This window comes from Mucilaginibacter gossypiicola, from assembly GCF_900110105.1.
GTDB lineage: Bacteria > Bacteroidota > Bacteroidia > Sphingobacteriales > Sphingobacteriaceae > Mucilaginibacter > Mucilaginibacter gossypiicola.
In genome coordinates this window covers 172,694-288,036 of record NZ_FOCL01000008.1, presented here as the reverse complement: position 1 = coordinate 288,036, position 115,343 = coordinate 172,694, and the positions used below count along the sequence as shown (strand labels likewise).

At 42.5% G+C, this 115,343-nt stretch carries 107 protein-coding genes (2 of these 107 running past the window's edge); 51 read left to right on the top strand and 56 right to left on the bottom strand.

All coding sequences use genetic code 11. The features are described from left to right. Positions 1–260 carry the beginning of a caspase family protein gene (locus tag BMX50_RS24550; RefSeq protein ID WP_091215915.1) on the bottom strand. 1,963 nt of this gene lie to the left of the window's left edge, so only the first 260 of its 2,223 coding nucleotides appear in the window; it begins with the start codon at positions 258–260; its stop codon lies off the left edge, out of view. 250 nt (positions 261–510) lie between these two features. Between BMX50_RS24550 and BMX50_RS24545 the strand changes: the two genes are divergently transcribed. Then, positions 511–978: an SRPBCC family protein gene (locus tag BMX50_RS24545; protein WP_091215907.1), complete on the top strand. Its 468-nt coding sequence runs from the start codon at positions 511–513 to the stop codon at positions 976–978. Positions 979–1,074: 96 nt separating this feature from the next. On the opposite strand, the gene BMX50_RS24540 is transcribed toward BMX50_RS24545, so the two are convergent. The 3 genes from BMX50_RS24540 to BMX50_RS24530 form a co-directional block, all read right to left on the bottom strand. Then, the gene (locus tag BMX50_RS24540; protein ID WP_143065254.1) at positions 1,075–1,869 is read right to left on the bottom strand and encodes an ATP-grasp domain-containing protein; all 795 of its coding nucleotides are present in this window, start codon (positions 1,867–1,869) and stop codon (positions 1,075–1,077) included. Between the two features lie 94 nt (positions 1,870–1,963). Next, positions 1,964–3,232: an IPT/TIG domain-containing protein gene (locus BMX50_RS24535; protein ID WP_091215899.1), complete on the bottom strand. Its 1,269-nt coding sequence runs from the start codon at positions 3,230–3,232 to the stop codon at positions 1,964–1,966. A 355-nt stretch (positions 3,233–3,587) separates the two neighbouring features. Beyond that, complete coding sequence (locus BMX50_RS24530; RefSeq protein WP_091215896.1) at positions 3,588–4,847, bottom strand: prephenate dehydrogenase; 1,260 nt, start codon at positions 4,845–4,847, stop codon at positions 3,588–3,590. A 130-nt stretch (positions 4,848–4,977) separates the two neighbouring features. Here BMX50_RS24530 and BMX50_RS24525 point away from each other — a divergent pair, with 130 nt between their 5' ends. Together BMX50_RS24525 and BMX50_RS24520 are read left to right on the top strand one after the other, a co-directional pair. Then, the gene (locus tag BMX50_RS24525; RefSeq protein ID WP_143065253.1) at positions 4,978–5,724 is read left to right on the top strand and encodes a hypothetical protein; all 747 of its coding nucleotides are present in this window, start codon (positions 4,978–4,980) and stop codon (positions 5,722–5,724) included. A gap of 155 nt (positions 5,725–5,879) precedes the next feature. Next, positions 5,880–6,395 carry an NUDIX hydrolase gene (locus BMX50_RS24520; protein WP_091215888.1) on the top strand — a complete coding sequence of 172 codons (516 nt, stop codon included), beginning with the start codon at positions 5,880–5,882 and terminating at the stop codon, positions 6,393–6,395. A gap of 106 nt (positions 6,396–6,501) precedes the next feature. Here BMX50_RS24520 and BMX50_RS24515 read toward each other — a convergent pair whose 3' ends face one another. From BMX50_RS24515 to BMX50_RS24500, 4 genes are all read right to left on the bottom strand, one after another. Beyond that, entirely contained in the window at positions 6,502–7,185 is a 684-nt protein-coding gene (locus BMX50_RS24515; RefSeq protein WP_091215885.1) for a carboxypeptidase-like regulatory domain-containing protein, read from the bottom strand. 210 nt (positions 7,186–7,395) lie between these two features. Next, positions 7,396–8,382 (bottom strand): LiaI-LiaF-like domain-containing protein, encoded by a 987-nt coding sequence (locus BMX50_RS24510; protein ID WP_091215882.1) that lies wholly within the window; start codon positions 8,380–8,382, stop codon positions 7,396–7,398. A 4-nt stretch (positions 8,383–8,386) separates the two neighbouring features. Beyond that, positions 8,387–8,986 (bottom strand): PspC domain-containing protein, encoded by a 600-nt coding sequence (locus tag BMX50_RS24505; protein ID WP_091215879.1) that lies wholly within the window; start codon positions 8,984–8,986, stop codon positions 8,387–8,389. A 33-nt stretch (positions 8,987–9,019) separates the two neighbouring features. Then, the gene (locus BMX50_RS24500; RefSeq protein WP_091215876.1) at positions 9,020–9,724 is read right to left on the bottom strand and encodes an SDR family oxidoreductase; all 705 of its coding nucleotides are present in this window, start codon (positions 9,722–9,724) and stop codon (positions 9,020–9,022) included. Positions 9,725–9,891: 167 nt separating this feature from the next. Between BMX50_RS24500 and BMX50_RS24495 the strand changes: the two genes are divergently transcribed. From BMX50_RS24495 to BMX50_RS24475, 5 genes are all read left to right on the top strand, one after another. After that, a complete protein-coding gene (locus BMX50_RS24495; protein ID WP_091215873.1) occupies positions 9,892–10,623 on the top strand; it encodes an MlaE family ABC transporter permease in 732 nt (243 codons plus the stop codon). After that, a complete protein-coding gene (locus BMX50_RS24490) occupies positions 10,620–11,372 on the top strand; it encodes an ABC transporter ATP-binding protein (protein WP_091215870.1) in 753 nt (250 codons plus the stop codon). The genes BMX50_RS24495 and BMX50_RS24490 overlap by 4 nt, the downstream gene beginning before the upstream one ends. A gap of 130 nt (positions 11,373–11,502) precedes the next feature. Then, positions 11,503–12,393, top strand: a complete 891-nt coding sequence (locus BMX50_RS24485) for a class I SAM-dependent methyltransferase (RefSeq protein ID WP_091215866.1) — start codon at positions 11,503–11,505, stop codon at positions 12,391–12,393. Positions 12,394–12,513: 120 nt separating this feature from the next. Continuing rightward, entirely contained in the window at positions 12,514–13,587 is a 1,074-nt protein-coding gene (locus BMX50_RS24480) for a hypothetical protein (protein WP_091216154.1), read from the top strand. 179 nt (positions 13,588–13,766) lie between these two features. After that, on the top strand, positions 13,767–14,774 hold the full coding sequence (locus BMX50_RS24475) for a Gfo/Idh/MocA family protein (RefSeq protein WP_091215862.1): 1,008 nt from the start codon (positions 13,767–13,769) through the stop codon (positions 14,772–14,774). A gap of 162 nt (positions 14,775–14,936) precedes the next feature. Here the strand turns inward: BMX50_RS24475 and BMX50_RS24470 are convergent, their stop codons facing one another. From BMX50_RS24470 to BMX50_RS24455, 4 genes are all read right to left on the bottom strand, one after another. Next, positions 14,937–15,782 carry a metallophosphoesterase family protein gene (locus tag BMX50_RS24470; protein WP_091215858.1) on the bottom strand — a complete coding sequence of 282 codons (846 nt, stop codon included), beginning with the start codon at positions 15,780–15,782 and terminating at the stop codon, positions 14,937–14,939. A gap of 72 nt (positions 15,783–15,854) precedes the next feature. Continuing rightward, on the bottom strand, positions 15,855–16,673 hold the full coding sequence (locus tag BMX50_RS24465) for a cytidylyltransferase domain-containing protein (RefSeq protein WP_244281095.1): 819 nt from the start codon (positions 16,671–16,673) through the stop codon (positions 15,855–15,857). 142 nt (positions 16,674–16,815) lie between these two features. Further along, positions 16,816–17,532, bottom strand: a complete 717-nt coding sequence (locus BMX50_RS24460) for a DUF4397 domain-containing protein (protein WP_091215850.1) — start codon at positions 17,530–17,532, stop codon at positions 16,816–16,818. A 202-nt stretch (positions 17,533–17,734) separates the two neighbouring features. Next, entirely contained in the window at positions 17,735–18,535 is an 801-nt protein-coding gene (locus tag BMX50_RS24455) for an SDR family oxidoreductase (RefSeq protein WP_091215847.1), read from the bottom strand. Between the two features lie 147 nt (positions 18,536–18,682). Between BMX50_RS24455 and BMX50_RS24450 the strand changes: the two genes are divergently transcribed. Then, positions 18,683–19,051 carry a winged helix-turn-helix transcriptional regulator gene (locus BMX50_RS24450; protein WP_091215842.1) on the top strand — a complete coding sequence of 123 codons (369 nt, stop codon included), beginning with the start codon at positions 18,683–18,685 and terminating at the stop codon, positions 19,049–19,051. Between the two features lie 195 nt (positions 19,052–19,246). Here BMX50_RS24450 and BMX50_RS24445 read toward each other — a convergent pair whose 3' ends face one another. The 6 genes from BMX50_RS24445 to BMX50_RS24420 all read right to left on the bottom strand — a co-directional run bounded on the left by BMX50_RS24445 (position 19,247) and on the right by BMX50_RS24420 (position 27,583). Next, entirely contained in the window at positions 19,247–20,302 is a 1,056-nt protein-coding gene (locus tag BMX50_RS24445) for a hypothetical protein (protein WP_143065252.1), read from the bottom strand. 245 nt (positions 20,303–20,547) lie between these two features. Beyond that, positions 20,548–21,498 carry a bifunctional helix-turn-helix transcriptional regulator/GNAT family N-acetyltransferase gene (locus BMX50_RS24440; protein WP_091215836.1) on the bottom strand — a complete coding sequence of 317 codons (951 nt, stop codon included), beginning with the start codon at positions 21,496–21,498 and terminating at the stop codon, positions 20,548–20,550. 156 nt (positions 21,499–21,654) lie between these two features. Further along, entirely contained in the window at positions 21,655–24,210 is a 2,556-nt protein-coding gene (locus BMX50_RS24435) for a phosphocholine-specific phospholipase C (protein ID WP_091215833.1), read from the bottom strand. 150 nt (positions 24,211–24,360) lie between these two features. Beyond that, positions 24,361–25,497 carry a TIGR03364 family FAD-dependent oxidoreductase gene (locus BMX50_RS24430; protein WP_091215829.1) on the bottom strand — a complete coding sequence of 379 codons (1,137 nt, stop codon included), beginning with the start codon at positions 25,495–25,497 and terminating at the stop codon, positions 24,361–24,363. A gap of 51 nt (positions 25,498–25,548) precedes the next feature. Then, entirely contained in the window at positions 25,549–26,892 is a 1,344-nt protein-coding gene (locus BMX50_RS24425) for a DUF5690 family protein (RefSeq protein WP_208864789.1), read from the bottom strand. A 4-nt stretch (positions 26,893–26,896) separates the two neighbouring features. Next, positions 26,897–27,583 (bottom strand): HAD-IA family hydrolase, encoded by a 687-nt coding sequence (locus BMX50_RS24420; protein ID WP_091215826.1) that lies wholly within the window; start codon positions 27,581–27,583, stop codon positions 26,897–26,899. A 255-nt stretch (positions 27,584–27,838) separates the two neighbouring features. Between BMX50_RS24420 and BMX50_RS24415 the strand changes: the two genes are divergently transcribed. Beyond that, positions 27,839–28,798 (top strand): aldo/keto reductase, encoded by a 960-nt coding sequence (locus BMX50_RS24415; RefSeq protein WP_244281094.1) that lies wholly within the window; start codon positions 27,839–27,841, stop codon positions 28,796–28,798. A 102-nt stretch (positions 28,799–28,900) separates the two neighbouring features. Then, positions 28,901–29,656, top strand: coding sequence for a helix-turn-helix domain-containing protein (locus BMX50_RS24410; protein WP_244281093.1), 756 nt, complete (start codon positions 28,901–28,903; stop codon positions 29,654–29,656). Between the two features lie 122 nt (positions 29,657–29,778). Here the strand turns inward: BMX50_RS24410 and BMX50_RS24405 are convergent, their stop codons facing one another. Continuing rightward, complete coding sequence (locus tag BMX50_RS24405) at positions 29,779–30,357, bottom strand: helix-turn-helix domain-containing protein (RefSeq protein WP_091215819.1); 579 nt, start codon at positions 30,355–30,357, stop codon at positions 29,779–29,781. A gap of 253 nt (positions 30,358–30,610) precedes the next feature. Here BMX50_RS24405 and BMX50_RS24400 point away from each other — a divergent pair, with 253 nt between their 5' ends. From BMX50_RS24400 to BMX50_RS24370, 7 genes are all read left to right on the top strand, one after another. Then, positions 30,611–31,195, top strand: a complete 585-nt coding sequence (locus tag BMX50_RS24400) for a phosphonate degradation HD-domain oxygenase (RefSeq protein WP_091215815.1) — start codon at positions 30,611–30,613, stop codon at positions 31,193–31,195. A gap of 178 nt (positions 31,196–31,373) precedes the next feature. Then, entirely contained in the window at positions 31,374–34,670 is a 3,297-nt protein-coding gene (locus tag BMX50_RS24395; RefSeq protein WP_091215811.1) for a SusC/RagA family TonB-linked outer membrane protein, read from the top strand. 17 nt (positions 34,671–34,687) lie between these two features. Further along, entirely contained in the window at positions 34,688–36,298 is a 1,611-nt protein-coding gene (locus tag BMX50_RS24390) for a SusD/RagB family nutrient-binding outer membrane lipoprotein (protein ID WP_091216147.1), read from the top strand. Positions 36,299–36,365: 67 nt separating this feature from the next. Next, positions 36,366–37,463, top strand: coding sequence for an alkaline phosphatase family protein (locus tag BMX50_RS24385; RefSeq protein WP_091215807.1), 1,098 nt, complete (start codon positions 36,366–36,368; stop codon positions 37,461–37,463). Between the two features lie 3 nt (positions 37,464–37,466). Next, entirely contained in the window at positions 37,467–38,291 is an 825-nt protein-coding gene (locus BMX50_RS24380; protein ID WP_091215803.1) for a glycerophosphodiester phosphodiesterase family protein, read from the top strand. 617 nt (positions 38,292–38,908) lie between these two features. Next, complete coding sequence (locus tag BMX50_RS24375) at positions 38,909–39,262, top strand: YciI family protein (RefSeq protein WP_091215798.1); 354 nt, start codon at positions 38,909–38,911, stop codon at positions 39,260–39,262. 119 nt (positions 39,263–39,381) lie between these two features. After that, the gene (locus BMX50_RS24370) at positions 39,382–40,611 is read left to right on the top strand and encodes an RNA polymerase sigma factor (RefSeq protein WP_091215793.1); all 1,230 of its coding nucleotides are present in this window, start codon (positions 39,382–39,384) and stop codon (positions 40,609–40,611) included. A 68-nt stretch (positions 40,612–40,679) separates the two neighbouring features. On the opposite strand, the gene BMX50_RS24365 is transcribed toward BMX50_RS24370, so the two are convergent. Further along, the gene (locus tag BMX50_RS24365) at positions 40,680–41,651 is read right to left on the bottom strand and encodes an alpha/beta fold hydrolase (protein ID WP_167668100.1); all 972 of its coding nucleotides are present in this window, start codon (positions 41,649–41,651) and stop codon (positions 40,680–40,682) included. An 89-nt stretch (positions 41,652–41,740) separates the two neighbouring features. Here BMX50_RS24365 and BMX50_RS24360 point away from each other — a divergent pair, with 89 nt between their 5' ends. Both BMX50_RS24360 and BMX50_RS24355 read left to right on the top strand, forming a co-directional pair. After that, positions 41,741–42,595: a LysR family transcriptional regulator gene (locus BMX50_RS24360; RefSeq protein ID WP_091215790.1), complete on the top strand. Its 855-nt coding sequence runs from the start codon at positions 41,741–41,743 to the stop codon at positions 42,593–42,595. 92 nt (positions 42,596–42,687) lie between these two features. Beyond that, the gene (locus BMX50_RS24355; RefSeq protein ID WP_091215786.1) at positions 42,688–43,095 is read left to right on the top strand and encodes a DUF6855 family protein; all 408 of its coding nucleotides are present in this window, start codon (positions 42,688–42,690) and stop codon (positions 43,093–43,095) included. A 45-nt stretch (positions 43,096–43,140) separates the two neighbouring features. Here the strand turns inward: BMX50_RS24355 and BMX50_RS24350 are convergent, their stop codons facing one another. Continuing rightward, positions 43,141–44,367: a serpin family protein gene (locus tag BMX50_RS24350; protein ID WP_091215781.1), complete on the bottom strand. Its 1,227-nt coding sequence runs from the start codon at positions 44,365–44,367 to the stop codon at positions 43,141–43,143. 488 nt (positions 44,368–44,855) lie between these two features. Here BMX50_RS24350 and BMX50_RS24340 point away from each other — a divergent pair, with 488 nt between their 5' ends. The 3 genes from BMX50_RS24340 to BMX50_RS24330 all read left to right on the top strand — a co-directional run bounded on the left by BMX50_RS24340 (position 44,856) and on the right by BMX50_RS24330 (position 47,151). Further along, positions 44,856–45,728, top strand: a complete 873-nt coding sequence (locus BMX50_RS24340; protein WP_091215752.1) for a hypothetical protein — start codon at positions 44,856–44,858, stop codon at positions 45,726–45,728. A gap of 49 nt (positions 45,729–45,777) precedes the next feature. Continuing rightward, entirely contained in the window at positions 45,778–46,242 is a 465-nt protein-coding gene (locus BMX50_RS34650; protein ID WP_167668098.1) for a hypothetical protein, read from the top strand. A 72-nt stretch (positions 46,243–46,314) separates the two neighbouring features. Continuing rightward, entirely contained in the window at positions 46,315–47,151 is an 837-nt protein-coding gene (locus BMX50_RS24330; protein ID WP_091215749.1) for a DUF6263 family protein, read from the top strand. Between the two features lie 105 nt (positions 47,152–47,256). Here BMX50_RS24330 and BMX50_RS24325 read toward each other — a convergent pair whose 3' ends face one another. Then, on the bottom strand, positions 47,257–48,138 hold the full coding sequence (locus BMX50_RS24325; RefSeq protein ID WP_091215743.1) for an alpha/beta hydrolase: 882 nt from the start codon (positions 48,136–48,138) through the stop codon (positions 47,257–47,259). Positions 48,139–48,341: 203 nt separating this feature from the next. On the opposite strand from BMX50_RS24325, the gene trxA reads away from it, so the two are divergent. From trxA to BMX50_RS24275, 10 genes are all read left to right on the top strand, one after another. Next, complete coding sequence (gene trxA / locus BMX50_RS24320; protein ID WP_091216140.1) at positions 48,342–48,638, top strand: thioredoxin; 297 nt, start codon at positions 48,342–48,344, stop codon at positions 48,636–48,638. Positions 48,639–48,755: 117 nt separating this feature from the next. Then, the gene (locus BMX50_RS24315) at positions 48,756–49,409 is read left to right on the top strand and encodes a TetR family transcriptional regulator C-terminal domain-containing protein (RefSeq protein ID WP_091215740.1); all 654 of its coding nucleotides are present in this window, start codon (positions 48,756–48,758) and stop codon (positions 49,407–49,409) included. A 4-nt stretch (positions 49,410–49,413) separates the two neighbouring features. After that, positions 49,414–50,748 carry an ABC1 kinase family protein gene (locus BMX50_RS24310; protein ID WP_091215737.1) on the top strand — a complete coding sequence of 445 codons (1,335 nt, stop codon included), beginning with the start codon at positions 49,414–49,416 and terminating at the stop codon, positions 50,746–50,748. 69 nt (positions 50,749–50,817) lie between these two features. Continuing rightward, positions 50,818–51,387, top strand: a complete 570-nt coding sequence (locus BMX50_RS24305; RefSeq protein WP_091215732.1) for a hypothetical protein — start codon at positions 50,818–50,820, stop codon at positions 51,385–51,387. A 12-nt stretch (positions 51,388–51,399) separates the two neighbouring features. Continuing rightward, positions 51,400–51,822 carry a hypothetical protein gene (locus BMX50_RS24300; protein WP_091215728.1) on the top strand — a complete coding sequence of 141 codons (423 nt, stop codon included), beginning with the start codon at positions 51,400–51,402 and terminating at the stop codon, positions 51,820–51,822. A gap of 15 nt (positions 51,823–51,837) precedes the next feature. Then, the gene (locus tag BMX50_RS24295; protein WP_091215724.1) at positions 51,838–52,152 is read left to right on the top strand and encodes a Dabb family protein; all 315 of its coding nucleotides are present in this window, start codon (positions 51,838–51,840) and stop codon (positions 52,150–52,152) included. A 67-nt stretch (positions 52,153–52,219) separates the two neighbouring features. Beyond that, the gene (locus tag BMX50_RS24290) at positions 52,220–54,349 is read left to right on the top strand and encodes a TonB-dependent receptor (protein WP_091215720.1); all 2,130 of its coding nucleotides are present in this window, start codon (positions 52,220–52,222) and stop codon (positions 54,347–54,349) included. Positions 54,350–54,381: 32 nt separating this feature from the next. Continuing rightward, entirely contained in the window at positions 54,382–55,830 is a 1,449-nt protein-coding gene (locus BMX50_RS24285; RefSeq protein WP_091215715.1) for an SDR family oxidoreductase, read from the top strand. A 216-nt stretch (positions 55,831–56,046) separates the two neighbouring features. Next, complete coding sequence (locus BMX50_RS24280) at positions 56,047–56,952, top strand: TIGR01777 family oxidoreductase (RefSeq protein WP_091215712.1); 906 nt, start codon at positions 56,047–56,049, stop codon at positions 56,950–56,952. Beyond that, positions 56,942–58,255 carry a cryptochrome/photolyase family protein gene (locus tag BMX50_RS24275; RefSeq protein WP_091215708.1) on the top strand — a complete coding sequence of 438 codons (1,314 nt, stop codon included), beginning with the start codon at positions 56,942–56,944 and terminating at the stop codon, positions 58,253–58,255. Before BMX50_RS24280 ends, BMX50_RS24275 begins: the two co-directional genes overlap by 11 nt. A gap of 7 nt (positions 58,256–58,262) precedes the next feature. Here BMX50_RS24275 and BMX50_RS24270 read toward each other — a convergent pair whose 3' ends face one another. The 4 genes from BMX50_RS24270 to ggt form a co-directional block, all read right to left on the bottom strand. Continuing rightward, positions 58,263–59,189: an FKBP-type peptidyl-prolyl cis-trans isomerase gene (locus BMX50_RS24270; protein ID WP_091215699.1), complete on the bottom strand. Its 927-nt coding sequence runs from the start codon at positions 59,187–59,189 to the stop codon at positions 58,263–58,265. Positions 59,190–59,266: 77 nt separating this feature from the next. Next, positions 59,267–59,767, bottom strand: a complete 501-nt coding sequence (locus BMX50_RS24265; protein ID WP_143065250.1) for an FKBP-type peptidyl-prolyl cis-trans isomerase — start codon at positions 59,765–59,767, stop codon at positions 59,267–59,269. 309 nt (positions 59,768–60,076) lie between these two features. Continuing rightward, the gene (locus tag BMX50_RS24260) at positions 60,077–60,520 is read right to left on the bottom strand and encodes a MarR family winged helix-turn-helix transcriptional regulator (RefSeq protein WP_091215686.1); all 444 of its coding nucleotides are present in this window, start codon (positions 60,518–60,520) and stop codon (positions 60,077–60,079) included. Positions 60,521–60,669: 149 nt separating this feature from the next. Then, positions 60,670–62,391 carry a gamma-glutamyltransferase gene (gene ggt / locus BMX50_RS24255; RefSeq protein WP_091215683.1) on the bottom strand — a complete coding sequence of 574 codons (1,722 nt, stop codon included), beginning with the start codon at positions 62,389–62,391 and terminating at the stop codon, positions 60,670–60,672. 243 nt (positions 62,392–62,634) lie between these two features. Between ggt and BMX50_RS24250 the strand changes: the two genes are divergently transcribed. Beyond that, positions 62,635–63,129 carry a hypothetical protein gene (locus tag BMX50_RS24250; RefSeq protein WP_091215679.1) on the top strand — a complete coding sequence of 165 codons (495 nt, stop codon included), beginning with the start codon at positions 62,635–62,637 and terminating at the stop codon, positions 63,127–63,129. 25 nt (positions 63,130–63,154) lie between these two features. Here the strand turns inward: BMX50_RS24250 and BMX50_RS24245 are convergent, their stop codons facing one another. Continuing rightward, complete coding sequence (locus tag BMX50_RS24245) at positions 63,155–66,895, bottom strand: S8 family serine peptidase (protein ID WP_091215676.1); 3,741 nt, start codon at positions 66,893–66,895, stop codon at positions 63,155–63,157. A gap of 110 nt (positions 66,896–67,005) precedes the next feature. Then, positions 67,006–68,655 carry an NAD+ synthase gene (locus BMX50_RS24240; protein ID WP_091215672.1) on the bottom strand — a complete coding sequence of 550 codons (1,650 nt, stop codon included), beginning with the start codon at positions 68,653–68,655 and terminating at the stop codon, positions 67,006–67,008. A gap of 129 nt (positions 68,656–68,784) precedes the next feature. On the opposite strand from BMX50_RS24240, the gene gldB reads away from it, so the two are divergent. Continuing rightward, a complete protein-coding gene (gene gldB / locus BMX50_RS24235) occupies positions 68,785–69,822 on the top strand; it encodes a gliding motility lipoprotein GldB (RefSeq protein WP_091215651.1) in 1,038 nt (345 codons plus the stop codon). Positions 69,823–69,889: 67 nt separating this feature from the next. On the opposite strand, the gene BMX50_RS24230 is transcribed toward gldB, so the two are convergent. Together BMX50_RS24230 and BMX50_RS24225 are read right to left on the bottom strand one after the other, a co-directional pair. Next, positions 69,890–70,087: a hypothetical protein gene (locus BMX50_RS24230; protein ID WP_090530314.1), complete on the bottom strand. Its 198-nt coding sequence runs from the start codon at positions 70,085–70,087 to the stop codon at positions 69,890–69,892. Positions 70,088–70,148: 61 nt separating this feature from the next. After that, positions 70,149–71,039, bottom strand: a complete 891-nt coding sequence (locus BMX50_RS24225) for a DUF4349 domain-containing protein (RefSeq protein ID WP_091215647.1) — start codon at positions 71,037–71,039, stop codon at positions 70,149–70,151. Positions 71,040–71,360: 321 nt separating this feature from the next. Between BMX50_RS24225 and BMX50_RS24220 the strand changes: the two genes are divergently transcribed. Then, entirely contained in the window at positions 71,361–71,867 is a 507-nt protein-coding gene (locus BMX50_RS24220; RefSeq protein WP_091215644.1) for a hypothetical protein, read from the top strand. A 92-nt stretch (positions 71,868–71,959) separates the two neighbouring features. On the opposite strand, the gene BMX50_RS24215 is transcribed toward BMX50_RS24220, so the two are convergent. From BMX50_RS24215 to BMX50_RS24165, 11 genes are all read right to left on the bottom strand, one after another. Further along, the gene (locus BMX50_RS24215; RefSeq protein ID WP_091215641.1) at positions 71,960–72,550 is read right to left on the bottom strand and encodes a hypothetical protein; all 591 of its coding nucleotides are present in this window, start codon (positions 72,548–72,550) and stop codon (positions 71,960–71,962) included. A gap of 223 nt (positions 72,551–72,773) precedes the next feature. Beyond that, positions 72,774–73,379 carry an REP-associated tyrosine transposase gene (locus BMX50_RS24210; RefSeq protein WP_244281092.1) on the bottom strand — a complete coding sequence of 202 codons (606 nt, stop codon included), beginning with the start codon at positions 73,377–73,379 and terminating at the stop codon, positions 72,774–72,776. Positions 73,380–73,434: 55 nt separating this feature from the next. Continuing rightward, positions 73,435–73,875, bottom strand: a complete 441-nt coding sequence (locus tag BMX50_RS24205; RefSeq protein ID WP_091215635.1) for a hypothetical protein — start codon at positions 73,873–73,875, stop codon at positions 73,435–73,437. A 125-nt stretch (positions 73,876–74,000) separates the two neighbouring features. Beyond that, positions 74,001–74,888, bottom strand: a complete 888-nt coding sequence (gene atpG / locus BMX50_RS24200) for an ATP synthase F1 subunit gamma (RefSeq protein WP_091215631.1) — start codon at positions 74,886–74,888, stop codon at positions 74,001–74,003. A gap of 127 nt (positions 74,889–75,015) precedes the next feature. After that, on the bottom strand, positions 75,016–76,590 hold the full coding sequence (gene atpA / locus BMX50_RS24195; RefSeq protein WP_091215628.1) for a F0F1 ATP synthase subunit alpha: 1,575 nt from the start codon (positions 76,588–76,590) through the stop codon (positions 75,016–75,018). A gap of 43 nt (positions 76,591–76,633) precedes the next feature. Continuing rightward, the gene (atpH, locus tag BMX50_RS24190; RefSeq protein ID WP_091215624.1) at positions 76,634–77,176 is read right to left on the bottom strand and encodes an ATP synthase F1 subunit delta; all 543 of its coding nucleotides are present in this window, start codon (positions 77,174–77,176) and stop codon (positions 76,634–76,636) included. A 113-nt stretch (positions 77,177–77,289) separates the two neighbouring features. Next, positions 77,290–77,781, bottom strand: a complete 492-nt coding sequence (gene atpF / locus BMX50_RS24185) for a F0F1 ATP synthase subunit B (protein ID WP_091215619.1) — start codon at positions 77,779–77,781, stop codon at positions 77,290–77,292. 113 nt (positions 77,782–77,894) lie between these two features. Next, positions 77,895–78,104, bottom strand: a complete 210-nt coding sequence (gene atpE / locus BMX50_RS24180) for an ATP synthase F0 subunit C (protein WP_090530334.1) — start codon at positions 78,102–78,104, stop codon at positions 77,895–77,897. 47 nt (positions 78,105–78,151) lie between these two features. Beyond that, positions 78,152–79,216, bottom strand: coding sequence for a F0F1 ATP synthase subunit A (gene atpB / locus BMX50_RS24175; protein ID WP_317040905.1), 1,065 nt, complete (start codon positions 79,214–79,216; stop codon positions 78,152–78,154). Between the two features lie 32 nt (positions 79,217–79,248). Further along, positions 79,249–79,635 (bottom strand): hypothetical protein, encoded by a 387-nt coding sequence (locus BMX50_RS24170; RefSeq protein ID WP_091215610.1) that lies wholly within the window; start codon positions 79,633–79,635, stop codon positions 79,249–79,251. After that, positions 79,632–79,862, bottom strand: a complete 231-nt coding sequence (locus BMX50_RS24165) for an AtpZ/AtpI family protein (RefSeq protein ID WP_244281091.1) — start codon at positions 79,860–79,862, stop codon at positions 79,632–79,634. Before BMX50_RS24165 ends, BMX50_RS24170 begins: the two co-directional genes overlap by 4 nt. A 70-nt stretch (positions 79,863–79,932) precedes the next feature. Between BMX50_RS24165 and porW the strand changes: the two genes are divergently transcribed. The 4 genes from porW (at position 79,933) to uvrC (ending at position 87,504) form a co-directional block, all read left to right on the top strand. After that, on the top strand, positions 79,933–82,902 hold the full coding sequence (gene porW, locus BMX50_RS24160; protein WP_091215600.1) for a type IX secretion system periplasmic lipoprotein PorW/SprE: 2,970 nt from the start codon (positions 79,933–79,935) through the stop codon (positions 82,900–82,902). A 3-nt stretch (positions 82,903–82,905) separates the two neighbouring features. Continuing rightward, a complete protein-coding gene (locus BMX50_RS24155) occupies positions 82,906–85,170 on the top strand; it encodes a transglycosylase domain-containing protein (RefSeq protein ID WP_208864788.1) in 2,265 nt (754 codons plus the stop codon). Between the two features lie 51 nt (positions 85,171–85,221). Continuing rightward, positions 85,222–85,605, top strand: a complete 384-nt coding sequence (locus BMX50_RS24150) for a four helix bundle protein (protein WP_091215597.1) — start codon at positions 85,222–85,224, stop codon at positions 85,603–85,605. Between the two features lie 78 nt (positions 85,606–85,683). Further along, a complete protein-coding gene (gene uvrC, locus BMX50_RS24145) occupies positions 85,684–87,504 on the top strand; it encodes an excinuclease ABC subunit UvrC (protein WP_091215594.1) in 1,821 nt (606 codons plus the stop codon). Between the two features lie 75 nt (positions 87,505–87,579). On the opposite strand, the gene BMX50_RS24140 is transcribed toward uvrC, so the two are convergent. From BMX50_RS24140 to BMX50_RS24100, 9 genes are all read right to left on the bottom strand, one after another. Beyond that, on the bottom strand, positions 87,580–87,975 hold the full coding sequence (locus BMX50_RS24140) for a hypothetical protein (RefSeq protein ID WP_091215590.1): 396 nt from the start codon (positions 87,973–87,975) through the stop codon (positions 87,580–87,582). A 474-nt stretch (positions 87,976–88,449) separates the two neighbouring features. Further along, positions 88,450–89,424, bottom strand: coding sequence for a type IX secretion system ring subunit PorN/GldN (gene porN / locus BMX50_RS24135; RefSeq protein ID WP_091215587.1), 975 nt, complete (start codon positions 89,422–89,424; stop codon positions 88,450–88,452). A gap of 6 nt (positions 89,425–89,430) precedes the next feature. Continuing rightward, on the bottom strand, positions 89,431–90,951 hold the full coding sequence (gene porM / locus BMX50_RS24130; protein ID WP_091215583.1) for a type IX secretion system motor protein PorM/GldM: 1,521 nt from the start codon (positions 90,949–90,951) through the stop codon (positions 89,431–89,433). A gap of 42 nt (positions 90,952–90,993) precedes the next feature. After that, on the bottom strand, positions 90,994–91,797 hold the full coding sequence (gene porL / locus BMX50_RS24125; protein ID WP_091215577.1) for a type IX secretion system motor protein PorL/GldL: 804 nt from the start codon (positions 91,795–91,797) through the stop codon (positions 90,994–90,996). Between the two features lie 68 nt (positions 91,798–91,865). Further along, positions 91,866–93,182, bottom strand: a complete 1,317-nt coding sequence (gene porK / locus BMX50_RS24120) for a T9SS ring complex lipoprotein PorK/GldK (protein ID WP_091215573.1) — start codon at positions 93,180–93,182, stop codon at positions 91,866–91,868. A 252-nt stretch (positions 93,183–93,434) separates the two neighbouring features. Next, positions 93,435–94,193, bottom strand: a complete 759-nt coding sequence (locus BMX50_RS24115; RefSeq protein WP_090530369.1) for a uroporphyrinogen-III synthase — start codon at positions 94,191–94,193, stop codon at positions 93,435–93,437. 18 nt (positions 94,194–94,211) lie between these two features. Further along, a complete protein-coding gene (locus BMX50_RS24110; RefSeq protein WP_143065249.1) occupies positions 94,212–95,117 on the bottom strand; it encodes a DUF4271 domain-containing protein in 906 nt (301 codons plus the stop codon). A gap of 210 nt (positions 95,118–95,327) precedes the next feature. Beyond that, positions 95,328–96,035, bottom strand: coding sequence for a hypothetical protein (locus BMX50_RS24105; RefSeq protein ID WP_091215565.1), 708 nt, complete (start codon positions 96,033–96,035; stop codon positions 95,328–95,330). A 106-nt stretch (positions 96,036–96,141) separates the two neighbouring features. Then, positions 96,142–97,038: a flavin reductase family protein gene (locus BMX50_RS24100; protein ID WP_091215561.1), complete on the bottom strand. Its 897-nt coding sequence runs from the start codon at positions 97,036–97,038 to the stop codon at positions 96,142–96,144. A gap of 227 nt (positions 97,039–97,265) precedes the next feature. On the opposite strand from BMX50_RS24100, the gene hemW reads away from it, so the two are divergent. From hemW to BMX50_RS24080, 4 genes are all read left to right on the top strand, one after another. Then, the gene (gene hemW, locus BMX50_RS24095) at positions 97,266–98,387 is read left to right on the top strand and encodes a radical SAM family heme chaperone HemW (protein WP_091215557.1); all 1,122 of its coding nucleotides are present in this window, start codon (positions 97,266–97,268) and stop codon (positions 98,385–98,387) included. Between the two features lie 114 nt (positions 98,388–98,501). Further along, positions 98,502–99,047 carry a fasciclin domain-containing protein gene (locus BMX50_RS24090; protein WP_091215554.1) on the top strand — a complete coding sequence of 182 codons (546 nt, stop codon included), beginning with the start codon at positions 98,502–98,504 and terminating at the stop codon, positions 99,045–99,047. A gap of 219 nt (positions 99,048–99,266) precedes the next feature. Further along, a complete protein-coding gene (locus BMX50_RS24085) occupies positions 99,267–100,145 on the top strand; it encodes a cupin-like domain-containing protein (RefSeq protein ID WP_091215550.1) in 879 nt (292 codons plus the stop codon). Positions 100,146–100,273: 128 nt separating this feature from the next. Beyond that, positions 100,274–101,155, top strand: coding sequence for a cupin-like domain-containing protein (locus tag BMX50_RS24080; protein WP_091215547.1), 882 nt, complete (start codon positions 100,274–100,276; stop codon positions 101,153–101,155). Between the two features lie 234 nt (positions 101,156–101,389). On the opposite strand, the gene BMX50_RS24075 is transcribed toward BMX50_RS24080, so the two are convergent. Continuing rightward, positions 101,390–102,358, bottom strand: coding sequence for a phytanoyl-CoA dioxygenase family protein (locus tag BMX50_RS24075; protein ID WP_091215544.1), 969 nt, complete (start codon positions 102,356–102,358; stop codon positions 101,390–101,392). Between the two features lie 126 nt (positions 102,359–102,484). Between BMX50_RS24075 and BMX50_RS24070 the strand changes: the two genes are divergently transcribed. Continuing rightward, the gene (locus BMX50_RS24070; protein ID WP_091215540.1) at positions 102,485–103,339 is read left to right on the top strand and encodes an AraC family transcriptional regulator; all 855 of its coding nucleotides are present in this window, start codon (positions 102,485–102,487) and stop codon (positions 103,337–103,339) included. 4 nt (positions 103,340–103,343) lie between these two features. Here the strand turns inward: BMX50_RS24070 and BMX50_RS24065 are convergent, their stop codons facing one another. Then, the gene (locus tag BMX50_RS24065; RefSeq protein WP_091215535.1) at positions 103,344–103,826 is read right to left on the bottom strand and encodes an adenylyltransferase/cytidyltransferase family protein; all 483 of its coding nucleotides are present in this window, start codon (positions 103,824–103,826) and stop codon (positions 103,344–103,346) included. Between the two features lie 178 nt (positions 103,827–104,004). Then, the gene (locus BMX50_RS24060; protein ID WP_091215532.1) at positions 104,005–104,424 is read right to left on the bottom strand and encodes a YybH family protein; all 420 of its coding nucleotides are present in this window, start codon (positions 104,422–104,424) and stop codon (positions 104,005–104,007) included. Between the two features lie 156 nt (positions 104,425–104,580). On the opposite strand from BMX50_RS24060, the gene BMX50_RS24055 reads away from it, so the two are divergent. From BMX50_RS24055 to BMX50_RS24030, 6 genes are all read left to right on the top strand, one after another. After that, complete coding sequence (locus BMX50_RS24055; RefSeq protein ID WP_091215528.1) at positions 104,581–105,459, top strand: carbohydrate kinase family protein; 879 nt, start codon at positions 104,581–104,583, stop codon at positions 105,457–105,459. Positions 105,460–105,751: 292 nt separating this feature from the next. Continuing rightward, on the top strand, positions 105,752–106,849 hold the full coding sequence (locus BMX50_RS24050; RefSeq protein WP_091215524.1) for a vWA domain-containing protein: 1,098 nt from the start codon (positions 105,752–105,754) through the stop codon (positions 106,847–106,849). Between the two features lie 95 nt (positions 106,850–106,944). After that, positions 106,945–108,450 carry a sigma 54-interacting transcriptional regulator gene (locus BMX50_RS24045; protein ID WP_091215521.1) on the top strand — a complete coding sequence of 502 codons (1,506 nt, stop codon included), beginning with the start codon at positions 106,945–106,947 and terminating at the stop codon, positions 108,448–108,450. A gap of 14 nt (positions 108,451–108,464) precedes the next feature. Next, complete coding sequence (locus BMX50_RS24040; protein ID WP_091215518.1) at positions 108,465–109,784, top strand: metallophosphoesterase; 1,320 nt, start codon at positions 108,465–108,467, stop codon at positions 109,782–109,784. Between the two features lie 32 nt (positions 109,785–109,816). Then, positions 109,817–110,707 carry a UbiA prenyltransferase family protein gene (locus BMX50_RS24035; protein ID WP_167668096.1) on the top strand — a complete coding sequence of 297 codons (891 nt, stop codon included), beginning with the start codon at positions 109,817–109,819 and terminating at the stop codon, positions 110,705–110,707. A 3-nt stretch (positions 110,708–110,710) separates the two neighbouring features. Further along, complete coding sequence (locus tag BMX50_RS24030) at positions 110,711–111,337, top strand: class I SAM-dependent methyltransferase (protein WP_091215512.1); 627 nt, start codon at positions 110,711–110,713, stop codon at positions 111,335–111,337. Between the two features lie 175 nt (positions 111,338–111,512). Here BMX50_RS24030 and BMX50_RS24025 read toward each other — a convergent pair whose 3' ends face one another. The 3 genes in view from BMX50_RS24025 to BMX50_RS24015 are tightly spaced (at most 6 nt apart) and all read right to left on the bottom strand, a layout consistent with a single transcriptional unit that may run on beyond the window. Then, positions 111,513–112,205 (bottom strand): response regulator transcription factor, encoded by a 693-nt coding sequence (locus BMX50_RS24025; protein ID WP_091215507.1) that lies wholly within the window; start codon positions 112,203–112,205, stop codon positions 111,513–111,515. 3 nt (positions 112,206–112,208) lie between these two features. Further along, on the bottom strand, positions 112,209–113,855 hold the full coding sequence (locus BMX50_RS24020) for a sensor histidine kinase (RefSeq protein ID WP_091215503.1): 1,647 nt from the start codon (positions 113,853–113,855) through the stop codon (positions 112,209–112,211). Between the two features lie 6 nt (positions 113,856–113,861). Then, positions 113,862–115,343, bottom strand: partial view of a S9 family peptidase gene (locus BMX50_RS24015; protein WP_167668094.1) — the 3' portion only. Its footprint extends 381 nt past the window's final position; 1,482 of the gene's 1,863 nt are visible here — the last part of the coding sequence; the start codon falls outside the window, past its right edge; the stop codon is at positions 113,862–113,864.

The following is a 115,343-nucleotide window of genomic DNA, read 5'->3' as shown; positions in this document are numbered from 1 at the left end:
TCGCTCATCGTTCTATAATCCGAATTCTGGTAGGTATATACAGTAAATCCAACCTTCTTAAGAGAATCGGTGATATCAATAGCATCATTAACGGTATTATTTAAAGGGGCATTAAATTTGTAAAGCCCCTCCCCAAAAACAATCGCGATTTTTTTTAAATTGATTATTTCGTACTCAGAACATTGTGAATGTGCCTCTTTTCTTAATAAAAAGACCAGTACAAAAAATATAAGAATATTAGGTTTAAATATTTTCATCATGAGTCAATTTCTAAAGATATGCAATATCTAATATTGAAGCTATAAGATTTAATATTCCTTTAATCTTATAAATGCAACGACAACTAAATCAGCCTCTCAACACAAATCCTCCCCCTCAAAATGAGCCAATAAAATATTTTCAGAAAAAATTGCGTAACTCAAACGTTACTTATACTTTTATGTAACTTTAAAGTTACTCATTTTAACAAGGCCAGTTAAATCATGAATTATTCAACTAAAAGATCAAAAAATGACAACTACAAATTTCACAACAGCCTTATTGGTAAACCAAAGCCCTGAAGAAGTTTTCGATGCGCTGAAAAATGTGCGGGGATGGTGGTCTGGCTTGCACTCAGAAACATTTGAAGGCGAATCGGATAAACTTGGCGACGAGTTTTCATTCCGGGCCGGCGACGGCGCGCACTATACCAAACAAAAACTTGTTGAACTGGTGCCCAACAAAAAAATAGCCTGGTTGATTACTGATAGCAAGCTAACGTTTACACAAAACCAAAGCGAATGGACAGGTACAAAACTTTGCTTTGAAATTTTTGCGGAAGGCGACGCAACAAAAATTGTATTTACGCATGTTGGCCTGGTGCCGGAATTTGAATGTTATAACTCCTGCGCACCGGCATGGACACAATACATCCAGGAGCGCCTATTAAACTGGATAAATACAACTACGGCAAGTAAAACAGTATCAGCGGCGCAATAAAGCACAATTTGATACTACCTGTTTCATATGATTGGCTTGCACTGGCGGCAAGCCAATCATATGTTTTTTAACAGTGAATAAATTTCTACTTCTGTATTATGAAACCATCCATTCAACCGCATACTCAATAAACGCTTTATTTACAAAAGGGAAAACTGTAACGTTTGGAATATGGTTAACTTCAAGCAGGTACCTTTCGCCGTTTTTACCAATAATGTAATCAACGCCCACGGTTTGGAGATTAAAGTGTTGGGCTATAGCCTTGCTATCAAGCAACAGTTCCTGATCTATTTCCATCTCCCATGAGCCCTCATTATGGATCGATTTTAGCCATGTATCTCCGGTGAGCCTGATTTGCCAGCTTTTATCGCCCACTATCATGATACGTACCGCCTCACCATCAATAAATTCTTCTATTACAGATGTTTCAGTGCTTGTCCAGTCGCCGGTAAATTTGTTTTTGTCTTCGCCGCAGTGCCAGATGCCCCATTTGGCAACAACCTCTGTTTCGGTGCTGTAATCCTGTTCGCCAATAACCATTCCGCGTTTTATGCCTGAAAATTTTGATACCGACAAAGCGCGCGCCAAGCCCGGTATACGTTGCCGCAGGTCCATCATACCGAGGGCATTCGGCAGGCAAGGACCGTTCCACATGGCCAATAATGTAATAAAATCGACATCATCTTTATAAATACCATGAAATATTACTTTGTTAACCAACAAATATTTCCCCGGCACCGAAGTGCTTTCTACATACAATTGGCCTTCAATAAGTTTTACCTGGGGCACCAGGTCATAGTGCACCATGAGGTAGTTAAAATTTAAACTTTGTTTAAGTGCATTTACTTCGGCTTCTTCAAGGCCAATTACCAGGATGCGTATTTTGTCCATAACATTACTTTTGCTTATTGAATATTTACTGATCGGCCGCCATTCGGGCTGGATCAATTACAGCCCGATATAAAACCAGGAATCTTATGTCAGCTTAATTAAAAGTGACCTTGCTTATTTTGTGCACACCGGAGTTAACTATGTAAAGATTTCCATTTGCATCAAAAGCAAGTCCTAAAGGGCGGCTGGTAGTGGCTATGCCGATAGGCCCGTTAACAATGTCACTAATAGTATTGCCCGAAATTAGCGTGACAACCTGCCCTAATTTATTGAGCATCCTTATTCTGTAAAGATGGTTTTCGAAATCAGCATCGCTAAAAAATATATTTCCTTCCTTATCAGACACCAATGACTGCGGACCAAACATTTGTGCATTTGTTCCCTCGCCATCAGTAAGGCCGAATAGTCCGTTACCAATAACAGTGCTAACCTCTCCTTCGGAAGTAATTTTACGAATGCGGAAATGATCAGAATCAACTACATACAAATTACCTGCCGGATCGACCGCTGCGCGCGTCATAACACCAAATTTCGCAACATTTCCTTTTCCATCAATATATCCCCGGTCTCCGGTTTTATTACCGGCGATTGTAGTGACAACCCCGGCAGGAGTAATTTTACGCACACAAGCTGCGTCCAGGTAATATAAATTTCCTGAAGCATCTATGGGCAAATCCAATGATTGGGCCAGCTTAGCAGAGCTGCCTGTGCCATCTATTATTCCCCCATCATTTATAGTACCCGCCAAAACAGACACATTTTTTTCGGGCGACACCTTTAATACCGCTGAACCAAGCGGTATGTATAAATTGCCCGTTGCATCAGCGGCAAAGCCTGTGAAATTACTCACCGGAGGTTTTGTATAGTATACTTGTTGTGCACCAGGTTTTATTTCATATACATTAGTGCCGTCGGCGCCAAACATCCGCCCTGTGCCATCAAACTTAATTTGGTCAATCTCAATGCCGCTATATATGGCATAATCATTCATTGTTCCTGTAGTAACAGTAAAATTTGTAGCAGATACCGTCTTTTTCCCGTCACTAACTATTTCAATTTTACCGGAGGTTGCCGTTACCGGTACAGTTACTACCATTTGGCTTGCCGTCACTGAATTAACTTTGGCTATAACACCGCTAAATGTTACTGTGTTATTAGCTACAATAGTGCTAAAGTTTGTTCCCGTTATAGTTACAATAGTATTGGGTAATCCTTTTGCAGGAACAAATGCATTTATCGTAACCGGCACCTCGGTGTTAACAGGAGGCTTGGGCTGTGACTTTGAACAGGATATGATTAACGTTGAAAAAGCAGCAACAATAACGAAGTTTAAAATAGCTTTTGCAGGGTAAAAATTGCGCATGTATAATTTATGATAGGTTTATGCAACAAATATATCTATTTATTACCGGATATCGGTGGCGGACAGATAGGTGTCGCGCATAATTGAATTCCTCCATTTACTGACACTATCCTGTCAGTGTTCAATTTTTGAAAAACGGGGTGTTCAACATTTTACAAGCCAAAACCACAACCATCTGACTATCAATACCAACCTGTTCAAAGCAGCGAATAAATGATTTTATTCATTTTATAAACAACTGATTATCAACAGCAACCAAATTACAAAAAACAACAAGTGTTCACACTTTAAAAAGTTGAACACTTGCTAATCAAGCCTAAATCCGAAATCGAACATCCGACATCCCAAATCAAAACTACTCCATCATCAACCTGCGAATCAGCTCGGCGCTTTGGGCTTTGCCCTCATCCAATCGGTGGCTGAAAAATGCCTGGGTATCATTAAAGTGCTTCTTATAGCCCTCCATATCGCCATACCCAATAATAGCCGACCATTCCCTCACCGCCGAGTGAAACTCCAGATCGTCTCCGCGGATGGTTTTATCATACAGGGCGGTTTCCAATGATTCTTCCAGTAGCTCTTCATTTTTGAACAGGTATTCTGCAATACCCAAACGCAGGCGGAAAGGCGGAGTTTGGCAAATGAGGTTATCATACGGATTAACGCCGAGATGGTACCAGGCATCAACCATACTTAAAATGCTGAGGTGCGAGTTTGGCTTTTGATGATCGGCATGCTGCGAGAGCGAAAACTCCTTCATTACGGTATCGTTAAGCATAATGGGCTTGCGGCTTTCGTGGAAAACAAAGTCGCGTGCGCGGTATAGGCGCTGCTTAAATGCCTCTGCCTCCTCCTTGATCATCAGCTTAAATAGTTCCGACTCGGATTCGGCGTAGCGTTTCACCTGTTGGCGGGCATAAGGGTTAAGGATAGCCAACCCGGCATAAACGTGGGCCTTATAACTGAATATGCGAAGTGTGGTCAGAATCTTTACATTATCGATACCGCCAATGTATGAGGCGTTTTCCCATGGAAAAAATCCGGCAGATTTCCAGGCCGTGCCCATACTCTCAAACCCTACGTGGGTTACAGCCTGGGTGTCGGCCACAATACGGTCGTGCTCGTGGTAATCCGGAATCTCGACTATGTTGCTGCCAATGGCGGTAAACAAATCGTACATCCGCTGGTAGGCATCGGATGTTGAGCGGTGCGGGATCAGGATAAGGGTTTGCCCGGCAGGTTCAAAACCGGGCCCGTGCATACCATGAAAGGTAACTATCTGGGCATCGGCAGGCAGGTGCTTTTCAAAAGTGGCAATCTCGGGGTGTTTAACCGAAGTTTGCCCGGCCACAATAGCGCCATACTTGGTTGAAGGGCCAAATTCGGCCACCACGCGCTCCATACTTTCAGCCTCTACCGAATAAATGATGAGGTCGTTGATGCGGGCAACATCGCTGCCATGATCCATTATAGTAATGCCGAAAGGTGTAAGTTCCTCCTCCAGTTTTTCACGATTGGCAGGCAGGTCGCAGCCCGAAACGGTATAACCCGCTTTTGCGAAAGCCTTTGCGTACAGGCGGCCCATATCGCCCAAACCAATAATCCCTATATTCATGGCGCTAATATAACTATGAGTAGGTTAATTACGTACGAAAGCTTATTTTAGCCTCAAAAATGCAGGGCAGATATAATAAAAACCGAATTTATCCTGTTTTGTTAATAGCATATACCTAATTTTACACTTGATGAACAAGCATTTACTACTTACGATAACGGTTTTAATAGCGATGATAACGGCCAGTGTTACGGCAACCTTTGCCCAGGACACTACCGCTAAAAAGAAACCCGCTACCCTGAAACCTAATGCTATTCCGCCCATTGTAAAATCGAGCCCGGCAGCGCTTAAAAATCCGGCAGTAACGCCTCCACAGCCTGCCAAGCCTGTTTATGCCCAGCCAAGGGCAACCGCCGCCGATTCGGCCCTGCAAAAAGATAAAAGCCTGAACGGCCAGTATCAATACCTGCTCAGTAAATTATACCACTATCAGCAACCGCTGGTTGCCGCTTTGTGGAAAAACATGAAAGACACCCTCAATACCGAGCGCCGCCAGCTTAAAGAAGCAAAAGCCAGCCTTGCCGAACAGGGTAAAAATGTTGAAAATCTTAAATCGGATGCCACAAACAAAGAACAGGCACTAAATGAGTCAAACGCCAAGCGCGATGAGATCAGCCTGCTGGGTATTCCGTTTACCAAAGCAACCTACAACCTGGTAATGTGGGGCCTGGTTATTGTTTTTGGTGTGGTTGCTGTTATAGTGATAGCCCGCTCAGGCGCGCACAGCCGCGAAGCCAAATACCGCATAAAACTTTATGAAGAGCTTGACGAGGAATACAAAACCTACAAAGCCAAAGCCAACGAAAAAGAAAAGAAACTTGCCCGCGAACTCCAAACCGAACGCAATAAGCTTGACGAGCTGTTAGGCCGAGGGTAATCTTTTTGATTTCGGAATTACACACTTCATGTCATTGCGAGCGCAGCGTGGCAATCGCGAACTATACAGGGCTGATATGCCCGACTACGAGATTGCCACGTCGCGCCACACACAGGCAGCCCGGCTCCTCGCAATGACATAATTTTATAAACATCATGCCCAACACCAATCTGCTTTCCCTCATAACCCAACTCCGCGCTGTTGCTGATACCGGCCTGCTTTATGCCAAAAACGAATATGATATTGAACGCTACCAGGAACTACAGCACCTGAGCACCAAAATGTTTGATGAGGTAAGTGGCTATGGAGCAGAAACCATCAACCTGCTATTTCCACAGGCAACTGATTATCCTACTGCTAAGGTCGATTTACGGGGTATCCTGCTTTCTCCGGATAACAAGATACTGCTGGCCCGCGAAAGTGGCGATGGCAAATGGTCGTTACCGGGTGGCTGGGGCGATATTGGCTACACACCCAAAGAAACCATTATTAAAGAATTTTGGGAGGAAACCGGTTTGCAGGTAACTGCCGACAGGCTGCTGGCTGTATTTGATAAAAAAATGCACCCACATCCGCCACAGCCATTTTATGTGTATAAAATGGTTTTCTATTGCAAGGCTATTACTAGCGGGCGGGCCTCTGCGCGCGACCCTTCGACAGGCTCAAGGTGACAGGCTCTCTTTTCTATTTTCACCTTCAGAGTTGAACGAATTTAAACACCAACCCAAACAGTGATTAAATAACTGCTGCTGCAGCTGCTACTGCCACTAACCAAACCTATTCTTTCAAATCAGGCAGGGTACGTTTATCAGCAGGTAAAGCCTGGTATTTTTTATACGAATCGTTGATATAAACCGCCAGCGAAGGGCCGTTGTTGTTTTTGATGAACGCGTATGATGGCCTGTAAAGGGTCATGAAATTCTCCAATTCCTGGCCGCGTAGCGGGATAATACTTTGCACGTAGTTCATGGTAAACACTTCATCAACATGGCGTTCTTCTTCCTCGTGCTTAAAGTATTTTTTCAACCTGCGGGCGTCTTTAGCTTCCTTGCTAAACCATGAAGTAGGTGAAAGCGGATAAACTTTAGCACGGGTGTATACTTCAGGATATTCCTTATGCGCATCAAATGCTTCGCGTTTGGCGCTGATATTAACCTGCCTCAATGCGATGGTCTGGGCTACCAGCTCTATTTTTTTATTAGTAAAATCGGTAACGTATAAGGTATCTGATACATATCCCGGAGAACTGAAAACGAGCGTATGTCCAGTTTCGGTGCGTATACTAAAATTACCCTTACTATCGGTAAGCGTCATCTGCCTGTTTTGATTGTCGCGCACAAAAACATCGCCCAGCTTATTGTTTTTGCCCGATTCAACAACAATGCCTTTTACAGTGGTTTGGGCGTTTACAGTACAGGCTAAAAATAGTAATGCAGATAATATAAGGTATTGGTATTTCATAGTAGATTATTTGTGCTGTAAATTAAACTTATTTTTTGTTCCAATGGTTTTCAATTTAACACTTTTTCGCCTCTCATCCATCTTAAATGACAAAAACCTGAATCGCCCCTTCAATATGGTGCAAAAAAAACGCTCCATCAAATTGATGGAGCGGATGGCAATTCATTATTGTTGTATTATGTCCCGGTATCTTTTTACTCAGGATTTAGGTTAATATCGGTTTACTTTAAAATCAGAGATACCTCCACTCATATGGATCAGGATCCTGTTTTTAGCGGCATCAAAGCCGTCGGTTTCGTAGTCGTTATCACTCTTTTTACTAAAGCCCTCAAACTCGTTTGATGAGAGGCCGGTATTAGATGTGATACGGCAGGCAGCGCCTTTTGGAACGCTTATGTTAACCTCAGACGCACCAGTTGAAACCTCCACATTTGTGGTACCAACAGGGGCTCCAAGCTTCACATCAAACGATGCTGCTCCGCCCTTTAAAGATAGGGTTTTTATTTTGAATTTTGAAAGATCAAAATTTAAATCTGTTGCACCGGTTGTAACGTCAATATCCCACACCGGATTTGTGTTTAATTTGATATCGGCTTTGTTGTTTTTACGGTCGTTTGAATCAAAATGAAAACCTTTATTATTCTTCAAATTGAGGTTGAGCACGTATACCGAATCATCTTTGCTGTGGTTAAGAGTATACTTACCATAAAGTTCCTGTGTTTGGGCGCTGAATAAATCGGCAGTACTGTCGGCTAAGTTATAAATGGTGCCACCGCCACTGATATTAAGGCGTGCATGTTTAATACCTGCATTATACTCTTCTTTAAAAGTTTTATCGCCGCCTATTTTAACAACGCCTTGGTCTGTATTGGTAGTATCGCTGTCGTCATCATTATCGTCGTTATTATAATCATCGCTGTGAAAAGTCCAGGCGTTTGGCCAAAAATGATAGCGTTTACCAAAGTTGCCAAATACAAGTAGTGCAAAACAGCCTATTACAACAGCAAGTTTCAGGATAGTAGCCAACGGCGAACGGTTGCCGGCAAACACCAGGCTGATACCACCCATAATTAAAAATATAGGCCACAGGTAAAGGATGTTCATCCAGTCGAAATTTATTACGTGGAAGTTATCCAGCAGGAATACCACTCCCAACAACACCAGGATCGCGCCCGGAACAAGTTTATCGCTTCTCATGATTTTATATAGTTGGAGGTGTATCTTTAGTTTCTGTTTCGTCTTTAGTTGGTTCTGCTTCCGGAGCATCTGTTACCTCGTTGGCATGCCAGTTTTGTTTTTCCCATGGCTGTTTCTTCACCCCCGAAACTATAAGCGCAATACCTGCACCCACCAGCATTATCGGCCAAAGGTTTTCAAAATCCCAGTCGGGCATCAGGTCGAGCTCATTAAGCAGGAATACCGAACCTAAAAGGATCATCGCCACTCCAAATAGCAGCCCAATAGTTGAAGCCTGTTTTTTAGGCGGATGTACAAATGGAGGGGGATTAAAAGGTTGGCTGCCAAATTTAGGATCATAAAATGGCCCCGATTGCGTCCCTCCGGTAAATGGGTTATCCTGCGGCGGTACCCGATAGTCAACACCAGGGTTAAAGTCATAGCCTTTTTTTGGCAGCGCTATCCATAATACAATATATAACGGTAAACCGAAGCCTTTTAAAATAAGGGCTACTAAAAATGCAGCCCTGACAACTGCCACGTCCGTGCCGAAATGCTCTGCAAGGCCCGCGCAAACACCGCCTATTACCTTTCGGTGTTCATCGCGATGAAGTTTCTTTTCCATAATTTATGTTAGTTTATGTTTAAAGTTGATTTATCATAACTGGCCCGGTGCAGGTTTGATGATGATTTCGTCAACATTGGCTCCGGTGCTCATCCTGTAAATATTGATGATTGCCGATGCTATGTCTTCGGGCAGCACCATGGTGTTTTTGTCAACTACTGCATCTTTCCACGAATCCGTTAACGTCGATCCGGGTATTACGGCGGTAACTTTTACACCATGCTCCTGCATCTCGAGCCTCATTACTTTTGTTAGACCTAACAGCGCGTACTTTGTTACACTATAACTACCGGCTTGTGGTATAGGATTTAATGATGCTACCGAACATATATTAAAGAAGTGGCCTTTGCGTGCATTTGCCATAGTTCTGCCAAAATAGCGGTACAACTCATAGGCCGGCATCAGGTTGGTATTTATTTGTATCTGGAGGGTATCTTCTTTATCATCCAATATGCTTGAAGGGATAAAAGTTCCCAGATTATTAACAACAACATCAATAAAACCGAACTCAGCCTCAGCGGCGGCGGCAAATCTGAATAATTCGGCCTTTTTGCTGCCATCGGCTTTCATAGCAAAAACCCTCACCCCTGGGTCTATTTGTTCCAACTCATCTTTAAAAGTTAATAATTCTTGCTCATTCCGCGAACAAATTGCCACGTTTAATCCTTCATTAGCAAAAGCAATTGCAATTGAGCGGCCCATGCCTTTAGTTGAACCGGTGATGAGTACGTTTTTCATATTGTTTAAATTAATTTTTATAGTTAGTGAAGCTTTATGGCCGCAATTTACGTAAGCATAATAATTGAACCGCTTATAAAATTGAATTTAAATGACTTGTTTTAACACCTGACCATTTAGGCTTAAAGGTAAAAAGCGTATTTTTAACCGATTTTTTATACATCTGCATGTTTCATAGCTTAGGAAAATATATACTCTTACTGCGTTTAAGTTTCAGGAAACCCGAAAAATTCAGTGTATACTGGGCCGAGATCATGCGGGAGATGGTTTCGGTGGGCATTGGCTCTTTAGGCATTGTTGCTATTATTTCGCTATTCATCGGCGCTGTAGCTACTATTCAAACAGCCTTCCAGCTTATCAGCGATTTTATACCGAAAACAGTGGTAGGCGGTATCACCCGCGATTCAACAATACTTGAGTTTAGTCCAACCATATCTGCACTCGTGTTAGCCGGTCGTGTCGGCTCGGCCATGGCATCACAAATTGGTACTATGCGCGTTACCGAACAGATAGACGCCCTGGAGATCATGGGCGTAAATGCGCCGGGGTATCTGATATCACCCAAAATTATTTCCGGTGTTACCATGATCCCTTTACTGGTTATAGTATCGGTAGGTTTAGGCTTAACCGGTGGCTATATTGCCTGCTGGGCATCAAACGATGTATCAACAACCGATTACATGAGGGGCCTTACCGATGGTTTTAATCCGGTTATTGCTACCGTATGTGCGGTTAAAGCGATATCTTTTGGCTTTGTAATTACATCAATATGCTCGTATCAGGGCTTTTACGTTAATGGCGGATCACTTGAAGTTGGCCAATCAGCAACACGCGGGGTTGTGTGGAGCTGTATCATGATCCTGTTTTGTGACCTTATCATTTCACGCCTGTTACTATGATCGAAATACAAGACGTATATAAAACCTTCGGCGAAAACGAAGTACTGAAGGGTATCACTGCAATTTTCCATCCCGGAAAAAACAACCTGATCATCGGCGGTTCCGGTTCTGGTAAAACCACTTTGCTTAAATGTATTGTTGGGCTGCATGAACCTACTAAAGGCGATGTGATTTTTGACGGTGAGAATTTTACCAATATGAATTTTGAGCAGCGTGTACCTATCCGTACTCAAATTGGTATGTTGTTCCAGAACTCAGCTCTTTTCGACTCCATGACAGTTGAGCAGAATATCATGTTTCCGCTTAACCTGTTCACCAATCAAACCAAAGCCGAAAAACTCGACCGTGCCAATTTCTGCCTGGAGCGGGTTAACCTGGCCGGGAAAAATAAGTTATATCCATCAGAATTATCGGGCGGTATGAAAAAACGTGTGGGTATTGCCCGCGCCATTTCCATGCAGCCTAAATATTTGTTTGTTGACGAACCTAACTCAGGTCTCGATCCGGTAACATCTATCCTGATAGATGAACTGATTGCCGAACTTACAGCAGAGTACAGCATTACTACCGTAGTGGTAACCCACGATATGAACTCGGTAATGGGTATTGGCGATCACATCATTTTCCTGCACCAGGGTAAAAAATGGTGGGAAGGATCGAACAAAGAGATTGCCAAGACTGATAACAAAGAGCTAAACAACTTTGTATTTGCAAGTCCGTTTATGAGAGCAGCGAAGGCCTCTTTGTAGTTGGCAGTTTTCAGTGGCAGTAAGCAGTATGTGCAGAGTTATCTGCATGTATTTATAATAACTATATTTGCAACCAATTTATTGACTGGGGCGTGCAAACTGCCAACAGCATACTGCAAACTGAATAAGAATGATCCAACTACTTACCCCAACGCACTGGAAAGATTACGAGCTGATTGATTGCGGCGATTTTGAAAAGCTGGAACGCTTTGGGAACACCATACTCATCCGCCCCGAGCCACAGGCGGTTTGGAACAAAACACTGCCTGCATCTGAGTGGCAGCGCTTACACCATATCAGGTTTAAAGGCCGCTCGGCAACCACCGGCGAATGGTTAAAAAAAGATCAGAAAACTCCCGACCGCTGGCATATCGAATATAAAAACAAAGAAGCGGCCATTAAGTTCAGACTGGGGCTTACCTCGTTTAAACATGTCGGTATTTTCCCTGAGCAGGCCGTGAACTGGGATTACATTAGCCAAAACGTAAAACGCTTTAAAACACCCGAGCCTAAAGTACTTAACCTGTTTGCCTATACCGGTGGTGCATCTTTAATTGCAAGGGCGGCAGGTGCTGATACCACCCACGTTGATTCCATTAAACAAGTAGTTACCTGGGCCAATGAAAACCAGGAAATTTCGGGACTTAAAGACATCCGCTGGGTGGTTGAAGATGCCTTGAAATTTGTTAAACGCGAATTGAAACGTGGTAAAAAATACAACGGTATCATCCTTGACCCTCCTGCTTATGGCAATGGCCCTAACGGTGAAAAATGGAAACTGGAAGATAATATCACCGAAATGATGCGTGATGTAACCCAGCTGCTCGACCCTGAAGAACACTTCCTGATCCTGAATACTTACTCCCTTGGCTTCTCATCTGTAATAGTTGAAAACCTCATTAAAAGTTCGTTCCCTCAGGTGCAAAACCTCGAAATTGGCGAGCTTTACCTACAGGCTACAGCCGGATCAAAACTACCTTTAGGGGTTTTTGGAAAGTTTCATAAAATTAAAAGTAATTAATTTCCAATATCTATCTTTGGCCGCGACTAAACCAACACAATTGCTGCCTTATAAGTAGCTGAAAATTAATTTAATTAAACACGCCTTACATACACCTGCATTATATTGAACGTTAAAAAAATGAAATTAAAAACGCTTGTACTATCCGCTACATTTATAGCGTCGGCAGCTCTGCTTTTAAACAGCTGCTCACAAAATGGCAACAGTGCCAAAACCGACGGTAAAAAAACCGCCGCTGCAGTTAAAGGTGATTCGGCCCAGGCTGAAACAGCAGATACCTTAAGCGTTAAAAAATCTACCTACCCTCCTATCGATAAAAAACTGTATGATTCATTGATGAAATTCAATGCCCATGGTGATACAAGCGGCAGGTGGCCAGTTAAAAATACTCCTTACCCAATAGGTGGTGCTATTTTACCATTTAAGCGTGTGGTTGCTTTTTATGGTAATCTTTATTCAAAGAAGATGGGCATTTTGGGCGAATTACCGCCAAACGAAATGCTCGCTAAATTGAAAGGTGAAGTAAAACACTGGGAAAAAGCTGATCCTAAAACTCCGGTTCAACCCGCCTTACATTACATTGCAGTGGTAGCACAAGGTGACGGTGGTAAAGATGGAAAATTCCGTTACCGCATGCCATTTAAACAGATTGATAGTGTGTTGGTGTTAGCTAAAAAAGCACATGCCATTGTATTTTTAGATGTACAGGTAGCTTTAAGCAACATCCGCGCAGAATTACCATTGCTTGAAAAATACCTGGAATTGCCACAAGTACATTTTGGCATGGACCCCGAGTTTTCTATGAAAGACGGTACCCATCCAGGTAGAAAGATAGGCACTTATGATGCAGATGATATTAACTATGTATCAGATTACCTTACCAAAATTGTTAAGAAAAATGGTCTACCGCCAAAAATCCTTATCGTGCACCGTTTCACCAAGAAAATGGTGACCAACTACAAGAACATCAAACTACATCCAGAAATTCAATTGGTAATGGATATGGACGGCTGGGGCGAACCTGATTTGAAGACCGGCACTTACCGCTACTTCATTAACCAGGAGCCGGTTCAATTTACAGGCTTTAAATTATTCTATAAAAACGATATCAAAAAAGCTCCTCACCACATGTTAACACCAGAGGAAGTTTTATCAAGATACAAACCATACCCGATTTATATCCAGTATCAATAAGTCGGAAGTCTTAAGCCAGAAAGTCCTGAGTAGGTAATATAAAACATTATTTACTCGGGACTTTCTATTTTAAAGCTATATTTTCGACGACTAACTAAAAAGACGTCATTGCGGGGAACGAAGCAATCGCGAACTCTACAGAGCAGCTCTGCTAATCGGGGATTGCTTCGTTCCCCGCAATGACGATCATAACAGACTTCTACATTTTAGAAAAAGAATTTATGATAAAATGGGGCATTATTGGTTGCGGGCGAATCGCGCAAAGGTTTATGCAGGGATTTGACGCCGTTGAAGGTGTTGAACTTGTAGCATCGTATTCGCGCAGGCCCGAAACTGTTGATGCCTTTGTTGCGCAATACGGTGGCCTGGCGTGCCGCACTGTTGAAGAATTACTCGCCAGTGATATCGATGCCGTTTATATAGCGACTTTGCCTGATAGCCACGCTGCATACAGCATTGCCGCGCTTAAAGCAGGTAAACATGTACTTTGCGAAAAACCTGTTGCTGTAAACCTCGCCGAACTGGATGAGGTACTTGCCGTTGCCAAACAAACCGGCTTGCTTTTTATGGAAGGAATGAAGCCTCCTTTTTATCCACTATATGGCAAACTGAAAGAATATCTTATTAACGATCCGATTGGCCCAGCAGGGTATGTTCGCGCTGGATCAGCAGTGGCCGATTGCCCTCCCGATCATCCCAATTATAACTTTGATCTTATTGGCGGCAGCCTGATGGGTATTGCTATTTATGAAGCTTTTTTAGCGCTCGACTGGCTCGGCCCCATGCGGGATATTCAAACCATGGGCAGGTTTGGTGAAACCGGAATTGATATGTTTGCCATTTTTCAAACACTTCATCAAAATGGCTATGCACAACTATATTGTGGCTTCGATATGCATGGCAAAGGCGATGCATTAATTGTAGGTACGCTGGGGCATATCACCATCCACAAAAACTGGTGGAACCCGGCAAAAGCAACAATCAGTTATCTTGATGGCCGCACGGTAGAATTGAATGAACCTTTCACTGCCGGAGGATTAAACTATGAGATCATACATTTTTGTGAGCTCATAAAACAAGGCAAAACCGAAAGCCCGATACTTCTGCATGAATTATCCCGGCAAATGATAGCCATGATAGATCGGGCGAGGGCCCAGATAGGATTGAAATATCCGGTGGAAAGGTAAGCTGTTTCTTATTTTTGTCTCCTAACTGGCGCAAGTTTTGTGCGGTTGCCCAAGCGGGGCTAACTTGTGCGTTCTACAAGCAGTATAAAAAGCACAAGTGAGCATCTCTCCGGCCACGTACACAACACTTGCGCTAAAAACCGCGAAATTCCGAAATCCTATTTACAGCTTGGCCGAGTTTAACACCGGGCTTTGGCTGGCGTTTACCTGATATGTGTAAATGGCATTCTGCTCATCAACCTCAACAATACGGTAACCTTTATAATCGGTTCCCCAGTCGCCGCCAATATGCGAATCGAAAAAATGCGGAAGTTTATCGGTATAACGTACACCATCCAATAAATGATCGTGGCCGTGAAACACCGCTTTTACATTGGGATAAGCATGTAACAGCTGGATAGTTTCGGGACAATCAACAAACACATCATTCTTTACCCATTTGGTAGGCGGGATATGCAGTACAACAAAAACGATCTTCTTATCAGTAAATTTATCTAACGACGCTTTAAGGAAAGCGTTATTGGGGCAGGTGTAGATGCCTTTTGTATCAGCAGTGTGAGCCAATACGAAAGCAATATCACCAAATTCTACAGTGTATTTATCCTCGTAACCAAAGGCATTTTTCCAAACAGTAGCATCAGCAAAGTCATGGTTACCGGGGATGGTATGATAAGGAACGTTTAATTTATCGAGGTATTTGGTTTTGATCTCAGGAAGCAGATCGGGACGGTTATGTACCAAATCGCCGTTCACAATTACAAAATCAAGGTGGTTTTTACTATGATCCTCATTAAGCCATTTAATCATATTCCCGGTATGCAGCGGAAAATCAGTTTCCGGCTGGCCATAGTGGATATCAGATGCCAAAGCAAATCTTAATTTAAGTTTAGCTTTGGTAGCGCGGCTGTACCGGTTATTTTCGGCAGCAAAGCTGTTAACGGCAGGTAAAAGACTTAAAGCGGCTACGCCTGTTAAGGCTGTGCCAAAAAAATCGCGGCGCGAGGTCATAGGCTATTATTTTACTGCAAAGGTAGCCCCTCCGTGTTAAATGAAAGTTAAGAAACAGGCATAATCACTAAATCAAGCCATCGCAAACTCAGGCTTCACTTCGCTGAGGTGTTTGTTGTACCAGTTGGTGCTGTTGTAGCGGGCGTTGATTTCGTAGATCTCGGGTTTTAATTTCAGCAGGTTTATGATATCCTGGCATGAAAAACGGTTGCAAACCGGATATAGCTCTTTGAACACCCGCTCGATAAAATAAAAATCTTCGGGATGGTCAAGCGCAAAACGGTGCGACATGGAATAATCCAGTCCGGTTTCCCAGGTTACATTGCCTATGTTGAAAATAAGCGGGTTTTCGTATATGTATGGCGAAGTATGCTCCAGATCGTACGGTCGACCGGCATTTTCCCAGGCTTGTTTAAGGCAGGCCATGCTCATCACTTCTACATCGTTGCCATCGGGGTAAGTGGCCGGATACAAGTTGCTCACATAATCAAATTTTTGCCTGTTGCTGAAAAAGTATTCGAGCACTTTGTCAATGATCCGCGGATCGATCAGCGGGCAATCGGCAGGGATTTTAACAACCACATCGGCATTGAATAGTTTCGCTGCCTGGTAATGCCTGTCGAGCAGGTTGCCAAGACTGCCCCTGTAACATTGAACGTTAAGGTTTTCGGCCTCCTGTGCAATAACATCATCTTCGGCACCTTCTGTAGTGGCAATGACGATGCTGGCCTGATGCTGGATCATACCTATTCGCTCCACCATGCGGGCCAACAAACTTTTACCTGATATAGGCAGCATTACCTTGCCATATAAACGACTTGATGCCATGCGGGCCGGCACTATAATCACTACGCGCTCATCCATCATTTCCGGGAGTTTGAGGTTTATCAAAAAAACATTAACGGGTTAAATGTATAATGGCAAGGTTTAAATATGGCGAAGTTTATATTATTAAATTGTTAACCTGCAGAATAGTTTACAAAAAATAAAACCCGGCACGAGGGCCGGGTCTTACAACATAGGTATAGGTTATTTAATAATAGAAAACGTTGGTTTGAATATCCGCACTTAGTTTTTTATCGTCGGTAGCTGCTTTAATACCCTGCAGCCATACGGTATATACCGAACCCGCCCGAAGGTTAACATTGGTTAAGCTGGCTAATACGGTAGTGGTACCTTTTTGACGGATATTAAGTGTGTAGGTAACATTGCCTTTAATGGTTACAAAATCAGATACTTGTTTGTAAGCTTTATTTGATGCCAGAACACTGTCTTTTGAAGTAACCAGGTCAACTGTGCCCGCATCGGCGCTTAGGTTAGCTAAACGGATACTGGCCATCCCTGCAGCCGGCTGAACGATAGAATCGGCAACAAAAATCACATCACGTTTGCCTGCTGTGTTGGCAAGATATACCGAATAAAGTTTATTGGCAGTAAGATCGATAGTGTCGGCGGCGACTTTTTGTTTAGTGCCCGAAACGTAAAAGGTTGCTGTTCTTTTGCCGGGATAGGCATTAACATAATCAATACCATGGCCGTAACGGATTGGGAAAGTATTGGCCCTGTTGGGCTCAAGATAAAAATCAACAGGATCAGAATCGGGAGAGGCATTGATAACCGAAACGAGCGCTACGGGAGGTTGAACGTAATTGTTATGATCTTTTAAACACGAACTGAGTGTTGCTGCCAGCAAACATACCATCCCGATAATGCCTGCCCGCCTTGTTAATTTTTGCTGAACTGTTTTCATAAAATAAAATATTGGTTGTAAACTGATATTTTAACTTTACGTAATCAGCAGGCATTACGCTACTTGGGGTTAAAAATTTTAACCTCGGTGCTATTTAGCATAAATACGTTTGGGCTTGGATTTTAGTATGTAAAGGATACGGGTTTCAATTGTAAAAAAATAGCGGATAAATGTTATCCGCTATCATCAATAGATTATGGAGTTATACTATCGGAATGGTGCCACCATCGATGGTAAATTCGCCGCCATTTAAATAAGCGGCCCGGTCTGATACCAGGAAGGCAACCAGCTCTGCAACTTCTTCAGGTTCGGCCGGCCGACCCATCGGGATGCCCCCAAGCGAATCCATAATGATTTTCAGCGCTGCCTCTTTATCTCCGCCGTTTTGTGAGGCCAGGTTATCTATCATTCCCTGTGCCCCGCCGGTATTGATAAAACCCGGTGCTACCGAATTAACACGCACCCCTTTAGGGGCCAGCTCCTTGGAAATTCCTTTGCTGTAATTACTTAATGCCGCTTTTGCCGCGGCATAGGGCAGTGTAGCTTCAAAAAGCGGCATTTTACGCTGGATAGACGAAATGTGGAGTATTACCCCTTGTTTTTGGCTAAGCATGGTTGGCAGCAGCCCTCTGTCTAACCTAACGGCCGCCAACAAATTGGTTTGCAGGGCAGCCTCCCAATCGTCGTCACTTAGTACCATAACCCCTCCTGCCGGTGACTCAGAACCGCCGAGGTTGTTGATCAGGATATCGATGCCACCTAATCGTTCAAGCGTTTCTTTTACTACTTTATCGGTACCGGTTTTGGTGCTAAGATCGGCCTGAATAAAATTGGCGGGATCGATGTCTGCGGGTTGGGTGCGGGCGGTGGTTACCACGCTGGCACCTCCTTTAAGCAGGCGTTCAAAAATGGCTTTACCTGCACCTTTGGTTCCTGCTGTAACCAGGATCTTTTTGCCTTTAAATTCGTTTTGGTCAATATTGAAATTTGCTTTTGCAATCATTTTATGTCAATTTATGTTTGTATGATGATGCAAAGTTGATGAAGTATCAGGGGCAGGTCAAGTACGGAAAAATGATTCAATACGGATAAATTTATCCCTGTGGTTGTCGAAATTTGCAGTTTAAATAATACCGAAAACGGAGTTGTTATGTATGAAAGGAAATTACCCATACAGGATGAATGCGGCCTTGACCTGATACGAGAGGTTGTATTTGGCAAATGGAAAATCCACCTATTGTATTACATATGGCAAGGCATCAGCAGGCCGGGCCAATTGCAAAAAAGTATTCCTGAAGCAACGCGGCGGGTTTTAAATATACAGCTTAAACAACTGGAAGACGACGAGCTGGTTGCTAAAACCGTGTATGATCAGCAACCGCCCAAAGTGGAATATTATTTAACAGATTTGGGCAAATCAATAATGCCCATTATCAATGAGCTTGGCCAGTGGGGTGATCATAACAGCGAACACCTGAGGAGGGTAATAAAAAAACGGTTGGTATTGCCGGAGGTATAACACCTTACCCACGATAAAAAGGACCGCCTGTTAATGTAAATAACAGACGGTTTTTTTATCCAGACTAAAACTTCGTAAGTCTTCAATAGTTTCTCATCCACCGGTTGTTTAAGAATAAAGCATGGGGCACCAGCAAACAAAAAAAGGCGAAAAGTAACAAAACCTTTCACCTTTTTTCTTTAACCTTTCCCCTATCTATTGATTACAGATCGTTTTTAATTTTTGATTATAATCAGGATTTAGCGGTTCATTGGTTTGAGCCAGGCGCTGCGAACCTACATTGGCCGGACAGGCAATGCCATTAGGCCCGTCATAAACCAAACCGGGTCTTGTGCTGATGAGTTCTTTCGGTACGTAGATCTGTACCGTGGTTTTTGAATAGCTATGCGGATAAAACCGGATGTAATATCCATCTGGATGTAATGACCATATGCCTGATGGTACCGCCGGATCAGGCGCCGGAGCCAAACCGGCTAACATGGCATACTTTTCCATCTCTTCGTAAGATGAATTACCAGAGGCAGCTAATCGGCGGATATTGTTTTCAGCCTCAAAAACACTTTGAACCGCAGGCGGCAATTGGTTTTTGGCTTTATCCATTACACTGGCGGGCAATACACCCAGCGCACCGCCTTCCAGCATTAACAGTTCATTAGCTGATAGCAGCCTGGTTGCGGTAAGCTTAATATCGGCCCCCATATCAACAAACCTGGTGCGTGCAATAATCGACCATAATAATATCTGGATGCTATGCTGGTCAACCTCGGGATGAGTTTCAGCATGTTTTAATATCAGTATTACCACATCACGCTTTGGCCCCAGCACCGGGGCAAGCATATACCCGTCGCCCGTACTGGGGCCACGGGTACCCGCATGCAGACAATAGCTTTTGCTGGTCATTTCATAAAAACCGGCGCAAAGCTTAAATCCGCCTCCGGGTGCTTTTGGCAAAAGGTATAAAGGCTCGGCCACCTGCCCTTCCATAAATGATGGTGGTTTGGAGCCTGTTTTGTTAACGTCATTAAAACTGGTGGTAATGGCCTGCGGCTGTTTTAGCAATTTATTAAGGCTGCCGCCCGATACCATATCTGTTCCTTTATCCAATATGGCTTTCCCAAAACCGCCAAACTGAGCTTGTACAGCAGTGCAGCAAAATAGGCAGATACCCAGGCAAATGATAAGATGTTTTTTGAAGTTTTTTAAAGATAACAGGTATGTTAGTGCAGGGAGCAGGAGTTTTTTGTGCTTCATATAGATATAATGTTTAAGTTTCAATTGCATTAAACAAAATGACACCTGAACTGTTTGATGATTTTATTCACAATTGTTATACAATAGTTAATATATCTATTGATGCGAGCAATAATGTAGTGCCTGTCGTATACAACGATGGGTTTCGCTTTCAAATCTATATGTCGCTATTCGAGGCCTCTGACTTAGGATGACTTCAGATAGCATAGATAGCTGTTCGGACAGCATTTTTAGTTGGCCAGTTATTACAACGCAAGCTCCATTTGGATATTGGCGCGTTCATACGGCGAAGGCCTGCCTGCTACCTTAGTAAAGCCCAGTTTATGATACAGGCTGATAGCCGGCTTTAAGATGGTGTTACTCTCCAGGTACAACTTATGGCCGCCAAGCGCCTTTGCTTTTTCAATAATGGCCTGCCCTAATAAAAAGCCTATATTTTTTCCCTGTGCCTTTGGCGAAACTGCCATTTTTGCCAGCTCGTAGTCATAATCGGGGTCGTCCATTTTTAATAGTGCACAAACCCCAACAGGTTCATCGTTATAAAGGGCAACTAATATAAGCCCTCCATTGTCTATGATATAACTATCGGCATTATCGAGCGCCTTGTAGTCGGCTTCTTCCATTACAAAGTATTTAGAGATCCACTCTTCATTTAATGCTTTAAAAGCGGTAGCATATTGAGGCTCATAGGGTACTATGCTTACTTTATTGCTTTCCCTTACCTTTTGATGTTCCTGTACCCTGCGCAGCAATGTTTTTTGTTCCAGCAGATATTCCCATTCTTCAATAGCTTTCCACAGATCATGATTGGCCTGTGATAAAAGTTCCTCAACGGCACCGGTAACATCGGTATACTGATCCTGTATTTTTGCCCCTGCTTCTCGTCCCTTGGCCGATAAGCTTACCATATTGCGCCTGCCGTCGGCTTTATCTTTTTTCTCGGTAACAAAGCCATTCTTCACCATTTCGGCAATGATCTTGCTTACCGATGGGTGGGAGTGCCCAATCTCTTTGGCTATTGAGGTAATTGTAAATTCACCGCCCTCCTGCAATACATAAAAAACAGGGAACCATTTTGGCTGAAAATCTATATCGTATAATTTGTAGATCTGTGCAGCATCGTCTGTCATGGTTTCGGTAAGCATTCTGAGCCGGCTGCCTATCGCCATTTTTCCTACTTTATTAAAAAACTCCATAATAAGTAATTAATTATGTAACTAATTACGCAATTATATCACGTTATTTTGAAAATCACAAGTGGCTCAATGTCATATTCTATTCATAAAATAAAATTCAGAGAAAGAAAAAGCCGGACTGGATAGCCCGGCTTTCGTATGATATGGTATTAAATATTAAGCTAAGGCTTTACCCATTAATGGATCGCTGAAGCTTGATTTACCTGTTTCCACACGGCCGGCGAAACGTTTTGCAAATTTTTCGAAGCCATCAACCTTTGCGCTGAAATCATACCAGTTATGGCTTTTGCTTAAGTTTAAAGCAATTGTTGCGCTGGCTCCGGCTTTTACAGTAACTTTATGATCGCCCGTTTTATAGCTATTATCGGTTACGGCAATGGTCTGTACTTTATTGCCATGATTAGTTATTTTCAGGGTGATATTACCGGTTAATTTACCGGCAGCCTGCTCGTATTCGCAAACAACATCAACCAACGGATCGGCAGCATTACCCTGATACTCACGGAAGAAGCCGTTAGGGCCATAGGTACGCAAATGGTATTCGCTGTTTTCAAATTCATGCAGCGGCCATACATCACTTAAAGTATCTCCAGCTTTTGCTGTATAGGCCCATGTGCGCAGGTCTTCCATTTTCTGCGGATCATTCATGGTGGCGTATTTGCCGGGTGCATATACGTTAAACGGTGAACCTAATGCTTTCGTGCCAAATGCCTTATTGCTTGCAGTAAATTTAATTTCAAACGATTTTTTATCAGCGCTTAGTTTACCATCTGCATAAAGCTGATAAGGTAATGCAGATGATGGTTTGATCCCTTTTTCCTGCTGCGGCATGTATGGTGACGAATGCGGGTCTTTATTGATCTGTGCAATTTCATCGGCAGTAAGCAGCTTGTAATCTGAAGGCAGTTTTTTGAACTGGGCTTTGTGGATGCTTTCTAAAAATGCTTCTCTGGCCACAAATTCGGGGTTTTCTATCTTCTCACCGTTGTACGGGCGGAAAACACTCGAAAGATCACCGCAAACCGTACGGCGCCATTCGCTGATATTGGGCTCGGTTACTTTTTTGCCGGTTTTATGGCTTAGAAAGGTTTCTAAAAATTGTAGTGTCGAGGTATGGTCAAACACTTCGGAGTTAACCCAACCGCCGCGGCTCCATGGCGAAGCTATTACCAGTGGTACACGGAACCCTAAACCTATCGGGCTTTCACGGTCAAATACTTCCGGGAAGTTATTGCGTGCTTTTTCCTGCTCTAAAGTAACAAAATCCACACTCGGGTCAATTCCTGCCGATACTTTCCCTGTGCCCGGTTTATGCGGATTGGGCGCAGTAAAAGGAGGAACGTGGTCAAAGTAACCGTCATTTTCATCGTAAGCTAAAATGAAAACTGTCTTTTTCCAAACTTCAGGATTTTGCGTAAGGATGTCCAGTACTTCGGATACATACCATGCGCCATACCAGGCCGAGCTTGGATGGTCTGAAAAATGCTCAGGTGCCGATAACCAGCTTACCGTTGGCAGATGACCGTCCTTTACATCGGCACGGAACTGATGAAGTACATCGCCCTTAGGTACTAAAACCTCGCGGTCGGTGCCGTCATCATTATATTTCAGCGGACTTAAGGTGCGGTAATGCGGATCATTGGTATTAGTTACAAAACCTTTTTGGTGCAGGTTTTTTTCACGTTGAGAAAGACTGGCAAATTTACCCGGATCAAGGCTTGCCATGTCTTTTTTAGTGTTCTCCAAATCACGTTGCTTTTGTTTAAGCTGCTTTTGAAGGTGATCGATATGGGCATCTCCGGCAGGCAAAGCAGCAATTTGTTTTTCTACAGCTGCTATTTCATCAGGTAAAACAGTTGATTTTTTTTGCAGATGGGCGATGTGCTTATCGTACAGTTTAATGTTGTACTGGCCAAAAAATTCCAGCGGGTTATCCTGGAAATTTGATAACCATGGGTCTTCTTCGCCCTCTAAGCCGGTATCAATAGCTATTTCGTTCTGGTAGTGTTTCCACGATATGTTGTGATCTTCCAAACGCTCGGGGAACGTTGCCCAATTCAGCGTACCATAATCCATATCATCATTCCAAACGTGTGCAAGCGAGTTTTCATGCTGCTCGGCACGGATGGTACCGCTCCAGAAATATAACCTGTTGGGGTTGGTGCCTGTTAATGATGAGCAAAAATTCTGATCGCAAACGGTAAAAGCATCAGCCAGGGCATAGTAAAATGGAATATCCTCGCGGTTGTGGAAACCCATTGTTAAAGGCATATTTGAGTATTCCTTAATGCTGTTGCGTTTAACGTTAAGCCATTGGTCAAACTTACCATCATTACGGGCATTAACCTGGTTGCCCCATGAATGAGGCAATGAGCTCATCCATGTTGCTTTGGTATTTTTAATATCAAGGTGAAAAGGAGCATAGGTTTCGCCTTTTTTGTTTGATTGCAGCCAAACCTTGTTTTTATTTGGCAGATCAATAGCGCGCGGGTCGTTGTAACCACGTACCCCTTTAAGCATTCCGTAAGTATGGTCAAACGAGCGGTTCTCCTGCATCAGGATTACAATGTGCTCGGCATCCAGGTAGGTACTGCCCGGAGCCGGGTTAATGGCCATTGCTTTTTGAATAGATTCGGGTAAAATGCTGGCGAGACCGGCCGCTCCGGTTAATAAGGCTGCTTTTTTAAGAAAATCTCTCCTTGAATCAGACATGTTTTGTTTTTATTTAGTTCATGGCCTATGGATGATAGATCATGGTTGTTTTTAGTTTTTAATATTGGCGATGGCCAAATTACAATGGTTGTTTTAAATCTTCAGAATTTATGGTTAATTTTTAAAAATCCATGAACCATCAACCATGAACTACTTGCCTTTTCGTTCTGCAATAACTTGTTCACAAAGCCCAAATGATAGTGTCATGCCGTTACCGCCAAGGCCATTGATTAAAGTTACACCTGGCTCAATATCAACAATAAGCTCGTACGCGCCGTTGGTCATTTTAGGATAGATGCCGTGCCATGACTGCAGCATTTTCCAGTCCTTAAAATTGGCAAATGTATGTAAGTACTCGATTATTAAATTATTAATAAATTCTTTGTCGAAAGGGTCATGAACCAGGCCATATTCGTGCGAATCGCCGATGGTAAGTTCGCCGCTGCCATTTTGTGATACCATTACGTGGATACCCCATTTCAGGTGTGTCGCATATTGTTCCTCATAACGCGTGCGCAATGCCGGTAATGAGGCCGCCGCCTGGAAACCCGGATAATGGATCAGGGATAAACCACCGCATAATGAAGGGCCGATGCGCCATTCATCGGGCTGGGTAACCAAACGCATCATCTGGAGTTTGCACTTGGTGATCTGCGTTTGTGCAAAAAGTTCGGGATAAAGTGTTTCAAAATCGGCGCCGCTGCAAACATAGATTTCGTCTGCTTCCCAGCTTCGCGTACCTGAGCTAACTTTTGGATGTTCGATACGGCTGATGGCCGTGTTCCAGTTAAATTCAACGCCAAATTTTTCGGCAAGGTAAGCTGCCACTTGTCCAACGGCTACGCGCGACTCAATAATCATTTCTTCGCCGCTCCACAATGCACCTTTCAAACCATCGGCATTGATGGCCGGTGATGTTGAAATAGCCTCGGAGGGGGTTAGCACAGCGCAATCACGGTGTTGTTTATTTACATCCACATATTCTTCTATCACCTGCAGTTCATCATCATGATAGGCAAGGTGCAAGGAGCCAACTTCGTTGTGCCAGATATTGGCTTCGGTACAAACCGTTTTCCAGATGCTTTTTGACAGCATGGCACGTTCAAACATTGGGCCGGTAGCCTGGCCAATAGGCCACACCATACCAAAATTGCGGATAGAAGCGCCTACGGCGCGTTCATTGCGTTCAAATACGGTTACCTTATAGCCACGAACGGCCAAAGCGCGGGCTGTAGCTAAACCTACAATGCCTGCGCCTATAATTATTGCACTTTTGTTTTCGCTCATTATATTATTTATTAGGTCATTGAGTCATCGGTCATTTTTTTGACTTTGCACTCATGGCTGCGCACTTATTGTCTGAAAATTTATCTGTTCCCTGGTACCTTCTTCGGTACTCAATTTTTTTTTATCGCGGGCAGCGCTTTGTAAAAAGTAAATGAGCGATAGCGATGCGCAAACACCACCAACGATGGCCACTATCATAACACCTTCCTGAAAAAAGGCTCCCCAGCTTATTGACGGGCGGCCAAGTTCTTTTACCAGTAAAACACTTACACTGCCCAGGTATCCCATCGAATCGGCAATGTACATGATAAAGCCTACGTTGCTTTTATAGTGGAACGAAGCTATCATCCGCTCAAAAAATATGGCATTGTAGGGCACATAGCCCATGTAAAGTCCCAGGCCAACGCAGGTCATCCATAAGGTTGGGCTTACCATTTTAAAGGTAAACATGATGGTTGATATACCCACCAGCACGCAACCGGCAATGATCATTAAATGGATAATACTGAAAGCGCGGAGGTTTTTACGCACCAGGATGAGTAAACTCATTGCTACTAATACCACCAGCGAAATTTTAATATCCGTAGTAGTAAAAATGCTGTTATCCTTTATGCCCAGGCTGGCCCAGATCTCTACCTCAAAATTATCGCGCACATCGCGCATAATAGTAAGCAGTACATAAACAATCAGGGTAAGGATAATACCCGGTAAAAAACGGATAACGAATTGCTTACGCTCCGCGGCGTTCATTGGGATACGCTCGGAGCGTAAACGTATGTCTTCGGTGGTAGGCGCGGGGATAAGCTCCATACAACCTACAAAAAATAACAGCGGCAGTGCAAATACAGCTCCTGTTAAAAAGGGCATGTAATACTCATTTACATGGAAACTGCTTATAAGCGTACGTCCTGTTGTTTTTACAAAGCCCGATGCAAAAATAAGGCTGATAGATAATACTGAAGCCATGAACTCGGTTGAACGGCGGCCTTCCAGGTAACCGAAAACAAGTCCCCAGATAAGGCCCAGCGGGAAACCGTTGATGAACAGAAATACGATATTCCAGGGTGCAGGCACAAAAGCAAAGGCAAGCAGGGCTGCCCAGGCAATACCGATCAGCACTAAAATATAGCGTGCACGGGTTTTGCTGTTTACTTCGGCTATAAATTTAATACCATAAAACTTGCTGCTCATGTAGCCGATAACCTGGGCTATAACCAGCCAAACTTTATAATCAACATGAAAGTATTCGTGGCCTGTAAAAGTTGCGGCTGCAAATGCCTTACGGAAAGCATACATGGAAGTATACGTTCCGAAGGCCGAAACTGCTGCCAAAACAGAAATCAGTGCATAAGGCCATTGGGCTACTTTTGCACGTAAACTTTCAATCAACCTCATATACTTATTGGTTTATGATATCAACTACTTGTGCAATATCGTCAATAATATGGGTAGGATGGTAGGTTTCCAGCTCGGCACGGGTGAAAGCTCCTGTAGTTACACCTATTGAGTATTTACAACCGGCATTTTGACCTTCGCGTACGTCAACTTCGGTATCGCCTACTTTAACCACTTCCACGGCATCGGCAATACCCGCTTCCTGCATCATTTTTTGGATCATGAAAGGGTGCGGGCGGCCAAGTTCTACCTCGTCCGAGCCAACAATGTAGTCGATCAGGCCTTTTTCCCGCCATTGCAAACGGTTTATAATAGTATCAGCTATATCGCGCGAAAAACCTGTGTTGATACCTACTTTTACGCCTTGCTCATGCAGTTTGGTAAATGTTTCTTCAACATTTGGCAGCGGCTCAATGCGGGGCTCAAACCGGTAAAAGTTAATCATTTGATGAACAAACTCTTTATGTATGGCTATTACCAGCTCATCGGTAATAACTGATTGGTTGGCTTCGTGTTCGGCAAGCATTTTACGGATGGCAAGCGTTTTCTCGTAGCCCATTAGCGGATCTATTTTTTCCAGTTTAACTTCATAACCAAACTTTTGCATAGCAGCCCTGAAAGCTTTGCTAACCTCGTGATCGTCTTTAACCGTAGTGCCAGCTATGTCAAATACCACTAATTTTATGCTCATAATAACAAATATAATTGTTTAGCAATACTAAACTTAATTTATTAAAATTAAACCAAGTTAGTGTTAAGGTTTGGTTAAGGTGGGTGATTGGGTTTCCTTAATTTGCAAACGAGAAATTTATGTGAGAAGTTTCTACAAAGGAATTATTATAAAAACTTGAGCCATACAGACAAGTAAATTGAGCCGTGCAAGAAATCCCCTCATGAACAAAACACCTGATCTTTGTTTTTTAATAAAATATCAACTATAAAAAACATGATGAAAATAAATTTGGGCAAAAACGGCCCGTTGGTTTCAAAACTTGGGTTGGGCTGTATGCGCATGTCGTCAGTTTGGGGCAGCAAGGCCAATGATGAAAGCGAAAGTATCGCTACTATACAGGCAGCATTAGATAGTGGCATTAACTTTTTAAACACGGGCGATTTTTATGGTGCCGGTCATAACGAGCTATTGGTTGGCAAAGCCATCAAAGGCCGCCGGGACGACGCGTTTATCAGCGTTAAATTTGGTGCTATTTTTTACAATGGCCAATGGCTTGGCTTAGACCTTCGCCCTATCGCTATTAAAAACTTCATCAATTATTCGTTGGTGCGATTAGGTATAGACACTATTGACCTGTATCAGCCTTGCCGCCTGGATAACAGCGTACCGGTAGAAGATGTAATAGGTACAGTTGCAGACCTGATCAAAGAAGGCAAAGTACGCCACCTTGGTGTGTCTGAAATTACTGCAGATCAATTACGCAAAGCCAACAGCGTACACCCGGTGACCGCGTTGGAAATTGGTTACTCATTAGCCGACAGGCAAATTGAAAACGATCTTCTCCCCACTGCAAAAGAATTGGGCATTGGCGTGGTAGCATTTGCCAACACGGCCGAAGGTTTACTTACCGGCGATATGAAAGCACCGCTTCCGGCAGATAGTTATCATAATCACTTTTCACGTTTCCAGGGAGAAAACCTGGTAAAAAATCTTGAAAAAGTTGAAGTGTTGAAACAAATGGCCAGCAACAAAGGCTATACGCCTACTCAGCTTGCCATTGCATGGGTAAACGCCCAGGGCGATATTATGCCATTGGTGAGCATGAGCCGCAGATCACGTCTGCCGGAAAATATACAGGCTATGCAAGTTGAATTTAGCGCGGATGAAATGAACACGCTTAACACCACTTTTGCGCAAGGTGCAATATTGGGCGGTACATACCTGCAACGATAAATAGATGGGGCTGCATAAGCCCCTTCTATTTTATATATTTACATAGTGACCAATCCAACCGAAATAATTCCCGGAGTTATATTTTACTCTTTTTTCTCGAAGATGAGAAAAGAAAAGGTGGGCTTTTTTGAACACAGTACCCTGGTGCTACAGGTTTCGGGACAATTTTGCATAGAAACCGCCAATCAAAAAATAGCTATGAAAGGCGGCGAAATGATGCTGATCCGTAAAAATCAATTGGGCGAACTCATCAAAATGCCGGTAGATGGCGGCGACTATCAAACTATTATCATTTGCCTAAAAGAAGATATGTTGCGGCAGCTTGCCCTGGAAGAGCAGATAGAGCCGGGACAGAAATACACAGGTCAGCCCAATATCAGGATCCCCGAAAATGAGTTTCTACGGGGCTTTTTTCAATCGGTGATCCCTTATGTTCACCATCCCAACGAAAAAATAACCAAACAACTGGGTCTGCTTAAAGTAAGGGAAGCCGTGCAGTTACTGCTGCACACCATGCCCGAGCTAAAGGATTTCTTGTTTGATTTTTCGGAGCCTCATAAAATCGATCTGGAAAAATTTATGCTCAGCAATTTTCATTTCAACATACCCGTCGAGAAATTTGCGCAACTTACCGGTCGGAGCCTTGCAGGGTTTAAACGCGATTTCCAAAAAACTTTTGACAGCTCGCCGCGGCACTGGCTTCAAGCCAGGCGGCTTGCAGAGGCACGTCACCTCATTGAAAACAAAAACCGGAAACCATCCGAAATTTACCTCGATTTAGGATTTGAAAGCCTGGCCCATTTTTCCCATTCATTTAAAAAAGAATTTGGTAAAGCACCTACCGAGTGGACGCACTAATTAAAGTTTGCTTTTGTTTATAATGAATTGATTTTTGTTTCAGCCTATTAAAGAGAAGTGGCATTACATTACCCCGTTCCATTAACCACTCACATAATCAACCCAATCAACCACTCACTAACCTATTTCTTCTCTTCAAAAAAATAGATCACCAGCATGCTGGCCGTGGTGTTGCCCATGTTTTTGGGAGTATGGGAAATGCGACCGTCAAAGAGCATACTATCGCCCTGGTTAAGGGTTATGGTATCGTCGTTAAACTGGTAGGCTATCTGGCCTGACAGGATATACTTATACTCAAAAGCCTCGGTTTCAACAAGCGGGCGTGAGGCATCGGGTTCAAGCTCCAATATTACAATATCAACCGTGCTTTGACTTATTGATTGTGTAAAGATGCGCTGATAATGAAAACCATCGGCATGTTCTTTTTCAAAATGATCATATTCATGTTTGCGCTTTACTAAAACGGGCGGGTGGTCGCTTTTTGAACGCATATCTTTAAAAAACTCGTTCAAATCTATTTCCAGTGCTTTAATGATATCTATAAGTACAATGAGCGATGGAATGGTGCGGCTGTTTTCAATTTGTGATATCAGGCCTTTACTTACGTTGGCCCTTACGGCAAGTTCCTGTACGGTTATATTTTTTTCGCGACGGCGTTCTTTTATCCGGTTACTGATCTGTATCAGTATATCTTCTTCCATTATGTATCTTTTTATGCAGGTGTTCGCTGCGCAAAGTAATTAATACGTATAGTTATCCAAAATGATTTTTTTGTTACCGCCGTACGTATGTTGTTTCTTTTTACGAACATAAACCATTTATGTTTAGCTTAATGGCTGGTAATTAGTTGTGTTAACAAATTCTTAAATATTGGCAGATGTGTCTATAATTCACAAACACTTAATGTTTTAATAACTTACATCCTGTTTATTTGCACCAAAAAATTTAAAAAGTATGGCACCATCTCAATATAATCCGAAAGCTGTGGTTGATGAAGTATTTTCGTTATATGAAAAATTTGGCGATGCTGATTATATAGGAGAGCCTGTTTCCCAACTGGAGCATATGTCGCAGGCGGCCGATTTAGCTGAGGCCGAAGGTTATGATGATGAGGTAGTGCTTGCTGCTTTTTTTCATGATATAGGGCATCTTTGCGCCGATGCGGAAGAGGCCGGAAGCATGGACGGCATGGGCAATGTTGATCACGAACGCCTGGGTGCCGACTACCTGCTGGAGCGCGGGTTTTCTGAAAGGGTTGCCAACCTGGTACAGGGCCATGTAATTGCCAAAAGATATCTTACCTATAAATACCCCGAATATTATAACCGCCTATCGGATGCCAGCAAAGCTACTCTTGAATTTCAGGGAGGCGTTATGACTGCTGATGAAGCTGCCGAGTTTGAACTAAACCAGGACGCCGAACTTATCATCAGGTTGCGCTATTGGGATGACATGGCAAAAGAGACGCACGTGGCTGTAAATAATATAGATCATTTAAAAGCAATGGCACTTGCGCATTTGCAAGTGGTAAACGGGTAACGCCCGTATTAAGTTTTTGTGATTAATATATAACCTATCTGTTACAGAAATCGCCTGCTTAACACAGGGTGAACATCAAGTTAAGTATAGCTTAATACTAAGTTGGTTTACTAATAATAAACAAAGTTTAGTATTGCTGTATGAAAAACTCAAATATTTCACCCTTAAACTTTAGCAGATGAACAAGATTTACCAGAGATTAAGAGCCGTAATAACGGTTTTATTATTTTGCGTAGCTCCATCTATCTTATTCGGACAAACCAAAATAAGCGGTACTGTTACCGATGACAAACACTCGCCACTGCCAGGCGTAAGCGTAAAAATTAAAGAACAAAACAAAGGCACCGTTACCGATATTGATGGTCATTACAGTATTACTGCAACTGCCGGCCAAACACTCGTTTACTCATTTGTAGGTTACGCACCGGTTTACGTTGTAGTTGATAACAAAACAACTATAAATGTAAGCCTGATTGGCGATAGCAAAGCATTGAACGAGGTTGTTGTGACGGCTCTCGGTGTTAAGAAAGAGACCCGTCGTATTGGCTACTCAACACAATCAGTAAATGGTGCTGATGTTACCATGGCCCGCGATCCTAACCCTATTACAGGTTTAACAGGTAAAGTGGCTGGTTTATCAGTAGGCCCTTCTGCAGAGCTTTTGGGTAACCCTTCTGTGTTGATCAGGGGTAACTCGGTTACATTATACGTAGTAGATGGTTTCCCTATTAATACTGATACCTATAATATCAGCCCTGATGATATCGAAACTTATACCGTGTTAAAAGGCCCTTCTGCTGCCGCACTGTACGGTAGCCGTGCACAAAACGGTGCGATCTTGATCACCACCAAAAAAGGCGAGAAAAACAAAAAAGGTTTAACTGTTGATATAAACAGCAGTACGGTTATGAATACCGGCTTCCTTGCCTTCCCGCGTACGCAAAACACGTTTGGCCCGGGCGAGAATACCTTTTATACCTTTGTTGATGGTAAAGGTGGCGCACCAGGTGGTGTAGATAGCGATTATGACGTTTGGGGCCCTTATTTTGCAGGCCAGCTGATCCCTCAGTATGACAGCCCGGTTGTTAATGGCGTGCGCCAGGGTACCCCATGGGTTGCACGTGGTAAAGACAACCTGAAAAACTTTTTGAAAACCGGTTACCAAACCAACAATAACATTTCATTAGGTTCTGTTGGTGATACTTATGTAACCCGTTTTTCGGTTTCCCAACAGCACCAAACAAGCTATATCCCTTCTCAGTACCTTGATATAGCCAATGCTAACTTCTACGGTCAGTTCACTCCGTCAAAACGTTGGAAATTTGAAGCAAACGTTGATTTCAACAGGCAATCAACTGATAACTTCCCAGACGTACAGTATGGCCCTAACAGTATCATCTACAACATTGCTGTTTGGACAGGTGCTGACTGGAATATCAATGCACCAGATATCAAAGCCATTTGGCAGCCGGGTAAAGAAGGCGTACAATCGGTATTTGCCGAGTACACCCGTTATCATAACCCATACCTGTTAACTGAAAAATGGACCCGTGGTCATTATAAAAATGATGTTTACGGTTACTTATCGGGTAACTTCAAGATCAATGATAACTTAAACGTTACTTTACGTTCGCAAATTGATACCTATAACATCCTGCGTACTGAAGACCTGCCGTACTCAGCTCACCCTTACGGCCGTGAAGGTAACCAGGGCGATTACCGCGAAGACCGTCGTAACCTGTTTGATAACAACACCGAGTTATTTGTTAACTATAACTATACTATCAAAAACTTCGTGAACTTATCAGGTTTAGTTGGTTCAAACCTGCGCAGCTTTAACTACAACTCAAGCTGGACATCAACAGATTATTTGAACGTGCCGGAAGTTTATGCTTTCAGCAACTCGAAAAATGCAATTCAGTCAACCAACTTCTCATCAGCTGAGCGTGTATTAAGCGGCTATTACTCAATTGATGCTACATTTGGTAAATACGCTACTTTATCAAGCACCGGCCGTATCGATAAATCATCGGCTTTCCAAAACGTAACAACTTATTACTATCCAAGTTTATCGGCAGCAACTGTGATCTCTGATTACGTTAAACTGCCCGAAGTTATCTCCTTCTTAAAAGCAAGGGCATCTTACTCAACAGTAAAAGCTGATGCTTCAAGCGCAACAATTGGCCCTGCCCCTTTTAATGCTATTTCGGTTTATGGCGGTTCAACAACTACCAGCAACCCTAATTCAAATCCGTTATTCTTAAACCCGCTTGGTTACGGCAGTACTTATAATTCACCTTATAACGGCCCAAGCTATCAGCTTAACTCTTTCTACTTAACAAGCAAACCATATAACAGCCAGCCTGCAGCATCTGCATCTGATTTTTTATATCAAAATGGCATCAAAACCTCAACCCGTGTTAACTACGAAGAAGGTTTCGACATTAAATTCTTACAAAACCGTTTAGGTTTATCTGCTACTACTTTCCAATATATTGACGGTCCGCAGATCCTGGCTAACTCAATATCAACCGCTACCGGTTACACTACTTTATATCTTAATGCTTTAAAGACCAAGAAAACCGGTTATGAGTTTTCACTGGAAGGCACTCCTATCAAAAACCTTGGTGGCTTTAGCTGGAATGTTCTGGTTAACGTAGCTACCTTTAAAGACGTTTATGAAGAACTACCTCCAAACCAGGATACTTACCAAACATTCTTCAAAAAAGGCGATCGTACCGATAAACTATATGGTACTGCTTTTGCCAGAACGCCTCAGGGGCAAATCATCAATGATGCTGCCGGTAAACCGTTAGCATTACCGGTTCCACAATATTTAGGTAACGAGAATGCTAAATATTCATGGAGCTTCAGCAACAAACTGCGTTACAAAAACTTCAACATGGGTTTCCAGTTTGACGGTTCAGTTGGCGGTGTGATTATCGATTACATGCATAACAAAACCATGCGTGGTGGTTCAAACATCGAAACTGCTACAGGCGCTTTGGGTGATGCCCGTTATAAAGACTGGCAAAACTTTGGCAAAGCCGGTTATAACGGTACATACGTAGGCGAAGGTGTAACTGTATCAAACGGCGCTGCTATCAACTATGATCCTGCAACAGGCAAAATCACCAACCAGGGAGCATTGCAATTTGCTCCAAACAAGCAAACTGCATTAGTACAGGATTACGTGAGTAAATATTACAATGTTGATGAGTCAAACCTCATGAGCAAAACCTTCTCAAAACTTCGTGAAGTAACCCTTGGTTATGATTTTCCTAAAGCATGGCTTGATAAATCATTTATCAAAAAAGCATCGGTATCGGTTTACGGCCGTAACCTGCTATACTTCTACGGAGACAAACGCTTCAAGGATGTGGATTTAGATCAGTATAACTACGCTACTTCTTCAACTGTATTGCAATCGCCTACAGTACGTAGCTATGGTTTTAACTTAAATGTATCATTCTAATAAAACATACGATGATTATGAAAAAGATATTTAGAATTTTAATACTGCCGGCGTTTGCTTTGCTAACAGTAACCGGATGTAAAAAAAGTTTTGAGGACCTTACTAAAAATAATAATGTACCAAGTGTAGTGCCTGCATCATTATTATTTAACGGGATCCTTAATAAGATGGCTGATTTGCCACAATCAAGTAATGAGATTTATTCGCAATACTACCTTTATAACTATGATTACTACGGTAATAATCGTTATGACGGTTTTGCAAATGGTGGCGACAATTATTACAATACGTTAAAAAACGTAGTAGTAATGGAACAGCGCGCTGCTGCAACCGGCGGTGCTGCTATCAACCCGTATGAAGCATTGGGTAAATTTTTCAGAGCTTATTTCTTTAGTAAAATGAGCCTGGAAGAAGGTGATATCCCAATGAAACAAGCTTTACAAGGTATAGATAACCTAACACCTGCCTATGACAGCCAAAAAGATGTTATGGTACAATCGTTAGCATGGCTTGAAGATGCTAATGCCGATTTAACTAAACTGATTGCTGATCCAAATTCAGGTGGTACCGGTGTTGGTGCGGCTTTATCAAATGACATCTATTTTGGTAACGACCTTGCAAAATGGCAAAAAACTGTAAATAGCTTCCACATCAGGTTATTACTTGCATTAAGTAAAAAAACTGCCGATATCGATGTAAAAGCACAATTTGCTGCTATTGTTGGTAACCCAGCTAAATATCCTATCATGACCAGCTCTGACGATAACCTGCAATATAAATTTGTAGCGCCAAGCAACTACTATCCTCAAAATCCGGATAACTTTGGTCAAAACGGATCAAGGCAAAACTCATCGGCAACCTATATCGGTTTGCTTACTAAGTTTAAAGATCCAAGGGTTTTTGTAACTGCCGAGCCTTCACGTTATTTGGTTGATACCCTGAAACAAAGCCCAACAAGTTTTGATTCATTTGTAGGTGCCGATCCGGGCCTTGACCTTGGTGTAATGTATAACAATGCAACTTTACAGCGCTATTCATTCATCAACCGTAAGCACTTTTATTCAACTTACATTGGTGAGCCAAGCATCCAGATAGGATATCCGGAGCTGATGTTTAACATTGCCGAAGGTATTAACCGTGGTTGGGCTACAGGCAATGCCGAAACCTATTACATTAACGGTATCCAGGCGTCATATCAATATTACGGTATTCCAACAGTTGCCGGTTCAAGCATATTTTCGGCATACTTTTACAGGCCGGGCGCAACCAAAGGCCCTGCCGATCAATCAAGCTATGATGTGTTCCCGGTTACCGTTAACTGGACAACCTACTATGCACAACCAACTGTGAAATATGCCGATGGCGCAACCGGTCTTACGCAAATATTGCAGCAAAAATATCTTGCATTGTTCCGCCACTCGGGCCTTGAGTCATATTTTACTTATCGTCGTACCGGGGTTCCTACCTTTACTACAGGTCCGGGTACAGGTAATAGCAGCCGTATCCCTACACGTTTTGAATATCCTCAGTCAGAGCGTACGGTTAATGCTACAAATTACAAAGCTGCATTAACAAGCCAGTTTGGCGGCAGTGACGATATCAATGGTATCATGTGGTTGCTTAAATAATAAAAACTGCAAATAAAACTATATAAAGGCCCCTTAGTTTGGGGCCTTTATTCATTAAACAAAACCTATGAAAAAGCTGATTTTAGTAATGCTGTTTTCGGCATCTTTTACCATCCTATTTGCACAGACACACAAAACCCAAAACGTAGTTATTGTCACTATCGATGGCTTACGCTGGCAGGAAGTTTTCCGTGGTGCCGATTCGGCTATCATCAACTCAAACGATACACAGGATAAAAATGGGATACGCAAAAACTTCTGGGCCGATGCATCTGAAAATCGTCGTAAACTGCTGATGCCTTTCTTTTGGAGCACATTGGTTGAAAAAGGACAACTGTACGGCAATCGTGATTTGGGAAACAAAGATGAAGTTGCCAATCCATACCATTTTTCATACCCCGGTTATAATGAAATATTTACCGGGTTCCCCGATAAGCGGATGAATACCAACGACGGGATCTATAACCCCAACATGAATGTACTCGAGTTTTTGAACAAGCAAAAAGGTTTTGAAAACAAAGTAGCTGCATTTGCGTCGTGGGAGCGCTTTTCGCAGATCTTAAGCCCAAAGCGTGCCAATATTTTAGTTAACGCGGGTTTTATGCCATTGGATGTTCCTGGCATGAACGATCGTCTGAAACATCTGAATGAATTACAGTTGGAAGCCCCACGTTATATCAGCGATTCTACCCGTATCGACTTCCTGACATTTGAGTTTGCTAAAAACTATATGATGCAGTATAAGCCCCGCGCCCTGTATGTTTCATTTGATGAACCGGATGATTTGGCCCATGCAGGTAATTACGGTTTTTACCTTGATCGTATTAAACAGGAAGATGGTTTTATAAAACAACTTTGGGATTATATCCAATCAGAACCCACTTATAAAAACAAAACTACATTGATCATCACCTGCGACCACGGCAGGGGCGATGAACCAATGAAAAAATGGCACGATCACGGATCGGACGTATTGCATTCAGAACAAACCTGGTTTGCAGTAATCGGTCCGGATACTCCGGCGTCGGGCGAAATGAAACAAGGTGAAACAACGTATCACAAACAATTGGCGCAAACTATTGCCAATTTGTTAGGCTTTGATTTTAAAGCTGCTGCAGGTCATGAAGTGGGTGATGCGATAGGTAGTGTTACAGGTAAAAAATAAATAATGATGCGTTTTCAACTATTAACAACTTTAAGTTTACTATGGCTGCTGCCCGGTGATGGATGGCAGGCTAACCCGGCTCCTGTTTCAAGGCATAAGTTTATAGTCGCCGCCCACCGTGGCGACCATGTTATTTACCCGGAGAACACGCTTGAAGCTTACAGGGAGGCAATAAAAAATGAGGCTGATTATGTAGAGATAGACCTGCGTACCACAAAGGATGGCGAGTTGGTAAGTATGCATGACGGCAGCATTAACCGCATGACTGATGGCAAAGGGCAGCTGAAAGATTTTACACTTGCCGAGTTATTGCAGTTAAAGGTAAAGAGTAAGGACACAGCAAGCAAAGAAGTGTTCCGGATCCCAACTTTTAAACAAATCCTTCAAACTTGTAAAAACAGGATAGGAATTTATCTTGATTTTAAAGCTGCCGATCCTGAACAGGCATATCAGATGATCAAAGAATACGGCATGGAAAAACAGGTATTGGTTTATATCAACAGCGCTGCCCAGTTTACAGGCTGGCGAAAAGCTGCCCCTAAAATGCCGTTAATGCTAAGCCTGCCCGACAGTGTGAAAAACACTGCCAGTATGAAAAGTTTTATTGATCAGTATCATCCTGATATTCTTGACGGTTCATATAATCAATACACCGGCGATATGGTTGCGTTGGCCGGTGAATATCATATCCCGGTTTGGCCGGATATTCAAAGTGCCGGTGAAGGGCCCGCAGATTGGAACAAAGCCCTTGCCGCTGGTTTGAAAGGTTTACAAACAGATCATCCGGCAGCATTGGTGAAATTTTTGAAGGAAAAGGGATTGAGATAAATAAAAACATGTCATTGCGTAGCGCGGCAATCGCACTGAAGCAAAGCCACTCTATATAGTATGCGATTGCTTCGTTCCGCAATGACATTTATGCAACTACAAGTCTTTGGTTACCAACCACATTCCCCTGATGTGTTTTATAATATGAGCGTTGCTTGCGGCCGGGTTACACGCTCCTACTACATGGGCATTATCCATCAGCTGACGGACGGTACCCCAATGTCATTAAGTTAAGGGATCAATAGGTTGCACCAGCGGTGCAAAAGGTTTGTAGAAATGAAAGGTTTGTTTGCCTTAGTGTGCCAGAGGTACACAACTCCGGTGTTCCGTACCTCTGGCACGGTTATTTTCGGTATATGATTGTTGCTACAAACCTGTTCCCCCTCTGGGGGATTTTCTTAACTTAATGACATTGGACGGTATCCGCTCCCATCCAACACAAAAAATCCAGATTTAGAAAATCGGTGTAACCAAAAGGAATCAGTGTAACCCCGATAAAAATTCTGAAATCGGATATCCAAAATCAAAAATAATTTCTTGCCCCTGTCCTGTTCCCCCAATCTCATTTGATATAGAGGTGTAATTCATATATTTATTAACCTTTAAAATTTAAAAAGATGGACGAATTCGTTTTAATTTTCAGGCACGAGGACGGTACTAAGGTAGCATCTCCCGAACAGATCCAGATTTGGATGAAACAAACTATGGACTGGATTGGCGGCATAGCTGCTCAAAATAAGTTTGTTAGCGGCACCGGTCTCCCTTTTGCCGATGCCAAAATTGTAGGCCATGGCGGCGTTGTTACCAATGGCCCTTTCGGCGAGATCAAAGAAACCATAGGCGGTTTTATCACCGTAAAAGCCGAATCAGTTGAGGAAGCTGTTGAATTTGCCAAAGGCTGCCCGGTGTTGCAGGGCGATGGCAATACGGTTGAGGTGAGAAAAATTGCCAAGAATGATGGTGTGCATTAAACAATTCATAGTGTAAATCTATGTCATTGCGAGGAACGAAGCAACCGCATGCTATATAGGGCGGCCATGCTTCCGTGCGATTGCTTCGTTCCTCGCAATGACATTTTTCGGTTATTCCCATGCAAAACCCCGAGCTCATTCCCCATTTATTCCGCACGGAGTACCGTAAAATAGTATCGGTACTTTGTCGTCGTTTCGGGTTTGACGAGATGGAAACGGCAGAGGATATTACCAGTGATACCTTCCTCACTGCCGCCCAGAGTTGGAGTTATAAAGGCATCCCGCCCAATCCTACAGCCTGGCTTTATAATGTAGCCAAAAACAAGGCAAAAAATCATTTGCAGCGCAACGCTACTTTTCAGGCCAAAGTATCCCCGGAAATACAAACGGCAGATAGCTATGAACAGGATATAGACCTTTCGCCACAAAATATCAGCGATAGCCAATTGCAAATGATGTTTGCTATCTGTCACCCAGCTATCCCTCCCGAGGCGCAAATCGGGCTCGCTTTAAGGATACTATGTGGTTTCGGAATTGATGAAATAGCCGAAGCTTTTTTAACCGGCAAGGAAACCATTAACAAACGCCTGTTCAGGGCGAAGGAAAAAATCCGGAACGAAAAAATAAAGATTGAACTGCCCGCCCCAGCCGAAATTGATAACCGGCTGGAAAACGTGCTTACCACCATATACCTGCTGTTTAGTGAAGGCTATTATTCGGTTAGCGATAACCAAATTCTGCGTAAAGATCTTTGCTTTGAAGCTATGCGCCTTTGTCACATGCTTATCGAAAATGGTGGCACCAACAAACCGCCTGTTAATGCATTACTTTCGCTGATGTATTTCCATGCATCCCGGTTTGAGGCCCGTACCGACCCAAACGGTGGATTGATCTTATATGATGACCAGGACACCACCCTTTGGAACCAGGAACTTATAGCCAGGGGTGCCTGGCATTTAAACCAGGCCACTACCGGCACTCAATTATCAAAATATCATCTCGAAGCCAGCATAGCCTACTGGCACACCCAGAAAACCGACAGTAAAGAAAAATGGGAAAATATACTACAGCTTTACAATCGTTTACTGCAAATTGCTTATTCGCCTGTAGCGGCACTCAACCGCACCTTTGCACTTGCCAAAGCTAACACCCCCGAAGAAGCCATTATTGAAGCCGAAAAACTTCAGCTTACAGGCAACCAATTTTACTATACCCTGCTTGGCGAACTGTATACCGGCATTAATAATGAACAGGCCAAACTCCACTTTGAGAAAGCACTAACGCTGATAAAAACGCCTGCCGATAGGGCTGTTATACAAAGCAAAATAGATACGCTCGAAAACAGGTAAAACTTACGAAGTTTTGAAACTTCGTAAGTTTGGTTCTGCAAATTACTTTGCTCAGCATAACAATGGGCTTACTTAGGCAAGTCCCCTAAAAAATCCAGCACATCCTTGCCTATTTCTTTAGCATGGGTTTCTAAAGCAAAGTGGCCTGTGTTGTAAAATTTAACAATTGCATTCGGATTATCGCGTTTATAACCCTCGGCACCGGCGGGTAAAAAGAATGGATCTTTATTGCCCCAAACGGCTATCAGTTTTGGTTTATATTCCCTGAAATAAGCCTGAAATTTGGGATATAGAGCCACATTGGTACGATAATCAAGCATCAGATCAAGCTGAATTTCAACATTTCCGGGACGGTCAAGGGTTTGTTGATCGAGCGTATAGCTTTCCGGAGCAATTAATGACGGATCAGATACCCCTTCAAAATATTGAAATTTGGTCATTTTCTCTTTTACAAAATCCCTCAAAGCATCCCTGTTCTCCTTGCTCGAATCCTGCCAGTATTTTTGGATCGGGTTCCAGCCGGTGCTCAGGCCTTCCTCGTAAGCATTACCGTTTTGAGAAACAATGCCGGTTATTTTTTCGGGATTAGCAAGTGCCAGTCTTAAACCGGTAGGCGCACCATAATCAAATATATAAATGGCAAAACGTTTAAGGCCAAGCTCATCAATAAATGATTGCATGGTAGCAGCCAGGTTATCAAAAGTATATTTAAACTGAGTATGGTCTGGCATATCTGAAAAGCCAAAACCCGGAAGGTCAGGAGCCAGAACATGGTATTTTGTACTTAAAGTTGGGATCAGGTTCCTGAACATATGGGATGACGTTGGGTAGCCATGCAGCAACAAAATGGTCGGCGCATTTTTAGGTCCAGCTTCACGATAAAAAATATTTAAGCCGTTGGCTTTAATGTTGCGATAATGAATTTGATTGGTTTCCATGGTTTGATTTTTTAAAGTTGAGTTTTTTGCTGACTGCGCATTGGCTCCCAGTACAAAGGTAATGGCGGTAAATGCGGTTATTATCAGATTCTTAATTTTCATTTGCTGTATTTTGATGATTCAAAATTAATATCGATATTTGATTATTAAAAACGATTAATAACGATATTTTAAATCATAAATAATGATTTATGAACACCAATGATCTGAAAATATTTGAAGCAGTGGCAGCCAACGGCAGTTTCACCAAAGCCGCCGAAGCCATGTTTACTGTACAGTCAAACGTAACGGCGCGTATAAAAAACCTGGAAGAAGAGTTTGGTGCCGATCTGTTCACCCGCACATCGCGCAAGGTAGCGCTTACCAGTGCAGGCGAAACGCTGATGCAATACAGCAAGCAGATTGATCATTTAATGCAGGAAGCTAAAAAGGATATTAAAAAATTTAGCCAGATAAGCGGTAGCCTTAAAATTGGCTGCATCGAAACTACCATGGTTTTTAAGGTACCGGATATCCTTAGTCGTTTTACAGAAGCCTACCCAGACGTAGACCTGGAGTTTAAATCGCAAATGCGTAGTGAACTCATTAATGATGTAATTAACTATAAACTGGATGCGGCTTTTGTATCGGCGCCCATCAATTCGCTCGAACTGGAACAACTGCATATTAAAGAAGAGCAATTAGTGATCCTGGCTCCCGCGCAAGGCCCCGAGCTTAAGGAATTACTCATGAAGCAGCCGCTTAAGATCATTGTATTTGACCAGGGCTGTGTATTCCGAGCCCGGCTGGAAGCATGGCTTAATTCAAAAGGTATTATTCAATATAAAAGTATTGTACTGAACTCGCTGGAAGGGATCATCAACTTTGTGGAAGCTGGCCTGGGCATCAGCATTCTCCCTGCCGAACTGATTGAACAATACTATGCGGGCCGTAAACTTAAAACGCACACCTTAAATAAAGAATTGGGCACTATGTCTACAGTGCTCATTTACCGTAAAAATGTACCGCAGTCGAGGGCGTTGAAGGCTTTTGTGGAAATGTATTAGTAACTGCACCTTTTATTAACATCCAAACCCTTAACTTGCAGTATAATTCTCACAGGTGATCATTACTAATTTTCTATAAATCTCAATTAGCGATGGAAAACAATATCGGCACAAAAGAAAACCCGATGGCATTAAAAACGCCGCCATTAACTTCTGATTATACCATGCACCTGGATACTAAAGATGGCAAGCCCATATTGGTTTGTACAGTTGGCAAAACGGTGCTCCATTATGATCATCGTTGCCTGGCCGATCTGCATGCCATGTTAACCACTCATGGCGACTGGATGGAACTTGGCAGCGCCGACGAACAAAAGCCAGCAAAAGAAGGCACTGTTGAAGCATGGGGCCGTTCAGAAACAAATCCGGTTGGAGGATGGTATGGCTTAAAAAAAGGGCTTCGCGGCAGGTTTGCTATGTATGTACCACCACTGATGGAAGCATTAGGCATGGTTGAATTAACCCATGATGCAAAAGGCAATAAAGTAAAAGCAAAATAGCATGCAAAGGCTGCCGCAAAAAAGGTAGCCTTTGTTTATGCTTTACTAATTCTTCGTCGGGTCATTAACTATCCCTGCAAATAATATCAACCCGGTTTTCATTTCCCTTATGGCGAAAATAAATGGCTTGCTAAAAACATTGGTTGGGGCAGGCGCTGTAAGTCCTACGCCTACTTCAGTTGCAGCTGCAGCCTCGGTACCGTCTTCATTAACATCAATATAAGCCATATGCTTTACTTCGGTTATACCTACTCCGCCACCTGCGGCAATTCGGCTAAAATCAGCCTGTCCGCTAAAGGCAATCCCCATTCCCAATGATTTTAAAATATCCGTCAAATCAATACCATAGCTAAATTTAAACTTAGGAATAGTAATTTGTGATTTGGTGGCCGTGAGTTTACCCATCAAAGATTTCCATTTGGCCGAGTCAAGACCGAGGGCATAGGTTTTCACATCGTCATAAGGCATGATCATTACCATACTGTATTTGCTGTTGCTATAAGGCAATTCAACAACATTGGTACCATTATCATAGGCAGTTTTCATGTCAACACTTTCATTGGTCATGAAATCCGTTTGTACCGTACTGTTATCGGCCAGGCGAAAAGGTGCTTTATAAGTTCTGGCAGCATCGAAGCGCGTTTTCCAGGTGCTTTTAAAATAAATGGCATTGATGAGGAACATGCGGGCACCGTCATTGATCTGCTCAATGATCTTCTGGATCTTGTTATTGGTTTGCGCGCTCACCCAGCTGTTAATCGTATTTGCCGATCCTGTTTTATCATTAAAATCGAGCGCTTTTACTTCGGCATTATAAAAATCGGTATTGGTTTTTATGAATGCCGGCAACACTGTAAAGTTATTGGCGTACCAAATGGAATTGGCTATTTTAAGTGTGGTATTTGGGTCAAGATCGGGAAGATTAGTAATAAGGTTATGGTAATAACTGTTTACCTGGTCTTCGGTAAAACCATCAACCTCCATAGTTTTACGGATATCGGTAAGGGTTTGCCCGTTAGCCCCATTACTGGTCATGTTCATTGCAAAACTCACGCTTAAAGGCGAAATGATCAGGTTTTGATTATTAGCAATGGTGCCAACATCTGCTTTAAATAGCTTTAAAGTAAAGGCATTACCCGGGCCAACCTGCTGTTGTTCAGTTGCTGAAAGCACCAGGTCTTTCCCCGGATCGTTATTTGGATTGACGCCACCTTTTTTGCAGGCAGCTATTGTTAAAATCCCAAGACAAAGTAAGGTTAATTTCCGCGCCATAGTTGATAGGTTTATAACTATATTACGAATAGCAAATCACTTACGCTACAGCAAGTTAAAATTTACAAGCCGGTAAAAAGTATAACATTTTTAAATTCTAAAAAAAACGAAGCATCCCCTTCTTTGCATTGCGCACTGAAGAGGATTTACTTTTTTACATACCTTATCCTCTTGCTTAGTCAAAATACAAACTACTTTGTATTGTGCACCCTGCTGTGGCATCGTAACATTGTGATATAAAAACAACCCAAAACCACAATGAAAAACCCACAATTATGTACCCCCGGTATAAACCCAGCACACAGCAGTATGTTAATTTTTATGATGACATGCCCTGTAGCCCCATTAATAAACCGGCCGTTTTATCCCAAAAACAAGAAATTGCCGATTATTTTTTTGCAGGTAAATTGCATACATTAGATCATTGCCGGATAACGTTGATCTGTTTATTATAACCATTGACACCTTACCTAACCCCTTTTACTAAAATGATCTTTAAAACCAACATATGGGCGCTTATTTGCTGTGTTGCTACTATAATTTGTTTGAGTACACAAGCAGCTTACAGCCAAAACCAGTTTGAAAAGGAACTCACGCAAAAAATAGATAATTTCCTGGCTCCTGCCCCTCAAATCAACCGGCAAACAACACCAACACAAAATGAACTTTACCCAAGCGATGCACCTGGCGGCATATTAATACCATCGGGCTTTGGGGGATACGGCACTTACCTGTTTGGCGGCATCGGAGCTACCTATCCCGAGGTATACCTGAATAATAATAAAACAGACCTGATCACTTCGGTAGGGGCATGTGTAGGCAACCCTGCAAAAGCAGTAAACTTTGCTGCCAGTTTAAATATGACCGATGTGCATAAATTCAGGGATTTTTCGGGAAACTTTATCATAAGCCGCATATTATTTGCGGGTACAAGCATCTCGGCCGGAGCATTGCAGGTGTTTGCTAACGTGAAGCAGTCTGATGCCTCCGGCTCAACTTATTTCCTTGCAGTAACCCATGCCATACAAACCATTAAATCATTAACCCCGGGTTGCTCAAGGCTTAGTTATACAATAGGTATAGGCAGCGGCAGGTTTTATGAAAAAAGCCCTAAAGATATTGCTGCCGGCAGAGGAAAACACGGCACCGCAGTATTCGGTAGTATATCCTACGAACTTATACAACATGTAAATGTAAATGCCGAATGGACGGGCATGAACCTCGGCATTTCGGCAGGGGTCAGGCCGTTCCCGGTGCCTTTAAGTTTAGCGGTAGGGGTTGCAAACCTTACCCGGTATACCAACGACAGGGCCAACATGGTATTCTCCCTCGGTTACCCGCTCTCACTAAACCGGCGATAGTTTCCTTTTAGCAAAATCATTAATCATTTCATTAAAATATATAAAATCTATGAAAAAGATCGTCATAGCAGCATTAGTCGCGTCCGCAACTTTGGCTATAAGCATCAATCGGGCTTCTGCACAAAGCAGAGGCAATCAATCGGACTGGAATGTACCACCGCCAATACCTCCGGTACCACCAATCCCACCAGTGCCGCCGATACCGCCCGTGCCGCCTATTCCACCGGTACCGCCGATACCGCCCGTGCCACCTATTCCACCGGTACCACCAATACCGCCCGTGCCACCGATAACACCGGTACCACCTATTCCACCGGTGCCACCGATACCGCCGGTGCCGCCTATTCCACCGGTACCACCAATACCACCGGTACCGCCGATTCCGCCAGTGCCGCCAATACCACCGGTGCCGCCAATCCCTCCGGTACCACCAATACCGCCGGTGCCACCGATTCCGCCAGTGCCGCCTATACCACCGGTGCCACCAATACCAGGTTTAAAACCCTTGCATTAATTAGGATCAATACAGGGCAGTTTGTTTTAACTGCCTTGTATTAAAAAATTGCTCTTACTAAACTAAAATTAAATGAAACCGCAAATACCAAAGCTTAAAACCATATTAACAGTGCTGCTTACCGGCATATCTGCTTTATGTAACGCGCAAACCTACCACCGTACCTTTATCTTTAAAAAAGGCGATCAGTTTCAGCGCACTGCCTTTTTAAGTTCAAACACTGTATTGCAGCGTGGCGATCAAAAATTCAACATAAACAGCTTTTCATCAACAACCAAAGTTTATGACGTGGTTGACGCGAGCGGCCAGGGCTATAACCTTTCGGTTACCACAAAACACATTGCCGATACGGTTAATGCCATGGGTAAAAAACTGGAGTATAGCTCGGACAAGCCTGTTACCGACAGCTCAGCTATCGCCAAAGCACTTAGTAATATTGCCGGCAAAGTTGCTTCGGTAACCATCAATAAAAACGGCCTGGTAACTGATGTTACAGATCCGGCACTGCAATTTACCAATGATACCTTCACAGCATTTACCGGTTTGCAGCAGGAGCAAATTGTGAAAGGAACAACTCTTGGCCTATTAGCCGATTTTGTGATAACCCAATCACTTAAACCGGGTTATACCTGGGCCGATTCAACCACAGTGAACGGGCAAAAAACTAAAAACACTTTTTGGGTAGATAAGCTCACCGACAAGACCACGACAGTTGCTTTTGAAAGCGCCATTACCGGTGGTTATACCAACAGCAATACCAACGGGGTATACGTAATTGACAATCAAACCGGCGTAATCCTGGAGCGGGTAATGAAAAGCATTATAAGCGGCTACCAATTGCACAATCAGGTAGTGTACGCCGCATCAAAACGCACAGCTTTTACCGAAAGCTGTTATAAGATACATTAGTTCCCGAACGTAGGGGTACAATAGGGGCTATTGTTAAAAGAGAAGGCTATGCGGTTAAGCCAAACGCATATGCCTCTCTTTTTTTATTTTTACTTCATTTGGCACTTAGTGAAGTTTCATCCTTTTTGCCGCAGCGGGGTGCAAATAATTATTGTCACTGAGCCAATCGGCCATGCGCTGGGGCCAGGTGCTGATGCTTTGCAGTTTTGAACGGTAACCCATATTAAAGCCATGATCGCCCTGCGTATAAATATGTACCTCAACCGGTATTTTTGCTTCGCGGTAACGCTGCAATAATTTCACTACCGATGGTGAACAGCAAACATCATCATTGGCAGCTAATAAAAATGCCGGCGGTGCATCAAACGGTAGTTTATCGGGGATAAAAAGAGGCCCCGGATAGATCTGGATCAAAAACGACGGACGGGCGCTTAGCCTATCTATCGGATCAGGAGCTTTCGGATCGCCTTTGCCTTCGCCAAAAGCCACCATATCAACAACCTCGCCACCGGCCGAAAACCCCATCATCCCGATGCGGTTGGTATCCAATCCATATGCTGCTGCTTTGCTGCGTACCAGCCGCATAGCGCGGTACCCATCCTGTTTTGCATGTACCTCAATTTTGTATGGCGACAGCGTATCCCTGCCCAAACGGTATTTCAGCACAAAAACAGTAACGCCTAAACTGTTAAGGTATCTGGCAGGATCAACACCTTCTGCTGTATAAACCAGCAAACGGTGCCCCCCTCCGGGGCATACCACAACTGCCGAGCCGTTGGCTTTGTCCTTCGGCGGCAAAAAAACAGTAAGCGATGGGTTATGAATATTTTTCCCCCAGTAATCCTTAGCCTGCTCAGGCTCATTACGGCGGTTTTCAAAACCGGGCGCTCCGTTTGGCCAAAGCGGTATAACAGCGTCCTGGGCCATGCCCGCAAAAGGCAGTGTAAGGAGCACCAGCAATAGGTAAGTACTTAGTTTTGTTTGCATAAAGTAAATATACTTTATAGCCAATGTTTTGGTATTAAAACACTAAACTTTTACGCTGGTTAATGGTTAAATTTGAAGTGGCATATAGTTCATGGATCATAGTGCATAGCAATTAGCTTATCTGCAGAAAAACAGGCATCTTACTATAATGTCCGTACTATGAACCATCATCCATGAACCATGAACAACTAACAAAAAAGCTTATGGCAAATTTCCAGGAAATAATAGCATCAGAAACACCTGTACTGGTCGATTTTTCGGCAGAGTGGTGTGGGCCTTGTAAAATGATGCCACCTATACTGCACGATGTAAAAACAGCGTTAGGAGATAAGGTAAAGATCATTAAAATAGATATTGATAAAAACCCTGCGGCAGCCAGTGCATACCGTATTCAAAGTGTGCCTACCCTTATGATTTTTCAAAAAGGGGAAAGCAAATGGCGTCAAAGCGGCGTAGTGCAGGCCAGGCAGTTACAACAAGTGGTAGAGCAGTTTTTGTAAAAAAACACCTCACCCTAACCCTCTCCAAAGGAGGGGAAGTTTATAGAATTTAATATAACAATTCAAAAAGTCCTCCCCGTTGGAGAGGATTTAGGAGAGGTTTAAATCCCAATCAACATGGCAACCATCGAAAGCATCCAGAACGCGTATATTGATTATGTTTTAACCGAAGGTGAGCAACCTAAATCGGTTTATATCTTCGCAAAGCAAAATGAAATGAGCGAGGCTGAGTTTTACCAGTTCTACGGTTCGTTTGAAGCGGTTGAACAGGGTATTTGGGCAGGCTTTGCTACCAAAACACTGGCCGAGATCCGCGCCCAGGAAGTTTGGGAGGGTTATTCATCACGCGAAAAGGCGCTATCATTTTTTTATGGTTTTTTTGAGCTGATTAAGAGCAGCCGTAGCTTTGCAGTTTACAGCATAAAAAAACAGCCTAAAGGTTTTACAACACCAAAAGTGTTTAGTCCGTTGAAAGAGCTTTTTGAAGGCTTCGCCGATGAAATCATGAAGGAAGGTATTGAAAGTACCGAACTGAGCGACCGTAAATACTTCTCAAAAAAATACAAGGATGCACTTTGGGTACAGTTTGTGTTTATACTCAACTTCTGGATCAACGATAATTCGGCAGGTTTCGAGAAAACCGATGAAGCTATCGAAAAAGGAATTAATGTAACTTTTGATCTTTTCCAGCGCTCGCCTATCGACAACCTTTTTGAATACGGTAAGTTTTTGGTGCAGAACGGTGGGATAAAAGATAAGATGGGATTTTGAGATTATGGCAGATGAAACTCCGGGAGCAACTCCCGAACAAAATAGTATACCTACTACCAAAGTACAGCGGTCGGCCAAGTTTATAAAAACCGGCGTTAAGATCGGTGGCAATTATATTAAACATTACTCCAAAAAACTATTCAATCCTGATCTTGACAAATCAGAGCTGAATGAGGATAATGCCGCAGATATATACCAATCATTAAGTGAGCTTAAAGGTAGCGCGCTCAAAGTAGCGCAAATGCTTAGCATGGATAAAAACCTGCTGCCGCAGGCTTATGTAGATAAATTCACGCAATCGCAGTATAATGCGCCGCCACTTTCAGGGCCACTTATTGTACAAACATTCAGGAAATATTTTGGTAAAAACCCCGATCAGATCTTTGATAAGTTCAATATCCGCTCAACCAATGCGGCTTCAATAGGCCAGGTACACCAGGCAGAGTTAAATGGTAAAAAGCTTGCCGTTAAGATCCAGTATCCCGGCGTTGGCGATTCTATCTCGTCGGACCTGAAAATGGTTAAACCCATTGCCTTCAGGATGCTGGGCATGAGCGAAAAAGAACTGGATGTGTACATGAAAGAGGTTGAAGAACGCCTGCTTGAGGAAACCGATTACGAACTGGAAGTTCGGCGCTCGATTGAGTTTTCTAAAGCCTGTGCCAATCTTGATAATGTTGTTTTCCCTAAATATTATCCAGAATTAAGCAGCAAACGGATCATTACGATGGATTGGCTGGAAGGAAAGCATCTGAAAGAGTTTTTAGCCACCAATCCATCGCAGGAGCTTCGCAACCAGATAGGCCAGGCCTTGTGGGATTTTTATAACTTTCAGCAGCACGAGCTTCGTGCCGTACATGCCGATCCGCATCCCGGTAATTTTATGATCACCGCCGAAGGGAAATTGGGTGTTATCGATTTTGGCTGTATTAAGGAAATGCCCGAGGATTTTTATTACCCTTTCTTCTCTCTTACGTCAACCAATTTACTGGACAACAAAGAGGAAACCATTAAAGCGTTCAGGCAACTGGACATGATCCATAATGACGATACCCCGGTACAGATAGAGTTTTACTATACCCAGTATAAAGACATGATCGGCCTGTTTGCCCAACCGTATATTACCGATACGTTTGACTTTAGCCAAACAGCATTTTTTGATCAGTTATATAGCTTTGGTGAGCGCATATCTAAAATGCCCGAGTTTAAACAGGCACGCGGCGTAAAGCACTTTATTTATGTAAACCGTACCAACTTTGGCTTATACAATATTTTGCATGAGCTAAAGGCTAAAGTAAAAACGGATACTTTTAAGCCGCATGTGGTGTTGGAGTATTGAGCAGTTTTGAGTTTGCAGTGGGCAGCGATTAAATAATTAAGCTATATTTGGATAAACCTATCACCATTTATGAAAGTGCAATACCTGCTTTTAATAGCGTGTTTATTAGTTGCGTGCAAGTCAAAGCATACAAAACCAGGTATCGATTCTTCTAAGATCAAAAAACTTAAAGTTTTACCGGCATCCTATAACATGTCTAACAGGGCCATCCAAACAAATGCAGATACATCGGAGATTGATGAGCAACGCGATGCCTATGCCGATTACTATGTTGTGATTGCTGACACTGGCCTTAATTATTATTCATTAAGAGATAAAATGTTTGAACTGAACCATGCTACCGGCGTTGGTATTGACACAATGGATCAGTATTACGACAAACAAAAGGATCTGATTAAACTTCCGGACAATTATGATGACGATATACTTGCCGGGCAATATGTTATGCGGAGATATCCCTCAAAAACATTAAGTCTTGAATATTTGCAGTCATATAAAAACGATTCAGACAAAAAGATGATAGCGCTTGTAACCGGCATCTATGAAAATAAGTCAAGTGCCGACAGCGCGTTAAAGGCGCTTCAACCCATTAGTGCCTTATCCATAAAATCTAAAATTTATATTGGTTGTATCCATTAAATAGTCGTTATCATGAGTTGGGACATAGTACTATTTAATTCAAATCAAAAAATTACAGATCCCGCTGAGGTGAATGAAAATCAGTTAATTCCTACATCATTTACCGATGCCTTTGAAACCTATTTTAAAACTATCATTAAAGATGGTGATCATCGTGAAATAAAAGGAAATGACTTTACAATAGATTATTTTGATGATGGCCAACCTTCAAGTAACGTCATGCTCAGTTTATATGGAGAAGCCGCTATTTATCCGCTGATAGATCTCGCACTAAAAAATAACTGGCAAATATTTGATACCGGGCTTGGTGATATGATTAATCTTGCAGCCCCCTTTAAAAACGGGTATGAAAATTTTCAAGCCTATTTAAATATAGTTTTAAATAAACCTTCAAATTCAAACTGGTTCTCAAGACTTTTTAAACGTAAAACTTAATAACAATAAACCTTTATGCCAATACTCCAAAACACATTCGTCCACCACGTACACTTCTGGCTTAAAAACAAAGCCGATAAAGATAAACTGATTGAAGGGCTTAACATCCTCCTTCCTATTCCACACATCCGCGATATACATATCGGTGTACCTGCCGATACTAACCGCGATGTGATCGATCGCTCATACGATGTATCGCTATTGATATTATTTGATACCCCCGAAGCACAGGAAGCTTACCAGATTGATCCTACCCACGTGATATTTGCGGAAGAATATGCTAAACCGCTGTGCAGCAAAGTGGTTGTATCAGACAGCGTAAATATTTAAGTTTTGATTAAAATAAATAAGGTTAAATGACATATATTTAGCCTTATTTATTTTTTTAAACCTATTCATGTATTCACGGATCACCTGCCTTATTACACTGGCTATATGCCTTTCATTTTCAAAATCTTATTCACAAACCGACACTTCCCATTACGACCTGGGACGACTGCGCGTAAATAAAAATCTCACACAAAGCATCACCATAAAAGGCGCCGACTTGCAACGCCAGCCTTTTGCAAACATAAGCGATGCGCTTAATGTATGGTTTTACGGCATTTATACCAATAGCAATTATGTGGTATATGTGGTTGATGGCAATATCATCAATGATGTAAACGCTTACAACATTCATGATATTGAAGAGGTAACATTGGTACAAAATGCAGCTGCACAGGTAAGCGGTGCCTCGCCACAGCAGCAAATGATACTGATAAAAACCAAACGTAACAGACCAGGCAAATCGGGTATTGAAGCGGCCGGGCAAACCAACCTGGTTAGCGCAAGGAACACTTCAAGCATCAATGAACTTAAAAGCCCCACCAATGTTTATCATCAGTATTACTTATCGGGCTATAAAAATACAGATGTCGTTAATGCGGGGATCTCCGCTACGTATTTAAGGGATGTTTCGCCAACTTTAACAAATCAGCAAATCAACATTAAAACACCATTAAATTTCGACCGTTTTAAGTTTAATGGCTACGCCGATATTAAGCTGGGCTCAAACAATACGCTCAGTGCTACAGCAACATACGTACCACAGGTTACACGCTTTAATTATGATAACGCCAACCTGTATGGTACCAGTGACCCTAACTACCAAATCCAGACAAGTACAGCTGAACACACCAAACAAAATCTCTTTAATGGCGGCCTCAGGTTAAACTCACAACTGATAAAAGGCCTTAAAAACAGCTTATCAGCTTCGTATAGTCATTATAACTACAATGAGGATAATAATTTCGAAGCTGCGGGTGCAACTGTTGGCCCTGGCAATTTTCAACGGACCAATAGCATTTCTAAAAATGTTGACCACAAAAATGTTTTATTGCTTCGGGATAACTTAAGCTACCAGAAAACTATCGGCAATTTCAGCATTGAACCGGCTGTTGATTTCACCTACCGTCATACACGCGATTCAATTGCCAGCATTACCACATCAACCATCTATAACGGCACAGATCCGCTAAATATTAACCAGTTTGCCAATAGCACTACTACTACCAATCGCAACTATTATAAACGTAAAGACTATTTATTGACGCCATCACTAAGTCTGGCGTTCAAAAACAGCATTAATGTTCAAGGTGGCTTTGTAACGGTATTAGATTCAAAAAAAGCCCTGTCTGTAGCAAACGATGCCGACTTTAAACGGATTTTCCCTTATGCATCAGCATCTGTAAATGTTTCTTCACTTACCGGTATCAGTGCTGTTGGTATAAAACTGTATGGTTCTTATTCGAAACAAAACCAGCTTTTGCAGAGCAACGGCGAACACCTTAATGGCTTAACCTTTGGTAATGCATTTAACAGCCCGTTTAACACCGAGTATTCCTACCTTACCAACTATTATTATCCTTCGGTATATTACAATATGCTAAAGGCTTTCAATGTTTATGCAGCAGGTGCTGACATTAACCTTTCGGCCCTGGTATCCGTTAACTACAATTTTGAACGCGGAGGCCTTGCGGTTCCTGTACTATATGATGTACCTTATAGCCCTAATGGTAGCATAACTATTTTAGGGTATGCTGATTCAAAATATACACGCAATCGCATTGGTGTAAACTTCAATATTATTAACAAAGCATCAACCCGCTTCATTACAGGACTTAACGCCTCCAATATTAAACAACGCATAAGCCCGGGTATCGGGGACATTGCACTGGGCGATAAAATATGGACAGGAGGCTGGGTTAACCGTCTTGAGATTGACCATATTTTTGCAGGCCTCGATATATTATACAAGACAGGTGAAGGCAACTATGCCAATCCTTACGAGGCTAACTCAAATGTACCGGGCTCAAACAAACAATCGTTTTCGTTACAGAATATTTACTTTGGTTATAGCCTGAAAACCAAACAGTTTAAAAACCTTGAGGTATTTGCCAACGGCCAGAATATATGGCAAAACAAAACATCTAACATTACCGACAACCGCAGGTTTTACGGCCTCGGATTTAAATTAGGATTGTAAAACAGGCTACGTTTTTTGTTGTTTCACTAAGCATGAAGGTTTTGCTTGCTGGTGCTAACGGCTACATAGGTACGCGGCTTATCCCGGTTTTACTGGAGAAAGGCCATGATGTGGTTTGCCTTGTGCGGGATAAACGCCGGTTTCATGAGCACAGCGATTTTAGCAGGCAGGTTACCTTAATAACGGGTGACCTGCTCAAAGGGTCAAATATCGAATCCTTTCCTGAAGATGTTGACGCGGCCTATTACCTGGTACATTCCATGGCGCAAACGCAGGATTTTGCCGCGCTCGAAGCGCTTTCGGCCCATAATTTTGTGCAGGCACTTGATAAAACCAACTGCAAACAAACCATATTTTTAAGTGGGATCACCAATGATAATAACCTCTCCCGCCACCTCGAATCAAGGCGGCATGTTGAGGATGTGTTGAAAGAAGGCAACGCTGCGTTAACCGTTTTGCGGGCAGCTATTATCATTGGCTCGGGCAGTGCCTCGTTCGAGATCATTCGCGACCTTACCGAAAAACTTCCTGTTATGACCGTTCCCCGCTGGGTAAACACCAAATGCCAGCCCATTGGCATCCGCGATGTGCTGGGTTACCTGGAGGGCGTAATGCTAAACGAAAAGTCGTACAACCGCACGTTTGATATAGGTGGTCCCGATATTCTTTCGTTCAGGCAAATGATGCTTACTTATGCCGAGGTTCGTAAGCTAAAAAGGTATATCGTTACCATACCCTTCCTTTCGCCTAAAATATCGTCATACTGGCTGTATTTTGTTACCTCAACAAGCTTTACACTTGCCCAAAGCCTGGTGAACAGCATGAAGAACGAAACCGTTATGCATGATCACGATATTGATGACGTTGTGCCACGTAAATGCCTCAGTTATAAAGAATGCCTTGAACTTGCTTTTGTTAAAATAGAGCAAAACTCTATCGTATCAAGCTGGAAGGACGCTTTTAACCAGGGCTACCTTAATCCCGGTTTTATGGACCAGATCAAGGTACCACAAAACGGCACGCAGGAATACAAAGTAAAAATGCCATTTGAGCGGCCGGCCAACGAAGTTTTTAGCAACGTACTTGCTATAGGCGGCAACCGCGGCTGGTATTATTGGGACTGGATCTGGAACATCCGCGGTTTCCTGGACAAGGTTTTCGGAGGCGTTGGCTCGCGCAGGGGGCGTACAAGTAATATCAATATTAGTCCGGGGGATGTAATTGATTTTTGGAGGGTTTTACTGGCTGACCGCGAAAATAAGCGTCTGCTTTTATACGCCGAAATGAAACTACCCGGCGAAGCATGGCTCGAATTTAAAATAATTGAACGCCACGGTAAACAAAGTTTAAGCCAGGTAGCTACCTTTAGGCCCAACGGCCTTTGGGGCCGGTTATATTGGTACGCCATGTGGCCGTTTCACCTGTTCATATTTAACGGTATGGCAAGGGAAATTGTTAATTACACTGAAAAAGGTCATTGAGTCATTTCGGCTGCACGTCATTATGCTTCGCAGTCATTGATCATTAAGTCATTGTCAAAGCAAAAATAACGCAAGATAAATGCCTCAATGATGCAAAGCAAAATGACCTAATGACACGTAGCATAATGACCTAATGACACGTAGCATAATGACACGAAGTAAATGACCTAATGACGCGTAGCAACAATGACCGCGAAGCATAATGACACGAAGTAAATGAAAAGTATACTACTAACCGGAGGATCGGGATTATTGGGCCGCCATCTAACCAAAGCATTATTGACTAAGGGCTATACCGTGAGCCATTTAAGCCGCAAAACCGGTGACGATCCGCAGGTAAATACATTTGTATGGGATATCAGCAAAGGCACCATTGATGAGCGTTGCATTGATGGGGTTGATACCGTAGTGCACCTGGCCGGCTCGGGCATTGCTGAAAAACGGTGGACAAACGCCCGAAAGAAAGACCTGGTAGATAGCCGCGTAAAATCAATTGAATTGTTGTACGATTTGATGAAACGTAAACAACATCAGGTTACCTCAGTGATCTCGGCATCCGGTATCGGGTATTATAGCAACCGTGGCGATGAACTGATGCATGAGACAAGTGTTCCTACCAATGATTTTATATCGCAATGCTGTGTGCTATGGGAAGCTGCCGTTGATGAGGGAGAAGAATTTGGTGCCCGGGTGTTAAAGTTCCGTACCGGGGTAGTGCTTGATAAGGATGGAGGAGCATTACCAACGCTTGCAAAACCTATAAAACTATATGTGGGCTCCCCCATCGGTAGCGGCAAACAATGGGTACCCTGGATCCACTGGCAGGATGTGGTAGATATGTACCTGTTGGGCATCGAAAACACGGCGCTCAGCGGCGTTTACAATATGGTTGCCCCTTGCCCGGTTACCAATAAGCAACTCACTCAAGCGGTAGCTAAACACTTACACAAACCTTTATGGGCCCCTAATGTGCCTGGCTTTGTTCTCAAACTTTTATTGGGCGAGATGAGCAGCATTGTATTGGGCAGTACCAAAGTATCGGCACAAAAAATTGAGGATGCCGGTTTCAAGTTTAAATTTGCTGATTTAGATGCAGCGCTAAGTGAAATTTATGGATCATAAAACTCCGGTTAGCATATTCTGGTTCCGCCGCGATTTACGGCTCGATGATAATGCAGGCCTTTATCATGCCCTTAAAAGCGGCAACCCTGTTTTACCAATATTCATTTTTGATAAAGAGATCCTTGACAAACTGGAAGATAAAGACGATGCCCGTGTTACGTTTATCTATCAAACTATTGAAAGTCTAAGTGATGAATTGCATAAGCATGGCGGCAGCCTGTTCGTGCTTTATGATAAAGCTACACACGCCTGGGATAAGCTCATCAAAGAGTACAACGTTGCCGAAGTATACACCAACCATGATTACGAGCCATACGCAACTAAACGAGATGATGAAGTGCGCACCAAACTTACAAAACACAACATCCCGTTTAAAACCTATAAAGACCAGGTAATTTTTGAAAAAGATGAAGTAGTAAAGGACGATGGCAAACCTTACACTGTTTACACCCCTTATCAGCGCAAATGGTATAGCACTTTAAAACCATTTTATTTAAAGGCTTATCCAACAAAAAAACACCTTAAAAACATTCATCAAACTAAAGCGCTGTCCATCCCTCCGTTAAAAGAAATGGGCTTCGAAAAAAGCGATATGCACCTCCCTGATAAAGGATATGAAAGTGTGATCAAAGATTATAAAGAGCAGCGGGATTTTCCGGCCATTAAAGGTACCTCGCATATCGGCATGCATTTACGCTTTGGTACAGTAAGCATACGCGAACTGGCGCGCACTGCCTACAGCTATCATGATAAAACATGGCTCAATGAACTCATCTGGCGCGAATTTTATATGATGATACTCCATCATTTCCCCCATACTATGGATCATGCTTTCAGGCCGGAGTATGACCGTATCCATTGGGTAAATGATGAAAAACAATTTGAGGCCTGGTGTAACGGTGAAACAGGTTTCCCGATTGTTGATGCCGGAATGCGTGAGTTAAATACAACCGGTTTTATGCATAATCGCGTGCGCATGATTGTGGCCAGTTTTTTAAGCAAAGACCTGCTTATCGATTGGCGCTGGGGCGAGCGGTATTTTGCCCGCAAACTGCTGGATTATGAAATGGCAAGCAATGTAGGCGGTTGGCAGTGGGCGGCCGGTTCAGGCACCGATGCTGCGCCCTACTTCAGAATTTTTAACCCCGATGCGCAAACTAAAAAGTTTGACCCTGAACTTAAATACATAAAAAAATGGGTTCCGGAATATGCCGACTTCAGCAAATATCCAAAACCCATTGTTGATCATGCTGCCGCGCGCGACAGGTGTTTAGCCGCGTTTAAAAAAGCGCTGGCTAAGTAATAATGTATTAATTGCTAACGGTGGCTACTGTAAAATCAAAATAAAGCACTGTATTTGCAGATATGGACGTACCACTGCCGGTAGTACCATAGCCAAACCGGGATGGTATTATTATGGATACGGCAGATCCGGCTGTTTGTCCTTTTAAACCTTCCTGTACACCTGTTACTAAACCATTAACTGTAAAAGATGAAGATGTTGCCCCCTGCAAAGTGGTACTGTCAAACACCACATCATTTAAGCATTTGCCCGAATAGGTACATGTTATATAAGAGTCAGCATTGATCTGGTCAGAACCGGTGCCGGGTGTAGCTATCTTTATATAAACCCCATCGGCCGTTTTAGTAAACCCGGTAAGGCTTTTTGCTTTAATGTAATTATTGATGATAGCATCATCATAAACCTCCTGGTTTGAAACAACATTGATATAGTAATCCAAACTTTGGTTACCGGCAATATGGGTGTTGGCATTACTTGAACTTCCTGACCCGTAACCGTTAACACCATAAGCTAAATGCGACGGCACAATAACCCTTGCAGCTGTACCTTTATATTTTATCAGGTTGTGGATAGCTATTTGCACCCCTTTAGGTAGTGAACTGCTTACATGCCCTAAATAACCGAAAAAATGATTTGCGTTAAGTGAATCAAGCGATATAAACTTACCATCAAGTGAACGAACAGTAAATACAAATGAGATCTGGTCTGAATAATCCATTGGCGTACCACGTCCTTGCGAAAGGATCTTGTAGTAAATACCGGTTGTATCACCATCAGTAGTATCACGCAGCATACCGGTGATGCCGTTTGCTGATATATAGTTCTGGATCTGAGTTTGGTCGTATTGCTTAATATCCGGATCGTTCCTGTCTTTCCGGCATGACATAAAGCCTATAGAGATAAGTACTAAGAGCGTAAAAATTGTTTGTTTCATTTATTATAATTTGTCTTTTTTTAACCGCCTAAAGCTTTTGCTTTACTGGCTTATGTTCTCCGTTTTATCAGGCTTTGTTAGTTGGTTACGTTATACAGCTGAATTTGAAAATCAAGCACCGAATTTGCCGGCAAATGTATCGAATCCTGCGCATATGGCCCATAAGCATAACGCGATGGAATCAGCAACCTCACTTTCCCCCCGGGTTTGATTTGCGGGATACCCAACTGCCAGCCTTTTATCACACTTCCTAATACATAGGTTGGATGAAACTGATCTGTTTGAGCAAACACAAAACCCGATGTAAGTATTTTACCGGTAAACGCAACCGTAACCTGTGTTGAATTGGTGTAAAGCACATTGCCGGTTCCTTCCTCTCCATCGTTCACTATGTAATAAACTCCTGTTGTATCTATCTTTTTAGCTTTCAAACTACTATTAGCAGTAAGGTAATCGGCTATGATAGCACTATCAATTTCTTTTTGTTTATTATATTGAACTAACGGGCTAACAGACGATTTAACGCAACCGCCTGCAATAACGCCTAAGAGCAATAAAACTATCAGTATCCTGTTCATCAATTCAAAAGGCAAATTTATTCTTTTAAAATAGAAAAACGGCAGCTTAACACTTTTTAACAATTAATAAAAAGCAGGCACCGTTTAAAACACCCAACAAGGGAGATTTTGAAGGTAAAACGTTCAATTTTAAGTAAAAGTGTATAAAGGTCATTTGCTGTGCCGTCATTTTGTTTCACGTCATTGAGTCATTGTCTTGCAGGCTGCTAATGATTAATGACACAGGGTAAATGGCACACCCGAAGTAAATGACTTAATGACCACGCAGTGAAATGACACAAAGTGAATGACGCGAAGCTTAATAACCTGTCAGGGCTTATAATTAACCGTAAGCTTGTTTAACTTTTTAAGGGTTTCAATGAGGTGTTGTTTATCGGCTTCGCTGATGTTGGCATCAAGATAGTTGTTGAATTGCCTTACAATTACACGAGCCTGGTGCCTTTTTTCTTTACCCAGCGGGGTAAGGTAAATTTTAACCGAGCGTTTATCGCCCTCATTACTTTCGCGATATATGAGCCCCGTGGTTTCCAGCTGACTAAGCATGCGTGACAGGCTGGTTGATTTAAGGCCCAGTAAAGCTGCCGCCTGCGATACAGTAGTACCTTCCTTTTCGTCGATATTAATGAGCAGGTACCCTATTGACTGTGTAAAGCCAAACTCGGTAACCAACTGGTTGTACCTGTTGGCCATGGTTTGCCATACTATTTTTATAAAATAGTCAATAGTTTCCTGGTGTTTTACATTATTATGCATGCATACCAAACGTAAGAAATGCTTATTGATTACGCAAGGGGTTTGTTCATTTGTTCACTGGTTCATTAGTTCATTGGTACTTTGTAGCGAAAAATTATGCAGGTGCATCTGCGCCGAACACCAATGAACTAATGAACCAGTGAACTAACCTACCACCCCAATTTAGTATCATCCCCCCTTGGATCGGCACCGCCCTCGTAGTAGCCCCACTGGGTTTTGAGGATGGCGTCAACACGACCGATAGACTCCCTGCTTACAACTTTATATCCCCTGCTTTGCAGTTTGTTAACAGTGACGCTATCAACACCATCCTTTTCAATAGTTACCTCATCGGGCAGCCATTGGCTATGAAAACGTTTTGACGCAACGGCCTGCTGCATGCCCTGGTTAAATTCAATTACATTAAGTATGGTTTGAAAAACCGACGTAATAATAGTTGAGCCGCCGGGAGTTCCTACAATCATAAATAGTTTACCATCCTTTTCAACAATAGTGGGTGTCATAGATGATAACATGCGCTTACCCGGCTGGATACTGTTGGCTTTACCGCCGATGAGCCCGTACATATTTGGTACGCCGGGCTTTGAACTAAAATCATCCATTTCGTTGTTCAGCAAAAAGCCGGCTCCGCTTACAAAGATCCTCGAACCAAAGCTATCGTTCAATGTAGTAGTAATAGATACAGCGTTTCCGAACCTGTCAACAATAGAATAATGCGTGGTTTGATCACTTTCATGCCCAACAAATGTGCCCGGCTGGATACTTGTACTTGGCGTAGCGGCATCCCAGCTGAAGGTTTTCATGCGCGATGTGATGTAAGCCGGCTTGAGCAGGCTATCAACCGGTACTTTGTAAAAATCAGGGTCGCCAAGATATTTGGAGCGATCTGCATATACCCGGCGCTCGGCCTCCACAATCAACCTGATGGTAGAGTCCTGATTGTAGCCCCATCGCTTAATCGGATAAGGCTCAACTGATTTTAGTAACTGCAATAAAGCGATCCCTCCGCTTGATGGTGGCGGCATGGTAATAACTTTATAATCTTTATAGTTACCAATAAGTGCGTCACGCCAAACAGCGTGGTAGTTCTTTAAATCGGCTTTGGTGATGAGACCATTGCCTTGTTTCATTTCGTCAACAATCAAATCGGCAACCGGGCCATCATAAAAACCGTCACGGCCTTTATCGCGGATCTGTTCGAATGTTTTGGCGAGATCTTCCTGTACCAGCAAATCGCCTTCCTTCCACTCCCCGTCTTTTACCAAATAGTTGCTGCCGGGATTTAGTTTTTTAAATTGTTCGGCAGTACGATTAAGGTCATTGGCCAAATGTTTGGTTATTTTAAAACCATTACGGGCAAGTTTAATGGCTGGTTCAACCAGATCGGCCCATTTCAGTTTGCCATATTTACGATGAGCTTCAAACATACCATCAACCGAACCGGGTACGCCGGAAGCTTTGTGTGTATACAAACTCATATCAGGTATTACATTACCGGCCGAATCAAGGTACATATTAACATTAGCTGCAGCAGGGCCTTTCTCCCTAAAATCAAGCGTACTTGTTTTGCCGTCGCCGGCGCGGTAAACCATAAAACCGCCGCCACCTACGTTCCCGGCTTCGGGTAAAGTGACGGTCAAAGCAAACTGAACCGCCACTGCGGCATCAACAGCATTGCCTCCCTTTTTCAATATATCAAGCCCCACCTGTGCAGCGTCCGGATAGGCACAAACTACCATTCCGTTGCGGTACTGGCCACTGTTGTTGAGCCCGAGCTGGCCCGGGGCGCATCCAACCAAAACAAAAAATGTAGTAAATAAACACAGGAGCAGGCATTTCAGATTATTTATTTTAACGCAGTTTAAAGTCATTACGGCATTTTAAATTCCCCTAATTTAACTTATTCTGCTATTTGATTTAACAACCCAAAACCATTATTTCACACTGAAAACCAATCCAATACAAATTAAAACATCATCTTTTCAGCGCACAGATAGCATAAAAAGGCAATTCTGCCGTTTATTTGCATAAATAAAAAAGCTTTAAATTAAGCTAAACAAGCTGGTCACTTTTTTGTTACAGCTACATTATTGTCAATCATTAAATTCATCTGCATGAAAAAATTAACGTACCTTTTATTACTTTCCGTTTCCTTTTTATTTATCAGCAAAAACTCACAGGCCCAGGACTATAAAACTGCAGTAGGTTTAAAATTTGGCGCATACGAGGTTGGCCCCTCAGTTAAATACTTTATGGATAAAGGAACCGCGCTTGAAGGCATTTTAGGCATCCGCGATCATGGCGTGGTATTAACCGGCTTATATGAATTAAACCAACAAGCCTTTAATGTTGATAAGCTGAGCTTTTACTATGGCTTTGGTGGTCACCTTGGTTCGGTGGGCAGCGGCTACTACAAACGCTTTGGCGGCGATGACGAATACTATAATGGCAAGCATATTCTAATAGGTGCTGATGCTGTTATCGGTTTGGAATATGTGATCCCTTCGGCACCAATTGCTATCAGCCTTGATCTTAATCCACGACTTGAACTGGCAAGAGGCCCATTTTTTGACATCGCACCAGGCCTGGGATTAAAATATACTTTCTAAGAATAAAAGAGTTATCATCACCTGCTTAACGGGTGATGATAACTTTTTGCGAATAGATCTTCTGCCCAAGCAATACCCTCAGCACATACACTCCAGGCGTTTGCCCGCTCACATTAAGAATAGTACTGTAATTACCCTGGTCAATATTTTGTTGCCCGCCCTGGTAAACAGATTCGCCTAATGCATTTGTTAATGATAGTTTCAGGGTTGTGGCTTCTTTGGCCGTAAATACCACATTTAAATTGGTACTTGCCGGCACCGGAAATGCACTTAATCCGATTTCGCTTTTGCTTCCTGTAACACCTTCTCTCGCATAAACAAAGTTATCCGACTGTGCTACACAGCCATTTGCTAATGTAACCTGCACCTGGTATTTTCCGCTTTGTACCGGATCATAAGTTGCAGCAGTAGCTCCGCTTATTACATTACCATTCAACAACCACTGGTTACCATCGGTAAAGTTTGAGTTAAGGGTATTATTGGTTTGCGTAACAACCGGTTTGCTTAGCGTAACCGCCTTGCGCGTAGCAGATGCACAGCCAAGGCTCTGCACCTTCATATCATAAAAATAGTAATAGTAGCCTTTATAAGCAGTAGTATCGCCATTGGTTGCGGTAGCACCATTGCCAGTAATACTAAATATACTGCCAATTTTAAATGGATAACCCGTAACCCCGCCGTTGCTGCGATATATAGTAGCCTGATCGGCAAAATCAACCGAGATCTGGTAATCGCCGGCAGCCGGTAATGACAAATTTAAGTCATACACCTGCCCCTGGTCGTTAGGATCATCGGGCTGAGCACCAGCCAAAGCAGTTGTGCGTGTTGCAACGGCATTTATGGAAGCGGTGGATACTATCTGACCATTGCTATTGGATACATTAAATGTTATTTTCCCCGAATTGCCAATATAAAGGCGCGCGCTCTTAATCAATACCGGCACCTTGGTGTTTACACTTACATAAGGTGTAAACTGATTGTACCCGCCTGCTGTAAATACACTTTTAGTGGCAGGGCCAATTGTTCCTTCAAAATCATTAATGCCTGCATAATAGGTATTGTTAACCGGATCCAGGCTTGTTACCGCTTCACTTCCGGCGGCTATCGGTAAAACATCAGTTGCATTTTGGTACCATAGCAGGGTGCCATCGCCCGTACCAAATAATTCATACTGTTTGGTAGTGGCACAATAATAAGCACTCAGATCTCCAATACTTGCCGGCGAATTGATCACTATATTGGCTGTTACCGAATTGTTGCTGCTAACCGGATCGCCTGCAAGCTTGCTGGTAGCCGTGATGGTGTATGATGCACCGGCAATAGCATTAAACTCCTCACTAAAGGTAAAGTTATCTTCGGCCAGTGCAGGTAATGAGGCCTTATAAGTTTCATTGTAGGTAGTGGTAACATTATTGGCATCGGTAATGGTAACCGTTATGGGGATATTATTGATAGCCGCATTACCAAAGTTTTTTATCCTCACCGTAACAGGCGTACTTGCCGAGCAGGAACCGCTGCTGCCGGGGCTAACAATAGCAATAACCCCAGCATCAATACTGGTTTGCAAAAATTGCACCCGGTAATCCTGGGTTTCGCCTTTATCATAGTTGCCACAAGCTTTAATGGTTGAAGCATCACTGGTTTCGGTAAGCACCACCCGCATCAGGCTGTAAGCGCCGGCCACTACTGATCCCGGTACAGTGATATTGGTATTATAAGTACCTGTACCATTAATGATGCCAGTGGTTGCTGCCAGTTCGTTATCTTCAAAAACACCATTGGCATTCCAGTCTATAAACACCTTTGCAGCTTTATTAAAGTTATTGCCGCAAGTACCAAGCGTAATGCTGAGCGGATAAACTTTGGCCTGCTCAAGCTGAACAGTAAGGTTGGTATAGTCCGAATAGCTTTTGCAGCCTGCGGCCGGAGTATTATCAATATTGGCCAGCTTAAAGTTATCAACCCGTGAATCGGCGCCCGATAGCGGGGCCGACGCGCAGTAGGCCGTGCCGCCTACCCCGGTTACGATCAATGAATAGGCTTGCGACCCTGATGATAGCGTGCCTTTATGCGATACTGTAATGGTATAAGCCCTGCCGGGTACCGAATTGGGAATATATACCTGCTCAATATTATCCCTGATGTTATCGCCGTTAGTGGCAGCAAACCCCGGCTTATCCGGATCAAGTACCCAGGGCGTAAATGTCGTTGTACCGTCGCTCACCCTGATATCAAGGTCGTTCACTAATTTAGGCGTACGGCTATTGATTACGCCTTCAGTAGTTGCCGTGCCTTGGGGATCAGTCCACGATATTGTTGCCGCCAGTAAGCGGTTACCGGAGGCTATTACATTAAACGTTTGTGTTTGCCCTTGTGTTACTGTTTTTTCGCTTACTATGCTCTTTCCACCGTTATCTGTCAATGCTTGTGCGGCTTCTGTCATATTAAGCAATCCCCAGCCATAAATATAATCGGGGCCAACGTTACCTGCATCAAAAGCGGTATGGCAAACCAATCCTTTCAATGTAGCCGACCGCATAAATGCCCCTCCGTTTTGTTTGGCATAGTATTCCTGCAACAGATAAAGTGAGCCCGTAACATTAGGAGCAGCCATTGAGGTACCCGATAAAGTAAGATACGATGTGGTGTTATCAATCCCTACCGAAAGCACGTTTACACCATCGCCAACAATATCTGGCTTGATACGGCCATCGTCTGTTGGCCCCCAGCTGCTAAAGGGAGCTATGGCTACGTCGCTCCGGTTTTTAGGCCCATATAAAAGCGGATAGACCGCACCTACGGTAAGTATGTTTTTGGCATTGCCACTTGTACTTATAATATCATAACCGTCATTGTTACTGATCCCTGCAGGGCGCGCTCCTTTATTTACAAAGGTTTGATCAGTCCGGCTTTTATAGCCGTAGTAAGTTTCGCCAACTGCCGGGCCGTTACTTGAACGCTCATTACCTGCCGATTCAACAATAAGATAATATGGTGCTGTATACGCTATCTTATCCCAGTTTGCTGTTTTAGTATCATAAAAACCAAAGTTATAATCAACCGTATCACCAGGTAAGCCATTCCATTCCCAACGCCCTGCCGAATCATTGTAATCCCAACCGGTTACCACGCCATATGAGTGATTTGACAGCAGGAGATTAGCTGCGGCTGCGCTCATGGTGGTTTCATCATTATTGAAATCATATGACTGCAGCGTAGTTGCTCCAAACGACATGCCTTTAGCCGGTGCGTAGATTCCTTTGGCAATCATGGTGCCCGCCACGTGCGATGAATGGTCGTTTACTGGTTCGGTAGTTTTTAGGGTGATGGTTTTACCTGCAAATTCCTGGTGAGCTTTGTAAACTGCGCCGCCATCCCATATAGCCAGTTTATTGGCTAAAAAATCGGACGAGCCCGATAAATTTAAACCTAATGAACCGCCGGGTTGTAAAGTATTTGTACCGGTGGTAGCGGCTGCGGTTGTATTGTTATGAGTTATAAGATATATCGGGAAACCTAATTTATTAACTCCTTGCAGGGTAACCAGGTTGCCATTTTTTGTACGGCGGAATAATGTCCATCCATGTGTGGCCGCTAATGACACAGCCTTGTCGTGCGACGCCTTATAATTTGTAAGCGATTGTTGTGAAATATCATTAAGCTGCACCCGGCTTTTTTCACTTATTAAAGGTTGCTGGGCCATAACACCGTCCGCTGCAAACAACAGCAAAAAGCCGAAGAAAACAATTGTGTAAAGTTTGATCATTGGTTTGAAAGATAGGCAATTTTAAGAAAAATCAACCTTAACTAAAACAAAACAAGCGTTGCTTTACAACATTCGTAAACTTGACAGTTAAAGAGTGAAAAAATTAGCTGTTACGACAGGTATTTGCCCACAATTGGCATTCTGCGTCCCATGCCAAATGCTTTAGGTGATACCCTTAAAATGGGCGGAGTTTGATAACGCTTATGCTCGGCCGAATTGGTGAGCTTTATAACCCGTCGAACTGTCGCCTCATCATACCCCATCCTGATGATCTCGGCCGATGAACAACGGTTTTCGATATACTCGGCCAGGATCTTATCAAGCACATCATATTCGGGCAGCGAGTCGGTATCTTTTTGATCGGGCCTTAACTCGGCCGATGGTGGTTTGACAATCGAGTTGATCGGGATGATCTCCTCATTACGGTTAATATATTTTGCCAATTCAAAAACCTGGGTTTTATAAACATCGCCAATAACTGAGATACCACCGCACATATCGCCGTATAAAGTGCCATACCCTACAGCGGCCTCGCTCTTGTTACTGGTATTTAATAAAATATAGCCGAATTTATTGCACATTGCCATTAACAAAACAGCCCTGCTGCGCGACTGAATGTTCTCTTCGGCGATGTTGAACGGCAAACCATCAAACTGCGGGTTTAATGCGGTTTCAAAAGCTTCGGTAATGCTTTTGATAGGTACAATCTCGTGCTTACAACCAAGGTTATCAACCAAATCCTGCGCATCTTTTAATGAATGATCTGTTGAAAAACGTGACGGCAGCAATACAGCCATTACATTTTGAGGGCCAAGAGCCTCTGCTGCCAAAGCACATACTACAGCCGAATCTATTCCACCTGATAAACCTAAGATTGCCTGTTTAAAACCCGACTTATAAAAATAGTCGCGAATACCGAGAATAACAGCCTGATGAATTTGCTCAATATCACCGGCTCGCTCGGCTTTTACCGTTGTTGGATGGTCAAAGCTTAATGTGTTATCTTCATTTAAGGTATAGTAAGCCATGCTTTCTTCAAAGTAGGGCATTTCATCAATTAGCTTACCTGTGCTATCAAACACCAACGAGCCACCATCAAATATCAACTCTGTTTGGGCACCTACATGGTTAACATATAACAGAGGCAACTTGTAACGACTGGCGTTATCGCTCAAAATTTCGATCCGCTCTTCATCATGATTATAAGCAAAAGGCGATGCTGCTATGTTGATCATTACATGCGGATTCTGATGAATAAGGGTATCCATCGGGCGGGTAACATACAACGGGTTTTCAATGGTATTCCACAGGTCCTCGCAAATGGTGAGTGCTATACGCTTACCTTTAAATTCGATACAGTTAAACTCGGTTGACGGCTCAAAGTAGCGGTACTCATCAAACACATCATAATTAGGCAACAGCGCTTTATTTACTACTGCTTTTACCTGGCCATTCTCAATAAAATAAGCAGAGTTGCTCAGGTCTTTACCTTCTGTTTTATGGTTAGGTGTTGGCAAGCCAATGATGCAAGCTATATCCACACATACTTCAGCTATCTTTTTAGCAGCTTCATCACACAGGCCTATAAATTCATCAAACTCTAAAAAATCTCGTGAGGGATAGCCGCAAACACATAACTCGGCAAATACAACAAGGTCGGCCCCGTTATTTTTTGCCTTGATGATATGATCGATGATTTTATTGGTATTCGATTCAAAATTACCTACGTGATAGTTGAGCTGTGCTAACGCGATTTTCATAGTATGTGTATATTTAGTCTTTAGTCCAAAATCAAAAAATACGACTTTCGACTTAGGGCTACCTACTATTGACTTAACAATAGTAGCAACATTGTGCAAATAAAATTACTTTTGCCTTAAAGGATAAAGATGAACCCTACCCGGTATATAGCAAAGCAAATTTACTTAATTTTTTCCATCGGCCTGATATTAAGCGCCTGTACGCACAACAAAAAAATTGACGTAAGCAATATCAACGTTGATGTTAAAATTGAGCGGTTTGATCATGATTTTGACGCCATGCGCAATAAGCCTATGGCTTTGCAGGCCGCATACCTTCAAAAACAATACGGCAGTTTTTACCCCGATTTTATTGAACGAATTTTACAGGTTGGCAGTACCAGGGATACCACCTATTTTAAAGCCCTGCATGAGGTATTTGCCGGCAAAGCCTATAACGACCTGAAACATGATGCCGATGCTGCATTCCCTAATATGGACAGGCAGAACGCCAGCCTCACCGAGGCATTTAAATACATTAAATATTATTATCCGCAAAAGCACCTGCCAAGGGTGTATGCTTACATTTCGGGCTTCCAGGCGCAAACTACCATTGGCGATGGTTACTTTGGCGTAGGGATAGATCTTTTTTTGGGTGCCGATTCGCGCTTTTACCCTTCGCTTACCAATGCTTTCCCGCATTATCTTTCCAAATGGTTCACTCCGGATAATATTACGCCGCGCGTGGTTGAAGGCATAGCACGTGAGGATATGTTCCCGGAAAATGACAATGATAAAGCACTCCTTAATAAAATGATCTATAACGGCAAAATCATGTATTTTATGGACAGCGTATTGCCCGATGTGGCCGATAGCACCAAGATTCGTTATACCACCGAACAGCTAAAATGGTGCAATGAGTTTGAAAGCAAGATCTGGGGATACTTTTTAGAGCAAAACCTGCTGTACGAAACGGATTATCAGAAAATCCAGAAATATCTTACAGAAGCTCCTTTTACCCCCGGGCTTGGTGAAAAGAATGAATCGGCCCCTAAGCTTGCTGTTTGGACGGGCTGGCAAATAGTGAAAAAATACATGGACAAACATACTGATGTTACCCTACCCCAGCTCATGGCCGACAAGGATGCCCAAAAAATATTGAATGAATCGGGTTATCACCCTAAATAAAAAGCACAAAAAAAGCGCCTTCATTTCGAAAGCGCTTTTTTTATATCATTTCCCTGTTACAGGTTTATTACTTCATAATTGCGAAAACGCATTTCAAAGCGATCAGGATACCAATGATCAAAATAATATTTGATATAGAAGTAAACATGAAGCCCGTATTGGCATCGCCGGCAAAACGCAGGAACACGCCTACTATACCGATAACAATAGCTACAGTTAATAATTTGTAATGACCTTCTGCGTTAGCATTTTCCATTGATTCCATGGTACCTATTTTTAATGTTTGCGCAAAAATAGAAATGTTTACCGAAAAAGCTATAAAGTTTTTATGATTTTATGCCACCGGCAAACCAGGCTGGGTGTTTACGTTTGTAATAACGGTACATTGCCCACAAACCTATGCCTAAAGTAATAAATACCCACAGGTTAGCCAGGCCCAAAATCAGTTCAACAAAAAGTTGCCAGCCATTATTTAAAGCGATAGCCAGTCGGTTAACAAAAGGTAACTGATAGGCAGCAGGATCGTCATTGGCTATCATTTCCTGATTGATAAAATTGCTTTGATAAAAGCTAAGGGTAACAATGCTGTATTTTACGGCTTCATCTGTGCGCATATTGCCAATTTGCTGATCAACCATATCATCTTTCAGCAGCATTACATTCACCGGATTTTTGATAACCACTTTACCTTTCTTTTGCTGATCAACCAAATCCTGCCGGTTTTTGAGTTTTAATTTCTCGGAAAGGTAATCAAGCGTTCGGTCTTCAATATCCATTTTGCGCAGCGTAACATACATACCCATATGTGCCACTTCAGTCATGAAGCTTTCAAGCTTCTCCGAAGGAAGTTTAACCGTCATATCGGCATTGGTTCTGAGCGCCGAGACACGCTTAACCGAGTCATTACTCACGCGGATGTCTTCCGACCGTTCTACATCGGCCTGCATTTGGTGATGTATCACCATACCGCCATCACGTGCCGTGAGCGCGGCTATAGCATCGCCTGTTTGCTGAACATTTTTAACCTTAAACCGCATGTCGGCAGTTTTTACCAGTTTGGTTGGCGTTATTTCAACCTTGGTACTATCCGCACTAACTGCCGCAGTATCGGCTGCCGAAGTTCTGTCTTCTCTTAAGGGTTCGTACTTTGAACTACGGCCACAAGCGCCCAGCAGCAACACGCCCGCCAGCAACGCCAGGAATAATTTTGCTTTCATAACTGTTTAATTTTCTTTGGTATACATTGATACCGCGGAGTGGCAAGAGGTAACCCTGACCGTTGATTTTTGTTATGATTGCGTTGATTTCGCTGATTTTTCTGAACCGGGATTTCTGGGATTATTTTGATTCCCGGATTTTTGATCAATGTAAAAAATATCTCAGACCTTGAAATCCCGTCAATCTCCCAAATCCCCGTTCAGACAATTCCGCATGCAACAAAATCGAAAGAAATTGGAACAAATTATAAGTAGATCTATTCGCTATTTTCGTTTATTTGTAAATACAAACAAAGCGCCTTAAAGCCGAAATCCTGAACCATGAAAACTTCAAAAATATATCCTATTCCATTTTTAGCAGCACTAATAATACTATGCTGTATCATACTGGCAGGTTGTAACTTTAGCAGAGGGGTTAAAACAGATCTTATAACCGGTTTAAAAATCAGCTATAAAGGATTTGGTGTTCAGGATGCAATATTGTTAGACGCAGGCGGTAAGAAAATAAATAGTAATAAAGTACAGCTTAACACAAAAATTGCTATAGCCGCGCTTGGCGTTGAGCATTACGGATTAAAGGACGGCAAAGCCTATCCGGGCCTGTCATTATTAGTTACCGATAAAAACGGCAAAACCTTGCTGAACGCCGCCGACCTATTTGAAAACACAGAAGGCTATGCACCGGCACAGGCGGCGCAACTGCAAGGAACAATTACTGTTGGCAGCCCAATGGCTTCGGGGCAAAGTTATCATGTAAAAATGCATATCTGGGATAAGGTTACCCCTACAAACGAAATTAACGCCGACGTTGACCTTATTGTGATGTAAAAAGTTCTTGCGGGTTGAAACACCATAAGCTAATCTTTTATCCCACGCCCGCCTGCAAAAAATATTAACAAGTTTTTCGACAACAACTCGTGTTAGTTGTTTTTTGCTAATTCTTTATATCTCCTGGCTTTGATATGAGCAAAATCTTCCTTTTTGGTAAAATACTCTAACCCTAAAATCAGTAATGTTGAAGTAGCGAAGTTGATCTTTTGCGTTATTGGTAGTAAATTCCAGTCACTTATGCCCCATAAGTATACACTGTAATAAAAAATCAAAAGGCTAACTACGCAGAGGACCTTAAATAAATGAAGTTTTGTCTTTAGGATGAAAATTGTGATGATAAACAAACAAGTCCAAAACAAGCTGGTAGATATAATCAACATTAAGTCGTGCCAGCGCGTTATGGTTAAAAATGTAAACAGTACATTAGCTATCCCCGTATATTTTATAATATAAGCGGCATTTTTGTCGGGTAATTTCTTCGACATGTTAACGAAAAACAATGCATAACTCAATGGGAATAGAAACATTCCCGCATAGGCCCAGATTTTAGAAGCATTTTCGGCACCGTTTAAGGCCCTTGTTGCAAACAGGTTGCTGATAAAATTTCTTTGCCAGTCAAAGCCCGTAGCATATTCATTATACATTGATCCGCCAGGATAAACCGAGATTGCAATCATCATTAAAATTGAGGAAATTACTATTCCTATTAAAACTGAATATTTCTTAAACATTTGACTAAGAGGTTTACAACTGCCAATGAGATTAAATCTCGGATGTATTGTTACAAATGACTTCTCTGCCTGATAGAAGTTACGCTCACGCGGGCTTTAGGATATTACCCGAGTCCCGTCACTGGTCGAAGTTTAGCGATAGCGTAACTTCGTCCTAAAATGATTTAAGCTTTCAGCTTAAACGAATAACAGGCAACAGTCCATTTTCATCCAAATAATAATCCTTCGCGCTGCTGTATAAGTAATTTGGAGGATAATCTACTGCTCCTGATTCAACCGGGTTATTGTGTAAATAATCTAATCGTTGTATCAACATTTGATGGGTTGCTAATTCTATTGGATGATTATTTTGCTGCCAAAACTGGTATTGTTCGTTGTTTATATTACGTTTCCCGGCCCGCTCGAACATCCATAATAACCATTCGCGCCTGCTTTCCTGTATATTTTCAGCAATAGCTTTTAAAACTGTTTTGGACGTATGCCTTTTCAAATCACGTAAGATATCTGATAAGTTACCTTTTTCGGTACTGATGATCAAATGCACATGGCTCGACATGATACACCATGCGTACAATTCCAACCCTTTATTTTCTATACAATACTTAAGGCTGTCGACTACTATATCACAGTAAATCCTCCGCACAAAAACGTCTATCCAGTTTACCGTGGCAAAGCTTACAAAATAAAGTTGATCGTGTTCGTGAAAAGTATATTTGCGGCCCATTGATACGAATATAGATTCAGGTAATTGGTTTCGCAAGCAGAATGCTTGCTTCATTTCAGGACGAAGTTACGCTAACGCTAAACTTCGACCAGTTATCAGCTTTGCAAGCTTAATTTCCCCAAGCGTTATAGGCTATCTTTATATAATCCTCACTATATCCTTCAACATCAAATATAAACCCAATCCCAACTTTAGCAGCCCTAAGAGATTCGTATCGCTTTTGTGTAAATTGGAATAATTGCTCCTCTTCCTCAGAACTAAATAGTTGATCCATCGAATAACTTTCCTCTATAAATCCACCCACATCCTTTATCGTACAGGCAATAGCGTTTTCATCGGCATTTCTAAAGATGACAGTCACATTTCTTCGTTCGCTATATATGTTTATAACATCATTTCGTTCTAAAGCCACATTTTCGCCGTCGTCGTCTACAGTTAAAACCGTTGCATTTACTCCAAACAAAATAAATTCAGTGGAAACTGCATCTAAAAAATCATCGAAAGACGATTTATAAGATTTAAAAATCACACTTGAATACCCTATTGCCATAATCTTTGATTTTATAATAAAATCGTTATCTAATTTAGCCTCCGCCAGTCGAAGTTCATAAAGTAATTCAACAAAAAAAGGCTCTCCTTTCGGAAAGCCTTTTCTTATATAAAAGTATTTTAAACTTAGTTGCCGCCTGAAAGGGCTGCCGCACCACTCACGATCTCGGTAAGCTCGGTAGTGATAGCTGCCTGACGGGCCTGGTTGTATGAAAGTTTTAATGATTTCAAAAGTTCGCCGGCATTTTCGGTTGCTTTATCCATCGCTGTCATACGTGCACCGTGTTCAGATGCGTTTGAATCCAATACAGCACGGTACAGTTGGATCTTGATATTTTTAGGGATCAATTGCTCAACAATTTCCTGTTGTGATGGCTCAAGGATGTAATCAACATTAGCTGTCTTTACTTCTTCCTTCTTTTCAGGTTTTGGCACAGGCAATAATTGCTCGGCAACAAGGTATTGTACAGCCGCGTTACGGAAATGGTTATAAACAAGCTCCACACGGTCATAATCACCGTTAACAAAGCCCTTCATAATACTTTCTGTAATTTTTGAAGTATTTTCAAAGTTAAGGTCAAGGTACAGGTCGTTATTGTTACCAATTACGTTGTATTTACGCCTTTGATAAAACTCCTGACTTTTTTTTCCGATAGCAACTATTGAAACATTACCGGCAGCAAGCTGCTTTGAATATTTTTCAGCAATCAGGTTGTTAGCTGTTTTAATAACGTTAGTGTTGAAAGCACCGGCCAAACCACGGTTTGATGATACTACAACTACCAATACACGTACCGGCTCACGCTCCTGAAGGTATGGAGAAGTGTTATCCTCCAAACTTGCAGATAAGTTAGCCAGCAGATCTTTCAACTTACTTGCGTAAGGACGCAGCTGGATAATAGCGTTGGTAGCACGTTTCAACTTAGCAGCCGAAACCATTTTCATAGCCTTGGTGATCTGCTGGGTTGATGATACAGATTTGATCCTGTTTCTTACTTCTTTTAAATTAGCCATTCTTTACGATGTGCAAATTTTTCTAATGTGCAGATATGCAGATGTGCAAATGTGCAGTTTTATTTAAGTGCGGATATACATTGCGTGCATCTTTAACATGCACATTTGCATATCCGCAAATCTAAAATTAATACCTTGCTGACAGTTCTTTAGCTACTGTTTCCAGTACGCCGGTAAGCTGGTCGTCAAATTTACCTGCTTTAAGGGCAGCTAAAACTTCCGGGTGACGGGCTTCTAACTGATCGGTAAATTCGGTTTCGAACTCCCTTACTTTATTTACCGGTACGTTACGCATTAAGTTTTTAGTACCTAAGTAAATAATAGCAACTTGTTTTTCAACAGTTACCGGAGAGTATTGACCTTGTTTCAGGATCTCTACGTTACGGATACCTTTGTCCAACACGTTTTTGGTTGAAGCGTCAAGGTCAGAACCGAATTTTGAGAAAGCCTCAAGCTCACGGAACTGTGCCTGGTCAAGCTTCAAAGTACCGGCAACTTTCTTCATTGATTTGATCTGCGCGTTACCACCTACACGTGATACAGAGATACCTACGTTGATAGCCGGACGAACACCTGCGTTGAACAAGTTCGACTCAAGGAAGATCTGACCGTCAGTAATAGAGATTACGTTGGTTGGGATGTATGCAGATACGTCACCAGCTTGTGTTTCAATGATCGGTAGCGCTGTTAATGAACCACCACCCTTAACGATGCCCCTGATTGACTCAGGAAGGTCGTTCATTTGTTGTGCGATAGAATCATTTGAGTTGATTTTAGCGGCACGCTCTAATAAACGGCTGTGCAGGTAAAATACGTCACCAGGGTAAGCCTCGCGGCCCGGTGGACGACGTAACAACAATGAAACCTCACGGTAAGCAACAGCTTGTTTTGACAAGTCGTCATAGATGATCAAAGCCGGACGGCCTGTATCACGGAAGTACTCGCCAATAGCTGCACCTGCAAACGGAGCAAAGAACTGCATGGTAGCAGAATCTGAAGCGTTGGCAGCAACTATGATAGAGTAAGGCATAGCGCCGTTCTCTTCAAGCGTACGAACGATGTTAGCAACAGTTGATGCTTTTTGTCCGCAAGCTACATATATACAGATTACAGGTTTACCTGCATCGTAAAATTCTTTTTGGTTAATGATGGTATCGATACAAACCGCTGTTTTACCGGTTTGACGGTCACCGATAACCAACTCACGCTGGCCACGGCCGATAGGGATCATCGCGTCGATAGCTTTGATACCGGTTTGTAATGGCTCGGTTACCGGCTGACGGTAGATTACACCAGGAGCTTTACGCTCAAGCGGCATCTCGTAAGTTTGGCCGGTGATTGGGCCTTTACCATCAATAGGCGCACCTAAGGTATCAACAACACGGCCAAGCATGCCTTCGCCTACGTTGATTGATGCAATTCTGTTGGTACGTTTAACGGTATCACCTTCTTTAATATCATCAGATTTACCTAACAATACCACACCCACGTTATCTTCTTCAAGGTTAAGTACGATGCCTTGCAATCCAGTGCCAAATTCAACCAACTCGCCCGACTGTACTTTAGTTAATCCATAAACGCGTGCGATACCGTCACCCACCTGGAGTACAGTACCCACTTCTTCTAATTCAGATTCTGACTTGAAGCCGGCCAACTGCTGACGCAAAATTGCTGATACTTCGTCTGGTCTTACCTCTACCATTGTTTAAAATTTATTTAGAGTTTTACTTTTAATACTTAATTAATTATGCTTTTGCAGCAAATTCTTTTTTCATCTTCTTAAGGCTTGCAGCAATGCTGGTATCAACCTGCCTGTCGCCTACGTTAAGCACAAATCCGCCAATCAGCGATGGATCGGTTTTGGTATCCAATACCACTGTACCACCTATTGCTTTTTGCAGTTCGTCTACCAGTGTTTTTTTGTTTGCATCAGATAGTGCTGTAGCCGATGTAACTTTAGCCTTGGTGATATTCCTTTTAATATTGAAAAGGTTGATATACTCCTGGGCAGTAAAATACAAAACCTCGCCACGGCCTTTGTTAATCATCAGCTTAAAGAACATGATGCTGACTTTATTTACCTTACCGCCAAACACAGCTTCAAGAACATTGATCTTTTTAGCTTGTGAAATAATAGGGTTAGCCAAAACAGCGGCCAGTTCAGAACTTCCTTTTAAAGTATGTAAAAAAAGATCCATATCAGCCTTTATCGCATCAACAATATTTTGTTCCTGCGCAAGGTCGATAAGTGATTTGGCGTATCTCGATGCTACTGTTACTTCTGACATTTCTTTTTAATTTCGAATTTTCGGTTTCGGAATTTTTATTTTCAACTTCGGTATTTAAACTGGTCAGCGAATACCGGAGCAAATCCGAAATCCAACATCCCAAATCCGAAGTCTTATAATTTAACTTCTTTCAATAATTGGCTAACCAATTCGTTTTGCTGTTGCTGATCTTCAAATTGTTTACGAAGGATCTTTTCAGCGATCTCTAAAGATAATGTAGCAACCTGATTTTTAACATCGGCTAAAGCTATTGCTTTTTGGTTGTTAATTTCAACACGGGCAAGTTCAATCATACGTGCGCCTTCTTTGTGTGCAAGCTCTTTAGCGTCAGATACAATTTGCTCTTTAGCTTTACGTGCTTCAGACAGGATCAGGTCGCGCTCGGCACGGGCTTGCTTGATCAATAATTCGTTTTCATTGGTCAAACGGCTCATTTCGTCCTTAGCAGCCTCAGCTTTCGATAAAGCATCTTCAATTGAACGTTCACGCTCGCCAATAGCGGCCATGATAGGTTTCCAGGCAAATGCCTTCAATAAAATAAGTAACAATAAAAAGGTTACCGTTGTCCAGACAACCAAACCCCAATCAGGCAATATTAACTCCATTTATTTTATATGATAACGTTATACTATAGTTCGATTAAATTACTTTTCAAGTAAGAACCGGTGTGCAACCAACCGTTACACCGCCCGGTTCTTATTTTTTTGAAGGGTAAAAATTAGTGGTTACCCAACAGTGCTACGATCACACCGAAAAGAGCAACACCTTCAACAAGTGCAGCAGCGATGATCATGGCAGTTTGAATTTTTGAAGCAGCTTCCGGCTGACGAGAGATACCTTCCATCGCTTTACCACCGATTTGACCGATACCAATACCTGCACCGATAACTGCTAAACCTGCACCTAATGCAGCAATACTTCCAACCATTGTTTTTAAATTTAAATGAATATAGTGTTATTATTAATTACAAATTATTAATGATGATGCTCCTCAACAGCACTACCGATAAATAATGCGGTAAGCATTGTGAAAATGAAAGCCTGTAAGAAAGCTACCAGCAATTCAAGCACATCGATAAACAAAGCAAAGGCCACTGATACCGGTGATATCCAAAGTGTTTGAAATATAAAGATCAGCGAGATCAGTGCCAATATAATAACGTGTCCCGCCATCATGTTTGCAAACAAACGCACCATTAATGCAAAGGGCTTTGAAAAAATACCAACGATCTCTACTACCCACATGATAGGGTATAGCCAAAACGGAACATCAGGAACAAAGATGTGCTTCCAGTAGTACTTGTTACCATTAACATTAACAACGATAAGGGTAACAGTCGCAAGCACTATAGTAAACGCAATGTTACCGGTAAGGTTAGAACCTCCCGGGAAAAACGGCACCATACCGATCAGGTTATTGATCAGGATGAAAAAGAAAACGGTTAACAGCAGCGGCATAAACTTAGCATACTTATAACCAATATTTGGCAACGCAACCTCATCACGAACAAACAGGATAAGCGGCTCCAATAATGATTGTAAACCTTTAGGTGCTTTACCTACCCGTTTTTTATATGAAGCAGCAACGCTAACAAATATAACAAACAGCAATACTACCGACATCCACATTGAAAACACGTTACGGGTAATTGATAAATCAAACACCTTAGCGCTTTCGTCAACGGTTTTACCATCGGCAGCAACAGCTTTTACCTTATCCTTAACAAGCGCGTATGTATGATACTTACCCTGATAAGCTTCTTCGCCTTCCGCGCCAAACTTCGAAGCCATAAAAAACTCCAGCCCACCGTCGGTATAAAGCAATACCGGCAGAGGTATCGCAACCTTTCCACCAATGTGGAAATAATGCGAATCTGCAATGTGTTCGAGGATAGTTTCGTTAGGGTCAAACTTTTTGGTTTCTTTACTTTCAACACTTGTTGAAGACTCATTTTTTTCCTGTACGGCGTTAGCTTTTAACGTTACAAACAGCGAAAAAACGCTTAAAATGATGCCTAAGGTGATTTTTTTTGAGTTCAAAATATGCCTAAAATCCATTAGCAGAGAGATTTTTACTTTAATTTTTGGTTGCGCAAGGTACGTAACAAACCGTAAATTTCAAAGACGAGATTAAAGAAATATACGTAAAAAAAATTGGCAACAAATATCACTCCATTTACTTTGATTTTAACCAAAAAAAACAGGCAAAAAAACATGCAGGTCAAAAGCTTGATCATGGTTGCACCAAGGAAGGTTTGCGCATATATTTCCTTGTTGATTTTGGTCACTATAAGTATCGAAGTAACGGTGATAAATGTAAGCCCGGTTACAAAAGCAAATATCATCCAGAAATGCGGATCAAGCCAGGCAGAGTGGGCCGATTTGCTTAGCAACAATGGAGGAATTGCTGTAATAGCAGCAAACAGCAGGAACGATAAAATAACAGTACGCAATTTCAACTTTTAACAGATCTGATAACAATGAACAAAGCGATGAAAACCCCAATAAGAGCCAATGCAGCAGTAGCCCATTTTACGTCGTGCTTACCGGCTTCATCAATTTTATAGCCGGCAAATGTAAAAATGCCAATAACAACCACCATCTGAAAACCGATGCTGCTATATTTGGCATAAGCATTTAACGGTTTACCAACCTCATCGTCATTATTTTGTTCATTTTTAGGCACGCGCAAATTTATTAAACCTATTGCATAATCTTTAGTATTTTAGCAATGCTTTTTAAACTACCGTATTGCATTGAGGCGATTATCATCATCCTATAAACCAAACACCAGCATTTTCTTTCTGTTTGCAGTTATATTGATAGCGGCCGGTTGCTCGCTTGAAAAACAAAGCGGCTTTAACCGCACCATGCAAAACCTTACTGCCCACTACAACATCTTATTTAATGCTAACGAAATTTTAAGGATTAAGCAGGAAAGCTATGCCACAGCTTTCCCTGATGCCTATAACGAAATTTTAAATATATACCCCGATACTACTGTACAAACAGGCACTCCTGATAAAGACCTGGAAGAAGCCATTGTAAAAGCCAATAAGATCATCAGCATCAAAGAGCAAAGCCATTATTTGGGCGACGCCTATTTGGTGTTGGGAAAAGCAAGGTATTTGGAAGCTAATTATTTTGATGCAGTAGAATATTTCAATTATGTAACCCGTTCTTTTGGGAAACAAGCTAATCTGAAACAGGAAGCTTTGGTATGGAAAACCCGCGGGCTCATGTACCTGAACCAGCTACCTTTGGCTAAGCTGGTAATCGATTCGGCTGTGCAGGATATCAACCCTAAAAAAAATATTACCGCCGATGTTTATGCCACCAAGCTTCAATATGATATCATCACGCAAAATTACGCCGAAGCCGAAGAGATGGCCAAACTGGCAATTAAGTATAGTTATATCAGTAATCTAAAACTCCGTTGGACATTTATTCTGGGGCAACTTCAGGAGCTTAACCTAAAACCGGCCGATGCTTACGAAAGCTATACCCGCATAGTTAAAAGCAATGCCAGTTTTGAAATGGCCTTTAATGCTAACCTTAACCGCATCAGGATCCGCGATAATCAAAATGGTATTAAGGTCAACAAGATCGACCTGTTGCGTGCCCTGCTTAAAAACAGCGACAATATTGATTTTTACGACCAGATCTATTACCAGATCGGCGAACAGCAATTCAAAGCCGGCGAAATTGACAATGCCCTCAAGAGCTACAAAAAATCGGTAAGGGTAAGCACCAAAAATCAAAATCAAAAAGGACTATCATACCTGCGCATTGCCGATATCAACTTTAAAAACAAAGCAGATTATGTAAGCGCCAGGCTTTATTATGATAGTACGCTTAATAACCTGTCGTTAAATTACCCGGGGTATCAGCTCATCCGCAAAAAGGCCGATAACCTGCAGATCCTTACCCGTTTGCTTGAAACCATATCGCGTGAGGACACTTTGCAAATGCTTGCCGCCTTGGACGAGAAAGTCCGCGATGCCAAAATAGACGAAATGGTGGCCCGCAAAACACGTCAGCAGCAACAGGCTGCATTAGAAGCCAGCGCAGGAGCCGCAGCCAACGCCAATAATGGCACAATGTCAAATGCTTTCGACAGAAACAATAATTCGTCATCCTCCAGCAAAAACAGCGGCAGCACTTTTTACTTTTACAACAACAGCGCCGTAAGCCAGGGATATAACGATTTTAAACGTTTATGGGGCACCCGTAAGCTTGAGGACAATTGGCGCCGCAGCCGGCGTTCAAATACAGGTATACCAACAGCCAATGCGGGTATTGGTTCGCAGGTTAATGACCCGGATGCTCCTGTGGGTAGTGTAGCTTACAATAACACAAATGTTTCGGCAGGTACTTACCGGCAGGACCTGGTTAAAAACCTACCCCTCACCCCAGCCCTTCTGCAGCAATCAAATTTCAGGATCTATAATGCCTATTTTGAAATGGCTAATTTTTATCGTGACGTGCTCGAGGATAAAAAGGAAGCCATTGCCACTTACGAAGCTTTGCTTACCCGTTTCCCTCAAAGCAGCGATAAGCCTTCAATTTATTATAACCTGTACAGACTTTACGCTGATATCGATGCAGCAAAATCCAACGATTATAAAAACAGGCTTTTGAAAGAATATCCGGAAAGCATATTTGCCAAGGTTATTCTCGATCCTGATTATGCCCGCAAAATGGCCGATGTTGACGCGGAATTTAACGGATTTTACAACCAGGTTTACGACCTATACTCACAAAAACAATATACCCAGGTGATTGAAAAGGCTAACGACCTGCTTAACAAATATCCCGACAACAGGTACGCAGCTCAACTATATTACCTTAAGACCATTGCTGCCGGGCATATGGAAAAACTGCCGCCGTTTCAGGCCGATCTGCAACTGATCGCCGCAAAATATCCGCAGGATAAACTCATTGCCCCACTGGTTAACCAGCATCTTGCTTATATCGATTCAAACAAAACCGAGATAGCCGCCCGCCCCGTGGTATTGTTTAATGACGATCCTAACGAAATCCCGTTTACCCCACCGGTAGCCTACCAAAAGCAAACAGAGTATCGCCCGCCATATACGCCATCGGCTCAAAACGTGACTCCCCAGGAGCGGTTGCCAGAACGCGATACACGTGTAATAGCGGGAGCTAAAACATCGGCACCACAAATTCAGCAGGCTGCAATTCAACAACCCAAACAGCTTGCAGTAGGGCAAATCCCGTTGCCGCAGCATCAAATGCCAGATACCTCACGTGATATAGCTGCACAGCCTGTACCAAAACAAGTAGATACAGTGGCCGCGGTTCGCCCGGCCGCCATTAATAATGCGCCTGCTGTTAACTATATATTCAGCAAGCGTGATAGCAGCAATTATTACTTTGTGATAAATGTTGCCAGTGGTACAACTAATCTGGCGTCAACGCGTTTTGGTGTAGGGCAGTTTAACCGTACACGATATACACGCAGCGAAGTTATTCACCACGTTAAAAACGTTGGTGACAATAACCAGCTGATATATGTTGGCCGTTTTTACAGCCTTGCCGATGCAAAGGATTATGCCCGCACCATTGTGCCCCTGCTGCCTGATATAATGAAGGTACCAAGGGATAAATACAGCTTTTTTATCATTACCAAAGAAAATCTGGATAAATTAGCAACCCAAAGTATATTGGATAGTTATTTTGACTACTACCAGAAATTTTATTAAAAAATGAGAACCACTAATACAAGGTTTAACTCGAAAAATCAACTTCAGCCTGCCGATATAAGAAGATACAACTGGTACATATGGCGTACCGTGATAGCCCTTTTTGCTTTTGTGGTTATCATGATAACGCTTACCATTTTTGATGTATTTGGGCAGCTGCCTTCGTTCCGCGATTTGGAAAACCCAAAAAGCAACCAGGCTACAGAGATCATCTCATCTGATAAGCAGGTTTTGGGTACTTACTATATTCAAAACAGGTCAAACGTTACCTACCGCGAATTGTCGCCCAACGTGATTAATGCTTTGGTTGCCACTGAAGATAAACGCTTTTATGACCACTCGGGCATCGACTTTGGCCGAAGCTTTACCATTTTCGCGCATTTACTTATAGGGCAAAAACAGGGCGGCAGTACTATAACACAGCAGCTGGCACTTAACCTTTTCTCCGAACGATCGGCCAATCCTTTTAAACGGATCATTCAAAAACTGCAGGAATGGGTTACAGCTGTTAAGCTCGAACGACATTATACCAAGGAAGAGATCCTGACCATGTACCTCAACACGGTTGACTTCGGCGCTTACAATACTTATGGTATCAAATCGGCAGCGCGTACTTATTTTAACACTACACCCGATAAATTAACACCCGACCAGGCTGCTTTGTTAATAGGTATGGTTAATGGCCCGGGCATTTATTCGCCCATCCGCCACCCGGATAACGCACTCAAAAGGCGTAACCTGGTACTGAACCGCATGGTTGAGCAAAGTTTTCTGAGTGAGGGTCAGGCCGAAGAATATAAACGCAAACCTCTTGGCCTTGATTTCCACCAGAATAATCACTTTGACGGTCTTGCCCCTTACTTCCGTTCTGTATTGAAAAAAGAGGTACAAAAAATCTTCAAAGAGCAGAACATTAACCGCCCGGATGGCACTCCTTATGATCTTGACCGCGACGGCTTAAAAATATATACTACTATTGATGCTACCATGCAGCAATATGCAGAGGATGCACAGCGCGATTACATGAAAGACCTGCAGGCCCAGTTTAATGACCACTGGCGCGGCCGTAACCTGTACAAAAGCATCCATAACTTTAAGTTTTTGCTTGATCAGGGCATGCAAAAATCCGACAGGTACAAGCAACTGAAACAACAGGAAAAATCTGACGAAGAGATTCAGGAAAACTTCCAGACCAAAACTATGCTTAACCTGTTTACATGGCATGGCAATATCGATACCATGATGCGTCCTATCGACAGTATCATTTATAGTAAAATGCTGCTGCGTAATGCCCTCATGAGTATGGACCCAACAACAGGCTATGTCAAAGCATGGGTTGGCGGTACGAACTTCGAGCACTTTAAGTATGACCAGGTTAAGAACGGCACACGCCAGGTAGGTTCGACAGCCAAACCGTTTACTTATGCCGTGGCTATTGACAATGGCTACTCGCCGTGTATGAAGATCAATAACGTTCCGGATACTATCCGTGGTTATGGTGCCCCATGGTGCCCGCGCTCCTCGCCATCCGAAACTTTACAGGGCTTCATTACTTTAAGACAGGCTTTAGCACATTCGCAAAACTGGGTTACGGCTCATGTTATGGGCGAAGTTAAACCAGAACCTGTTGTTGAGCTGATCAAAAAAATGGGTATCACAACTAATGTTCCGCCTTATCCTTCAATATGTTTGGGCACGTTTGATGCTTCAGTTTTTGAGATGACGGCCGCTTACTCGGCCTTCGCCAACCACGGTTTGTGGACAGAGCCTACTTATATCTTACGCATCGAGGATAAAAACGGTAACGTATTGTATACGCATACTCCACGTGTGGTACAAGCAATGAACCCGCAAACAGCTTATGTAATGACCTACATGCTTAAAGGTGTTATTGAAGATGGTACCGGCTCAAGGTTAGCCTACAAATACGGCTTACGTAACCCTATCGGCGGCAAAACAGGTACAACCCAAAATAACTCCGACGGTTGGTTCATCGGCATAACTCCACAACTGGTTACCGGCTTGTGGACAGGTTGTGAAGATCGTGATATCGCCTTCCAAAGCACCCGTCTGGGCGAAGGTGCCAACAGCGCACTGCCGATATTTGCCATGTATATGAAAAAGGTATACGCCAATGCAGCTTTAGGAATTAAAAAGAATGTTGATTTTGATGCTCCTGCAAACGGTGTAAGCATCATACTGGATTGCGGAGCTTATAATCAGCAGCAACAAGGAACTACTGATGTAGATAAGAAATTGGGATTCTGATAGTTCATTGGTTCACTTGTTCATTAGTTCATTGGTAAATAGTTCAATAGCATGAGTCATCACACGCTCGAAGACTTAGAAGTATACAGATTGGCTGATAGTTTCAGCGACGAAATTTGGTTTCTTGTAAGTGGATGGGACTATTTTACCAAGGATACTGTTGGAAAACAAATAGTCCGTTCAGCTGATTCTATCAGTGCGAATATCGCGGAAGGCTATGGAAGGTACCACTATAAAGAAAATCGCAATTTCTGTTACTTTAGCCGTGGTTCAATTTTGGAAACAAAAGGCTGGCTGCAAAAGTCGAAGAAAAGAAACCTAATAACTGAGGAGCAATTCAACGATCTGTTTGAAAAGCTCCAGGTCATTCATATTAAATTAAATGCGTACCTTAAATTCATTGGCAAGCGGAACGGAAATGACAAGGGAGAGTAATAAACGATAAACTGCATTTATTGGTAAAGCGGGGGACAATCACCAAGCAGACCAATGAACCAGTGAACTAATGAACTAATGAACCAATTCGATTACAGGGCAGCACTAAAAAACATCCCTCATAAACCCGGGGTATATCAATACTGGGATAGTGAGCAGGAATTGATATATATTGGCAAGGCTAAAGACCTGCGCAACCGTGTTGGCTCATATTTTAACCAGGATATCCATATTAATGCTAAAACCCGGGTGCTGGTATCCAAAATCCGTGCTATTACTTTTACCATAGTTGATACCGAGGTTGATGCCTGGCTGCTGGAAAACAGCATGATCAAGAAGCATCAGCCGCGTTACAACGTGCTGCTTAAGGATGATAAGACCTATCCCTGGATCATCATTAAAAACGAGAATTTTCCACGCATTTTCTGGACTCGCCGTATTATAAAAGACGGCTCCAAATATCTTGGGCCTTATGCATCGGTGAGCATGATGCATAACATTTTGGGGCTTATTAAAGAAACTTACCCTTTACGCACCTGCAACCTACAACTTACCCGCGAAAATATCGACAAAGGTAAGTTTAAGGTTTGTTTAGAATACCAGCTGGGTAATTGCAAAGGGCCCTGCCAAAACTATCAAACCGAAGATGACTACGATAACAGCATCGAGGAAATTAAGGATATTCTTAATGGCAAAATAGGTGCGGTTCTTCGTCGCCTAAAAAATGAGATGGAAGCCGCAGCCATGGAGATGAACTTTGAGCTGGCCCACCGGCTTAAACGCAAGTTTGAACTGCTGGAAAATTATCAAAGCAAATCAACCGTTGTTAACTCATCTATTACCGATGTGGATGTGTTCAGCATTGCATCTGAAGAAAAACTGGCTTTCGTCAACTTTTTGAAGGTGATGAATGGCACTATCATCCAAACGCAAACCATCGAACTAAAAAAACGGCTTGATGAAAGCGATGAAGAATTGCTTACTCTGGCCATATCCGAATTCAGGAGCCGTTACAGCAGCGACAGCAAGGAAATCATCGTTCCGTTTGATATCGACCTTGAAGACCATCCTAACATCAAATTCACGGTTCCGAAATTGGGAGAAAAACGTAAGCTGCTTGATCTTTCGCAAAAGAATGTGCAGTTCTTCAAAAAAGAAAAGATTGATCAGTACGAAAAACTAAATCCCGAGATCCGCACAGAGCGGTTGCTAACGCAGATGATGAAAGACCTGCGCATGAACCAGCTGCCACGCCACATTGAATGTTTTGATAACTCTAACTTCCAGGGCAAATACCCGGTATCGGCCATTGTGGTATTTAAAGATGGAAAACCATCTAAAAAAGACTACCGCCACTTCAATGTTAAAACCGTTGAGGGACCTAACGACTTTGCCACTATGGAAGAAGCCGTACACCGCCGCTACCGCCGCATGCTGGATGAAGGCACAGAGTTACCACAGCTTATTGTAATTGACGGCGGTAAGGGACAGTTATCATCGGCTATGCACAGTCTCAAATTATTGGGTATCGATAAAAAAGTAACCGTAATAGGTATTGCCAAACGCCTGGAAGAGCTTTATTATCCTAATGATCAATATCCGTTATATCTCGACAAAAAATCAGAAACGCTTAAAGTTATCCAGCACCTGCGCGATGAGGCCCACCGCTTTGGCATCACTTTCCACCGCAAAAAACGTGATAAAGGTACACTGGTAACCGAGCTTGAACTGATAGAAGGCATAGGCAAAACTACCGCCGAAAAGCTGCTTAAGTACTTTAAGTCGGTAAAGAAGATCAGGGAAGCTAATGAAGAAACATTGCTTGAAGTAGTGAACCTTAAACAAGCCAAAGCAATATTAGCGTATTTTGGTGGCGGAGCAGAGGTTGAACAAGGCTAATATCTGTTCTTATAAAAAACAAAGGCCCGGTTCAATCAACCGGGCCTTCTTTATATAGTGGGGTAGTGATTTTTATTACTGAGCTATATAAAATGATTTTTGATCGCCATCCTGGTAAACATGGATTGATTTTTTAACCACCTGGTTGTTGGTGTAGATCTCCATAGTGTATTCACCATCTGCCAAACCGTTTAACACATAGCCTTTGCTTACATCGGTTTTGCTTGGCACAATGTCTTTCAATAAAAGCTCATTGTCTTTGTTGTAAACCTTTACCACAGACTTTCCATCTTCAGTTTTTGCAAAGTTCACTTTTAAACCACGATCATGGTCAAGGGCTTTGAAACTTACAACTTCTTTGGCTTTAGGGGTAACATCGGCACCACCTTCGTCGGCTTTGGCTACTGTGGTAGCAAATACACCTGCAGTTAATAATACAAATAAGGCTGATAATTTTATTGAGGTTTTCATGGCTTTAAGGTTTTAATGTTTTTAAATATGTTGTGTTGTTGTTTTCAATGATCAAATGAACAACATATATTTTGACTGCTAAAAAGAGTTATACCAGCTGTTGATATAAATAGACAAAGCCCTGAAAGGGCTCGGCAAACGCTAAAAAGGCACTATTTACCCCACTTTCGGGAGTTGGTCGGATTTTTTGGGGAGTTGGTCGAAAGCTTTAAGTTATTGGTCAGGCGGGAGGTGAGAATTGCATATAAAATCTACCGCAACGTCGTGCCGAACTTGTTTCGGCAACCCACACCACAAGTAGCAGATTTGCTTAGCATGGTTGTTTAGCGAGTGTGGTGTTGAAACAAGTTCAACATGACTACATTTTTGCTTTTAAGCCCCATGATAAACTCCAAAGGCAAAAGGCATATAAAACAAAACAGGCGATGAAAATTCATCGCCTGTTTTGTAAAATCTTGTTTAATCTTTAACCTGTTAGTACTGCCAAAGGTTAAGCTCCCAGTCAAGAAGGGATTTTTTGATCCTTTCCGATTCGTAAAGCTTATCAATGCCCTGGGCATAATCTTTTATACGCTCATCCTTGTCGTTACTTTCTTTTACGATATAACTGGTAAAGATGCGTTTGATAAACACGTCGTCGAAGCTTAAACCGGTGGCATCGCTGCTACGGCTAACAACTTCTTTGGTTGCAAGTATAGGGCGTGCTTCTGGGAAATAAACCCAAAAAGCAGGTTGAAAATCAATATCAAGTGTACCGGCACCTTTAGGTTTAATTAATGGTGCAATACCTATAATGCGGGGCTCAAATACCGAACGCTGTTTGTCAAATACCCAATCCTCTTTGATACGGAATTTAAGTACACTATCCGGATTAAATTCGCCAGCCACCATGGTAGATGATATTACGTTGTTATCCTTGTCACGTTTTTCAACTACACTACTGTCGGATGCTAAACGGCCGCGGGCCTGGGCACCTGTTAAAGGAGTGGTAAAACCATCGCCTCCCGGATCATCTTTCTTACCCGGAGTAGGGTCATATGCCGTAAGTTCGCCCCTGCTAATGGCGTCAAGCAACACGTCAATTAAACGGCCTTTCGGCGAAGCCAGGTACTGGTTCATCTTTTCGCGCACATCTATTTCGCGCCAAACACGCTTTGCAAACGCAACGTCATTTTCACGCAGGTTAGGATAAGGCGTAACTTTGGCATTAATGATGTTATTTTTTTTGTAGTAGCCATCAAGCGGCCTGTCAAAAGGTTTTGCAGCAATTTTACGTGCTGTATCAAGCGGCTGTTGGCTGGTTACGTTATCCGGCTGAACCTGTACAGGTTTCTGTGTTACTTGCCTGGCTGTGGTTGTCTTTTTCGCAGGCCTTTTGGTACGTTTTTTTTGCGCGTAGGCGCTTACGCAGGCAAGGCACAGGATAACAACTAAAATTCTCTTTTTCATACGCGCTTAATTTGCGGATAATACAATCGGGTCAAGTGACCGCGGTGAATGGTCTGGCCCTACTGCAATGATATCTTTAAATATAACAGTAGTTCCTGGTGTAACCGTATTTAAAGCACTGTGCATAGCACTGGTTAAGTCACCGCCCGAGCCTGATAAAATAATGGCATCCTGGCGTGGTTTTACAACCAGCATAGTAAAGTGCGTTACGTTAAATTTAGCATCAAAGTCAAAGTTATCAAGCTGGGCAAAAAGCCTGTCTTGCGCTTTGATATTGGCCGAGCTGGTGTTACCACCGCTTTTACCGGCAAACTGTGGCTTAGGGTCAGGGATCCTTTTGATACGGAATTCTGTTGAGCCTAAAACTGCTCCTTTTGCCCCACTAACGGAAATAGTAGCACGGCCTATGCTGCTCACTGTAGCTGTATAATGGCCACCCGAACCGCTCAGAGAACCGGCACCGCTAAAATGTACGTTTAAGTCGCCTGCAGCTACACCTGGTGCAGATACTGATATAGGATTGGGAACACCTATATAAAGCACATTCATTTTATCAGGCGAAATAACAGCAGAGGGCCTTGCTACCGTATATTCCTGTTTAAAAGGATAAGAATCATTTTTACCGGTTGTATTATTTTTTACCGTGATAAAACCTTCTACGCTATGTTTTCCTTCACCACTCGCGGTAACGGTATAATTACCTTTGCCATCCGTTACAGAAACCCTGCTACCATTAACAGTGATATCGGGGTTTGACTTTGAATCATAAGCAGTTAAAAAGATCTGCGCGGTGTAAGGTTGTCCGGCTATAACATAGCTGCTTGGAGCTACTACTACCGCGCTAAACTTATCAAGTGTAACCTGCGCCTGATCAATTTTGCCTAATAGTTTTTTCACCACCTCATTTTCGGCGTTTTTATTATCAGCTTCAATTTTTGCTAAAGTAGTAAGCGCTGCACCCAAAGGTATACCATCACCAAAATTAGCCTCTTGCCATGATTTTTTAACATCACCGTGCGTTTTAGGCGCAATGGTATTTAATGAAAACTGTACACCTACGCTGTCTTTACCTAAGGCTTCAAGCAATCTTTGACGGGTTTCGTCAATTTTAGCTTTCAGTTTCTCCCCATTCTTTTGGTTGATCATGATACGGGGCGATATATCCAGGTTATCCCGGGCGTTAACATCATCAATCTCAGGGTTAATGCCGCCACCTTCCTCAATCAATTTGGCTTTCAACTGCTCAACATAGGTATTTAGTTCTGCAGCTATTTTACTTGCATCTTTAGCCTTATCGTAAATGGGCTGAGCTCTTTCCTTTTGCTCTTTTAATTTAGTATTTTCAAAAGCGCTGTATGTGGCTTGCAAACCAGTATTAACGTTTTTGGTTGATGCATCCAAACTATTTGTAATATTCTTAAACGCGTCTAACAGGCTATCCGGTACGTTAAGGGCAATAAGGCCCAATAGTACCAGGTATAGTATACCTATCATTCGCTGTCTTGGGGTTTCCTTACCTCCGGCCATCTATTCTAATTCTTTTCTTGGTAATCAATCAATTAATTATAATTAAACACGCGGCTGGTTCATGGCAGTAAGCATGTTACCATAAATAGAGTTTAATGATGCCAGGTTTTTAGCCAAACGACCAACCTCTTCCTTAAACTGCCTTGAATCATCCATAGATTCATTGAAGTTGTTCATGGTAAGCGCAAGGTTCTGGTAAAATTTATTCATTGACTTTAAGTGCGCACTTGAATCTTGCAATTCCAGCTCGTATACGGCATTAAGTGCCGATAAGTTTTTTGCCAGTTGGTTAATCTGGTCATGATAGGCTTTTGAGTCGACATTTGAATTAGCCATTTCGGTTAAGTTAGCTGATGCTTTTTCAAAAGAAACACTTAGCTTTTCATAGCTCGCAGTTGCGTCTTTAACTTTAGCAGTAAAAGCTACAGTAGCTTCGCCTGCGTCGGTAACTCGCGATATTGCAGCTACTTTGTCACCAAATGTGCGTAAACCATCACCAAGGCTGCGTACCAGTTCCGGGCCAATTTTGGCATCTTCCATCATTTTATCCAAAGCAGCTGTTGTTGAAGGGCCCGCATTATTGCCAGCATTTCTAACGGTTGCTTTTGGAAGTTCGCCCTGAAAATCTTCGCTTAGTTCGGGATATACGCGCACCCAATCAATGTCTTTGTCTTCTCTCTGAAAACCTAATATAAAAAACAGTATAGCTTCCATTATAAGCCCTCCTGCTATCCAGTAGGTGGCACCAGGCCAGTGCAAAATTTTAAACATTAACCCTATAATCACCACTGTAGCACCCCATGATACGATGTTACCTATTCCGTAAGGTTTTTTCTTTCCAGCCATAATAATAATTCAGAAGTAAACTTTGTTATTTTTTGATTTGATTGTTTGCTTGCTTTAACTAATTTGAATTAGCGTTTGTCTGTGATGTCGCGCCCTAAATAATGGGTTACACAACGGAAACCGATATATGATTTAGCGGTATCCTGGTATTCGTAGGTCCGGGTTGAGTTTTGAAGAAAATATCCTATATCTTTCCATGAACCACCGCGTACAACTTTACGTTTCAATATTTCGGGGTCGGTAGATTTAGCTTCGTAATTAAAGGTTGGTGCAAGGTCATGCACAAATGTTGATGCCGATTCGTCAAAAGCAGATAATGTCCATTCGGCCACGTTGCCTGCCATGTTATATAAGCCGTAATCGTTAGGGAAATATGAACGAACTGGAACTGTATATGCCCCGCCATCATCTGTATAATTACCACGGCCAGGTTTAAAGTTTGCCAGTAAGCACCCTTTAGCATTTTTAATGTAAGGGCCGCCCCATGGATAATCGGTACCTATCCTGCCACCGCGTGCTGCATATTCAAACTCAGCTTCTGTTGGCAAGCTATAAGGTGCACGGTGAGCTAAACGGCGTTTATCTTTATAAGCGTCGTTATAACGAGTACGCCATACTGCGTAAGCACGCGCCTGCCTCCAGGTTACACCTACAACAGGATAGTTACGGAAGGCCGGATGTGAAAAATAGCTTTCAACCATAGGTTCGTTAGCAGCATATGAAAAGTCGCTTAACCAAACAAGGGTATCCGGGTATACTGCCACTGTATCGCGAACAATAAAGTCCGAGCGATGTTTTGTTTTATCGTTATGATGATCAGCAGCATCGCGCAGGGTAAACAGCGCATAGTTATATTTTAACAAACGTACATCAACCTCATTGCGGTCAAATACGCGGTCATCGCCCTGGTAATACATACCCTGCAACTTTTGAGCGTTGCTGGCCTGACCATTTTTGCTGCTCCAAATAGGATTTTTCTTTACATAATCCCAGTTAATGAACTTTTTGCCGCCATTATTATTACCGGCTCCGGCTTTAGGCTGGATAAAATATTTATTATCGTTGATATAGCTGCTGATGGCTATTGAATCGCGAACCCAGTTAACAAACATTTTGTACTGACTGTTGCTGGTTTCGGTTTGATCCATAAAAAATGGAGAAACAGTAACCTGCTTGGTTTGTGCTATCTGAGCGAAAGTTACATCCTGATCGGTTTGCCCCATAAGGAAGCTTCCACCCGGAATATAAACCATGCCGTAAGGAACTTCAGCCCTAAACGACCTTGCAGGCACCCCCACAACTTCACCCCGGTCGCCACCACCGCGGCCACAACCACTTAATACACTACCTGCTAAAACTACTACTAAAAAGTATATCTGCTTCATTTTACAATTCAAAATCAGTTATATAACTATAACACAATGCGACGCCCGAATATATTACATTTTACTCAATGTAAGCTAAAAAAACGATATTTTGACTCTATGAATCGATAAACTGTATACTTATCTTATCAACACAGCACAAAACGCTATATAATTAACAAACCGCTAACCAATTGTTAATATGACAATTAGTTAGCGGTTATACGGGTAAATACAGTAAAAAGTTGCGGCCGGGTTAAATAAATTCCTAATTTATTTATTCACAAGCTTTACATATTGCTCAATGGCCATCGTCATTGACGGGGCACCGGGGGTTGGAGCAGGTATATCTAAAATTAAACCAGCCTCAAGCACTGCCTTATGAGTAGTTGCTCCAAAGGCCGCTATGCGGGTATTATTTTGTTTAAAGTCGGGAAAGTTTTTATACAACGATTGTATACTCGACGGACTAAAAAATGCTATTACATCGTAAAATACATCGGCCAGATCAGAAAGATCACTGCAAACTGTACGGAAAAGTACCGCAGGGGTAAAGTTATATCCGTTCTCCAGCAAAAAGCGCTGGGTTTCTTCTGCAGCAACATCCGAGCATGGGTAGAGAAATTTTTCAGATGAATGCTTCTTCAATACCTCTGCAAGATCGGCAGCTGTTTGCTTACCAAAAAAGATCTTGCGTTTACGATATTGAATATACTTTTGAAGATAAAGCGCGATGGTTTCTGAAAGACAAAAGTATTTCATTTCAACCGGCACCTCAAAACGCATCTCCTCGCATATGCGAAAAAAATGATCGGCCGAGTTACGACTGGTAAAGATCACAGCGCTAAAATCAGCGAGGTTAATCTTCTCTTTTCTGAAATCCTTAGCAGGCACACCCTCAACGTGAATAAATGATCTGAAATCAATTTTCAGGTTAAGCTTTTTAGCCAGCTCGGCGTAAGGATTTTTATCATTTTCGGGCTTAGGCAAAGTAACCAGTATGCTTTTAACCTTTTTCTTTCTATCTTCCAATTCAGTGCTTTTAATAACCTAAATTTTAATATTCAATGCCTTTATTAAAATCAAAACAGGGCAAATTTCGAGGGCACAAAGATACGTAAATAAATAAAACTTATGAAATCGAAAGGTAGAAATTATATTTACGCTGCTCCTGATATATTGCCATATAAAAATTACGATGATTATAATAAGCGTCGCTGTTAGTAATACCGGGATATATTGTGCCCCAAGCAAGCTGAAACAAATAACCACCGGTAAAAAAACAAACGCTATATTAAAGTAGGTAAGATGCAAAATGTTCAAGTATTCGCTCACCAGCTTATTAATATCAAAAACAAAGCCTAAAAACTTGAGTATTAAAAACTTAAGCGAGAATAATACAATAATTACAATGGTAAGGAAAGTAAACAGACCGCTGCCTGCTATTTTATAATAAACGCCTTTGTACGCCGCCAGCTGATATAAAAACAAACCAAACGTAGCACAAAACAGTAAAAATAACCCCAGGAAAGCCCACGAGCTAACTGGGCTCTCTTCTTTACCTGCTATTGAAAGCACACGCTTGCTATAAAAAGATGTAAATACATTACTTACGTCCTTGCCGAGGGCCAGGTTAAGGATAGCGGTATATAACAGCATGGCAATAATGATCACAATAACCCAGGGATCGCGCGAGGGGCGGTAGTGCCCTTCCATTACCCTGCTTTTTGACCTGGCATGAAGATCAAGAAAGCCATATCCGTGATATAATTCGCGTGCAAAAACGCTATCGGCGTATTCGGCACGCATGGCTGCATCGGGCACCCTGAGGTAGCGCATGACTACAGAATCGGCAATAAACTTATCCCTGTTTTGCATGGCGTTAGCCACCGAATCAAGTACCGAATTGCCGGGGCGAAAAGCACGTACAGGTGATTTTAAAGGCGTATCAATCACTGTTGAATCTTGTTGCGCAAAAGCGGCAGCACAATTCAACAAAAAAAACAGGCAACACCAAATAACCAAACGGATCCTCAAAGCTTAAAAAAGGGCTTATTATTTTTTTGCAAAAGTAGGGTAATTATCTGAACCAGAATTTTATCAATTAATATTTTTTTGAATTTATTTCACAGCTAAATCTTGTTCCTTCCTCATTTAATAACTGCCTTATTCAACCACACCCGTAGCCGCCCAAAATACCAGGTATCCGGTTTGGGCCTTACTTACAATAACTTTTTTAAGTACCCGGTTTGGATCAGGATGGATATTCAATACGTCGATATTATGATGATCGCTTTCGGTCATTTTATCCCCTGGCCCCCATTTAGCCAGGTTATGTACCGCATAGCTTAAATTGGGATCACTTTCAGGGATATCATTGTAATAGTCGGGCAAGGTAAAGTCTTTACTTTCCCCAACACCGCTATAAATTAGAGTGACATGCAATTGAGAAGGGCCTTCAGAACTGGTGAGGCTCAGGTATAAACCCGAATATTTTTTATGAGGCACGTCAAAGCTAAAACTATCAATACCGGCAACATTTCGGGTTTGGTTGCCTTTATCACCGTTTCCGTAATGAAGCAATACGGCAGGATGAGATGAATTAGCCGGGATCAATGGGTTATCCGGTAAAGCATGCGCATTATTATCGCCATTAAGTTTTGCTGCGGCCGACGTAAGGTAACCATCCCCCTTGCCCCCGCCATCAATACCGGTTATCCAGCTTTGTAACTTACCCTCTGTAACTGTTGTTACCGGTCGTGCATTTAACAATCTGTGAATATCTATTTGAATAGTTTTATTGTCTTGCTGGCTACCGGCAACACTGCCTGCCAATAAACAGATAGATAAGAAAACAGCGTATTTAAAGGTCATGGTTTATATAATTGGAACCTAAAGATAAACAAAGCCTAAATGTCCTCTAACCTTTATTGCACAAAAACAGGAGATCTCTCCCGTTGACAATGTCAGGGAGCACAAGCTACATTAACAAAACTTTCCAGGCATCCGCTACACGGCCGTTATCTAACAAATGCCTGGCTTTTAAATGCAGGCGTTGGGTGCGGGCGTGGCTTTCGGTGATAGCATCAAGCAGCTCTTTCATTTCATCGGTTTTGCTAAAGGCTTCCACTTCTTCATCAGATGGCAGCGTTTTAACAAGCCCCAATAACCCCAAATTATTCCCGGTTAATACGTTGGAGTTTTTAACCTCTTCAGGAAAAGCATCTACGCCCATACCTATTCCGGCACAATCAATTGGTTTGGCAATTTTAAATAAGTTATCGCCGGTTACCCTGCAATACCAATCACCGCCCAAACGAGCCACCAGATCTATTTTAAGAGGGTCTATTTTGCCATTGGCATCCAAAATATCTTCATCGATATGAATCCGTTTCACCTCTGCAATAACCAAATTACCTGCTCCACCGTTTTCCCCTAATGATATCACATCGTTCACAACACATTCCAATTGAACAGTTGATTCCGCTACCCTGGGTGGCCTTACCGTCTCCGAAGCCAATTCAGTAAACCCCGCTTTCGAAAACTCATTTACTCCTCTTGGATAATCTGTACTGGTTAAATAGGCCTGTTGAACCATATCATAGTTCACAATATTGATCACGCATTCAGGTATTTCCAAAACGTTTTCAAGCGTATGCTTAGTGGTATTATCCCGCGCTCTGCTTGTTGGCGAAAAAACGCATATTGGTGGATTAATGCTAAATACATTAAAAAAACTAAACGGACTTAAATTAACCTCACCGTTTTTATCGATAGTGGATGCAAAACATATCGGCCGGGGTGCAATGGCAGCGTGCAAATAACCTTGCATTTCCGCCGGTGTTAATGATGACGCATCAATAGTTTTTAACTTCATTCAAATTTTTATTATTGCGAGTTCGGGGTAAGAAAAGCATGCAAAAGAGCGCAAAGGGTATGCTTTCCACTTGCAAAATGATTGACAGACAGAAAAAAACAGTGTGTTTAAGGTCATGGTTTTATATGGATTGGAGCCTAAAGATAAACAAAGCTTAAATGTCCCATAACCCTTATTGCACAAATACCAGCTTTAATCAAAAAAAATAATTGCATTACCTTTGCCGCATGGCAGGCATCTACATCCATATTCCTTTTTGCAAGCAGGCTTGCCATTATTGCGATTTCCATTTCAGTACTTCATTAAAGTACAAGGATGAAATGCTGGATACATTGATCAAAGAGATTAAATTTCAAAAAGGCTATCTTAATGGAGAAAGCATCGAAACCATCTACTTTGGCGGCGGCACTCCGTCTGTTTTAAATGGCGACGAGATCAGCAGGATCATTAATACCATTACCGAACTTCATACCGTATCATCCACGGCCGAAATTACTTTGGAGGCAAACCCGGATGACCTGAAAGCGGATAAATTAAAAGCGTTGAGGCAAACACCGGTAAATCGCTTCAGTATAGGGATCCAGTCGTTTTTTGACGAGGATTTAGTTTGGATGAACCGCGTACACCGCGGGCAGGAAGCAGAATCATCTGTAAAGCGCGCCCAGGACGCCGGCTTTGAAAACATTACGGTCGACTTGATTTACGGATATCCCATGCTCAGCGATACCAAATGGAAACAAAATCTGGATAAGGTATTTGAGCTTAACGTTCCGCATGCATCCACCTACTCCATGACGGTTGAGCCACAAACCGCGCTGGCGGCTTTCATCAACAAAAAAAAGCAGCCACCTATGAATGAGCATCAAAGCGCCGAGCAGTTTATGGTGCTTATGGATGCTATGCAGGCACATGGCTTTGAACATTACGAAATCTCTAACTTTTGCAAGCCGGGCCAATATTCCCGCCACAACTCCAATTACTGGAAAGGCGTAAAATATTTAGGCATAGGCCCATCTGCGCACTCCTATAATGGCGATACCCGGCAGTGGAACATTGCCAATAATGCAAAATACATGCAGGCGCTTGAAACCGGGAAACTATCTGCCGAAACAGAAGAACTAACCGAAGAGAACCGCCTGAACGAGTATATCATGACTTCGTTACGTACTATCTGGGGACTTGATTTGGCAAAGCTAAACCACATAGCTAAAGGTGCATCTGACGAATTGCTGAAAGCTGCCGCCGAATATTTCGACAGGGGATGGATCATACAAAAAGATAATGTTATTTATCTTAGTGCAACAGGTAAGCTGTACGCTGATCATATTGCGGCGGGCTTATTCTTTTAAACCAATTTGCCCTGTAACAGTCAATACATTGTTACAAAGCAAAATGATCGTTAGATCTGTTTAGCTTTACTAATCGTATCTTTAAATGATACTTTATCCTGACTATTATAAATTATGAAAAAACTAATCATCGCAGCTTTGGCATTAGTGGCTTTTGCCGCTGCTCCAAAAGCTTATGCCCAAAAAACAATTGGGGGCGCGGTTATGTCGCCTGCTAAAAACATTGTACAAAACGCATCGGGCTCAAAAGATCATACTACACTTGTAGCAGCAATAAAAACGGCAGGATTGGCGCCCACATTATCAGCAGCAGGTCCTTATACGGTATTTGCACCAACTAACGAGGCTTTTACCAAATTACCCGCAGGCGCTGTTGATAACTTGATGAAACCGGCCAACAAAGCAAGCCTGATAAAAACCTTAACTTACCATGTAGTACCGGGCAAACTTACATCTGCCGACTTGCTGACCAAAGTAAAAGAAGGTAAAGGAAAAACGGAATTAAGTACGCTGAGTGGCGGTACAATAACAGTAATTTCGCAGGGAGCCAAATTGTATTTGGTTGATGAAAAAGGTGGCAAATCATGGATCACCATTGCCGATGTTGCTCAAAGCAACGGCATTATCCATGTGGTAAATGCTGTATTGATGCCTAATTAAGTTTTATAGTGGCAGTTGCAGCGGCAGTCGCCGAAAAAGTTTTTGAAAAGAGTTGATGGTTTGTAACTATCAACTCTTTTTGTTTTACTACTTATAAAAACTGCTACTCGCTACTGCAACTGCTACTAAAACAACTGTCATTAAAACTTCAAAATTACCCCAAAGTGTTTACATGTTTTTTACAAAGAATTAATTTTGCTCGTTAATTAATTTGTGAAAATGAGTATAAAGCTTACACCTATTGACAGTGTAGACAATATAAGCAAAGAGGATTTTGTTAACAATTACTTAAATCCACGCAAACCGCTTATTATCCGCAAAGCGACCGAAAGCTGGCCTGCTCTTCAAAAATGGACTTTTGAATATATTAAAGAAACCGTTGGCGATCAAACAGTTCCGCTGTATGATAGTTCAAAGGCCGATCCATCCAAAGCTATCAATGCATCTGCAACCGAAATGAAGTTTGGCGATTATATCGACCTCATTCAAAAACAGCCTACCGATTTAAGGATCTTTCTTTTCGACCCAATAAAGCACGCCCCAAAACTGCTGGATGATTATCGTTCACCATCAGATTTAATGGGCGGATTCCTTGATAAATATCCTAATATGTTTTTCGGAGGTGCCGGTTCGGTAACATTTTTACACTATGATATCGACCTTGCACACATTTTTCATACGCATTTTAACGGCCGCAAACATGTGATGCTGTTTGACCAAAAATGGACCGAACGCCTGTATTGTATCCCATTTGCCACCTATGCTTTAGAAGATTACGATATCGAAAACCCCGACTTTACCAAATTTCCGGCGCTTGATGGCATTGAAGGCCAGGAGGCATTTTTAGAGCATGGTGATACCTTGTTTATGCCCACAGGTTACTGGCACTGGATGAAATATCTTACCGGTTCATTCTCTATCTCCCTGCGTGCCTGGGATAAATCATGGGCCATTAAAGCCAAAAGTCTGTATAATTTAACCGTACAGCGCAAGTTTGATAACATGATGAAAGCCCGCTTCAAAAAGGACTATATGGACTGGAAGGAAAACCTGGCTATAAAACGTGCTCATAATGCCCTTGCTACCGGCAAGCCATAATATTGAGAATATATTTATACTACTTTGGGGTTTATTTCGTTATTTTGAATGCTTTTAAATAAGTAAGAAACAATACTGTAACTTTATTTTAAAATTGGCGTAACTCCCCTAAAGTAATAAAACTATATATGTGCTTCATTCTTAACCCGATCGATACGGTTGAAAATATTTCTCCCGAAGACTTTAAGAAGAATTATTTAGACCCTCGTCGACCGCTGGTTATCAAAGGGCTTACCAAAAGCTGGCCTGCCCGCGAAAAATGGACACCAGAATATTTAAAACAGGTTGTTGGCAACAAAGTAGTGCCGCTATATGATAACTCAAAGGCCGATCCGTCAAAACCCATTAATTCATCGGCAACCGAAATGCCTTTTGATGAGTATATCGACCTTATCCGCAGTAAGCCAACCGAATTAAGGATTTTTTTCTTTAACATCTTTAAACAGGCACCACAGCTTTTGGATGATATTGTATTGCCAAAGGATTTAATGGGCGGTTTTTTAGAAAGCATGCCTGCCATGTTTTTTGGCGGCTCAAACTCGGTTACATTTTTACATTACGATATCGATCTTCCGCATATTTTCCATACACACTTTGGTGGACGCAAACATGTGATCCTGTTCGAAAACAAGTGGAAACGCCGCCTGTACTGTATCCCCAATGCTACTTATGCTCTGGAGGATTATGATGTACTAAACCCTGATGTTAAAAAATTCCCGGCGCTTGATGGCGTGGAAGGCATTGAGGTTTTCCTTGAACATGGTGATACCCTGTTTATGCCTACAGGCTACTGGCACTGGATGAAATATGTTGATGGTTCATACTCATTAAGTCTTCGTGCATGGGATGCAAGTATAAGCCGTAAAGCAGCAAGTCTGTACAACCTGGCCGTTAAAGGCGGTGTTGACAGCGCACTAAAAATGATGTTCAAAGGCAAATATGCCAAATACCGTGAAGGCCTCGCTGTTAAATGGGCCAATAGGGAACTGGCTGCAGGGAAACCTTTTTAAAGTCGAAAGTCTTAAGTTTTCAGTCTTAAGTCATGATATTGAATAGCGATGGATTTTATCCATCGCTATTTTTGTTTATGCCGCGAAGGCCGTGTCTTCACGGCCGGCTTGCATAGCAAATGTGCGTGAAGACACGCACATCCGGGATATATTATTTTCTTCCCGGAGGCCGTGTCCCCACAGCCGACTGCTTTGCTTGCAAATGCGCGAGAGGACACGCGCATTGGGAATATTTTACCACCGCTCCAATCCCAAAAGCTTTTTACCAAGCTCACTAAGCTCAGCAACGGGGTTTTGCTTTTCACGCTCCATCGGATCGCCGGGAAAGGCGTAGCCTTGCATGGCTTCACGGCTTTGCCAGCTGTTGATGCGCCATTGCCTTAACTCTTCATTATCTTCCTGCGCGGGCATCATCGATATATATTGAGCTATCCGCACTTTATCTGTACTGGTGTTTGGGCGGATACCATGCGGCTGCAGGCTGTTAAATATGAGCAGATCACCGGCCTCAAGTTTTACTTTTACCGTTTCAAAACCGGTGGTATCTGGTTTATAATGATCCCTGTCTTCGGGCTGGGTCAATTTCCAGGTATCGTAAGTTTGGTATAATTCCGGGATGCATTGAAAGCCACCCATGTTTTCATCCGTTTGATCGGCAAGGGCCAGCACACCCTGAACATTTTGAGGTTTGGTTTCAGGATCATAATCCCAATGAATAAACCCCTTATATTCAAATCCGGGGCGCAACGGAAAATTAAGATTAGCCCTATCGATAGTTACCCATAACTTCTCCGTACCCCAGATATCCGCAAAAGCCGCATGAACTTTTGGGTATTGGCGATTATCCCACATAAACTGCTGATTATAAATTTCAACCATGCCGGTGTTGTTCAATTCGCTCATTTGCATTTGCGCATTAGGCTTTTTATACCAGCTTTCCATGTCATTAGCATCTTTAGCTTCATATTGCCACAGGTAATCGGCCAGTTTTTGAACCTGTATTTTAGGCACAGCGTTCTTGATGATCACATAACCGTTGTCTATCCAAAATTGCCAGTCGGCCTCAGTAAGCACTTTTAATGGTTCGTTGTTGGCACGTTTGTTCAGGCCAATCTGGCTTGATTTTGCCGTTGATGGATTACCGGGTATTTCTTTATGGGCATTTGCAGGTGCCATGGTCATGGTTGCATTTTCGGTCTTCATAATTTGCTTTGATTTATAATCCAAATTTAGGCTGACTTTGAAAGCTATCTATCCTGTGCAATGACCAAAATTTGCTCTATATTGACTATTTAATTATCTTTATTAAAGCATAAGATTCAATACAGCATGGATAAGATCCAGTTAGAGAAGGTAGATTTTGAACCGGGCAAATCGTTCAAGCTTTTTTCGCCCAGGCTCAGGAACACTTTCCTGTGGCATTATCATCCCGAATATGAATTGGTTTACGTGGAGGCCGATGCCGGGATCAGGCATGTTGGCTCGCATATTTCAGGTTATACCCAGCATGACTTAGTTCTTATTGGCAGTAACCTGCCTCACCTCAACTTTGATTACCGCCTGCGCAGCGAATACCACCAGATAGTGGTGCAGCTAAAAGAAGATTTCATGGGAACAGCGATAGGCATCACTCCCGAATTTTCGGCTATTGAGCAACTTTTTAAAAAGGCAGCCAACGGCATTGCTTTTTATGGCGAAACCAGAACATTGGCCGTACAGAAACTTAAACTGATGCCGGCAATGGGCTCATTTCAGCAATTGATGGGATTAATGGAGATCTTCAACATCCTTGCCGGGTCAAACGAGTTCACTATTTTAAATAATGACGAGCTAAACCTGCAGTTCTTTTTAAAAGACAAGATTAGGATGGGGGCTGTTTATGAATACATTGGCGGCAATTATAATCTTAAACCCGATGTAAACGTAGTAGCGGCTAAAGTAAATTTTACAACAGCAGCCTTTTGCCGTTATTTTAAAAAGCAAACCAAAATGACCTTCACCGATTTTGTGAATCAATACCGTGTCGATGTGGCCAAAAACCTGCTCATGCAGGATAAAAATGTAACTGAAACCTGCTATGCCGTAGGGTTTGAAAGCTTATCCTATTTCAATAAACTATTTAATAAGATAACAGGCAAAAATCCTTCTGAGTTTAAAAAGGATTGGACTGGCAAAGTACAATGAACCATTAAGCCCGATCTTTATAGTATTGCTTAACAGCATCGGGTAAAAGATGCAGGTATAAATTAGGCTCTTCCCTGATCCTTGAGGCCTGCACCGGTACAACCTTGCAGGGCTCTTCATAAATAACACTTTCGCAATCCAGAAAACGGCCCATATAAGCGCCGTAAGCCTCGGATGCAAATATTACATCAATATGCGGTAAGTTCTTTTTTAGATAGCTGGCCCAAAGCCTCGACATATTTTCTATCGAATCGCCGGTGCCGGGCAGCATGGCCTCATCATAACTTAACAGTACAGGCTTCACCTTATCGTTGCCTGCATATGTTTTCTTTAGCCAGTCAAGTCGTACATCACCTGCAATAGGCTCGTCATCACTGGCACCAATAACAATTACAAGCTCATCACAGTGTTCAAGGGCATAACTTATCAATGTCATGTGTCCAATATGCAACGGCAAAAACTTTCCAATGATCAAACCTCTTTTCATGCAGTAGTATTAAATTAAAGCAATGGCTTGTGCGATTCCCTCTTGAGAGGGGTGGAGGGGTGTGTTTCTCAAACGCGGAAGAACACACCCCTGCAACCGCACCGCCCAAAGCGCCCCCTCTCAAGAGGGGAATTGAATTGCCTTTTTCCTAATCTCTTATCTCCAATCACCAATCTCGTCACGAAGTGTGATCACAAACTATCTTCCACTCACCCTTAATTTTCCTGAACCACAACGTAAAATACCCACCTGGTGTATCCTTTTCGCGGGTAAGCTTCCATCCACCTAAAACAAAGGCATTAGTTTTATCAAGCACCTTTATTTGCATAATATTGAACGAGAGCTGCCCCATAGCCGCCTTATCAGGATAGGTTTGTTTATAGTGCTCCAATGTTGTTTGCCAGCCGTAAGTTGGGGCTGCTTTTCCCACAAAAACCAGCGAATCTGACTTCCAGTAGGTTGTCATAAACTCTTCAATATCGCCGCGGTTCCAGGCCTCCTCCTGTGTATGCATTACTTTCAGGATGGCTTGCCTATCCTGTGCAAAGCAATACACGGCTACAAGCACAAACGCAAAACTCAGTAATATTTTTTTCATATAATAAAGATAGCCTTTTGGCTGAACCTGAATTTTAAGAATTGCCCGAATTAACAGAATTAAAAAGAAAAAATTCAATTAATTCTTCAATTCAATTAATTCCGGTTAAGACAATACAGTATATTTGGATTTCATCGACACTAAAAACAAATAACTATGGGAAATCAGGTATTGAGTTTTGGCGAAGTTTTATGGGATGCTTTTGGCGATGGAAAAAAAGCCGGCGGTGCGCCTATGAATGTGGCCAGGCATTTGGTACAACAAGGCGTAAAAACAACTTTTGCAAGCTCAGTTGGTATGGACAACTCCGGCGACGCATTAATAGGCTTTTTAAAAAGCAACGACCTGTATTCAGACCTGATCCAGCAGGACGATGAATTTCCAACCTGCGAGGTTACTGTACAACTTGATGAAACCAACACCGCCACTTATATTATTCCACAACCTGTTTCATGGGATAACATACAACCATCGACCGCACTCACCAAGGCGGCCCAGGCGGCCCGGGCCATTGTGTTTGGCAGTTTGGCTTGCCGTACTGTTACCACCCGCGAAACATTGTTAAACCTGCTTGATGAAACCCCGGCATTAAAGGTATTTGATGTAAACCTTCGTCCGCCGCATTATACATTATCAACTATTGAAACCCTGGTTGCCCGTGCCGATGTTGTGAAAATGAACGAGGAAGAGGCTAATTTGCTCATCGGTGGTAGCAGAGCTTCTCTGCGTGATCAAATTGGCGAGTTTCGTTCAAAATACCATAGTCAAACCATTTGCGTAACCCGCGGTGAGCATGGTGCACTGGTATGGCACGATCATGAATTTTATGACAGCCCCGGCTGCCCCGTAAAAGTAGCTGACACTGTAGGTGCCGGCGATGCCTTCCTGGCAACTTTTGTATCCGGTCTTCTTTCAGGCAAACCTATGCAGCAGGTGGTTGATAAAGCCTGTTCAGTAGGCTCATACGTAGCCAGCCAGCGCGGCGCAAACCCGGTTTATCCGCCTGAATTGCTGAACAGTTTGGCGTACATTTAGTATCCTAACACTACCAGCGTCATTGCGAGGTACGAAGCAATCCCCAAGAAGCAGGGCGGCTAAGCAGGTCTCCCTGTAAAGTCGGGGATTATTAATATTTATGATTTGTTTTTATAGGTATTAATGAGCTCCCTTCGGTCGGTTGTATTCGTACCTCGCAATGACGTGGCGCAGAACACCTCAAAGTGTCTCTCCTTAATTGTCATACTTACCTAACAATTTACTTTATCACTTCCACAACAAAACTTTTCACCAAAATATTCCGTTCCTTTATGTACAGAAAGGACAAAATATGCGCGGTTTTGGATTTTCCAAATTTAAGCCCAACCAAATCCCTAAAGGCGGATTTGACGAATTATTGAAATTATTCCTCGAGTTGCTCAACTATACATCGGGCGATGCCGGCGAAGCTTTAGCCTGGCTTAACGAACTCGATAAACAATACAACCTCACCAACGATGATTATGGCATGGGCGATTTCATCGATGAACTGAAGCAAAAAGGCTATCTTGATGAGGACAATCAGAACGGCGAGTTTAAGATCACCGCAAAAACAGAGCAAAGCATCAGGCAGTCGGCCCTGGAAGAGATTTTTGGCAAACTAAAAAAATCCGGCAAAGGCAATCACCGCTCACCTCAATCGGGCCAGGGTGATGAAAAAAATGCAGAACGCCGTGAGTTTGAGTTTGGTGACAGTCTGGACCAGATAGACATGACCCAGTCTATCCACAACGCACAGGTTAACCATGGTATCGGCGATTTTATGATGACCGAGCGTGACCTTGAAGTAGAGGAAATGGATTACAAAACCCTTACTTCAACCGTGCTCATGATCGATATTTCGCACTCCATGATCCTTTACGGCGAAGACAGGATAACACCGGCCAAAAAAGTAGCTATGGCCCTTGCCGAGCTCATCCGCACCAAATACCCAAAGGACACGCTGGATATTGTTGTTTTTGGCAACGATGCATGGCCTATAACCCTGCAGGATTTACCCTATTTACAGGTTGGCCCCTACCACACCAATACCTATGCAGGTTTGGAACTGGCTACCGACTTGCTCCGCAGGCGTAAAACGCATAACAAACAAATTTTCATGATCACCGATGGTAAGCCAACCTGTTTAAAGGAAGGCACCAGGTACTATAAAAATAGCATCGGGCTGGACAGGAAAGTGGTTAACAAAACCCTTAACATGGCTGCTCAATGTAAACGGTTAAAAATACCTATCACCACATTCATGATAGCCAAAGACCCCTATTTGCAGCAGTTTGTTCGTAAATTCACAGAAACAAACGGAGGCAAAGCGTTTTACAGTTCCCTGAACGGCTTGGGTGAATATATTTTTGAGGATTACATCAGGAACAGGAGAAGGACTGTTAGATAAATTATTATTTGAAAATTAGTCAATTTGATAATTTGAAGATGCTTTGATACGTCCATTTTCAAATTATCAAATTGTCAAATTCCCTAATTGAAAACATGAGTAAATTATTAGATATAAAAACCCTCGGCCAGTTAAAGCAAACAGGCTACAAAAGCCGTTCGGTTAAAGATGAATTACGTGCTAACCTGATTGAACAGCTTAAAAAACGCGAAGGTGGTTTTGAAGGCATCATCGGTTTTGAAGATACTGTTATTCCCGACCTGCAAACTGCTATCCTATCGCGCCATAACATTTTGCTGTTAGGCTTACGCGGCCAGGCTAAAACCCGTATTGCCCGCCTGTTGGTTAACCTGCTTGACGAGTATATTCCATATATTGAAGGATCAGAATTGTTTGATGACCCTTACAATCCCATTTCGTGGTTTGGTCATAGCATCATAACCGAAAAAGGTGATGATACCCCTATCGGCTGGATCCACCGCTCTGAACGCTATACCGAAAAATTGGCTACACCTGATGTTACCGTTGCTGATTTAATTGGCGATGTTGACCCTATCAAGGCGGCTACTTTGAAATTAACGTATTCAGATGAGCGAGTGATCCACTTTGGGTTGATACCCCGTGCGCATCGCGGCATCTTCGTAATCAACGAACTGCCAGATCTGCAAGCCCGTATCCAGGTATCACTGTTCAATATCCTGCAGGAAAAAGATATCCAGATCCGTGGTTTTAAATTACGTTTGCCGTTGGATATCCAGTTTGTATTTACTGCTAACCCCGAGGATTATACCAACCGTGGTTCGATAGTTACACCGCTTAAAGACCGTATTGAAAGTCAGATCCTGACGCATTATCCACGTTCGGTTGAAATTTCGCGCAAAATCACCCAGCAAGAAGCATCCCTTACAGATGATCAGCGTATAGCTATCGAAGCCGATGGATTAGTGAAAAACCTGGTTGAACAAATTGCTTTTGAAGCCCGTAACTCTGAATATATCGACAAAAAATCAGGAGTATCGGCACGTTTAACTATTTCGGCGTATGAAAACCTGATCAGCAATGCCGAGCGCAGGATGATCATCAACCACGAAAAAACAACTTTCGTGCGCATTACCGACTTTTTAGGTGTGATCCCCGCCATCACCGGTAAAATTGAGCTGGTTTACGAAGGCGAGCTGGAAGGCCCGGGCAAAGTGGCCAACATCCTGATAGGCAAAGCGATCAAAAGCTTATTACTGTCGTTTTTCCCTGACCCTGAAAAGGCTAAAAAAGCTAAAGCACCTAACCCATATGCCGCTATCATCAACTGGTTTGGCGATGGCAACAACGTGGCATTGGTTGACGATATGCCAATGCAGGAGTACAAAAAAGCACTGGAAGAAGTTGCCGGTTTGAAAGACCTGGTTAAAAAGGTCCATCCGCGTTTAAGCGAAAGTCAGCAATTGCTGCTGATGGAATTTGTACTTCACGGCCTGTCGGAGTTTTCACAATTGAATAAAGGTTTCCTTGATAATGGGTTCGCGTTTTCGGATATGTTTAACAGTTTGTTTAACTTGCAGCCCGATGACGACGACCTTGATATTGACGACGACAGATACTAAACACCTGCGCTAACATGATACTAAAAGCGCTGAGTATTTTATTCTGGATCATAATTGAGCTGCTGACAGACCGGTATGTTTTACAGGGAATCCGCGGCGCATTTCAAAAATGGCGACTGCTTAAATCAAAAGCATTCGCCATTTTTTATTGGACAACATCGGCCCTTACTGTAGCTGCGCTCTTAACAGGAGGTTACATTACCATAGCCGGAACAGGTGTACGTGCCGCCTGTTTGCTGATAACATTTATCCTGCTCATCTGCAAGTTCACTTTTATCCTCTTCATTTTTGCCGATGATATCAGGCGAAAAATTGTTCTCAAACGGAAGAAAACTGAAACTGGTTCTTCTACCACAGCTGCTTCTGCAACTGCTACTACTTTTCATGGTCAAACTGCAACTGCAACTACCATAGATGCTATCCCCCGTTCGGAGTTCCTGTTAAAAGCAGGATTACTGGCTGCTGCCGTTCCCCTGGCTGCTATTAAAACGGCAATGCCTAAAGGCTCATATGATTACCATGTATTGTATCAAACCATGTATCTGCCTAACCTGCCAAAAGCCTTTGATGGCTTAAGGATAGGGCAGATCTCGGATATTCACTCGGGCAGCTTTTATAATAAAAAGGCAGTGCTTGGCGGTGTTGAAATACTGCTGAAAGAAAAAACAGACCTGATATTTTTTACGGGTGATTTGGTTAACGGAGAAGCTTCAGAAATGACCGATTACCAGGATATTTTCAGCAAGGTAAAAGCACCGCTCGGTGTTTTCTCAACCCTTGGCAATCATGATTATGGCGACTATGGCGATTGGGATTCTCCGGTAGCAAAAAAGAAGAACCATGACGATTTGATAGCCACTCACAAAAACATGGGCTGGAACCTGCTTCGTAACGAAAACCGCCGACTTAAAATAGATGGAGAGGAAATAGGGCTCTTAGGTATCGAAAACTGGAGCGAATACAGCCGCTTTCCTAAATATGGACGTATGGACCTGGCTGTAAAAAACACCGATGACCTGCCGGTAAAGCTCCTGCTTTCGCATGATCCATCGCACTGGCGGGCCGAGGTATTACCTAAGTATCCGCAGATTGATGCTATGTTTGCCGGCCATACCCACGGCATGCAGTTTGGTGTACGCACCGAACATTTTCAGTATAGCCCTATTACATACGTTTACAATGAGTGGGCGGGCCATTACCAGGAAAATATGCAACAATTATATGTAAATGTTGGCTTTGGCTTTGTTGGCTTAACAGGCAGGGTTGGAATATTGCCGGAGATTACGATATTTACATTAAAAGCAGGCCACGATCCGTCGCTATCAATTTCTTAAAAGATCGGGGCATATACTGCGCCACGTTACCAATGAAGAAATTACTACAATCTGTATTAGATTTTCTGCTCTTCAGTAATATTTTCATGTCGCTTTGTGCAGTAGCACAGGCCTTGTTAACATTTCATTTAATAGGGTCAAAACCTGTGTTCCCTGTATTGGGCTTGTTATTTACATCAACCCTGGGAATTTACAATTTTTGTATCCTGATCACCAGGCCAGCCAATCCTCAAAGATCTCCTTACAAAAGGGTACGATGGTTTTTTGCACACTATAGGTTGATGGTAACATTTACCATTGTTTCGTTGCTCTCATTGATCCCGCTGTTCTTTATCATCACTACCGAATCAAAGATCCTGCTCATATTTCTCAGCGTCCTTTCGTTTGGTTACGGGTTGCCCCTGTTCAGCGTTGGCGATCATAAATTTGGCTTAAGAAACATCCCGGGCCTGAAGCCTTTTTTAATAACACTGGTGTGGACAATGAGCTGCGTGTTGTTTCCGGTGTTGGAGTCGATGCATAACCATCTCACCGATATTACCATGCGCGATACCACTATACTTATAGCCAAGCGCTTTTTATTTATAGGTGCATTAACAATACCTTTTGATATCCGCGATCTGTTTGATGATCGTAAAGTGGGCTTAAAAACCATCCCTGTAGTTTGGGGCGAAAAAAATGCTTATCTGTTTTGCCAGGTATTACTTGCCGGGTACATTGTATTGATGTTCCTGTTCAGGCAAAACGGATTTAGTATTGATTTTTTTGCACTCACAATTACCATGTTCCTTACGGGCTGGTTAATCTTTAAGTCGGCATGGGAAAAGAATGAATACTACTACTTTTTTTATATGGATGGCGTGCTGATTTTACAGTATGTTATTGTAGTAGCCTTCAATGCCCTCAAATACTTTTTTCATTAAAACATGGCCGCCAATTATAACAACTCGGCATGGTTTTATGATCGGCTTTCAAGATTGGTATATGGCCGGGCGTTAATAAACGCGCAGGTATATTTATTAGGCTTTATTCCACCAAAAAGTAAAATACTCATAGCCGGTGGCGGCACAGGCTGGATACTGGAAGAACTCGCCAAAATACATTCATCAGGCTTAGATATTACCTATGTGGAAATTTCGGCAAATATGACTGCACTCTCGCAGAAAAGGCACACCGGTGAAAACACGGTTACCTTTGTTAACGATGCTGTTGAAAACGTAAGGCTTCCCGCAGGTTTTGATGTAGTAGTCACGCCTTTTTTGTTCGATAATTTTGTGGATGAAACGGTAGACAAGGTTTTTTATCATTCGCACAACCTGCTCAAACCAAACGGGCTGTGGCTTAATGCTGATTTTCAATTAACCGGTCGCTGGTGGCAAAATGTAATGCTCCAAAGCATGTTTGTTTTTTTCAGGCTGCTTTGCGGTATAGAAGCCAGCAGGTTACCAGCCATTGAAAAGCGTTTTGACGCCGCTGGATATAATGTAATTGAGGATAAAACCTTTTTCGGAGATTTTATTGTAGCGAGGGTGTACAGGAAGCAATCATCATAAGCATGTCATTGCGAGGAGCAGCCCAGGATTGAGCGAGGAGCGACGTGGCAATCTCGTAGCTATACAGGTTGGACATGCATTTGCTACGAGATTGCCACGCTTCGCTCGCAACGACATATTTTTAAAAGCCTATTTACAGAATTGCAAACTGCCCGCTTAAAACTGCAAACTAAAACTACTGGTTATAAACAAACTTATATCCTATCCCTCTTACAGTTTGTAAGTACTGCGGCGAATCGGCATTGGTTTCTATCTTTTTACGAAGACGGACAATGTGCATATCCAGTGTACGGGTGTTTACATCGGCGTTGTAACCCCAAACTTCCATCATCAGTTCTTCGCGGTTTATAACCTTGTTTTTGTTTTTGAGGAAGTAAAGAAGGATTCGGTTTTCAAGAATGGTCAACTCTATCTTACGGCCATCGCGGATAAGCAGGTGTGTGTTAGGTAGATGCTCCATGTTGGCAAAACGATATGACTCAGGCTTTTCGCTGTTAAGCGAAAATTTGATCTTATTTTCGATCATAGCCACCAGCACATCCATATTGTAAGGCTTGGTGATATAATCAGAAACACCAAAGTTGTAGGCTTCGATCTTATCAACATCCTGAGCTTTGGCAGTCATCATAATGATGAGCTTATCAAACCCTTTTTCGCGGATATTTGCGCAAACCTCAGAGCCTGGCTTACCGGGTAACATCCAGTCCAGCAGTACAATATCAGGTTGATCAGCCAGGATAATGGCTTCGGCATCATTACCGTTGCCGGCTTCCAATACCTTATAACCTTCTGACTGCAAACGCTCTGCAACCAGGAAACGCAGGTTCTCGTCATCTTCAACCAGCGCAATTTTAATTTCTTTGTTCATATCTTAATTTTCGTATGGAAGCGTAACTATAAATTCCGAACCTTCGTTAACCTTACTGTAAACAGTGATATCACCGTTCATAAAATTAACCAGTTCTTTACAAAATGCCAAACCCAGGCCAACGCTCCCGTTTTGGTTATATTGATTCTCTATCCTGTAAAACTTTTTAAAAACGTTATTCAATTCATTTTTTGGTATCCCTATCCCCTTATCAGCAAACGAAAACACAATATTGCGCCTTTCATGCGAAATGCTGATAAACAATTCTTTTTGTTGAGGGTGCGAATATTTATAGGCATTTTCGATAAGATTCTGGAAAACACTCCCTAATAATACCGGATCGGTATAAAAAGTTTCAACGCCGTTGATTTTAAATTTAATTTTAAAATCGGCATATTTAATTTTAAAGGTATCAATATACCGGCTAATAAAATTCTCTATATCAATCTCTTCCTCTTTTAAAGTAATGGATTTATTTTCAATCTGCGTAAAGGAAAGCAGCTTGTTCATGAGCTCGTTCAGCTTATCAGCTTCTTCATCAAGTATTTTACCATAATGGCGGCGCTGCCTTTCGGTAAGCTCGCCATCACCGCGTAAGTTAGAACCCGCTATTTTGATTACACTTACAGGCGTTTTAAACTCATGGGTAAAGTTGTTGATAAAATCATACTGAAGCTTAAAAAGCTTCATATTCACGTTCAGGTTGCGGTAAATCAACCAGCCTATCAGCATTAAAAACAACGTCATCAACAATACAATAGCCCCGATAGGCATAAAACGGCGATTAATTTCGGCGGTTAAATACCCCTGTGCCGAACTGAAGAATAACTTATAATCAGAAAAAGCTCCGGGAAATGACACCTCCGTAATCAGCTTATCACCCTCGCTATCGATAGGGTCATAAACAACGGGCGTTATCGAAACACTTTCATAAAGTTCGGGGTGTGTATTTTTCACCTTCATCAGATAAGGGTCAAGGTAAAAGGTCATCATATTTTGTTTGTATGAAGCCCCTTTACTGTTACCCTGCATTTGCATATCGCGATAAATGCGTACGTCTTCGCGGCGCAGGATATTGGTATAACTTATCTTATCAGGCTTAACATCCCAAAAAGCCTTAAACAGCTCACCCTGGCTTGATACCCGTGATGTATCCGAAAAGGCCACATAATTACTTAGCTTAATGGCCATCTCCCTGAAATCGTCTTCATTGGCAGTTCGCCGCTGCTCTGCTCCGTAAACCTTATTGTTAACATGCCAGTACTGATAAACAGCCTTAGCCGCTATGTTTAAATTATTCTTGCGTACAGTCATGTTTGTTGTACCACCAATGAGGGCGTCATAAAAAATAACCCGGCGTACAAAGCTATAGTCATGAAAAACAGAGGCAGCATATTTACCTGCCGATGCCGAGTCGAGGAAACCCTGGTATGAGGTAATCTCAGGAATTTTATTCTGAAAAAACTCGTTGTAAGGTTTAATGGTTTGCTCCAGTACTTCAATCTTTTTTGAAGAAAATTCGTTCTCAACGTACTTGGCGGTAAGGTTATAAGATATAAACAAGGCAACCACAAAAGTTATGGATATGAACACCAGGAAAATGGTGATCAGCGTAAAGTTTTGCCGGTAAGCGTTTTTCTGTACTGCCATGTCGGCTTATGGTTTAACCCGCATATTCTTATCCAAAAACTTCTCTATTTCGGCATACATTTCCATACGGTTATGCTCGCTTCTGAAATATGCACGTTCATTGGGTTTTAAAAAGTATTTCACATCAACGTTCCGTTTACGAAGCTCGCGCACAAATTGGTTAAGCTCACTGATATTGGCCCGCTGATCTTTAGCACCCTGGAATATGATTAAAGGTACCTTAATTTTATCGGTATGAAAAACAGGAGAAATTGCCCTTAACTGGTCGGCATCTGTTTCCGGGTTACCAACCATTTCGTAAGTCATTTTTAAATAGGGCTTAACAAACGGCGGTGCATCTTTGATATAGGTAAAAAAGTTGATCAACCCATATTGTACTACAGCGCAACTGTATAGTTCCGGATGGAATGACACCCCGTAAAGTGCCGAAAAGCCGCCAAAACGACCGCCAAAAATGGCAATCTTTTTAGGGTTTGCAACTTTTGTATCAATAAGCCAGTGCACCCCATCGGTAATATCATCCTGAATTTTACCGCCTACCTGTTTGTATCCAGCGCTTCGGAACGCCTTACCATAGCCAGTTGAACCGCGGTAATTAACCTGGAACACGGCATAACCTCGATTAGCCAAAAACTGCACCTGATCGTCATATCCCCAGGTATCGCGCCCCCAGGGGCCGTCATGAGGCATAACTACTACCGGGTAATTTTCACTTTTATCGCCCCGGGGCAGCGTTAAATAACCATTGATCAGTAAGCCATCACGTGCATGGTATGATATAGGTTTCATGGCACATAACTCGGCCGGTACAAGGCTTGAGTTGATATCGCTTAGCTTGGTTAGCTTGCCACTGTTTTTTTCAAAAAGATAATATGAACCGGGATTTCGATCGGTATATGTGTTGAGGATAAATTTATTCTCAGAGCTGTCGCGATCAACCACCCTAACCTCATTGCCTTTAAGCTGTTGCTGAATAGTTTGGTACATCTGCTCAACATCAGGCGCCAGAAAATGCTTACGCGGCATTGATTCGTCCCAGCCGGTAAATTCTATCCGGTGTTTATTTTTCGAATACTCAAAACTGGTGATATCCGCTTTGCTGCAACTAAAAATCGTCCTTTCTTCCTTGCCATCCTCTGCATTGATCTCAACCAGGGCCATCTTATCGCGGTTTACGTTGGATAACGCATAGAAATAATTTTTAACGCCTGTAAAAGCTATAGGCTTTACGGCATTCTTAAAGTTGTTTTCGATAATGGGCTTAAAAGGTTTATCCTCATCCGGGCGAAATAAGATGGTTTCATTCACCCCGTCTGACGCCCTTTCCAACCTGATCCGGCCATCGGCATCCGCAAACCATTCGGTAATATTACCCGGGTTAAGCAGGTAAGTCTTCATTTCGCCGGTTTTTACGTTAAGGCGATAAACATCAAAATTACCCGGATCGCGCTCATTGGTTTTAATGGTAATGATATCCGGTTGCTGCCG

Excerpts from the sequence above, each read along its gene's own strand:
- BMX50_RS24545 (WP_091215907.1), top strand. The coding sequence starts at position 511 with ATGACAACTACAAATTTCACAACAGCCTTATTGGTAAACCAAAGCCCT.
- BMX50_RS24540 (WP_143065254.1), bottom strand. The coding sequence starts at position 1,869 with ATGGACAAAATACGCATCCTGGTAATTGGCCTTGAAGAAGCCGAAGTA.
- BMX50_RS24535 (WP_091215899.1), bottom strand. The coding sequence starts at position 3,232 with ATGCGCAATTTTTACCCTGCAAAAGCTATTTTAAACTTCGTTATTGTT.
- BMX50_RS24530 (WP_091215896.1), bottom strand. The coding sequence starts at position 4,847 with ATGAATATAGGGATTATTGGTTTGGGCGATATGGGCCGCCTGTACGCA.
- BMX50_RS24525 (WP_143065253.1), top strand. The coding sequence starts at position 4,978 with ATGAACAAGCATTTACTACTTACGATAACGGTTTTAATAGCGATGATA.
- BMX50_RS24520 (WP_091215888.1), top strand. The coding sequence starts at position 5,880 with ATGCCCAACACCAATCTGCTTTCCCTCATAACCCAACTCCGCGCTGTT.
- BMX50_RS24515 (WP_091215885.1), bottom strand. The coding sequence starts at position 7,185 with ATGAAATACCAATACCTTATATTATCTGCATTACTATTTTTAGCCTGT.
- BMX50_RS24510 (WP_091215882.1), bottom strand. The coding sequence starts at position 8,382 with ATGAGAAGCGATAAACTTGTTCCGGGCGCGATCCTGGTGTTGTTGGGA.
- BMX50_RS24505 (WP_091215879.1), bottom strand. The coding sequence starts at position 8,986 with ATGGAAAAGAAACTTCATCGCGATGAACACCGAAAGGTAATAGGCGGT.
- BMX50_RS24500 (WP_091215876.1), bottom strand. The coding sequence starts at position 9,724 with ATGAAAAACGTACTCATCACCGGTTCAACTAAAGGCATGGGCCGCTCA.
- BMX50_RS24495 (WP_091215873.1), top strand. The coding sequence starts at position 9,892 with ATGTTTCATAGCTTAGGAAAATATATACTCTTACTGCGTTTAAGTTTC.
- BMX50_RS24490 (WP_091215870.1), top strand. The coding sequence starts at position 10,620 with ATGATCGAAATACAAGACGTATATAAAACCTTCGGCGAAAACGAAGTA.
- BMX50_RS24485 (WP_091215866.1), top strand. The coding sequence starts at position 11,503 with ATGATCCAACTACTTACCCCAACGCACTGGAAAGATTACGAGCTGATT.
- BMX50_RS24480 (WP_091216154.1), top strand. The coding sequence starts at position 12,514 with ATGAAATTAAAAACGCTTGTACTATCCGCTACATTTATAGCGTCGGCA.
- BMX50_RS24475 (WP_091215862.1), top strand. The coding sequence starts at position 13,767 with ATGACGATCATAACAGACTTCTACATTTTAGAAAAAGAATTTATGATA.
- BMX50_RS24470 (WP_091215858.1), bottom strand. The coding sequence starts at position 15,782 with ATGACCTCGCGCCGCGATTTTTTTGGCACAGCCTTAACAGGCGTAGCC.
- BMX50_RS24460 (WP_091215850.1), bottom strand. The coding sequence starts at position 17,532 with ATGAAAACAGTTCAGCAAAAATTAACAAGGCGGGCAGGCATTATCGGG.
- BMX50_RS24455 (WP_091215847.1), bottom strand. The coding sequence starts at position 18,535 with ATGATTGCAAAAGCAAATTTCAATATTGACCAAAACGAATTTAAAGGC.
- BMX50_RS24450 (WP_091215842.1), top strand. The coding sequence starts at position 18,683 with ATGTATGAAAGGAAATTACCCATACAGGATGAATGCGGCCTTGACCTG.
- BMX50_RS24445 (WP_143065252.1), bottom strand. The coding sequence starts at position 20,302 with ATGAAGCACAAAAAACTCCTGCTCCCTGCACTAACATACCTGTTATCT.
- BMX50_RS24440 (WP_091215836.1), bottom strand. The coding sequence starts at position 21,498 with ATGGAGTTTTTTAATAAAGTAGGAAAAATGGCGATAGGCAGCCGGCTC.
- BMX50_RS24435 (WP_091215833.1), bottom strand. The coding sequence starts at position 24,210 with ATGTCTGATTCAAGGAGAGATTTTCTTAAAAAAGCAGCCTTATTAACC.
- BMX50_RS24430 (WP_091215829.1), bottom strand. The coding sequence starts at position 25,497 with ATGAGCGAAAACAAAAGTGCAATAATTATAGGCGCAGGCATTGTAGGT.
- BMX50_RS24425 (WP_208864789.1), bottom strand. The coding sequence starts at position 26,892 with ATGAGGTTGATTGAAAGTTTACGTGCAAAAGTAGCCCAATGGCCTTAT.
- BMX50_RS24420 (WP_091215826.1), bottom strand. The coding sequence starts at position 27,583 with ATGAGCATAAAATTAGTGGTATTTGACATAGCTGGCACTACGGTTAAA.
- BMX50_RS24415 (WP_244281094.1), top strand. The coding sequence starts at position 27,839 with ATGATGAAAATAAATTTGGGCAAAAACGGCCCGTTGGTTTCAAAACTT.
- BMX50_RS24410 (WP_244281093.1), top strand. The coding sequence starts at position 28,901 with ATGAGAAAAGAAAAGGTGGGCTTTTTTGAACACAGTACCCTGGTGCTA.
- BMX50_RS24405 (WP_091215819.1), bottom strand. The coding sequence starts at position 30,357 with ATGGAAGAAGATATACTGATACAGATCAGTAACCGGATAAAAGAACGC.
- BMX50_RS24400 (WP_091215815.1), top strand. The coding sequence starts at position 30,611 with ATGGCACCATCTCAATATAATCCGAAAGCTGTGGTTGATGAAGTATTT.
- BMX50_RS24395 (WP_091215811.1), top strand. The coding sequence starts at position 31,374 with ATGAACAAGATTTACCAGAGATTAAGAGCCGTAATAACGGTTTTATTA.
- BMX50_RS24390 (WP_091216147.1), top strand. The coding sequence starts at position 34,688 with ATGAAAAAGATATTTAGAATTTTAATACTGCCGGCGTTTGCTTTGCTA.
- BMX50_RS24385 (WP_091215807.1), top strand. The coding sequence starts at position 36,366 with ATGAAAAAGCTGATTTTAGTAATGCTGTTTTCGGCATCTTTTACCATC.
- BMX50_RS24380 (WP_091215803.1), top strand. The coding sequence starts at position 37,467 with ATGATGCGTTTTCAACTATTAACAACTTTAAGTTTACTATGGCTGCTG.
- BMX50_RS24375 (WP_091215798.1), top strand. The coding sequence starts at position 38,909 with ATGGACGAATTCGTTTTAATTTTCAGGCACGAGGACGGTACTAAGGTA.
- BMX50_RS24370 (WP_091215793.1), top strand. The coding sequence starts at position 39,382 with ATGCAAAACCCCGAGCTCATTCCCCATTTATTCCGCACGGAGTACCGT.
- BMX50_RS24365 (WP_167668100.1), bottom strand. The coding sequence starts at position 41,651 with ATGAAAATTAAGAATCTGATAATAACCGCATTTACCGCCATTACCTTT.
- BMX50_RS24360 (WP_091215790.1), top strand. The coding sequence starts at position 41,741 with ATGAACACCAATGATCTGAAAATATTTGAAGCAGTGGCAGCCAACGGC.
- BMX50_RS24355 (WP_091215786.1), top strand. The coding sequence starts at position 42,688 with ATGGAAAACAATATCGGCACAAAAGAAAACCCGATGGCATTAAAAACG.
- BMX50_RS24350 (WP_091215781.1), bottom strand. The coding sequence starts at position 44,367 with ATGGCGCGGAAATTAACCTTACTTTGTCTTGGGATTTTAACAATAGCT.
- BMX50_RS24340 (WP_091215752.1), top strand. The coding sequence starts at position 44,856 with ATGATCTTTAAAACCAACATATGGGCGCTTATTTGCTGTGTTGCTACT.
- BMX50_RS34650 (WP_167668098.1), top strand. The coding sequence starts at position 45,778 with ATGAAAAAGATCGTCATAGCAGCATTAGTCGCGTCCGCAACTTTGGCT.
- BMX50_RS24330 (WP_091215749.1), top strand. The coding sequence starts at position 46,315 with ATGAAACCGCAAATACCAAAGCTTAAAACCATATTAACAGTGCTGCTT.
- BMX50_RS24325 (WP_091215743.1), bottom strand. The coding sequence starts at position 48,138 with ATGCAAACAAAACTAAGTACTTACCTATTGCTGGTGCTCCTTACACTG.
- trxA (WP_091216140.1), top strand. The coding sequence starts at position 48,342 with ATGGCAAATTTCCAGGAAATAATAGCATCAGAAACACCTGTACTGGTC.
- BMX50_RS24315 (WP_091215740.1), top strand. The coding sequence starts at position 48,756 with ATGGCAACCATCGAAAGCATCCAGAACGCGTATATTGATTATGTTTTA.
- BMX50_RS24310 (WP_091215737.1), top strand. The coding sequence starts at position 49,414 with ATGGCAGATGAAACTCCGGGAGCAACTCCCGAACAAAATAGTATACCT.
- BMX50_RS24305 (WP_091215732.1), top strand. The coding sequence starts at position 50,818 with ATGAAAGTGCAATACCTGCTTTTAATAGCGTGTTTATTAGTTGCGTGC.
- BMX50_RS24300 (WP_091215728.1), top strand. The coding sequence starts at position 51,400 with ATGAGTTGGGACATAGTACTATTTAATTCAAATCAAAAAATTACAGAT.
- BMX50_RS24295 (WP_091215724.1), top strand. The coding sequence starts at position 51,838 with ATGCCAATACTCCAAAACACATTCGTCCACCACGTACACTTCTGGCTT.
- BMX50_RS24290 (WP_091215720.1), top strand. The coding sequence starts at position 52,220 with ATGTATTCACGGATCACCTGCCTTATTACACTGGCTATATGCCTTTCA.
- BMX50_RS24285 (WP_091215715.1), top strand. The coding sequence starts at position 54,382 with ATGAAGGTTTTGCTTGCTGGTGCTAACGGCTACATAGGTACGCGGCTT.
- BMX50_RS24280 (WP_091215712.1), top strand. The coding sequence starts at position 56,047 with ATGAAAAGTATACTACTAACCGGAGGATCGGGATTATTGGGCCGCCAT.
- BMX50_RS24275 (WP_091215708.1), top strand. The coding sequence starts at position 56,942 with ATGGATCATAAAACTCCGGTTAGCATATTCTGGTTCCGCCGCGATTTA.
- BMX50_RS24270 (WP_091215699.1), bottom strand. The coding sequence starts at position 59,189 with ATGAAACAAACAATTTTTACGCTCTTAGTACTTATCTCTATAGGCTTT.
- BMX50_RS24265 (WP_143065250.1), bottom strand. The coding sequence starts at position 59,767 with ATGAACAGGATACTGATAGTTTTATTGCTCTTAGGCGTTATTGCAGGC.
- BMX50_RS24260 (WP_091215686.1), bottom strand. The coding sequence starts at position 60,520 with ATGCATAATAATGTAAAACACCAGGAAACTATTGACTATTTTATAAAA.
- ggt (WP_091215683.1), bottom strand. The coding sequence starts at position 62,391 with ATGACTTTAAACTGCGTTAAAATAAATAATCTGAAATGCCTGCTCCTG.
- BMX50_RS24250 (WP_091215679.1), top strand. The coding sequence starts at position 62,635 with ATGAAAAAATTAACGTACCTTTTATTACTTTCCGTTTCCTTTTTATTT.
- BMX50_RS24245 (WP_091215676.1), bottom strand. The coding sequence starts at position 66,895 with ATGATCAAACTTTACACAATTGTTTTCTTCGGCTTTTTGCTGTTGTTT.
- BMX50_RS24240 (WP_091215672.1), bottom strand. The coding sequence starts at position 68,655 with ATGAAAATCGCGTTAGCACAGCTCAACTATCACGTAGGTAATTTTGAA.
- gldB (WP_091215651.1), top strand. The coding sequence starts at position 68,785 with ATGAACCCTACCCGGTATATAGCAAAGCAAATTTACTTAATTTTTTCC.
- BMX50_RS24230 (WP_090530314.1), bottom strand. The coding sequence starts at position 70,087 with ATGGAATCAATGGAAAATGCTAACGCAGAAGGTCATTACAAATTATTA.
- BMX50_RS24225 (WP_091215647.1), bottom strand. The coding sequence starts at position 71,039 with ATGAAAGCAAAATTATTCCTGGCGTTGCTGGCGGGCGTGTTGCTGCTG.
- BMX50_RS24220 (WP_091215644.1), top strand. The coding sequence starts at position 71,361 with ATGAAAACTTCAAAAATATATCCTATTCCATTTTTAGCAGCACTAATA.
- BMX50_RS24215 (WP_091215641.1), bottom strand. The coding sequence starts at position 72,550 with ATGATGATTGCAATCTCGGTTTATCCTGGCGGATCAATGTATAATGAA.
- BMX50_RS24210 (WP_244281092.1), bottom strand. The coding sequence starts at position 73,379 with ATGAAGCAAGCATTCTGCTTGCGAAACCAATTACCTGAATCTATATTC.
- BMX50_RS24205 (WP_091215635.1), bottom strand. The coding sequence starts at position 73,875 with ATGGCAATAGGGTATTCAAGTGTGATTTTTAAATCTTATAAATCGTCT.
- atpG (WP_091215631.1), bottom strand. The coding sequence starts at position 74,888 with ATGGCTAATTTAAAAGAAGTAAGAAACAGGATCAAATCTGTATCATCA.
- atpA (WP_091215628.1), bottom strand. The coding sequence starts at position 76,590 with ATGGTAGAGGTAAGACCAGACGAAGTATCAGCAATTTTGCGTCAGCAG.
- atpH (WP_091215624.1), bottom strand. The coding sequence starts at position 77,176 with ATGTCAGAAGTAACAGTAGCATCGAGATACGCCAAATCACTTATCGAC.
- atpF (WP_091215619.1), bottom strand. The coding sequence starts at position 77,781 with ATGGAGTTAATATTGCCTGATTGGGGTTTGGTTGTCTGGACAACGGTA.
- atpE (WP_090530334.1), bottom strand. The coding sequence starts at position 78,104 with ATGGTTGGAAGTATTGCTGCATTAGGTGCAGGTTTAGCAGTTATCGGT.
- BMX50_RS24155 (WP_208864788.1), top strand. The coding sequence starts at position 82,906 with ATGAGAACCACTAATACAAGGTTTAACTCGAAAAATCAACTTCAGCCT.
- BMX50_RS24150 (WP_091215597.1), top strand. The coding sequence starts at position 85,222 with ATGAGTCATCACACGCTCGAAGACTTAGAAGTATACAGATTGGCTGAT.
- uvrC (WP_091215594.1), top strand. The coding sequence starts at position 85,684 with ATGAACCAATTCGATTACAGGGCAGCACTAAAAAACATCCCTCATAAA.
- BMX50_RS24140 (WP_091215590.1), bottom strand. The coding sequence starts at position 87,975 with ATGAAAACCTCAATAAAATTATCAGCCTTATTTGTATTATTAACTGCA.
- porN (WP_091215587.1), bottom strand. The coding sequence starts at position 89,424 with ATGAAAAAGAGAATTTTAGTTGTTATCCTGTGCCTTGCCTGCGTAAGC.
- porM (WP_091215583.1), bottom strand. The coding sequence starts at position 90,951 with ATGGCCGGAGGTAAGGAAACCCCAAGACAGCGAATGATAGGTATACTA.
- porL (WP_091215577.1), bottom strand. The coding sequence starts at position 91,797 with ATGGCTGGAAAGAAAAAACCTTACGGAATAGGTAACATCGTATCATGG.
- porK (WP_091215573.1), bottom strand. The coding sequence starts at position 93,182 with ATGAAGCAGATATACTTTTTAGTAGTAGTTTTAGCAGGTAGTGTATTA.
- BMX50_RS24105 (WP_091215565.1), bottom strand. The coding sequence starts at position 96,035 with ATGACCTTTAAATACGCTGTTTTCTTATCTATCTGTTTATTGGCAGGC.
- BMX50_RS24100 (WP_091215561.1), bottom strand. The coding sequence starts at position 97,038 with ATGAAGTTAAAAACTATTGATGCGTCATCATTAACACCGGCGGAAATG.
- hemW (WP_091215557.1), top strand. The coding sequence starts at position 97,266 with ATGGCAGGCATCTACATCCATATTCCTTTTTGCAAGCAGGCTTGCCAT.
- BMX50_RS24090 (WP_091215554.1), top strand. The coding sequence starts at position 98,502 with ATGAAAAAACTAATCATCGCAGCTTTGGCATTAGTGGCTTTTGCCGCT.
- BMX50_RS24085 (WP_091215550.1), top strand. The coding sequence starts at position 99,267 with ATGAGTATAAAGCTTACACCTATTGACAGTGTAGACAATATAAGCAAA.
- BMX50_RS24080 (WP_091215547.1), top strand. The coding sequence starts at position 100,274 with ATGTGCTTCATTCTTAACCCGATCGATACGGTTGAAAATATTTCTCCC.
- BMX50_RS24075 (WP_091215544.1), bottom strand. The coding sequence starts at position 102,358 with ATGAAGACCGAAAATGCAACCATGACCATGGCACCTGCAAATGCCCAT.
- BMX50_RS24070 (WP_091215540.1), top strand. The coding sequence starts at position 102,485 with ATGGATAAGATCCAGTTAGAGAAGGTAGATTTTGAACCGGGCAAATCG.
- BMX50_RS24065 (WP_091215535.1), bottom strand. The coding sequence starts at position 103,826 with ATGAAAAGAGGTTTGATCATTGGAAAGTTTTTGCCGTTGCATATTGGA.
- BMX50_RS24060 (WP_091215532.1), bottom strand. The coding sequence starts at position 104,424 with ATGAAAAAAATATTACTGAGTTTTGCGTTTGTGCTTGTAGCCGTGTAT.
- BMX50_RS24055 (WP_091215528.1), top strand. The coding sequence starts at position 104,581 with ATGGGAAATCAGGTATTGAGTTTTGGCGAAGTTTTATGGGATGCTTTT.
- BMX50_RS24050 (WP_091215524.1), top strand. The coding sequence starts at position 105,752 with ATGCGCGGTTTTGGATTTTCCAAATTTAAGCCCAACCAAATCCCTAAA.
- BMX50_RS24045 (WP_091215521.1), top strand. The coding sequence starts at position 106,945 with ATGAGTAAATTATTAGATATAAAAACCCTCGGCCAGTTAAAGCAAACA.
- BMX50_RS24040 (WP_091215518.1), top strand. The coding sequence starts at position 108,465 with ATGATACTAAAAGCGCTGAGTATTTTATTCTGGATCATAATTGAGCTG.
- BMX50_RS24035 (WP_167668096.1), top strand. The coding sequence starts at position 109,817 with ATGAAGAAATTACTACAATCTGTATTAGATTTTCTGCTCTTCAGTAAT.
- BMX50_RS24030 (WP_091215512.1), top strand. The coding sequence starts at position 110,711 with ATGGCCGCCAATTATAACAACTCGGCATGGTTTTATGATCGGCTTTCA.
- BMX50_RS24025 (WP_091215507.1), bottom strand. The coding sequence starts at position 112,205 with ATGAACAAAGAAATTAAAATTGCGCTGGTTGAAGATGACGAGAACCTG.
- BMX50_RS24020 (WP_091215503.1), bottom strand. The coding sequence starts at position 113,855 with ATGGCAGTACAGAAAAACGCTTACCGGCAAAACTTTACGCTGATCACC.